Genomic DNA, 115,343 nt, shown 5'->3' on the forward strand with positions numbered 1-115,343 from the left:
GTGGGTTGGTACTAAAACGTCCTTAAACCTCCTATATGACCGTTACGCTGACCCCAGGTGATCCAAGGGGGTAGCGATGCGGCTGTGGCGTGTGGTGCGGGCGGGGACGGTTGGGATCGCGGTAGTGCTCGCCACGGCGGCATGGACCGAATCGACGGCCGGCCCCGCCACGCCGGACAATCGCATCGAGGTGGTGGGCGGCACGCAGGCCGGTGCACACGCCTACCCGTGGATGGTCCACCTCTCCACCGGCTGTGGCGGTTCGCTGATCAAGCCCGGCTTCGTCCTCACGGCCGCGCACTGCGTCGGCTCCAGCGCATCGTCGATCACGGTCCTGGCCGGCTCCGCCGACCTCGACGACCCGAACATCCATGTGGTACGCGGGGCGTCGCTCAAGCGGGCACCCGGCTTCGACGACGTGACGCTCGGCGATGACTGGGCCGTCATCCGCCTGCGCGAGGAGCTGCCGCTGCCGACCCTGTCGATCGCCTCCGGCACGGGTTACGACAGCGGCACGTTCACCGTGATGGGCTGGGGCTCCACCAGCGAGGGCTCGATGCGGCAGCAGCGCTTCCTCCGGGTCGCCACGGTGCCGTTCGTCTCGGACGGGAGTTGCGGGTCGGCGTACCGGAAGGCCGGTTATTCCTTCGTGCCCGGTGACATGCTCTGCGCGGGCAACGGCGGCAAGGACACCTGTCAGGGTGATTCGGGCGGGCCGATGGTCCACGCGACCGCCAGCGGTTATGTGCAGGTCGGCATCGTCAGCTGGGGTGTCGGCTGCGCGCGCAGACAGTACCCGGGCGTCTACACCCAGGTGTCGCACTTCGCGGCCGCCATTCGAGCGGCCGTTGAGGACCTTTCCTGACGGCTCCAGGAGCCTTATGGTGGGGCATGCGTGAGATCGATGTGGCGGTCATCGGGGCGGGCCCCACGGGGCTCTTCGCCGCCTACTACGCGGGTTTCCGCGGCCTCAGCACCGTCGTCGTCGATGCGCTCCCGGAGCCCGGCGGCCAGGTCACGGCGATGTACCCGGAGAAGCTGATCTTCGACGTGGCGGGCTTCCCCGCCATCCGCGGCCGCGAGCTCGTCGCCAACCTCGTCGAGCAGGCCGCCGCCTTCCACCCGGAGTACCAGCTCGGCACGCGGGCGGAGACGATCACCTACGTCGACGGTCTGCCCGAGCTCACGCTCACCAACGGCGAGCGCTTCCGCTGCGGCTCGGTGCTGATCACGGGCGGGATGGGGTCGTTCACCCCGCGCCCACTGCCCGCTGCGGCGGACTTCACCGGCTCGGGCATCGTCTTCTTCGTGCCGCGCCTCGCCGATCTGGCCGGCCACGACGTGGTGATCGTCGGCGGTGGCGACTCGGCCTTCGACTGGGCGCTCGCGCTCGCCGACATCGCCAAGAGCGTCACGCTGGTGCACCGCCGCGACAAGTTCCGCGCGCACGCCGCGACCATCGACAGGGTGAAGACCCTGCCGGTCCGCATCATCGTCAACGCCGAGGTCAGCAAGATCCTCGGCGGTGCCACTGTGGAGGCCGTGGAGGTGACGCCGAAGGGCGGGGTCGCCGAGTCGATCCCGGTCCAGACGATCGTCGCCGCGCTCGGCTTCACCGCCGACCTGGGCCCGATCGCCGAGTGGGGGCTCGCCCTCGACAAGCGGCACATCCTCGTCGACTCCACCATGGCGACGAACCTGCAGCGGATCTTCGCGGCCGGCGACATCGTGGAGTACCCGGGCAAGGTGCGGCTGATCGCGACCGGCTTCGGCGAGGCGGCCACGGCGGTCAACAACGCCGCGGTCATCATCAACCCCGATGCGCACCTCTTCCCCGGCCACAGCAGCGGCGGGACCGCCGACTAGCGCAGTCCCAGGTAATCCGCCAGTTCGGTGAGCTGGTGGTCGAGGATCGCGCCCTGGTTGGGGAAGTCCGCGCCGTAACGGCCCCACAGCTCGAAGCTGATCGAGCCCATGAGCTGCGAGTAACACGTCACCGCCCGGAAGATCATCGGCTCGGCCAGGTCCACGCCGAGGTCGGTGCGGATGAAGGCCATCGCGTCGCGGGTCGGGCGCGGCAGCCGCTCGCCCGGTGTGGGTCGCAGCGCTCCGGCCTCGGCGGCGTCCACCAAGATCTTGATGAAGGTACGCACCGGGCGGACCCCCGGTTCGATCGTCTCCGCCGGCGCCTTGTAGCCCGGCACGGGTGAGCCGAACAGCAGCGCGTACTCGGCCGGTTTGGCGACGGCCCAGGCCCTCGTCGCCGAGCCCAGGGCGAGCCACCGTCCCCGGAAGTCGCTGTGCGGCAAGGCATCCACGGCGGTGTCCACCGCGTCGGCGAGCTCGTTGTATGCATCGATGATCAATGCGGTGAGCAGGTCGTCGCGGCTGGCGAAATACCGGTAGACCGCCGACGAGACCATCCCGAGATCGCGGGCGACCGCCCGGAGCGAGAGGTTGGCGCCGTCGGAGTGGAGGTGCTTCGTGGCGACCGCCTTGATCTCGTCGATCATCTCGGCGCGGACGCGGGCTCTTATCCCTGGTGCAGACATGACCGAAGATTATCAGAGCGGTGCTCTTGACGGGAAGCGACGCTCATGAGAATGTAGTTCTAGAACGAGAGCGGTGCTCTCAAATCGGAGAGCCGCACCGTGGATGCGGACAGAATCAGGGAGATCACCATGGGCAAGCACGTTGTCGTCGGCGCCGGACCGATCGGCACCGCCGTCGCGGGACTTCTCGTCACCGCCGGCCACGACGTCTCGGTCGTCACCCGGCGCGGCACCCAGGTCGCCGGTGCCACCGCCGTCGCCGCCAACGCGTCCGACGCCGCGGTGCTGAGCAGGCACGCAGCCGGTGCCGATGCGCTCTACAACTGCGCCAACCCCCCGCAGTACCACACCTGGCCGGAGATCTGGCCACCACTCGCAGCCGCGCTGCTGAGCGCCGCCGAGTCCTCCGGTGCGGTGCTCGCGACGATGTCCTGCCTCTACGGCTACGGCCCGGTCACCGTGCCGATGACCGAGGAGATGCCGCTGGTCGCGACCACGGTCAAGGGCGGCATCCGGGCGAAGATGTGGCACGACGCGCTCGCGCTGCACCAGGCCGGCCGGATCCGCGCCACCGAGGTCCGGGCCAGCGACTACCTGGGCTACCGGGTCAACGGGTTCCTCGGCGATGTCGTGCTGACCCGCACCGCCAACGGCAGGACCGGATACGCCCTCGGCGACCCCGGCCAGCCGCACAGCTGGACCACGATCGGCGACGCGGCCAACGCCCTCGTCATCGCGGCCGCCACGGAGTCGGCCTGGGGCCACGCCTGGCACGCGCCGACCGCGCCCGCGATCTCGATGCGGGCCGCCGCCGAGCGGGCCAACGAACTCATCGGCGCACCCCGGCCCACCGTTCGCGAGGTGCCTCGCCCGGTGCTGTGGTCGGCGGGGATCGTCGTGCCGATGGCGCGGGCGATGCGGGAGATGCAGTACCAGTTCCAGCGCCCCTTCATCCTCGACTCGTCGCACACCGAGCGCACCTTCGGCATCGCGCCGACACCGCTCGACGAGTCGCTCAGGAAGACGGCCGAGCTTTACCGCTCCGCCCCGCGATAGCCACCGCCACCAGCGTCAACGCCGCACCCAGCAGCGTTGACGCGCTCGGCTGTCCGGCCCTGCCCGGGGCGAACTGGTCGAGGATGAGCGCTCCGGAGACCTGGCCGGCGATCATGCCCAGCCCCAGCAGCAGCACCCCGATGTGCCGCACGACCGCCGCCGCCATCGCGATGAAGCCGACTCCGAGGATGCCACCCAGGTAGAGCCAGAGTTCGGTCGGCAGGGAGCCCGTCGGCACCCCCCGAACGGCGAGTGACACGGCGAAGGCGAGCAGCAGGGCTGTCGTACCCACCGCGAAGTTGATGAACGTGGTCGGCAGGACGCCGCCGGACGCTGCCCGGACCCGCCCGTTGGCCGCGGCCTGCCACGCCATCCCGGCGCCGGCGACGAGCGGCAGGATCGCCAGCAGCAGCGAACCGGGGGCGCCGAGATGGTTGCTCACCGCGATGAGCACGGCGACCACCGTCAGCGCGGCACCCAGCGCGCGCTGTGTCGTGATGGGGCGAACCCCGCCCGGCCCGATCCCGGCGCGGTCGACGGCGAGCCCGCTGCCGGTCTGGCCCGCGACGACGGCGACGGTGAAGGTCGCGACCCCGAGCGTCGCGACGGTGAGGCCCTGGCTCGCCACGAGCAGCGCACCACAGGCACCGCCGAGGCACTCCCAGGCGCGCATCCGACCGTCGCGCAGCTTCGCGGCGACGAGCCCGAGACCCGCCCGCCCGGCGGGGAGGGCGAGCACCGCGATCGTCAGCAGCACCAGGCCGGAGCCGAAGGAGATGACCGCGGCCGCGATGCCGTCGTTGAGCCGTGCGCCCAGCTCACCGTTGATCCGGGCCTGCACCGCGGCACCGATCCCGCCGAGGAAGGCGGCGAAGATCCCCAGAGTGCGCGTTCTTGATCCGGTCACGTAACCCGAGGTTAGTCGATCACGGTCGAGGTCAGAGCGGGCGGCCGTCGAAGTCGACCACAGAGTAGAGGTTGAGCTTCTCCAGGCGGTGATAGCTGTCGATCACGCGGATCGTGCCGGACTTCGACCGCATCACCAGCGACTGGGTATATGCCGTTCCCGAGCGGTAACGCACGCCCCGGACCAGGTCGCCCGAGGTGACGCCGGTCGCGACGAAGAAGGCGTTGTCGCCGCGGACGAGATCGTTGGTGTGCAGCACCCGGTCGAGGTCATGCCCCGCCGCCAGCGCCTTCTCCCGTTCGGCGGCGTCGCGCGGCCACAGCTTCGCCTGAATCGCGCCACCCAGGCACTTCATGGCGCACGCGGCGATGATGCCCTCCGGCGTACCGCCGATGCCCATCAGCACGTCCACATCGGAACCGTCACGGGCGGCGGCGATCGCACCGGCGATGTCGCCGTCGGTGATGAAGTTGATCCGGGCACCGGTCGCCCGGATCTCGGCGACGAGTTCCGAGTGGCGGGGTCGGTCGAGGATGCAGACCGTGACATCGGAGACGTCGGAGTTCTTGACCTTGGCGATCCGGCGCAGGTTCTCCGCGACACCGGCCTCGATGTCGATCACGTCTGCGCACTCGGGTCCGACGACGAGCTTCTCCATGTAGAAGACGGCGCTCGGGTCGAACATCGCGCCCCGCTCGGCGACCGCGAGCACAGCGAGCGCGTTGGGCATGCCCTTGCTCATCAGCGTCGTGCCGTCGACCGGGTCCACCGCCACGTCCACCTCGGGGCCCGTGCCGTCGCCGACCAACTCCCCGTTGTAGAGCATCGGCGCATTGTCCTTCTCGCCCTCGCCGATGACGACGACACCGCGCATCGGGATCGAGTTGATCAGCTTGCGCATCGCGTCGACGGCTGCGCCGTCGCCGCCTTCCTTGTCGCCTCTGCCTACCCAGCGGCCGGCCGACATCGCGGCGGCCTCGGTCACTCTGACAAGGTCGAGTGCCAGGTTACGGTCAAGATCTTGTGGCGTACGCGTGCCGGCCATCGGTTGCACTCCTCGCTTCGTTGCGGGGTCGGTTGCGGGGTCGGTTGGGTCCGTAGCAGGGGATGTGGGGATGATCGCATCCTGGCATGTCGACCGCGTTAACGCTCATTCAGGGGCCTTGGGGGATACTGGCCGACGTGACGCAGACCCCCGTGACCTCGCCCGACGCTGCGGCCTCGGCTGACGGTATGGCCTCGACTGATGCTGTGGCCTCGGCTGATGTGGCTTCGGCTGACACTGTGGCTTCGGCTGACACTGTGACCGACAAGCGCGGTGGGCGTACTCCGAAGGATATGGCCCTCTCGCTGCTCGTGCTCATCGTTCCGGTCATCTTGATCATGATCTTCTACCGAGGGCTGCACGGCGGGGACGCACCGGTCACGGTCGATCCGACCGAGGAGATCGCCAGGGCCGGGCAGGCCGGGTTCTCGCTCACCCCGCAGGAACTCCCCGAGGGCTGGCAGGTCGCGACGGCCCGGTTCGACGGCCGGACCAACACGCTGCGGCTGGGCTACCTGACGCGGGGTGAGGACGGGCTGCAGCTCGTCGAGGCGAAGCGGCCCGGACTGGCCCGCGAGGAGCTGACCACGGCCGGTGAGCAGACCGGCACGGTCAACGTGGAAGGCGTCGAGTGGCAGGTCTGGACCGGCCGCGAAAAGGAGAACGCCCTGGTCCTGACGCGTGAGGGTGTCACGGTAGTGATCAGCGGCCGGGCGGCCCAGGCGGACCTGGTCGCGCTGGCGGAGCACCTGCTGTAGCTCGCCGTCACCCGCGCAGCCTTGGCCGGGTCGGCTGGCTGGCGTGCTATTTCGTGAAACAACCCTGACGGCGCCCTGGCCTGTTCGTCTGCGCGTAGCCGGGGGTGGGTGATCACGTCTGGTTTGGGGAAGCAGACGTGATATAGCGCCATGATCACGTCTGCTTCCCCAAACCAGACGTGACCTCTGCGTGCTGCGTGCCCTCCGCCAGCCCGCAGTGTCTCTTGATCGCACCTTCTTTGGGGAAAACGGTGCGATCAAGCACCTTGATCGCACCGTTTTCCCCAAAGAAGGCGCGATCAATCGAGCGCTCAACGTCACGGTTGGTGTGGCGGCGGTTCGGGGCGTTCGCTAATGCGGGTGCGGGTGCGGGTGCGGGTGCGGGTGCGGGTGCGGGGTGCGTGTGTAGGCGAAGCGTCTGCGGGTGCGTGCAGGCGCGGACGCGAGGTGTCGGTCTCGCAGTGGCGGATCGCCGGGAGACGTCGACCGGGTACAAGCTGGCTGCGGCACAGGGCGTCCGCGGGTGGAGTGCGGAGAGTTGAGGCGCGGGTGTGCAGGGCTGGTGATCGCGCTGCTTCCGGAACTGATGATCGCGCTATTTCCGGGAAATAAGGGCCTCGCGGTGGGCCGGAGGGGGCAGTTTCCGAGAAACAACACGATCATGCCGTAGGCGATGGGTGGGCGCGGCGACACTGGTACGGCGTGCGGCGTGGCGTACAGCGTGCGGGTGGTGGCTGGGCGCGGCGTGGGGCTGGGCGCGGCGTGGGGCTGGGCGCGGCGTGGGGCTGGGCGCGGCGTGCGGGTGGGTGCCTGGGCGCGGCGTGCACGGGGCGGGTGGGTGCCGGGGGCGAGGCATGCGGTGTGCGGGTGGGTGCCGGCGTGCGGTGTGCGGCGTGCGGGTGGGTGCCGGGGCGAGGCGTGCGGTGTGCGGGTGGGTGCCGGCGTGCGGTGTGCGGCGTGCGGTGTGCGGGTGGGTGCCGGGGCGAGGCGTGCGGTGTGCGGGTGGGTGCCGGGGCACGGCGAGGCTGGAGGTGGGGTGGGCGGCGTCTAGCTTGCCTGGGGGTGGACGGCGTCGAGGCGGGCGCGGGCTGCGTCGAGCCAGCGCTGGCAGATCGCGGTGAGCTCCTCGCCGCGCTCCCACAGGGCGAGTGACTCCTCCAAGGTGGAGCCACCCGCCTCCAGCTTCTCGACCACCTGGGCGAGCTCGGCGCGGGCCTGCTCGTAGGAGAGGGATTCGGTCGCGGTCATTCGGACACCGTAACCCGAAGCTCGCCCTCGGCGAGTCGGACCCGCAGCGCGTCTCCGGCGCCGACCGTCGCGGCATCGCGGAGCACCCGTCCGTCGTCGGCTTGCACGATGGCGTAGCCGCGGCCGAGCGTCGCCGCGGGGGAGAGCGCCCGTAGCCGAGCCAGCACGTGAGCGAGATCACCATCGGCCCTGGTCAGGCGGTGATCGAGATGCCGCCGGGCGCGCTGCGCCATTGCGGTGACCTCGCCCTGCATCCGGTCGAGCATCGCGTGCGGCCGGGCCAGCGAGGGTCGCGACCGCATCGAGGTGATGCGCTGCTGCTCGCGGTCGACCCGGTTGCGGATGGCGCGGTTGAGCCGGCCGCGGGCGACGCCGATGAGCCTGACCTCCTCCATCACGTCCGGCACGACCCGCTTGGCGGCATCGGTGGGCGTGGAGGCGCGCAGGTCCGCGACGTAGTCCACGAGCGGGGTGTCGGGTTCGTGGCCGATCGCCGAGATGACGGGCGTCGAGCAGGCGAAGACTGCTCGGCAGAGCGCCTCGTTGGAGAAGGGCAGCAGATCCTCGAACGAACCGCCCCCGCGAGCGAGGATGATCACGTCGATCGTGGCGTCGAGGTCGAGCTGCTTCAACGCGGTGACGATCTCGGGTACGGAACCCGCACCCTGGACAGCGACGTTGATCACGCGGAAGTCGATCGCGGGCCAGCGGCGCTTGGCGTTGGTGAGCACGTCGCGCTCGGCTGCGCTGGCCCGGCCGGTGATCAGGCCGATCCGGTTGGGCAGGAACGGAGGCCGGCGCTTGCGGCGGGGGTCGAAGAGCCCTTCGGCCTGCAACTGCAGCCGCAGCTTCTCGATCTGTGCCTTGAGCTCGCCCTCGCCGATCTGCCGGATCTCGTCAATCCTCAGCGAGAGTGTCCCCCGAGCGGGGTAAAAATCCGGTTTCCCGTGCACCACGACGCGAGCGCCGTCCTGCAGATCCGGAGCACCCGAATCCAGGACATCCCGGGTGGCCGTCGCGGTGAGGCTGATGTCGGCCGAGGGGTCCCGCAGGGTCAGAAACACCGTGCTGGAACCGGGTCTGCGCGAGATCTGGGCGATCTGGGCGTCGACCCAGAGCGAGCCGAGCTTGCCGATCCACTGGCCGATGCTCTGGCTGACCCGGCGTACCGGCCATGGCTCCTCTGGGCTGCTCGTCACAGCGCTCAGCCTAGGGGCTGGGTACGATAACGTCGTGACTCCTCCTCGCAAGCGCGTTCTGCTCGCCAAGCCCCGTGGCTACTGCGCCGGCGTCGACCGCGCTGTGCAGACGGTCGAGCTGGCCCTCAAGACCTATGGTGCCCCGATCTACGTCCGCAAGGAGATCGTGCACAACAAGCATGTCGTCGCCACGCTGGAGGCGGCCGGTGCGATCTTCGTCGAGGAGAATTTCGAGGTGCCCGAGGGCGCCACGGTCATCTTCTCGGCACACGGTGTCGCCCCCGAGGTCTACGAGCAGGCCAAGGAGCGCAGCCTGCGGGCGATCGACGCGACCTGCCCGCTGGTGACGAAGGTCCACCACGAGGCCCGCCGCTTCGCCGCCGACGACTACGACATCCTGCTCATCGGTCACGAGGGGCACGAGGAGGTCATCGGTACGACCGGCCAGGCTCCCGCCCGCATCCAGCTCGTGGACGGCCCGGGCGATGTCGACAAGGTGACCGTGCGCGACCCCAACAAGGTCGTCTGGCTCTCGCAGACCACGCTGAGCGTCGACGAGACCGTCGCGACCGTCGCGAAGCTGCGGGAGAAGCTGCCGATGCTGCAGTCCCCGCCGAGCGACGACATCTGCTACGCCACGCAGAACCGCCAGCAGGTCGTGAAGCAGATCGCACCCGAGTGCGATGTCATGATCGTGGTCGGCTCGCGTAACTCCTCCAACTCGGTCCGCCTCGTCGAGGTCGCCAAGGACGCCGGTTCCCGTGCGGGATACCTGGTCGACTTCGCCCACGAGATCCAGGAGGAGTGGCTGGAGGGCGCCACCACCGTCGGCCTCTCCTCCGGCGCCAGCGTCCCGGAGAACCTGGTCGAGGATGTGGTCGCCTTCCTCGCGGAGCGCGGCTTCGCCGACCTCGAGGAGATCAACGCGATCGAGGAGCGGCTCGTCTTCTCCCTGCCGCAGGACCTCAAGCGCGACATGAAGGCAGCCGGCGTCACCGCAGGCTGAGGATCACTGCGTGAGTTCGGGCGCCTGCGGCTGCCGGGGTGCGATCTCCAGCTGCTGCGGCGTCTCCAGGTCACCGTCGCTGATGCCGAGTTCGGCGAGGCGGCGGGCACTGACCAGCACGCGTGACTCCAGCGAACCCACCGCCTTGTTGTAAGCCGTGACCGCGCTCCCCAGCGCCCCGCCGAGCTTGCCGACGTGGTCGCCGAGCGTGGCGATCCGCTCGTAAAGCGCCCGGCCGAGCCGGTGCACCTCCGCCGCGTTGCTCGCGAGTGCTTCGGCCCGCCAGGAGTACGCGACGGTCCGCAGCAGCGCCACCAGCGTCGCCGGGGTCGCGAGGACCACGTTGCGGGCGAAGGCGTACTCCAGCAGCGACGGATCCCGCTGCAGTGCGGCGTCGAGGAACGTGTCGGCGGGGATGAAGAGCACCACGAACTCCGGTGTCTGCGTGAACGCCATCCAGTAGTTCTTGGCACCGAGGATCTCGACGTGCGACCGCAGGGCCCTGGCGTGCGAGTCGAGATGCGTGTCGCGCTGGCGGCTGTCGCGGGCCTCCATCGCCGAGAGGTAGGCGTCGAACGGGGCCTTCGCGTCGACCACGACCTCCCGGCCGCCGTGCAGCCGCACCACGAGGTCGGGGCGGACGACCCCGGCGTCGGTCGTGGCGGTGACCTGCTCGGAGAAGTCGCAGTGCTCCAGCATCCCGGCCGCCTCGATGATCCGGCGGAGCTGGTGCTCGCCCCAGCGCCCGCGTACCTGAGGGGCGCGCAGTGCGGCGACGAGCTGGCTCGTCTCGTTCTTCAGCAGTGTCGAGACGGAGGCGACGGATTGCAGCTCCGTACGCAGACTGGCGTAAGCGTCGACGCGATCGCGCTCCAGCTCGCCGATCTGCTGCTCATAGCGCCGCAGTGTGTCGTGGAGCGGGGCGACCGCTCGGGTGACCGCCTCATGTGACTGGATCGTCGCCTCGTAGCTCAGCGCCCGCATGGACTGCTCCAGCCGGGCCTCGCCGGACTGGGTCATCTCCAGGGTGGCCGAGAGGCGGGCGATTTCGGCGGCACTGCGGCTGTTGGCGACGAACCAGCCGAGCACACCGCCGACGGCCAGGCAGACCACGATGATCGCAACAGTCTCCACACTCGCCAGAGTAGTGCGGGGACGCTCAACCCCTCCGTCGCAACTCTTCAAGAGTTGTTGTTAAGCGCGAGTGCGGAAAACAACAACTCTTGAAGAGTTGCGTCAGGGGACGTGCGGACCTAGACGACCGCGACCTTCTGCGGCTCGTCGAGGCGGTAGCCGAAGCCGTGGACCGTGGCGATCTGCGGGCCGAGGGAGCCGAGCTTGACCCGGATCCGGCGGATGTGGACATCGACGGTCCGCTCGCCGCTGAACTCGTGGCCCCAGACCGCGCGCAGGAGCTGGAGCCGGGTGAAGACGGATCCGGCGTGCTCGGCGAGGAAGAGCACCAGATCGTACTCACGGCGGGTGAAGCGGATCGGCTCGCCGGCCAGCCGCGCGGTCCGCCGGTTGGTGTCGAGCACCAGGTCGGCATCGACCGGCGGGACGACGGGTGCCGGGTCGCGCCAGCCGGAGCCGATGACGGTGGTGGGCAGTGACGCCGCGTGGAGCGCTGCGACGAGCCGTTCTGCGGCATCGGGCGCTCCGTGACCGGCGAGGGTGAGCCGCACGGTGACGGTCAGTTCCTCTCCGGCTGATCGACGAGGGGTGGTGGTCAGGGCGGGCAGCGTCAGAGTGGACATCGGTCGGCTCCTAATCAGCGACGGTCGGCGGAAGGCGTGGGACGGGCGTTGACATCGACGCATCGTCACAATCGCCTCCACTGTGGATCAGCCGGGGTGAGCTCGGACCTTGAGATTAACCATACTTTTCCTACATGTCTAGTAGGCTATCTCTATGATCTTTGTTCATAGCCGATCGGGCATGCGTTAACGGCGATCATGCGAGGCGCCACAACCTGATCTGCGCGTACGACCGCCAGGGGCTGAACCGCTCGGCGTACGCCGCGATCCCCTTCGGCGTGTCGGGCAGGCCGAGCTTCGCCGCAGCTCGCAGTGTGCCCAGGTCGGTGGGGAGGAAGATGTCCGGGTCGCCGAGCGCCCGCAGTGCCACGTAGTCGGCGGTCCAGGGGCCGATGCCGGGCAGGGACAGCAGGGCCTCGCGGGTCGCGGTGCGGTCGGCACCGGGGTCCAGCGCCATGCCGCCGAGGACGGCTTCGGCGAGTGTGCGGAGCGTCTCGCGCCGCTTGGTGGGCATCGAGAACGCGTCGTCGGGTAGCGCCAGCACCTCGGCCGGGCTCGGGAAGAGGCCGTCGGCGACGAGCCGCCCCAGGACGGTACGCGCGCCGGCCACGCTCACCTGCTGGCCCACGATGGCACGCACGGCGGCTTCGAAGCCGTCGACGGCGCGCGGGAGGCGTACCCCCGGCTCGGCATGGACCAGCGGCGCGAGCGCGGGGTCTGCGGCGAGCGCGGTGTCGACGGCGACGGGGTCCGCGTCGAGGTCGAGCAGGCGGCGGATGCGCGCCACGGCCGGGGCGAGATCGCGCAGGTCGGCGAGGCGCAGCGCGGCATGGATCGTCGAGGTGCCCGCGCGGAGCGTGACCGAGGCCCGGCCGTGCGGCAGCCGCAGGGACCGCTCGTAGTGCTCCGAGTCGCCCGACTCGACGCCGGAGACGGAGCGGGCGCCGAGGAACTCGAAGAGCGACGCGTCGTGCAGCGGCGGCCGGAACGGCAGCTCCAACTCGATCGTGCCGTCATTGCCGCCGGGGTCCCGGCGCAGCTCCGAGGGGGCGCAGCCGTAGACCTCGCGGATGGTGTCGTTGAACTGGCGCACGCTGCCGAACCCGGCGGCGAACGCGATCTCGGTGAGCCCCAGGGACGTCGACTCGATCAATGTCCGCGCGGTCTGCGCCCGCTGCATCCGGGCCAGGGCGAGCGGACCGACGCCGAACTCGTCGACGAGCAGCCGGTGCAGGTGCCGCTCGGTGTAGCCGACCCGGTCGGCGAGGCCCGGCACGCCGTCGCGGTCGACGACGCCGTCGGCGATGAGCCGGAACGCGCGGGCGGTGACGTCGGCCCGGAAGTCCCACTGCGCCGAGCCGGGAATCGCCGCCGGGCGGCACCTGCGGCACGCCCGGAACCCTGCCTTCGCGGCGGCCGCGGCGCTGGCGAAGTAGCGCACGTTGGCGGGCTTGGGTGTGCGGGCGGGGCAGCTCGGACGGCAGAAGATCCCGGTGGTGGTGACCCCGAACCAGAACCGTCCGTCGAACCGTCGATCCCGGCTGCTGATCGCGGGGTAATGATCCATCCCTTGAGTCTGCCTCGCACGATGCCGTCGGGCTAGCGGAAATCGGACCTAGCCGTGCGCCCCCGAGGACCTGGCCGCTCGACCCTGCGGACCGGGCGTCGAAATTCGTGTCGAAACGCGAGGGACACAGGGTATTCACATAGCCCGCTATCGCCGTTACAGTTCGTGGGAACGCTCCCACGTTCGCTGTCGCGCCACCTTCACGGCTTGAAAGGTAGTGAGCATGCGCACCAGAACCGTTCTCCCGCCGCTCGTCGCCGCTCTCGGCACCGCGGCGATCGCAGCCGCGGTCGGCCTGCTCGCGGTGCCCGCCGCCAGCGCCGCAGACTCGGCGTTCTATGTGGACCCGCAGACCAACGCGGCCAAGTGGGTCGCCGCCAACCCGTCGGACTCGAAGACTCCGGTGATCCGGGATCGGGTCGCGAGCGTCCCGCAGGGCCGGTGGTATACGACGACCAACACCTCGACGGTTCGCGGCGAGGTCAGCTCCTTCGTCAATGCGGCGGCGACGGCGGGGAAGATCCCGATCCTCGTCGTCTACAACATCCCCAACCGCGACTGCAGCGGCGCGAGCACCGGCGGCGCGCCCAGCCACGCCGCCTACCGGGCCTGGATCGACGAGGTCTCGGCGGGGCTCGGCGGCAAGCCGGCCACGATCATCCTCGAACCCGACGTACTGCCGATCATGACGAACTGCATGACCGCGCAGCAGCAGACGGACACCAAGGCCTCCATGGCGTACGCGGGGAAGAAGCTGAAGGCGGGCTCCAGCAGCGCCAAGGTCTACTTCGACGCCGGTCACTCCGGCTGGCTCGCCGCCGGTGAGGCTGCCGCCCGACTCAATGCGGCGGACATCGCCAACAGCGCCGACGGCATCTCGCTCAACGTCTCCAACTACCGGTACTCGTCGACCGAGATCGCATACGCCAAGCAGGTCATAGCGGCGACCGGGCACTCGAACCTGAAGGCCGTCATCGACACCAGCCGCAACGGCAACGGTCCGCTCGGCAGCGAGTGGTGCGACCCCACGGGCCGTGCCATCGGTACGCCGAGCACCACCGCGACCGGCGACTCCGCGATCGACGCGTTCCTCTGGATCAAGCTGCCGGGCGAGGCGGACGGCTGCATCGCCGGTGCGGGGCAGTTCGTCGCTCAGCGCGCCTATGACCTGGCGATCGCGGCCGGCCCCTACTCGCCGCCGCCCGCGTCCCCGTCGATCTCACCCTCGGCCAGCCGCTCCCCGTCCGCATCGCCGTCCCCCAGCCGGTCGGTGTCGCCCTCGCCGAGCCCGTCCAGCTCGCCGCCGCCCGGTGGCAGCGGTTCGTGCCAGGTGACCTACAAGGTGGACAGCGCCTGGGGCGGCGGGTTCAACGCGACCGTCACGGTGAAGAACACCGGCACCACCGCGATCAACAACTGGACGCTGACCTTCACCGCGCCCTCCGGCGTGACGCTGGTCAACGGCTGGAACGCGACCTGGACCGCGAGTGGTACGGCGTTCACGGCGAAGGCGCCGACCTGGTCGCCCAATCTCGCCGCCGGTGCCATCGCGACCCCCGCCTTCACCGGTGGCGGCTCGTCCAGCCCGATCCCGACCGGCTTCAAGCTCAACGGTGTGGCCTGCAGCTAACTCCAGGGTGGGGTAACCAAGATCGCCGCAACTCTTCAAGAGTTGGTCCTAAGGCCCGACGGCCCGAAACACCATCTCTTCAAGAGTTGCGGCGATCTTGCAGTGTGGGCCGGGAATGGGCGAGGGGTTGACGGATCGCTGGCGATCGATGACTCTATGGGTCAGGAGAGCGCTCTCCGAGACAGCATCGGCCGCTGGACCTGCCGCGCGTCCTACGCGGCACCGGCGGCCGGATCCCTCAACTCCGTCCCAAGGAGCTGTCATGTCCCCACACCAGCTCGGCGTCCTGCCCGGGCGCCGACGGCCGACCGCAGCGGTCCTCCTCGCGCTGCTCGCCGGCCTCACCCTCCTCATCCCCTCGATCGTCGCGCAGCGGGAGGCCTACGCGGCCGGCCCGCTCATCTCGCAGGGCAAACCGGCCACCGCGTCGTCCGTCGAGAACGGCGGCACCCCGGCCGTCAACGCCGTCGACGGCAATGTCGGCAGCCGCTGGTCCAGCGCGGCCGCCGATCCGCAGTGGCTCCAGGTCGACCTCGGTGCCACGGCCGCCATCGACCAGGTGAAGCTGATCTGGGAGGCGGCCTACGCGACCGCCTACCAGATCCAGGTCTCGGCCAATGCGACCGCCTGGACCACGATCTACTCCACGACCACCTCGACCGGCGGCACGCAGACCCTCGCCATCACCGGCAGCGGCCGATATGTGCGGATGCTCGGCACGGCGAGGGCCACGGGCTGGGGGTACTCCCTGTGGGAGTTCCAGGTCTACGGCACGATCGGCGGCACCCAGCCGCCCACCGGTACGCCGATCTCGCAGTACAAGCAGGTCGAGGGCTCGTCCTATGAGGGCGGCAACGCTCCGGCGGCGGCCCTGGACGGCCGGGTCAACACCCGGTGGTCCAGCGCCTTCAGCGATCCGCAGTGGCTGCGGGTGGACCTCGGCGCCGTCGGCACCATCAGCAAGATCGTGCTCAACTGGGAGAGCGCCTTCGCCCGCGCCTACCAGATCCAGACGTCCAACGACGCGACCACCTGGACCACGATCTACTCGACCACCACGGGTCCGGGCGGCATCGAGACGCTCAATGTCACCGGCACCGGGCGTTACGTGCGCTTCAACGGCACAGCGAGAGCCACGGGCTACGGCTACTCGCTCTGGGAGTTCCAGGTCTTCGGCACGCTGGACACGAGCGCGTCGACCCCGCCGCTGCTCTCGGGCCCGACGAAGGCACCGGCGACGACGGGGCAGTTCGCGCTCTCGGCGCCCGCCGACGCCGCGATGATCACCACCACCCGTCGACCGGCACTGAGCTGGGCGGCGGTCGGCGGTGCCGTGCGCTACCAGGTCTGGATCAACATCAGCCGGACCGACTACGACTTCACCCAGCCCGGCAACCTGATCGACCTCTACACGAAGGTCGCCGAGCCGACGGGCACGACCTACACCCCGACCTGGGACCTGCCCGACCGCTGGACCTACAAGTGGTACATCACCTCGGTCAACGGCTCCGGCGCCACCACCACGTCGAACATCCGGAGATTCAGCGTCTATCTGCCGGTGCTGGAGCAGGTCGCCGACGGCATCAACATCGTCAACGGCGCCCGCGACCTCAACCGCGACGGTGCGATCCAGCCCTACGAGGACTGGCGGCAGCCGGTCGAGACCCGGGTCAGCGACCTGCTCGGCCGGATGACGATCACCGAGAAGGCGTACCAGATGTTCTACAACGCCCAGGTCTTCAAGGAGTCGGGCTGGCACTTCGGCCCGGCCGAGGGCCCGGACCTGCACAACTACCTGCTCAACTCGGCCACGTCGCGGCTGGGCATCCCGTTCGTCTCGGCGGGCGACACGATCCACGGCTACAAGACCACCTACCCCACGCAGAGCGGATTGGCGGCGGGCCGCAACTACCCGCTCGACTACAAGCTCGGCGACATGCAGCGCCGCGAGCAGCTCGAGGTGGGTACGCGAGGCGTCCTCGGCCCGCTGGCGGAGGTCGGCACGAAGGTGCTCTACCCCCGCATCCAGGAGGGCAACGGCGAGAACGCCGACGTGGCCGCCGCGCAGGTCCGGGCACTCGTGGCCGGGTTGCAGGGCGGTCCGGAGCTCAACCCTCAGTCGGTGCTCGCCACGGTGAAGCACTGGCCCGGCGAGGGTGCGGGCGGCGAGGCGCTGATCGTCTACGACGCGGTGACGATCAAGTACCACATGATCCCGTTCCGGGCCGCGATGGAGGCGGGTGCCGTCAACATCATGCCCGGCTACGCGGGTAGCTCCCTGCTCGATCCGGGCGGCCCCGGTGCCGGTGACAGTGCCAAGATTCTGGCTTACCTGCGTACCAACCTGGGTTTCACGGGTTTGATCACCACCGACTGGCTGCCGTCCGGCAGCTGGGTGGGTGCCGCGAAGGCCGGGTCGGACGTGATGGGCGGCGCCGACCCGGGCGCTCCCGGCTACTCGATCGGGACCTTCACGGCGGGAGTGCCCGCGGCCCGGATCGACGACGCGGTGCGGCGGGTGCTGCGGCTGAAGTTCCAGCTCGGCATCTTCGAGGCGCCCTACGGCGACCCGGTCAACGGGCCTTACCGCTTCCACCAGCCCGCCTATGCCGCGCTCGCCAACCAGGCGTCGCGAGAGGCGATGACCCTGCTCAAGAACAACGGCATCCTGCCGCTGCGGCTCAACCCCGGTGACAACATCGTCGTCGCCGGACCTCGGGCCACGGACTCGCTCGCCTGCTGCATCTGGACGAGCTACTTCCACCAGGAGTACGGCTCGCTCAACATGATCGACGCGATCCGGGCGAGAGCGGCGACGGCCGGGGTCAACGTCTACCAGGACACCGGTCCCGCGCCGAAGCTCGCGATCGTGGCGGTGGGGGAGGGTTCCTACACGCATGCGACCAACTGGGTGAAGGAGCAGCCCTTCCTGCCCGCCGACCAGCTTGCGGTGATCCAGAACTTCCGCAACCAGAACATCCCGGTCGTGGTCGTCCTGGTGCTGCCCAGGCCCTATGTCATCACCGACTGGGACGCGCTGCCGGCGGCGACTCTCGTCACCTATCGCGGTGGCGAGGAGGTCGGCCCGGCGCTGGCGAGTCTGCTCTTCGGCGACTACACGCCCAGCGGCAAGCTGCCCTGGCAGTTGCCCCGGGCCCTGAGCGACGTGCTGCGTCCGGGCGGGACCGACGTCCCGGCCGACGCGACCGAGTTCTGGGACCTGCCCTATGACCTGGGTGCGACGACGGCCCAGCGCAACGAGATCCGCGCCCGGATCGACGCGGGCCAGTCGGTCCAGCCGATCTACGGCAACCCGCTCTACCAGTACGGCGCCGGCCGCACCGGCTGGTAACCCGCGCCTCTGGCACGTTTTGCAGCAAAGCGTGGTCATCTCGCGTCGCGAGGCCACGCTTTGCTGCAAAACGTGCGGGGGTCAGGCCGCGGGCTTCCAGCCCGGTCCGTGGAAGAGCACACCCAGTTTGGTACGCAGACCGTGCGCCTCGCGGAGGTCGCGGCCGATCGAGGCGTACTCGTGGAACGCCACCCGCAACGGGTTATAGGTCGTGATGTTGGTGGTCAACCCGTAGACGGGCCGCTCCAGTTCCGGTGCGAAGGACCCGAACATCCGGTCCCAGACGATGAGGATCCCGCCGAAGTTGCGGTCGAGGTAGCCGCCCTGCGACGCGTGGTGCACCCGGTGGTGCGACGGCGTGTTGAAGACGTACTCGAACCAGCGCGGCATCTTGTCGATCCGCTCGGTGTGGATCCAGAACTGGTAGACGAGGTTGATCCCCTGGCAGAAGGCGAGCGCCGCCGGGTGCACGCCCAGCGCGACGAGCGGCAGGTAGAAGAAGAACCCGGTGAAGCCGGTCCAGCTCTGGCGGAGCGCGGTGCTCAGGTTGAACCGCTGCGACGAGTGGTGCACCACGTGCGAGGCCCAGAGCAGCCGGATCCGGTGGTGGCTGCGGTGCGACCAGTAGTAGAAGAAGTCCTGCGCGATCAGGAACGCCGGGATCAGGTACCACGTGGTCGAGATGTGCAGCGGTGTCAGCGTGAAGACGAGGCTGATGCCGAGCGCGGTCCCCAGCCCCCAGAGCAGGTCGAAGCCGAGGCTCCCCAGACCCATCCCGATGCTGGTCGCGGCGTCGCGCTTCTCGTAGCCCAGCTCGTCGTCATCGGGGTGCAGCCAGTAGGAGACCCGCTCGATGATCATCAACAGGATGAACGCGGGCACGGACCACATGACTACCGCCGGGTAATGCTCCATGAGCGCGGAATCTAATTCATGTTTTCCCGGTCACACAAGGCCCCACCAGGCGACTCCATGATCATTTATCGCGCTCGCGCGACCAGTAGACTCGCCCCCGTGAGTCTCTCCATTGGCATCGTCGGCCTGCCCAACGTCGGCAAGAGCACCCTCTTCAACGCCCTCACCAGCAACGACGTGCTCGCCGCGAACTACCCGTTCGCGACGATCGAGCCCAACGTCGGTGTGGTCGGGCTGCCCGACGCACGGCTGGACCGGCTGGCGGAGATCCACAACTCGCAGAAGATCCTGCCCGCACCGGTGAGCTTCACCGACATCGCCGGGCTGGTCAAGGGCGCTTCCAAGGGGCAGGGCCGGGGCAACGCGTTCCTCGCGAACATCCGCGACGCGAGCGCGATCTGCCAGGTGGTCCGCGCCTTCAGCGACCCCAACGTGGTGCACGTCGACGGCAAGGTCTCGCCCCGCGACGACATCGAGACGATCAACACCGAGCTGATCCTCGCCGACCTCGGGACCATCGAGAAGGCGCTGACCCGGCTGGAGAAGGAGGCCCGGGTCAACAAGGCCCGCGCCGGCGCGCTCGCCAACGCCAAGGCCGCCAGCGAGCTGCTCAACAACGGGACCACGCTCTACGGCGGCGCGGCGAAGGCCGGCATCGACCTCGACGAGCTGCGCGAGCTGCACCTGCTCACGGCGAAGCCGTTCCTCTACGTCTTCAACGTCGACGAGGCAGAGCTCGGCAACGCGGCCTTCCTCGACGAGCTGCGGGCGCTGGTCGCCCCGGCCGAGGCGGTCTTCATGGACGCCAAGATCGAGTCGGAGCTGATCGGGCTCGACGACGCCGAGAAGCGCGAGCTGCTGGAGGGGATCGGGCAGGACGAGCCGGGCCTCAACCAGCTGATCCGGGTCGGGTTCGCCACGCTGGGCCTGCAGACCTATCTCACCGCGGGTCCGAAGGAGTCGCGGGCCTGGACGATCCCGATCGGCGCGACGGCACCCGAGGCGGCCGGAGTGATCCACTCCGACTTCCAGCGCGGCTTCATCAAGGCCGAGGTCGTCTCCTTCGCCGACCTGGACTCCTACGGCACGATGGCTGCGGCCAAGGCGGCCGGCAAGGTCCGGATCGAGGGCAAGGAGTACGTCATGGCCGACGGCGATGTGGTGGAGTTCCGCTTCAACGTCTGACGGCCTCAACGGCCTGCCAAGATTTGAGACCTTGGACATGATCGTGAATCCCGAGCGTCATTTATCGGCATATCGGACACAAACTGTCCAAGGGCGCTCATAAGTCGCGATCATGTTCGAGGTCGCTGATCTTCGTCACGTGAGCTGGAGGGCACCGGAGTGGAAATAATCCGGGCCTAGGCTTTGAGGGCCTTGTAAGCGGCTTCGATGCGGGCGGCGAGGGACACTTCACCCGGCGTCAGCGGTCCGCCCTCAGCGGGGCAGATCTGGATCTGGGTGTAACCGTCGAGCCGGCGGAGCTGCGCACGCACTTCGGCGGCGTCGGCATAGATGGTGACCTGCTCTGCCAGCTGACGATGCTCCGATTCGTCGAGCTGCAGGGTGCGCTTCAGCCCTCGCAGGTCGCGGGTCCACCCCGTGAGCTGCGCAAGCGCGTCGGTCAAGTAGTCGGACTGGTCGCGTCGCCAGACCGCACCCATCGGCCCACCTCCCAGGCTTCGTTGCCGGCTTGTGGCCACATCGTCGCCGAATAGCAATTCTTTGTCGACCACAGTCTTGCCCGAACGGGGCCCGTGTGTCCACGGCCACATTTCCGACTTCCGACGCGCTATAGGACGGCCCCGGGCAACCGAACGGACATTAGTTCTGGCACGCTGTGGCCCGTGTTCGTGGAAAACCCGATTCGGATCATCGTCGGCGCCGCCATCATCGCGGACGGTCGAGTGCTGGCCTGCGAGCGTTCCGACCCGCCCGAGACGGCCGGTCGCTGGGAGTTCCCCGGTGGCAAGGTCGAGCCGGGGGAGGACGAGGTCGACGCCCTGGTCCGCGAGTGCGCCGAGGAGCTCGGCGTCCGCGTGACGATCGGGGAACGGATCGGCGACGACATCCCGATGGGCCACGGACGCGCCGTGCTCAAGGTCTACGCCGCCACGCTCGTCGACGGCGACGTGCCGCAGCTGCTGGAGCACGCGGCGCTGCGGTGGCTCAGCGCCGACGAGCTCGACGAGGTGCCGTGGCTCCCCGCTGACGCACCGATCGTGGCCGTACTCCCGGGGTGGTTGGGGTAGTTAAGACGGCGAAGCGGGGCCGCCCCGAAAGGGCGACCCCGCGTGTAGAGCGATGTGGCTACTTGCCGGGGTGGTAGTAGTTCAGGCCCTTCGGGTCGACCGGGAAGGTCACGTCGTCGCCGAAGGGCGACGAGGCGCCGGTCCGGTCCGAGAGGACCTCGTTGAGGGGAAGCTTGCCCTCGTCGTCGACGGACGCGGACTGCGCCACGGGGATGCCCCGGTGCCAGTTGACCGGAGCGGCTCCGTCGACGGATCCGGTCTCGCCAGTGTGAAGTGTGCTGCTCACCGCTGTTCCCTCCTCAAGCTGATCGCGCCGGAAGATCTTGCGACCTAGCCAGACGAGGGGATCGTACCGGCGGTCGACGACGCGCTCCTTCATCGGGATGATCGCGTTGTCAGTGATCTTGATGTGCTCGGGGCACACCTCGGTGCAGCACTTGGTGATGTTGCACATGCCCAGGCCCATCGCGGACTGGGCGTACTCCTTGCGGTCGGTCTTCGCGTCGAGCGGGTGCATGTCCAGCTCGGCGGCGCGGATGAAGAACCGCGGACCGGAGAACGCCGGCTTGTTCTCCTCGTGGTCGCGGACCACGTGGCAGGTGTTCTGGCAGAGGAAGCACTCGATGCACTTGCGGAACTCCTGAGAGCGCTCCACGTCGATCTGCTGCATCCGGTAGTCCCCCGGTGCCACACCGGCCGGCGGGGCGAAGGCGGGCGTCTCACGGGCCTTGGTGTAGTTGAACGAGACATCGGTGACGAGGTCCCGGATCACCGGGAAGGCGCGCAGCGGGGTGACGGTGACCGTCTCCGCCTCCTCGAAGGTCGACATCCGGGTCATGCAGCCCAGGCGGGGCATGCCGTTGATCTCCATCGAGCAGGAGCCGCACTTGCCGGCCTTGCAGTTCCAGCGGCAGGCGAGGTCGGGCTCCTGGGTGGCCTGGAGCCGGTGGATGACGTCGAGGACCACCTCGCCCTCGTTGACGTCGACCTGGTAGTCCTTGAGCTCACCGCCCGCGGCGTCGCCACGCCAGACTTTGAAGTTACGCAGCCCCATGGGTCAACTCCTCATCCGTCATGTACTTGCCCAGCTCGCTGCGCTCGAAGAGGTCGAGCAGCTCGGGCCGCATGGTCGGCACGGGCTGGTGGGTCAGCTCCACGTCACCGGCCTCGGTGAGGGAGCAGACCAGGTTGACCTTGCGCCAGACCGGGTCCATCTTCGGGAAGTCCTCGCGGGTGTGACCGCCGCGCGACTCGGACCGCTCCAGGGCGGCCTTGGCGGTGCACTCCGAGACGACCAGCATGTTGCGCAGGTCGAGGGCGAGGTGCCAGCCCGGGTTGTACTGCCGGCCGCCGGGGGCGCCGACCTTCTGGATCCGCTCGCGCAGCTCGGCCAGCTTGGCGATGGACTCCTCCAGCTCACCCTTGCGGCGGATGATGCCGACGAGGTCGCCCATCACCTCCTGCAGGTCGTGGTGGAGCGCGTAGGGGTTCTCGCCGCCGTCGCGCTGCAGCGGCGCGAGCGCCGCCTCCACCGCCGCGTCGAGCTCCGCCGGCTTCACCGCCGGACGAGCAGACAACCCAGCCGTGTACGCCGCCGCGTGCTCCCCGGCCCGCTTGCCGAAGACGAGCAGGTCGGACAGGGAGTTGCCACCGAGCCGGTTGGACCCGTGCATGCCGCCGGAGACCTCGCCGGCCGCGAAGAGTCCGGGCACCGCGGCCGCCGCCGTGTCGGGGTCGACCTCGACGCCGCCCATCACGTAGTGGCAGGTCGGCCCGACCTCCATCGGCTGCTTGGTGATGTCGACGTCGGCCAGCTCCTTGAACTGGTGGTACATCGACGGCAGCGCCTTGAGGATCTCCGCCGGGGTACGCCGCGACGCGATGTCGAGGTAGACGCCGCCCGCCTTGGTCCCGCGGCCCGCCTTGACCTCGGAGTTGATGGCGCGGGCCACCTCGTCGCGGGGGAGCAGCTCCGGGGGGCGCCGGTTGTTGTCGGGGTCGGTGTACCAGCGGTCCGCCTCCTCGGGGGTCTCCGCGTACTGCTTGCGGAAGACATCCGGGACGTAGTCGAACATGAACCGCTTGCCGTCGGAGTTCTTCAGGATGCCGCCGTCACCGCGGACCGACTCGGTGACCAGGATGCCCTTGACGGACGGCGGCCACACCATGCCGGTCGGGTGGAACTGCAGGAACTCCATGTTGATCAGCGTCGCGCCGGACCGCAGCGCGAGCGCGTGACCGTCACCCGTGTACTCCCAGGAGTTCGAGGTGACCTTGTAGCTCTTGCCGACACCACCGGTCGCCAGGATGATCGCGGGCGCCTCGAAGAGGACGAACTCGCCGGTCTCGCGGTAATACCCGAAGGCGCCGGAGATCTTGCCGTTGTCCTGGAAGAGCTCCGTGATCGTCGTCTCGGCGAAGACCCGGATGCGGGCGTCGTAGTCGCCGTACTGCTTCTTGTCCTCCTGCTGGAGGGAGACGATCTTCTGCTGCAGCGTGCGGATCAGCTCGAGCCCGGTGCGGTCGCCGACGTGGGCGAGGCGCGGGTACTCGTGGCCGCCGAAGTTGCGCTGGGAGATCTTGCCTTCCTTGGTGCGGTCGAAGAGCGCGCCGTAGGTCTCCAGCTCCCAGATGCGGTCCGGTGCCTCCTTGGCGTGCAGCTCGGCCATGCGGAAGTTGTTGAGGAACTTCCCGCCGCGCATCGTGTCCCGGAAGTGGACCATCCAGTTGTCATTACTGTTGACGTTGCCCATCGCGGCCGCCGCGCCGCCCTCGGCCATGACCGTGTGGGCCTTGCCGAACAGCGACTTGGAGATGATCGCGGTCTTCATCCCGGCCATCCGGGCTTCGATCGCCGCGCGCAGGCCGGCGCCGCCGGCACCGATCACCACGACGTCATAGTGGTGCTTCTCAATGTTTGCCACTGTTGCTACCCCACGAACCTAAGGTCAGAGATCCAGCCGATGCTGAGGGCCATCACGTAGAAGTCGGTGATGGCCAGGGTCGCCAGCGTGATCCAGGCCAGGCCCATGTGCCGGGTGTTGAGCTTGGAGACGAACGTCCAGAAGCGGTAGCGCACCGGGTGCTTCGAGAAGTGCTTCAGCCGACCACCGGCGATGTGCCGGCAGGAGTGGCAGCTCAGCGTGTACGCCCACAGCATGATCACGTTGATCCAGAGGATCAGGTTGCCGAGGCCGAGACCGAACCCGTCACCGGAGTGCATGGCGACGACCGCGTCCCAGGTGTTGATCAGGGAGATGATCGCGGCGGCGAAGAAGGCGTAGCGGTGCGCGTTCTGGAAGATCAGCGGGAACCGCGTCTCACCCGAGTAGGTCTTGTGTCCATCCGGGACGGCACAGGCCGGCGGGGACATCCAGAAGCTGCGGTAATAGGCCTTCCGGTAGTAGTAACAGGTCAACCGGAAGAGCAGCAGGAACGGTAGCGTCAGCGCCGCGTAGGGGATGAGCGGGTGGTCCGGGATGAACCTGCCGAACTCGGCGGCCTCCTCGACACATCCTTTGGAAACACAGGGCGAGTAGAACGGTGTCAGGTAGTGATACTTGGCAACCCAGTAATCACTCTGCATGAACACTCGTACGGTCGCGTAGGTCACCCAGGCGGTCAACCCGATCACCGTCAGCAGTGGCGCGAGCCACCAGCGGTCGGTGCGCAACGTCTTGGCCGAAATAGCGGCGCGCGGGCGCGTCCCGCCCGGCCTCGTTGCCGTCGTCGTCATAAAAGCTCCCAGCACTCACAGAGCACAACGACCGCTACGTTACGCCGCACCAAGGTCATGAGTGAGCTGGGGCACGTCCCCAGTGACGTTTCGCAGCAAAGCGTGCCTATTTCGCTTCGCGACGGCACGCTTTGCTGCAGGTCGTCACTGGAGGATCAGCCGCTCGCGGTGCCGGTGAAGTTCCATTCGGCCAGGTGGAGTGCCGGGCTGCTCCAGGAGCTCAGCGGAGTGCGGGTCGGCTGGGATACCGCATTCCTGGAGACGCCGAGCACGTTGCCCTGGGCCAGGGCCTGCGGGTACGACTGGGTGAAGCGGAAATTGCGGACCGGTCCGACGATCTCCCCGCCCTCGATCAGCCAGACGCCGTTGCGGGTCAGCCCGGTCAGGGTGATCTGGCGCGGATCGAGAGCCCTCGTGTACCAGAAGTCGCTGACGAGCAGACCACGTCCGATGCGGCTGATCATCGAGGCGATCTCGTCGTCGCCCGGGGCGATCCCGAGGTTGACCGGCTGCGGGCCCCAGCTCGAACCACCGGCCACGGCGTGCCCGGTCGACTCGGCGCCCGCGACGGCTGCGGTCCGCCGGTCGTGCACCACGGCCGACGTCACGCCCTTCGACACCAGGGTCAGCGCGCGCCGAGGCGTGCCCTCGCCGTCGAACGCCACTCCGATCCGGCCGGGGCCGACCGGGTCGTCGAAGATCGTGATCGTCGGGTCGAACTGTGCCTCGCCGAGCTTGGCGTAGCAGCGGCCCTCGTTGTGGGCCTTGCCGTTGAAGCCGTAGAACGACAGGTTGGTGAGCAGATCGGCGACGGCCTCGGGGCGCAGCACCACCTCGTACCGGCCGGCCGGCAGCTCGACCGGGTCGACACCGCGACGTGCGTCCCCGGCCGCCTGCTCGCCCAGCCTGGCACCGTCTAGATCGGACAGCCTGGTCGACGCGAGCCGCGCCACGCCGTCCGACCCGGTCAGGCGGGCGATCCCGTCGAAGTCGGCGAGCGTCGAGCGCCCCTCGAGCTGCTGGCCCGCCGTGTTGACGTGGGCGCCGGCCCACACCACGGTCCGGCAGTAGCCGGCGCTCTCCAGCGGGCCGGTCGCCTCGACGAAGGCGCGTACCACCTCGGCCCGCTCGTCGGGTGACGCGGCGGCGGTCGCCTCGTCGGCGGTGCCGGACCCGGTGAGCGTGCTCCGGCCGGGCAGTCCCGGCCAGCCGGGGTCGGCCGGGGCGAGCCGGGCCGCGCCGACCGTGCGGTCGACGAGGTCGCGCAGGCCGTCGGTGCCGGTCATCGTCGTCGACCCGGTGGCGGTCCGCCCGTCGGTGTGAATCGCGATCGTGACGCTGGTGCCCTCGTCCGCGACGTTCTGGTGGATGAAGGAGGTCGCGAAGCGGGTCAGCCACTGTGATTGCCGCTCGACGTTCATCGAGGCGTCGGCGCCCGGCGCGGCGGCGGTAATGAGGTCAAGGACCCGGCCCGCGATGTCGAGGTTGCTCATCCTGTCTCCCTGCTGCGTGACCCTGTGGGGCTCGCCGGCGCTCACTGCTCGGTTCACGCGGTAACCCCTACCCGGACGTTCTGGAAGCGGGCCGGTGCCGATGGATGCCCGGTATGCCCCGCTTGGATGGGTTGGCCCTTGCCGCAGTTGGGGGTGCCCCAGGCGACGGTCTCGCTGGAGAGCATGTCCATGCTGCGCCAGAAGGTCGGCCCGATCCCGGTGTAGGTCGGGTTGCGCAGCATCCGGCCGAGCTTGCCCCGCTTGACCTCATAGGCGATCTCGCAGCCGAACTGGAAGTTGAGCCGCTTGTCGTCGATCGACCAGGACCGGTTGTGCTCCATGAAGATGCCGTCGTCGGTGGCCGCGATGATCTCCTCCAACGTGTGCGGGCCCGGCTCCAGCCCCACGTTGGTCATCCGGACCATGGGCAGGCGGGACCAGCCGTCGGCCCGGACGCTGCCCGCGTACTGCAGGCCGGCGACACTCGCCGAATCCCGACCGGCGAGGACGCCCACCCACGTCCCGTTACGCACGGCGTCGCGCGCCTGCGCGGGCGTCCCCTCGTCGTCGAAGCCGAAGCTGCCGAGGGCGCCGGGGATGGTCGGGTCGATCGTGATGTTCATCAGCTCGGAGCCGTACTGCAGCTTCCCGAGCTGGGAGAGGTCGAGCCAGGAGGTCCCCGCGAAGGCGGCCTCCCAGCCGAGGATGCGGTCCAGCTCGATAGCGTGGCCGACCGACTCGTGGATCTGCAGGCACATCTGCTCGCCGCCGAGGATGAGGGTCGTCTCGGTGGCGGGGCAGAGCGGCGCGGTCAGCAGCTCCCGGGCCTCCTGCGCGAGCCGGGGCGCCTGCGCGGCGAGGTCGAGCGATTCGACCAGTTCCCAGCCCTGCGTGCCGTACTGCCCCCGGTCGCTGGGGTAGGACCGGCGCTGCGTCTGCCCCTCGCCGACGGCGGTGACGGTGACGCCCGCCCCGCACTCGCGGATGTGCTGGTCGATGCGGTGGCCCTCGCTGGAGACGAACCACTTGCGGGTGTCCCACACCTGGTAGAGCGCCTGGGCGATGTCGGCGCCGTGCTCCCGGGCGATCGTCGTGGCCGAGGTGAGCAGCTCGGCCTTGGCCTGCAGCGAAACGCCGAGCGGGTCGATGAGGCAGGGGGAGGACCAGCTGGCCGTTATGGGGGGAGACGTCACCATCTCGCTCTGCCGGCCCGGCACCCGGGCGCTGGCGGCGGCGATCTTGGCGGCGGCGATGCCGGCCTGCCGGGCGCCGGCGTCGGTCAGCTCGGGGCAGGCGTAGAAGCCCCAGCCACTGCCGACGAGGGCTCGTACGCCGATCCCCGCGTCCTCGTTCTGACCAAGATCTTCGATCTCCCCGTTGCGCGCGTTCATCGACTCGTATCGGCGGTGCATCACCCTCGCGTCCGCATAGCGGGCGCCGGCGTCCACTGCGGCTTGCACCGCGATGCTGGCCATATCGAAGTAGGACATGATCCGGAATCTACCGGCCGGACCCGCCTTATCGGGCGTTCAGGCACGCCTCACATGAAGATCGTTCCGCAGTTTTTTTCGTTTGGTACCCCTGTTACAGGAGATCATGTGCCAGTACCGATGTCCGGTTATGTGCTTTCCGAAAAACTTCGCTGTGACCTCAGCGTGTCAGGTCGTGTTCTCTTCGTTATCGAACTGATGTTGAGTGACCTTCACGTCGGTATCTGAGAGAACTAGCCTCCACTCAGACGCCTGGGGTACATATCCCCGGGTGCTCTGCAACCTACTTATGAGGGGATGGGGGCGCATGGGCGAGCCGACGACGAGCAGCGACAACAACGCTGACACTCCGGCCGGCACCAGCGCCGTGGGCGTGCTCAACGTCGCGGCAGAGGAAGAAGAGGTCAAGGCACCGAAGGCGATCGTCGGTCGATCGCCGGGACAGCTTGCCTGGGCTCGACTCCGCCGCGACCGCACGGCACGGTTCACGATCTGGGTGCTGGGCTTCTTCGTCTTCATCGCGGTCTTCTCGCCGGTGATCGAGATGCTCTACGGCGTGGGACCGACGAAGAACGACCCGGACCTGCTGGCCGTCTCGGGCATCCCGCTGGGCTACTACGGCGGCATCGACTGGGTGGGTAACAACCCGTCCGGCCAGATCCACATCCTCGGCGTCATGCCGGGCACCGGCTGGGACATCTTCATGCAGTTCGTCTACGGCGCGCGGACCTCGCTGGTCATCGCCTCGCTGGCGACGGTCATCTCGGTCGCGATCGGCGTCGTCATCGGCGTCGTCGCCGGCTACCTGGGCGGCTGGGTCGACCAGGTCCTGAGCTGGTTCATCGACTACATGCTGTGCTTCCCGTTCGTGCTGATGGCGATCGCCGTCATCCCGATCGTCAACACCCGCATCGGCGATCCCGGAACCGGTTACGTCACCCCGTTCGAACGCATGATGACGATCATCGTCGTCTTCTCGATCTTCGGCTGGCTCTACACCGCCCGGCTCGTCCGCGGCCAGGTCATCTCGCTGCGTGAGCGCGAGTACGTCGAGGCCGCCAAGGCTGCCGGCGCCAGCGGATCGCACATCATGTTCAAGCAGATCCTGCCGAACCTCTGGGCGCCGATCCTGGTGACCTTCTCGCTCTCGCTGCCGGCGACGGTCACCGCCGAGGCGGCGCTGTCGTTCCTCGGCATCGGCGTGGAGCAGCCGACCCCGGACTGGGGCCGCATGATCAACCACAGCATCACGTTCATGCAGGTGGACTGGGCGTACCTGCTCATCCCCGGCTTCTCGATCTGGGCCCTGGTCCTCTCGTTCAACCTCTTCGGCGACGCCCTGCGCGACGCCCTGGATCCGAAGTCGAGCCGCTGAGCCGTTGCTCGCGTCCGACCTGTCGGAACCTCACAGTTGTCCCGGTGCTCGTGGTGAGAACCATCGGCGCGCCGGACTATAAAAGGGAAGGAGAACCCTAGTGCGTAACACCGTTAAGGCGCTTGCTTTCGGCGCTATCGCTGTTGGCTTGACGCTCACCGCGGCATGTTCCAAGGTCGGCGATGGCAAAGACGAGGGCGCCGGCAAGGGCCCCGACGCTCAGGCCTTCGTCGTCGACTACGACGGCAAGGCTGTCACCCCGGCGAAGCCGGTGGAGGGCGCCAAGACCGGCGGCGTCATCACCATCCTGGAGGATGGCGCGCCGGAGCACCTCGACCCGCAGCAGATCTACGTGTCGAACGCCCTGTCCTACGGCCAGCTCGTCCACCGGTCGCTGACCGGCTACATCGAGACCGGCAAGGCGGGCGAGCCCCTGCAGCTCGTCGGTGACCTCGCGACCAACGCGGGTGTCAAGTCGGCCGACGCCAAGGTGTGGACCTACACCCTGCGCGATGGTCTGAAGTTCGAGGACGGCAGCCCGATCACGTCGAAGGACGTTGCCTACGGCATCGCCCGTTCGTTCGGTCCGCAGGGCACCCAGGGTCCGCAGTTCCTTCAGTCCGCCCTGGACGAGAAGCGTGGCAAGGACGGTGCCTACCCCGGCCCCGGCGGTGCTGCTGGCGACCTGCCGCCCGGTGTGACCACGCCGGACGACAAGACGATCATCTTCACGTTCACCACGCCGCACGTCGAGATCCCCTACCTCCTCGCGTTCCCGACCTCCACCCCGGTGCAGAAGTCGAAGGACACCAAGGAGAAGTACGACAACGAGTGGCAGTCGAGCGGTCCGTACAAGCGGGCTGAGCTCGTCCCCGGCGTGAAGCTGACGCTGGAGAAGAACCCGAACTGGGACCCGGCCTCGGACCCGATCCGTCACCAGTACGTTGACAAGTTCGTCTTCGACTTCACGACGGACGCCAAGGCGCAGACGGACCGCATCTCGGCCGCTGCCGGTGGCGACGCCGCCGCCGTCATGGTCGACAACGTGCCGCCGGACCAGATCCCGGTCGTCAAGGGCAACGCCGACCTCATGAAGCGGGTTGCGGTTGGCCCGAACCAGTACGTGTACTACATGAACATCAACACCTCGCGGGTGACCGATCTGGCCGTTCGCCAGGCGCTCAACTACGCGTTCGACCGTGACGCCTACCTCAAGGCCATCGGTGGCTACGACATCGCGTCGCCGGCCTCGACGATCATGTCGCCGGTTGTTCCCGGCTACAAGAACTTCGACGCCTACCCCAGCCTCCCGGACAACCACGGTGACGTTGAGAAGGCGAAGAAGCTGCTCGAGGGCAAGACGGTCGGCAAGCTGACCTTCTGCACCTCGAACACGCCGACCAACCAGACGGTCTCCGCGGTCATCATCGAGTCCTTCAAGCGGGTCGGCCTCGACGTCACGGCGAAGTTCATCGAGCGTTCGGCGTACTACACCGAGATCGGTCGCAAGGGCATCGAGTGCGACCTCATGTCTTCGGCGTGGGGCCAGGACTACCCGGATGGCGAGTCCACCCTGGGTGTTCTCATGGACGGCTCGAAGATCGTGGCCGAGGGCAACAACAACTACTCCTACTTCGCTGCCGATGACATCATCGCCAAGCTGAAGGAGCTCCGTGAGCTCACCGACCGTGGCGCTGCGGCGGCACAGTACGGCGACCTCGACAAGCTCATCATGGAGAAGTACGCGCCGCTGATCCCGCTGCGCTACGGCCGTAACTTCACCATCTACGGCCCGCAGGTTGGGAACACCTTCCTCAACCAGTTCAGCCAGTTCGACGTGCTCGGCGCCTACGTCAAGTCCTAGGTGATGTAGCGCTGCGGGTCTCCGAGCGATCGGAGATCCGCAGCGTGCACTGAGTAACTGTGGCGGGCGGTCTACCCGGCCGCCCGCCACAGCCAGTCAGACCCCGCAGCTGGCGTCCACTCCGGAAGGCAACATCCCCATGCTTCGCTTCTTTATCAAACGGGTGCTCCTCGCGATAGTCACCCTCTTCGCGATCTCCGTGACGGTTTTCGCCCTCTTCTTCCTGGGCCCGGCCGACCCGGTGTCGACGATGTGCGGCCAGAAGCAGTGCGCGCCGGTCGCTCGCCAGCAGATCACCGAATCGCTGGAGCTCAACAAGCCAGTGGTCGTGCAGTACGCGAGCTACATGAAGGGCATCTTCGCCGGACGTGTGATCGGCTCGGGTCAGAGCAGGATCCAGTGCGACGCACCCTGTCTGGGCATCAACTTCCGCACCTATGAGCCGGTCTCGGCCATCATCGGCCGAACGCTGCCGGTGACGTTCAGCATCGTCCTCGGTGCGGCCCTCTTCTACGTCCTGTTCGGCACGGCCTTAGGCATGATCTCCGCGATCAAACGCGGCACCATCTTCGACCGGCTCGCCTCCGGTTTCGCCCTGTCGTTCTCAGCGACCCAGATCTTCTTCGTCGGCTCAGTGATCGTGCTGGTCCTGGTGCTGCAGACCGGAATCCTGAAGTATCCGAGCTATACCAGCCCGTTCGACGATCCGATAGCGTGGGTCAGCGGCATGCTGGCACCGTGGATCGCGCTGGGGCTGATCAACTCCGCCCTCTACGCCCGCTATTCGCGTGCTCAGATGATCGAGACTCTGAGCGAGGACTATGTCCGGACGGCGCGGGCCAAGGGTCTGTCGATGAAGGCGGTCTACTTCCGGCACGCGCTCCGCGCGGCGATCACGCCGGTCGTCACCATCGCCGGTCTCGACATCGGCGGCCAGCTCGGTGGTGTCGCGATCACGGAGACCACCTTCAGCCTCCCGGGCATGGGCAAGACCGCGATCAAGGCGGTCGGCGAGCAGAACCTGCCGATCGTGATGGCCGTCGTGCTCTTCGGTGCAGTGTTCGTCGTCGTGTCCAACATCGTGGTCGACCTGCTTTACGCGGTCATCGACCCGCGGGTCAAGCTCGGGCACTGAGGAGATGACAATGACGAGCAACACTGGAACCCCCTACATCGAGGTGACAGACCTCAGGGTCAAGTTCGCCACCGAGGACGGCGCGGTGCGCGCCGTGGATGGCGTGACCTTCTCCGTGGAGCGGGGCAAGACCCTGGGCATCGTGGGCGAGTCCGGCTCCGGCAAGAGCGTGACCAGCTTGGCGATCATGGGTCTGCTCAACCGCAAGACCACGACGATGACCGGCGAGGTCAAGGTCGAGGGCCGCAACATCCTCAACCTCGACGAGCCCGAGCTGCGCAAGCTGCGGGGCCGCGACATCTCCATGATCTTCCAGGACGCGCTGACCGCGCTGCACCCGTTCTATACGATCGGCCGGCAGATCGTGGAGGCCTATCGGGTGCACCACGACGTCTCGAAGGCGGAGGCGCGCAAGCGTGCCATCGAGATGCTGGACCGGGTGGGCATCCCGCAGCCGGACAAGCGCTTCAAGCAGTACCCGCACGAGTTCTCCGGCGGTATGCGGCAGCGCGCGATGATCGCGATGTCCCTCGTCAACGACCCGAACCTGCTCATCGCGGACGAGCCGACCACGGCGCTCGACGTGACGGTGCAGGCGCAGATCCTCGACCTGCTCGAGGACCTGCAGCGGGAGTTCAACTCGGCGGTCATCATCATCACCCACGACCTCGGCGTCGTCAGCCAGGTCGCCGACGAGGTGCTGGTGATGTACGGCGGCCGGGTGGCCGAGTACGGCACGGTCGAGCAGGTCATGCGCTCCGCACAGCACCCCTACACGTGGGGCCTGCTCGCCAGCATGCCCTCGCTGCACGGTGACCCGGACGAGGACCTCCGCCCGATCAAGGGCAACCCGCCGAGCCTGCTCAACGTCCCGTCGGGCTGTGTGTTCCACCCGCGTTGCGCGTACGCGATGCTCAACGGCGGTCCGTGCGACATCGAGGTGCCGCAGCGCCTGCCGCTGCGTCTCACCAACGAGCCGAATCACACGGTCGCCTGCCACCTGCCCGAGCGTGAGCGGCAGCAGACGTACAGGGACGAAATCGCATCGGTGGGAGTGGCACAGTGAGTGAGTTGGTCGCGGCGCAGCGCGTCGGTGAGACGCGGTCCACGGCGGAGCCCCTGCTCCGGGTGGAGAACCTCACCAAGCACTTCCCCGTCCGGGGTGGTTTCCTCGGCAACAAGCAGTACGTCCGCGCGGTCGACGGCATCGACTTCGAGGTGCGGGCGGGCGAGTCGCTGGGCCTGGTCGGTGAGTCGGGGTGTGGCAAGTCGACCACCGGCCGGATGCTCGTGCGTCTGCTGGAGCCGACGGCCGGCCGGATCACCTTCGAGGGCCAGGACATCACGCACGCCAAGCGGGGTCAGCTCCGCCGGCTGCGCCAGGACCTGCAGATCATCTTCCAGGACCCCTACTCGTCGTTGAACCCTCGGCACACGGTCGGCAAGATCGTGGCGATGCCGCTGGTCGTCAACAACATCAACCCGCCCGGCGGGGTGAAGAAGCGGGTTCAGGAGCTGCTGGAGCTGGTCGGTCTCAACCCCGAGCACTACAACCGCTTCCCGCACGAGTTCTCCGGCGGCCAGCGCCAGCGCATCGGCATCGCCCGGTCGCTCGCCCTGAAGCCGAAGATGATCATCGCGGACGAGCCGGTCTCCGCGCTCGACGTGTCGATCCAGGCCCAGGTCATCAACCTGCTGCGCGACCTGCAGCGGGAGATGGACCTCGCCTTCGTCTTCATCGCGCACGACCTGGCGGTCGTCCGGCACTTCTCGCACCGGATCGCGGTCATGTACCTCGGCAAGGTCGTCGAGATCGGCGATCGGGAGCAGATCTACACGCGGCCGGCGCACCCGTACACCCGGGCACTGCTCTCGGCCGTGCCGGACGCGACCAAGATCGGCGAGTCGTCGGGCCGGATCCGGCTGCAGGGCGACGTTCCGACGCCGATCAACCCGCCGAGCGGCTGCCGGTTCCGGACCCGCTGCTGGAAGGCGCAGTCGATCTGTGCCGAGCAGGAGCCGCCGCTGACCGTGAAGGCCGGCGGTTCGATCGCGGCTTGCCACTTCCCGGAAGAGCAAGCACCGATCTGAGATTTCACCGAGCGACGCGAGGGAGCCCCGCAAGGCGCGCCTGGGCATGGCACCACACCATAGAAGTCGGGGACGCCCTCACCGAGGGCGTCCCCGACGTCGTTCGTCAGCGCAGCACGGTCCGCAGCGCGGCAAGCTGCTCGTCGAGGCCGGCGCCCGGCGGCACCCGGACCACGGTCGGCGGCAGCACGGCGATCCGGTGCCGGTCGTAGATCTCGGGCTGGTCGGTCGGGTCGCCCAGGTAGCGCTCACCGATCACCGCCGGCAGCTCCGCCCAGTCCAGCTCGGGCTCGATGACGACGCCGCTGCCGAAGGTCTCCGGCCGGTCGCGGACCGCCGCCGCGGCGAGCCACCCGCCGAACCCACGCCCCCGCACGGCCACCCGGCTCAGGTCCAGGTCGGGGTGCTTACCGAGGAGCGCGTGCAGCGCGTCGGCGAGATCGGTCGGGAGCAGATCGATCAACCGGCGGTGGATCACCTTCTCGAAGCTCGGCGCGACGCCGACCGTGCCGCGCGGGTCGATCGCGACCACGATGAAGCCGGCCTGGCACCACCACTGCCGGTCGGCCCAGGCAGCGCGGGTGGCGAGCACCCCCTGCCCGCTGGGCTCCGTGGCGAGATCGACGAGTACGGGCAGCCGCCGCCCGATCAGGTGGTCGGTCGGGTAGAGCACGCCCGTCGGCAGCCGCCGATCCACGACGCGGTCGAAGACCGGTTGCGGACCGGCCACGATCGGCGCGATGGGGGAGAGCTCGCCGATCGCCGTCCCGCGCCGGACGACCGTCCACTGCGTGCCGTCGCGGTCCAGGGCGGCGGTGCCGATGACGACGGTGTCTCCACCGCAGTGCGCCTCGTGCCAGCCCGGGCTCGTGGTGAGCCGCTGGGCGCCCACCCCGGCCCGGCCGACCGCACTGCGTACGCGATAGATGTGCTGCTCAGCCGGGTCGGTACTGGCGGCGATGAGCAGGTCGCCGAGCTCGCCGTCGATGGCGCCGGGTGCCAGCCGGCCGATGACCCGGCGGACGTAGAGCCCGGGCGGCGTGAGCAGGGTGCCGTCGGCGAAGAGGCAGCGGGAGTCGTAGCCGTCGTGGGCGAGTTCGCCGCCGACGAGCACGCGGCCGTCGGCGAGGTGTCTCGGCGTACCGGCGATGGGGCTGACCCAGCGCGGGTCGGAGAGCTCGGCGTGGACCTGGGTCTCCCCGGTGCGGGGGTCGACGGCGAGGACGAGCCCGTGGTTCTGCCCCCGGCGCAGCACGGTGACGAGCGGCGCGCCGTCGGCCCAGCGGAGGTCCACGAGGTAGGGGTAGGTCTCCCGGTCCCAGTGCACGTCGACCCAGCCGCCGTCGAGCTCCAGGAAGTGCAGCGAGACGGTCGCCTCGGCACCGCTCGCCGGGTCCGCGGGCACGACCCGGGTCGCCACGACGGCGGAGGAGTCGGGAGCCCACCACCAGCCGCGTTCGCGGCCGAAGCCCACGGCGGAGGGCTCGGGAACGGCCCAGGCGATGCCGGTCTCCTCCTCGCCCGCGAGCAGGGTGCTCTTCTCCCCGTCGTAGACGTGCAGCGTGCCGCCGACCCGGTAGGCGACGAGGGTGCCCGTCGGGTCGGGTCGCGCCTCGGCGACCGGCCCGTGCAGGGGCAACTCCTCGACCACGCCCGAGAGCAGGTCTATCCGGTAGGCGAGCCCGTCGTCGACGTGGCACGCGACCCTCGCGAGGGGATCGCAGGCGTAGTCGTGCACGCCCATCGCGAGGAGCCTGCTGGCGCCGGTGGTGGCGTCGAAGACGCTGAGTCGCTCGCCGTGGAGGTAGACGACGCGCTCGCCGTCGCTGCTCACGGTGACCCTGCGAGTGGAGTATCCGGTGCTCACCCTTCGGATGCTATGCATCGGATCGTGCGGTTCGTGGTGCTTTCGCGAGATGACGTGCGGTCGGGTACGACCTCGCGGAGTAAGGTGGCCGCGTGGAGAAGCGCAGCATCCTCTTCGTTCATGCCCATCCCGACGACGAAGCCATCGGCACGGGCGCGACCATGGCGCGCTACGCGGCCGAGGGAGCCCACGTCACCCTGGTCACGTGCACGCTCGGCGAGGAGGGCGAGATCCACCTGCCCGCCCTGGCCCAGCTGGAGGCCGCGCAGGCCGACCAGCTCGGCGGCTACCGCCTGGTGGAGCTCGAGCGGGCCTGTGCCGCGCTCGGCGTGACGGATCACCGCTTCCTCGGCGGGGCGGGCCGCTACCGTGACTCCGGCATGATGGGCACCCCGGCCAACGAGCACGCGCGGGCCTTCTGGGGTGCCGACGTCGACGAGGCGGCGGCTCACCTCGTGGCGATCATGCGCGAGGTGAAACCGCAGGTCATGGTCACCTATGACGCCAACGGCTTCTACGGCCACCCCGATCACATCCAGGCTCACCGGGTCGCGATGCGCGCCGCGGAGCTCGCGGGCGAGGACGCGCCGAAGAAGATCTACTGGGGGGCGACGCCGCTCAGCGTCCTCAAGGCGGGCATCGACGCGCTCGGCGAATCGACCGACAACCCGTTCGCCGGGATCACCAACGCCGACGACTTCCCCTTCGGCACGCCCGACCACGAGATCGCCGCGAGCATCGACGGCAACGACCATCACGAGGCGAAGGTCGCGGCGCTGCACGCGCACGCGTCCCAGATCCCGACCACGTCGTGGCTCTTCTCGATCGCGGGCAACTTCGGCACCGAGTTCATGGGCGTCGAATTCTTCACCCTCGCTGCGGGCACCCGGGGGCCGGGCACCGGTCTCTACGGCTGGGAGCAGGATCTCTTTGCCGGACTTGACTGAGCCCACCACCACGACCCGCTCGTTCGAGCCCGCCGCGGAGCTGCTGCTCCGGATCGGCGGGCTCGCCGTGTCGGTGCTGCTCGCCGCCGGGTCGGCGCTGCTGGAGGCGCTCTACACCACCGCGCGGGTCGGCGACTCCCGGGCGCCCTGGTCGCTGCTCGCCGCGATCGCCGGCAACGCCTTCCTCGTGTGGTTCGCCCGGTTCACCGTCGGCCGCCGCTGGGCACCGATCGTCCCGGCCGGGACGTGGACGGTGGTGATGCTTCTCGCGAGCTACCGCACCAGCGAGGGCGACATGCTGATGGCCGAGGCGAACCCGATGGCGCTGGGCACGATGATGGCAGGTTTCGCGGCCTTTGTCGTAGCCTGGTGGTTCCTGGAGCTGCGACGGGGAACCCCGAGGCGCTAGAGGGTCTGGCGCTTCTCGGCTTCGTGCGGTAGAAGGATCACCGGGACGTTTTGCTCGGGAGGATGAGACATGGCTCAGCGTTGGAAGTGGATCGGCATCATCGCCGGAGTCCTCTTCGCCATCAATATCGTCGGGCGGATCGTCTCGAAGGCCTCCTTCGAGGGCGATACGAGCAAGGAGACGGCGGTCGGATTCGTCGCCTTCGGCGCGGTCGCGCTCGTCCTCGCCGTCGTCGCCTTCATCTGGGGCCGGGACCGGTCGGTCGGAGTGGTCGTGGCGGACATCGCCGCTGCCGCCGCCATCGGCGGGCTGCTCAGCATCATCGTCGGGCCGTTCGTCACCGGCGGCAAGCCCTTCGCCAGCGGTGCCGGAGCCTTCTTCGAGCAGGTCTGGTGGTACGCGGGTTTCGTCGCCGCCGGTGTCTTCCTCGGGCTCGCGGTGCTGATCGCCATCGGCCAGGACCTGCGGTCCAAGCAGCTCAAGTCCTACGCCGCGAGGGCCAAGCGCGTATAGCGGTGGTGGGTGGCGAACCCGAGCCGTGCGTAGAGGGCGATCGCCGTCTCGTTGCTCGACTCCACCTGTAGGAACGCTCGCTCGGCACCCTGCTGCGCGCCCCAGCGGGCGAGGCGGCCGATCACCGACTGGGCGAGGCCACGCCGTCGGGCCGACGGGACGGTCTCGATCCCGTAGAGCCCCAGCCAGCCGTCGGTCACCGTGCCCCTGCCCCGGGCCAGGAGGCGGCCTTCTTCGGCGTACCTGGCGAAGGTGAGCCTGTCCACCGCGGTCAGGACGTGCAGAGCGGCCGGGGGCAGTGGACCGCGCGAGCCCGCGATGAGGGCGAGTTCGTCGTCGCTCGGGCCGTCGTGCAGCGTGCACGCCGCACCGTCGGGTGTCGCGGCGATGAGCGCGTCCAGCGCGGTCGACTGGACCAGGACCGTGCAGTCCGGCAGCCACCCGGCCTTCAGCGCGGCATCCGCGACGGGCTGCGCCAGCGGCTGCGGCACGTCGATCAGGGGAGTGCGGCCCAGACCGCGGTAGAACTCCGCGACCGCGTCGAGCGCCGCCGGGAGCGGCAGGCCGGGGTCGCCGACCGGCAGCGCGGAGTTGGCGCGCCCGGTGAAGCCCTCTGCGGAGCGCAGCCACCAGTCGCCGAGCCGCTCGCTGACGGGTGCGGGCCAGGCCCGCGCGGCCGCGAGCTCCAGGGCCGCGATCTCCGCGGCACGCCTGGTCGTCCGCGCCGGCACGGTCTTCGCCCGGTGGACTTCGTCGATGGGTACGCGCACCTCGCCGCCCTCGGAACGAAGAGTCAGAAATATCTCGTTGATCTCGATCAGGTCGCCGAGAATATCCGTAAATAGCGGACGTTCGGCGGTGCCGCCCGTCACCTTGCGGCGCACCACGACGCGCTTTCCTACATCGTGCGGAGTGAGCCCCGGACCGAGCACGATCAACCGCCTCCCCGTATCTAGATGCGCCTGGGCGTGGATACTAGGCTGTACCCGGCGGCCGGCCTACCAAGGGGCGGGCGGCAGGTTCTTTGCGGAAGGACGACCCCGTGACATACATCATCGCCGAGCCGTGCGTCGATGTTCTCGACAAGGCGTGCATCGAGGAGTGCCCCGTCGACTGCATCTACGAGGGCAACCGGATGCTCTACATCCACCCCGATGAGTGTGTGGACTGTGGCGCCTGCGAGCCGGTCTGCCCGGTCGAGGCGATCTTCTATGAGGATGACGTGCCGGAGCAGTGGAAGGACTACACCGACGCGAACTACAAGTTCTTCGAGACCCTGGGCTCGCCCGGCGGCGCCTCGAAGATCGGCAAGATCGCGGCGGACGCTCCCTTCGTCGCGGCCGAGCCGCCGCGCGGGGAAGCTCACTGAGCGGGTTCGCGGGCCGGCGGTCCAAGGCCGCCGGCCTTCCCGACATCCCCTGGGACCGGCTCGAACCACTGAAGGCGCTGGCCGCCGGTCATCCGGGCGGGCTCGTCGACCTCTCGATGGGCACGCCGGTCGATCCGGTCGACCCGGCCATCATGGCGGCGCTGAGCGCCGCAGCCGATGCGCCCGGTTATCCGCTGACCATGGGCAGCGTGGCGTTGCGCGGTGCCATGCGCGCCTACCTCACACGGACGTCGGCTGCCGTCGGCGACTTCGGGGTCATCCCGACCGTCGGCTCGAAGGAACTCGTCGCCTGGCTGCCCACGTTCCTCGGCCTCGGCGCCGGTGACACCGTCGTCATCCCCGAGGTCTGCTACCCGACCTACGAGGTCGGCGCGATGCTCGCCGGTGCCGATGTGCTCCGGGCCGACTCCCCGCCCGGCGTTCCGGCCGCGCTGGTCTGGATCAACTCGCCGGGCAACCCGCACGGGCGCGTGACCGACCTCGACGAGATGCGCGCCTGGGTGGCGTGGGCGCGCGGCTGCGGCGCCGTGCTCGCCTCGGACGAGTGCTACCTCAGCCTGCCCTGGGAGCAGACGCCGATCTCGGTGCTGGACCCCGCGGTCAACGACGGCGACCTCACCGGCCTGCTGGCGGTGCAGTCGCTCTCCAAGCGCTCCAACCTCGCCGGATACCGAGCGGGACTCATCGCGGGCGACCCGGCGATCGTGCGCGAGCTGCTCACGATCCGCAAGCACGCCGGTCTGATCGTGCCCGACCCGGTGCAGGCGGCGATGGTGGCAGCACTGGGCGACGAGGCACACGTCGAGGTCCAGCGCGAGCGTTACCGGGCGCGCCGCGTGATCATGCGGGACGGCCTGGAGAAGGCCGGATTCCGGATCGAGCACTCGACCGCCGGGCTCTACCTGTGGGCGACCCGGGACGAACCCGGCTGGGACACCACCGCCTGGCTTGCCGACCTGGGCATCCTCGTGGTTCCTGGTGCCTTCTACGGCCCGGCCGGGGAGAGCTTCGTGCGCATCGCGCTGACCGCCTCCGACGAGCGCATCGCCGCCGCCGCTGAGCGTCTCGGCTGAGCGCTAGCGCGTCGCGAGGGCCGTGTAGGTGACCGTGGTCGCGTCCGTCTCCTGGCCGGTCACATAACCGCCGTCGCCACCCAGCCGACGCAGGAAATCGAGCTCCGCCTGATCGTCGCGGGCGAGATCGAAGCTTCGGGTGACCGGGAGCATGGACCGGTCCAGCAGCTCCTCGCGCAGCCCTCGTCCGACCTGCAGCCGCCGGAGCAACTCGGCATCGTCGGCGTCGGCCAGCGAGGCCACCAGCCCGTCGAGGACCGCGCGGACCAGGTCGAGCTGAGCGACCACCGCCGCGCGGTTACTGATCAGCATGTCGGCGGTGCGGCTGCTGGGCGTACCCGCGACTCTGGTTCCGTCCTTGAAGCTCCCGGCCGCGAGCGCGAGGACCGCCTGCTTGACCGCGGATCCGGCCGCCGCACCGGCGAGAGCGCCGGCGAGGATGTGCGGGATGTGCGACGAGAGCGCGACCACCGCGTCGTGAGCCCGGGGCTCCATCGGAACGACCCGGGCGCCGAAGTTCTCGATGATGAGCCGGGTCAGCAGGCGGAAGCCGGGCAGCGCGTCGGTGGAGCTCGGGCACAGGACCCAGGGAGCGCTGTCGTAGAGCGAGCCGATCGCCGAGTCCAGGCCGGCCTTCTCCGTCCCGGCCATCGGGTGGCCGGGGATGAAGCGGTCAGCCAGGCCCAGCCGGGCTGCGTGATCGGCGATCTCGGCCTTGGTGCTGCCGACGTCGGTGATGACGCAGCCGTCGTCCGCGAGGCGCGCGACCTCGGTCAGGCTCTCCGGCAGGGCGCGGAGCGGGCCGCAGAGGAAGACGACGTCGCGGCCCTTGAGCGTGACGTCCAGACGGTCGTTGAAGGGCACGCGGCGCCGGGCGGCTGCCGCCCGGGCGGCGGGTTGCGGATCCCAGCCCAGCACGTCGTTGCCGGCCTCGTGCAGCCGCAGCAGGATCGAGCCGCCGATCAGCCCGGTCCCGACCACCGCGATCCGCAGCCTCGGTGTTGTCTCATCCGCCACCGCTGCTCCCTGATGTGTTCGGACGGTACATGTCGAGCACACCCCGGGACGGTTCGGAACCCTGGATGTCGCTGCGCCAGTAACCCTTCATCGCCGAGTAGGACAGTGGCGACAAAGTCAACATACCGCTGCGGGGTGCGTAGCCTTCCTGTGTGGTTGTGCCGATCTTGTAGACCAGCTCGACCTGACCGTCGAGGTAGGTCGCTCCCACCGAGGTGACGGTGGCGAAGCATTTCGCCACGAAACCGGGCTCCTGGCGGACGGCGGCGAGGGTGTCGGCCTGCGTCCGGTAGAGCTGCACGGTGTAGCGCAGATCGCCGCCGCGGATGTCGAGCCGTGCCAGGCCCCAGTTGCCCGACGACGATTCGTAGACCCACTCGCCCAGGATCGGATGCGCCCACCAGCGCAGGAGGATCAGTTGCAGGGTCCGGACGATGACGGCGAGGCTGAACGCCGAGACGATGGCCGCCACCGCCGTCTGCCCGAGACCGCTCGGCCGGACGAAGGCGAGCGTGACGGAGTTCAGCACGCTGAACAGGACCGCTCCTCCCGCCAGCGCCATCTGCCGGACACCGTCGATGTTGCGATCGCGAAGCAGCGCGTGGAGGAACCCCATGGCTACCCCACCGGCCCCGAGGCGGCGGGACGGCCGGGGAAGCGGGCGACCACCCGGTGGAAGTCCTTGATGTCGAAGCTGCCGATCGGAGGTGTCAGCAGCCGGTCGCTCGGCGCCGGCCGGACGAGATGATCGGAGAGGTAGCTGCCCAGGAACTTCAGCCGGACACCACTGTGGAGGATGCCCTGCACGCCGCGCGCGACGTGCACCGAGTCCGGGTCCTCGGCGAGGGTCAGCACGAAGACGTATGCGCCGGGGAAGCCCGGCAGCGGTCGGGAGGTCAACGAGATGATGTTGATGCCCTGATCCGCGAGGAGGGTGCACAGCTCGGCGAGCACGCCCGGACGCGAAGCACTCGGCGTCAGCGCGAGCGTCGTCTTCCAGGCCACGTCATCGGGGGCGGGAGGCAGCGCTGCGGTGGCGGGATCGTCGCTGCCGATGCAGGCGAAGCGCGTATAGGCCCCGGTGTGGTCCTCGACCGCCTGATCGATCACCTCGACGTCGTAGCGGGAGGCGAGGCCGGGTGCGCCGATCGCGATCATCCCGGGCTCGGCCACGGCGGCCTCGACCGCCGCCGCCGTCGAGGCGAAGTGCTTGGTCGGCAGCCCGGACGCGGCGACATAGCGCCGGCACTGGGCGAGCCCGTGCGCGTGGCTGGCGATGACCGTGGGCTGGTCCGTGCCGTCGTCCCGGTCGGCCCGGCCCCGGTAGGCGTCGAACGTGATCGGCACCGACACCTCCCGCAGGATCACGATCCCGGCGGTGCGGAAGACGAGCTCGTCGACGCTGGCCGTGACGATCCCCTCCACGGTGTTCTCCAGCGGGATCACACCGAAGTCGGCGCCGCCCGCCATGAGCTCGCCGATGATGAAATCGACCGCGGACACCGGCCGGAGCAACGCCCGGTCGCCCCAGATCTCCCGCGCGGCCGTGTGGGTGAAGGTGCCGGCCGGTCCGAGGTACGCGATCCGCTTCTCCACTGACGGTGTCTCCTTCGGACTCGTCCGTGCCGAAAAGGACTCGCCGATGAGCCCGCGAAGAAGCCCGAGGCTATCGCACCATCGACACTTTAAGATATGGGAGCCGCGTCGCGGACCCGGGCGAGATGCTCCAGAAAGGTGAGGTTGGCGGCCCAGCCGTCGATCAGGGGCGGGTCCGTGCCCAGCCACACCGGCTCCGCCGACGGGTAGGAGTGCAGCTGGTCGGCGATCCCGGCCCTCGTCACCACGATGCAGGCCTGGCGGTGCCGCGAGGCGAGGACGCACAGCCGCCCCGTCTCCAGGTGGAAGGCCGACGGGTCGCGGCGCCCCGAGAGCGGGTGCCAGACCAGCGTCACCTCGAACTGCCGCCCCTGCAGCCGGTTGGCCGTGTCGACGGTGACCCGCTGCAGCCCGGCCCGGTCCAGCGCCGCCCGGACGTGGTCGCGCTGGTCCCGGTGGGCGACGCCGATCGCGACGTCCTTGGGCAGCAGGGGGCGGGAGCGGCGCTCGTCGACCGTCGTCACCCCGGTGGTGAGGTGCCCGGCCATGGTGACCAGCGCCGCGACCAGCTCCGGATCGGTGCGGGGGAGGAACGCCGCGGGGAGCTCGACCAGGCCCCAGCCGGTCGTTGCAGCCGTCGTGAGTACGGGATGGGCGGCGGCGGGGAGCTCCAGTCGGCGTACCCCCGGATCGATTCCCGCCGTGAACGGCCTGGCGTAGAAGGCGTCCGCGACCACCGGGGCGGTGTGCGGCGCGAGCCGCCAGCTCACCGGGAGCGGGACGACCGGCGTCGCCGGGTGATGGCGCAGGATGATCCCGGCCGCCGTCGCGAGCGGCCACCCCGACTGGGACCGCACGACGTGCTCGTCGGCGATGGTGAAGGGGGAGAGCTGACCGGGGTCCCCGACGAGCAGCAGCCGGTCGAAGAGCCCGCCGATGCGGACCAGCGCCGCTGCCGACATCTGGTATGCCTCATCCACAATGCCCAGCTCGAACGTGCGGCCCGAGGTGAACGCCCACTTCGCCGCCGTCGCCACGATCACCCGGCAGCTCGACAGGTCGTCGAGCTTGGCGGCGGTCCGCACCCCGCGGACGGGGAAGCCCGGCGGCGCCTCCCACCCGCTCGCGTGCAGGCGGCCGATCTCGACGGGGTGGTCGCGCAGCTCGCGTACGAGGCCGATCACCAGGTCATCGGCCTGATCGTTGGTCTGGACCACGACCGGGACATCGGCACCGCCCTCGACGAGGCGGCGGGTGAGCTCGCGGACGAGCGTCGACTTGCCCGCACCGGGCGGCGAGTCGACGACGACGGTGCGCTCGCCGGAGGTGACGTACTTCCAGACACGCTCGATCGCCTCCTCGTGGGCGGCGCGGCTACTCATCGGGGGTGCCGAACTGCCACGGCAGCTCCTCCGGCAGGCGGCTGGGGAAGATGTCCTCGCTGCCGAAGGGCGCGAACACGACCTCGGCGCCGGTCGCGGGCAGGCGGCCGAGCTGGGCCCGCTGGACCGCGCCCTTCTGCACGACCAGCTCCACGCTCTCCGGCTCGATCGACTCCACCACCGCCATGAGCTTCGGATCGGCGGCGAGCCACAGCTCCGTGCCGAGCGGCCGGGTGAACTCCGTCGGCGTCGCCACCCAGATCCGGGGTCGCAGCAGCTCACGGCCGCTCGCAGCGGTGATCGTGTGCTCCCGGTCGACCTTGGTCACCGTCCCCGCGAGCGCCTCGCCGGAGACGATGTAACGCTCCATGATCAGGGGGTCGTCGAGGGCGAGCTGGCGCTCCAGCGCGGCGGTGCGCGTCTCCAGCTCATGCAGGAATCGGTACGCCGGAACGCCCCGCAGCCGAGCGGCGAAGGCGGCCGTGCCCTCCTCGACTCGGTTGCGGTGGCTCGTGAAGGACCACCGATCGCGTTCCCAGCGCTCGTCGACGTGCCCGGCGATCTCCGGCAGCCGGGCCCGCAGCGTGTCGAGCGTGTGCCACGTGTCCCGCCAGGCACCGGCGAGTGCTGCTTCCGCGACGGGCCGCAGCTCAGCCGCCCGGCCGAGCACATCGGCGAGCACGTCGCCGTCCCAGAGCGGGTCCGAGACCGGCCCGGCCGGCATCGGATCGGTGGGGTGCGCGGGGTCGACGAGCCGGAGCAGCGAACCCAGGTGGCTGTCCTCGGCGGCGAGCCGCCCGGTCACCCAGTGCTCGCCGAGCAGCCCGGTCGCCGTGAGCACCGCACTCGCACCGGGCAGGACCCGCCGCCCGGCGAACCAGCCCAGGTGCAGCCCGCCCAGGACGGTCTCCAGATCCGGCGAACGCCGCAGATATCTGCCGAGCAAATCGGTGAGCCACTCGGCGGTCGCCGGGTTGGGGGTGATGAGCTGCGGTGCCTCGGTCGAGCACTCGACGACGGTGAAGTCACGGCGGACGACGGGTTCGACGGTGCTGAAGGAGCTGACGTACTCGGTGAGGTCGATCGCGAACTCGCGCAGCACCGCCATCCGCTGCTCCCGGTCCCGCGGCTCGGCCACCACCAGGAGCTTCTCGTCGTCCGGCGCCGTGCCGTAGCGCAGTGCCACCACGGCGGCCGGTTCACCGGCGAGGTGCAGCCCGGTGACGACGAGGGGGCGCGCGGCGAGGTGGGCGTGGCGGACCGTGGCCCGGGCGATCGCCCTGCCCTGGTCGGCGGCGGTCAGCTTGAGCCGGGCCACGTGGTCCGGCGGCGGATCGGCGAGCGCCTGCGCGACCGTGGTGCCCGGTCCGCAGAGGTTGGTCATCGTGTCGCCCAGCCTCGTCACCAGGCCGGTCTGCTCCGACGCGCAGTGGTCGAAGAGCGGGCACTCGGTGCAGCCGTCGCCGAAGCGGTGCGGCAGGTCGGCGACGTGATCCGGGCTCGCGGGCTCCGGCAGCCGCAGGTGCCCCAGACGGGCGAGCTGCGGCGTCACGTCGAGCAGCGCCCCGGTCGGCGCGAGGCCGAAGTTGCGGGGGAGGACGAGCAGCACCCGGGCCGAGACGGCGGGGTGGGCGGCGCGCAGGGCGGCCACGATCACGGCGACCTCGCGAGAGGTGGCGGCGACCTTCGACGGGTCCGCCTGACCGTCCACCATCGCGTAGGTCCGGACCGCGACGAGGTGCGGCGTCGGGCCGCTGACCAGCAGCAGCGGGCCGGTGTCGAGCTCGGGGCCGGTGTCCGGCCGCGCAGTGCTCAGCACCATTTCTTGAAGAGTTGGTGTTGAGGGCGGGGGCGGCGCTGTCGCTGGAGGCTTCGCGGATGACACCAACTCTTGAAGAGTTGCGGCGTGTGGGGGTGCGGGGCGGCGGGTGGGCAGCGGGATCACCGTCGGGCCGGGGACGACGTGGAGGCGGGGCTCCGGGTCGGCCAGGGCCGTGGCCAGCGTCGACGTGACCGTGTCGCCGGGTTCGATCGCCAGGTGCTCGCGGATCAGCCCGACGACGGCGGCGTGCTCGTCGCGGGCCAGCCTCCCGGCGAACTGGGCGGCGCGGGCCAGCGCGAACGGGCTCTGGTGCGGTTCGGGGGCTCCTAGGCGTACCGCCGCGTGGTCCAGAACCCCGACGAGGCGCGCGCGGCGCTCACAACCGGGGGTGGCCAGCAGGCCGGCCACCCCACGCGGTGTGAGCGCGTCACTCATTGCGAGACGTGCAGCGCTTCGTTGAGCGTGATCCCGGTGCCGGTACGCGGAGCCGCCTCCAGCGCCCCGGTCACCGAGTTGCGCCAGAACCGGATGCCGTCGGCACCGCTCAGCTCGCGGGCCTTGACCACCCGGCCGTCCGGGAGCGTGATCTTCGATCCGGCGGTGATGTAGCACCCGGCCTCGACCACGCAGTCGTCGCCGAGCGAGATCCCGATCCCGCCGTTGGCGCCGAGCAGGCTGCGCTCGCCGATCGAGACGATCTCCTTGCCGCCGCCCGAGAGGGTGCCCATGATCGAGGCGCCCGCGCCGATGTCCGAGCCGTCGCCGACGACCACACCGGCGACGATGCGGCCCTCGACCATGCTGGTCCCGAGCGTCCCGGCGTTGAAGTTGATGAATCCCTCGTGCATCACTGTCGTGCCCGGAGCGAGGTGGGCGCCGAGGCGGACCCGGTCGGCGTCGGCGATCCGGACGCCGCTGGGCACCACGTAGTCCGTCATCCGGGGGAACTTGTCCACCCCGTAGACGGCGAGGTGGCGCCCGGCTGCGCGCTCGGCGAAGCGGAGCTCGTCGACCCGGTCGGGCGGGCACGGTCCGGCGGAGGTCCAGGCCACATTGGGCAGGACGCCGAAGATGCCGTCCACACTCGCCTGGTGCGGCCGGATGATGCGATGGGAGAGCAGGTGCAGCCGCAGGTATGCGTCGGCGACGTCGACCGGTGCGTCGGCGAGGCTGGCGATGACGGTCGTGACGGGCTCGACCCGCAGCCCGAGTGCCTTCTCGGCGACCTTGTCGAACTCGGGGGCGGTCGGCGGCGCGCCGAGACCCAGGTGGCCGGCCGGGTACCACACGTCGAGCAGCTGCCCGTCCGGCGTGATCGTCGCCAGGCCGTGGCCCCAGGCAGGTTCGGTGATGCGTGTCTCCGTCACGATCGCCTAGGCTACCTGCATGTCTTCCCCGCTGACTCCGCAGGTGCTCGCCGATCCCGTCGCGCTGACCCGAGCGCTGGTTGATATCGAGTCGGTCTCGCTCAACGAACGGGAGATCGCGGACGCGATCGAGGCCGCGCTGACCGGTCTCGCGCACCTCACCGTGGAGCGGATCGGGCACACCATCATCGCCCGTACGAATCTCGGCCGGGAGCAGCGGGTCGTGCTCGCCGGGCACATCGACACCGTGCCGATCGCCGACAACCTGCCCTCCCGGGTGGAGGGCGACATCATGTGGGGCTGCGGCACCTCCGACATGAAGAGCGGCACCGCGCTCGCGCTGCACCTCGCCGCCACGGTCGCCGAGCCGCGCTTCGACGTCACCTACTTCTTCTACGAGGGCGAGGAGATCGACAGCAAGTTCAACGGGCTCTTCCTCGTCTCCGAGGTCCGGCCCGAGCTGCTCGCCGCTGATTTCGCGATCCTGCTGGAGCCGACATACGGCATCGTCGAGGCTGGTTGCCAGGGCACGATGCGCGGGATGATCACGATCACCGGCACGCGGGCGCACGCCGCCCGGTCATGGCTCGGTGTCAACGCGATCCACGGCGCCGGACCGGTGCTGACCCGGCTCGCGGAGTATGTCGGCCGTACCGTCGAGATCGACGGCTGCCTCTACCGCGAGGGGTTGAACGCGGTCGGCATCCACGGCGGTGTCGCGGGCAACGTCATCCCGGACCGGTGCGAGGTGGAGATCAACTACCGTTTCGCCCCGGACCGGTCGGTCGCCGAGGCCGAGGCGCACCTGCGCGAGCTCTTCGACGGATTCGAGCTGCGGATCGTCGACGCGGCACCGGGTGCGCTGCCGGGGCTGACCCTGCCCCCGGCGGCGGAGTTCATCGCGGCGACGGGCGCGGTCCCGGCCGCGAAGCTCGGCTGGACGGACGTCTCCCGCTTCTCCGCGATGGGGATCCCGGCGCTCAACTTCGGCCCCGGCGACCCGAAGCTCGCCCACAAGCCCGAGGAGCACGTCGAGATCAGCAAGATCGTCCTGGGTGCCGAGACGCTGCACAAATGGATCGCCTGATTCCTCACTGACGCGCGCTCTGCGGCTCGTCGCGGCTTCGGCTGCGGCGGGCCGATCGCATTTCCGGGCGGGGCGGCGGGTGTGGGTTTGCGCGACGCTTTGCTCTGCTTACACCGGCGCATCACCGGGAAAGTCCGGACTTAGTGGGTGGTGCGTCCGTGTAAGCAGAGCAAAGCGTCGCGCAGCGCACGGGAAGCCCCCTCCCGCCCCGCAAGATCGTGCACTTTCCCGGAAGTAGTCCCCTCGAACCGTGCCGGTAGGGCCTACTTCCGGGAAGTAACACGATCTTGCGGGGCGGAAGGGGCTATTTCCCGGAACGTGCACGATCATCGGCCGGGCCGGGCCGGGCCGGGCCCGCACCGAGGTGCGGTGGGATCGTGACAGTGTCACGCACGGTCGGGATAGGGCCACGGGTTGGTGCGGCAGCCGTGGAGCCCGAAATACTGCGACATCATCGCGGGCGCCGGCTTGCCCTTCCCCGGGCAACCCAGATGCCCGAAGCCGAGGAAATGACCGACCTCGTGGTTGATGACGAGATGCTGATAATCGCGTACATCGGCGGCGTAGGCCGGGATCGCCAGCTGCCACCGGCGCAGGTTGATCATCACGTTGGTACCCGCCTGGCACGAGACCTCGCCCATCGTGTCCATCCCGGCTCGGCCGCAGATCCGGTCGACCGTCGCGGGCGTCGCGAGCCGCACCACGAAGTCGGCCGCCATCCCCGGCCCCACCCGCTGGAACGACCAGCGCTTCGTCGCGGTCCAGCTCCGCGGGTCCGCGAGGGTCTGCTCCACCGCAAGGGCAAAAGCTTCGACCCCGACGGGTACGCCGTCCTCCACGCTGACCTGATAGCGGTGCAGGGTGCCGGTGCCGACGCGTACCGAACCGCCCGGCGCGATCGTGAACCGGCCCGCCGCGGTGATCGCCGGGCGTGGAGCGCTCGCCGTGCGCGGCGACGGTGTGACCCGGGCCGCCGGTGGCGCCGATCGGGGCGTCGGCGTGGTCCGCACCCGAACCGGCACCGGTGACTTGGCCTGTGAAAACGGGTTGTCCGGCAACGAGATCTGCTGCGGCAGGGCGGGGAGCGGGGGAAGTTCGGCCTCGGTGCCCATGGAGTAGCCCAGGACACCGAGGCCGGTCAGCGCTGAGAGCGAGATGGCGGCGGCTACCGCCACCGACCGGAAGCTAGTCACGCGGCTCGGCGGGTTCGGTGGGTGGTTCGGCGTGTCCGGCCTGCAGGCGGCGCTGGATCAGGATGGCGCGGATTCGCCGACGCATGGCCTCGCGCTGGCGGAGCGTGTCGGATCGGTTCATCTCGGATGTCCCTCCCCCAGAGAAACCGACGCCTCGGGTGAGGCATCCACGATCGATGGATACGGGGTATGTCTTTATTACAGACGCGAGACACGTCATGCCGGTTGCTCGACACGCCGATAGATCGCTTGAAGCGAAATAGATGGCTAGGGTGGCCCCGTGGAAATGCACTCTTCGGTGCCCAAAGAACGGCATACCGGTCCGGTTACGCTTCGGCGGACGGCAGTTCCGACCGGGACGGCCGACCAGGCACTTCTCGACTCATCCGGTCGGACCGACTGGAAGACCAAGGACGCGTGGCGGACGCTGCGCATCCTGAGCGAGTTCGTCGAGGGCTTCGACAGCCTCGCCGACCTGCCCAAGGCGGTCAGCGTCTTCGGTTCGGCGCGCAGCCTGCCCGGCAGCCGCGAATGTGAGATCGCCGAGGAGCTCGGTGGGGCACTGGCCCGCGCGGGGTACGCGGTGATCACCGGTGGCGGACCCGGCGTGATGGGCGCCGCCAACCGGGGCGCCAACAACGCGGGCGGTCTCTCGATCGGCCTCGGCATCGAGCTCCCCTTCGAGCAGGGGCTCAACGACTGGGTCGACATCGGCATCGACTTCCGTTACTTCTTCGTCCGCAAGACGATGTTCGTGAAATATGCGCAGGCGTTCGTCGTCCTGCCCGGCGGCTTCGGCACGATGGACGAGCTCTTCGAGGCGTTGACGCTGGTCCAGACCGGTAAGGTGACCCGGTTCCCGGTGATCCTGATGGGGGTCGACTACTGGAGCGGCCTGATCGACTGGATGCGCAACACGATGCTCGACGACGGCAAGATCGGCCCGGAGGATCTCAACCTGTTGCTGATCTCCGACGACGTCCAGGAGGTCGTCGACCACATCGTCTCGGTCGACGTCGACTGAGAGCGGCGCTCAAGGTAAAGGTTGTCGCCTGCACGTGATGTCATGGGGAGGTGACATCGGCGACCGCAGGCGGACGGAGCGCACCGAGACTGGTGCGTCCGGCTCCCGCCGTGGTCGCAGCCGGGCAGGAGCCCGCGCCGCCGATCACGCTGGACGAGCGGCAGGCCTATGTCGTCGCGCACCGGGCGGGTCCGCTGCTCGTCGTCGGCGGTCCGGGCACCGGTAAGACGCACACGCTCGTCGAGGCGATCGCCGCGCAGGTCGCGGCGGGTGAGGACCCGGAGCGGCTGCTCGTGCTCACCTTCGGTCGGCGCGGTGCCACGGCACTGCGCCGCCGCATCGAGGCGCGGATCACCGCGCTCTCCGGCCGCCGGGTCGTCCGCGAACCACTCGTGCGCACCTTTCATGCCTACGCGTTCGGGCTGCTGCGCACGGCCGCCTCGCTGCGCGGGGAGCCCGCACCCCGACTGCTCGCCGGTCCGGAGCAGGACCTGGTGATCCGCGAGCTGCTCACCGACGGTGCGGTGGCGTGGCCGTCGGAGCTGCGCCCCGCTCTGCGGACCAGGGCCTTCGCCGAGCAGCTCCGCGACCTGCTGCTGCGCGCCGCCGAGCGGGGACTCGATCCGCGCGCGCTCGCCCGCACCGGCCGCGCCGCCGATCGGCCCGACTGGGTCAGCGCCGGTGCCTTCGCCGAGGAGTACGAGCAGGTCCTCGCCCTGCGCGACGCCACGACCCGCAACTCGATCGGCTATGACAACGCCGAGCTGGTGCGGGCGGCGGTCGCGATGCTGCGTGCCGATCCCGAGCTCCTCGACGCCGAGCGCCGACGGCTGCGCAGCGTCTACGTCGATGAGCTGGCGGATACCGATCCGGCCCAGATGGAGCTGCTCGAACTCGTCGCGGGCGGCGGTGCGCACGTCGTCGCCTTCGCCGACCCCGATTCGTCGACCTTCGCCTTCCGGGGCGCCGATCCCGGTCTCGTCGGCAGCTTCCCCGACCTCTTCGAGATGGCGTCCGGCGGTCCGGCGCCCGTGCTCACGCTCGCCGCCAATCATCGGGCCGCACCCGAGCTGGCCGCGGCGACCGCGCGGGTCGGCATCCGGCTGCGGGCGCCCCGGCGGCTCGGCATCGCCCACCGGCGGGCCGTGTCGAGGGCTGCCGAGGGCGGTTCCACCGAAGTGGTGGCGCTGCGCAGCCGGGCCAGTGAGGCGGCCTACATCGCGCACCGGCTGCGCGAGGCGCACCTGGAGGGCGGGGTGCCGTGGTCGGAGATGGCAGTGATCATGCGATCGGCGACCAACCAGCTGCCGTCGCTGCAACGCGGGCTGCGGCAGGCCGGCGTACCCACGATTGTCCTGGCGGAGGACCTGCCGCTGCACCAGCAGCCTGCCGTGCGGCCGTTCCTGCTGCTGCTGCGCTGCGCGCTGCGGCCGGGTGTGCTCACCGAGGAGACCGCGGTCGCGCTGCTGCACTCACCGCTCGGCGGCGCCGACCCGCTCTCGGAGCGGCGGCTGCGGCAGGGGCTGCGGGCGCTGGCGCACGCGGCGGACGACCACCGGCCCAGCGGTGAGCTGCTGGTGGAGGCGCTGCGCGACCCGGCCGAGATGGTGACGATCGAGCGCCGCTGGGCGGGTCCGGCCCGGCAGATCGCGATGCTGCTCGCCACGGCGAAGGAGACGGCGGCCCGCCCGAGCGCCACCGCCGAGGACGTGCTGTGGTCGGTCTGGCGGGCCAGCGGCCTCGCCGACCGGTGGACCGCGATCGCCACCAAGCCCGGGTTCGGCCCCGACCAGCAGCGCCGCTCCGAGGCGGCCGACCGCGACCTCGACGCGATCGTGGTGCTCTTCGACGCGGCGGCGCGCTTCACCGACCGGCTCCCCGGGGCCAGGATCGACACCTTCCTCGACCACGTCGAGGACCAGCAGCTCCCAGCCGACAGCCTCGCGCCGAGCGCCGATCGCGGCGACGCGGTCCGGCTGCTCACGGCACACGCGGCGAAGGGCCAGCAGTGGCGGGTCGTCGTGGTCGCCGGGGTGCAGGAGGGCGTCTGGCCCGACCTGCGCCTGCGCGGCAGCCTGCTCGGCGCGGAGACCCTCGTCGACGTGCTGGCGAGGCGGGCCGAGGGCGGCGGGATCGAGGTCGCGGTCGCCCAGTCCGCCGCGCTCCTCGACGAGGAGCGGCGGCTCTTCCACGTGGCGATCACCCGGGCCCGGCGCCAGCTCCTCGTGACCGCCGTCGACTCGGGCTCGGTCGGCGGCGACGCCGGTGACGAGCGGCCCAGCCGGTTCCTCTACGAGCTCGCCGGTGGCGAGGTGACCAGCGCGGACGCGGTGCCGATCGAGGCGGAGGAGCTCTCCGTGGCGAGACCGCCACGGGCGCTGACGCTCGCCGCGCTCGTCGCCGAGCTGCGGATGGCGGTCACCTCGCCGAAGACGTCACCCGCGCGGCGCCGTGCTGCCGCGATCGAGCTGGCCCGGCTGGCCCGCGAGGGGGTCGAGGGTGCGGCACCGGAGCAGTGGTGGGGCCTGCCGGACCTCTCCGACGGCCGCGCGCTCGCCGACGAGGGCGATCCGATCACCGTCACGCCGTCGACGATCGAGTCCGCGCTGCGCTGCGGCCTGCGCTGGCTGCTGGAGAAGCACGGCGGCTCCGGACCGGACAGCTTCGCCCAGGGCGTCGGCAACCTCGTCCACGCCGCCGCGATGCTCGCCGACGACGCCAGCGTCGACCCGGCCACCCTGATGTCCTATGTGAACGGTCGCTTCGACGCGATCGAGCTCGCCGCCGCGTGGCTCGCCCCCCGGGAGAAGGCCCGCGCCGAGGCGATGGTGACCAAGCTGGTCCGCTGGCTCGTCGCCAACCCGCGCCGGCTCGTCTCGATCGAGCGCGACTTCCTGGTCCGCCTCGCGGCCGCCGAGGAGAACGGCCAGCCGATCGAGCTCAAGGGCCGGGTCGACCGGCTGGAGATCGACGACCAGGGCCGACTCGTCATCATCGACCTCAAGACCGGCAAGTCCGCGCCCGTCGAGGCGGAGGTGCCGGAGCATCCGCAGCTCGGTGCCTACCAGGTGGCGGTGGAGGCGGGTGCCTTCGAGGAGAGCATCACCTCGGGCGGTGCGGAGCTGGTGCAGCTCGGCGTCACCAAGGAACCCAAGGTCCAGGGCCAGGAACCGCTGGAGTCGAGCGCCGACCCGAGCTGGGCCGAGCAGATGGTCCGCCACACCGGTGCCACGATGGCCGCGTCGACCTTCGTCGCCAAGGTCAACGACAAGTGCCGGATGTGCCCGGTCAAGTCGAGCTGCCCGGTCTCCCGCAAGGGCCGTCAGGTGATCGAACCGTGAGCCCTGAGCGTAGCGAAGCGACCCGGAAATCCAGTTTCGACTCCGGGCCCCGCTACACACCGCGTGAGCTGGCGCAGCGGCTCGGGCTCAACTACCCGACCGACGAGCAGGCCGAGGTGATCGCCGCTCCCGTCGCGCCGCTGCTCGTCGTCGCCGGGGCCGGGTCCGGCAAGACCGAGACGATGGCGGCCCGGGTGCTCTGGCTCGTCGCCAACGACCACGTGCGGCCCGACCAGATCCTCGGCCTCACCTTCACCCGTAAGGCCGCAGGCGAGCTCGCCCACCGGGTCCGGATGCGCCTCGGCCAGCTCCGCCGCCGGATGGACGAACCGCGTACGGAACGGTTGGACGGCGAACCGACGATCGCGACCTACCACTCCTTCGCCGCGCGGATCGTCTCCGAGCACGGGCTGCGCGCCGGCTATGAACCCAGCAACCGCCTGCTCAGCGAGGCAGCCTGCTGGCAGCTCGCCGACGAGGTGGTGCGCACCTACAACGGGGACATGTCGCTGGTCGAGAAGGCGGCGTCGACGGTCACCGCGGCTGTACGAGCGCTCGCCGCCGAGATGGCCGAGCACCTCGTCGACCCCGACGACCTCGCCACCTGGACGGGCCGCTTCTCCGCCGAGCTCTCCGGCCTGCCCGGAACCGTCTCCGCACCCGTCCGCGAGCTGCTCGCCAACCAGCGCGCCCGGCTCCAGCTCCTCCCACTGGTCCGCCGCTACGCCGAACGCAAGGCTCAGCACGAGGCGATGGACTTCGGCGACCAGCTCGCCCGGGCGGCCATGGTCGCCCGGGACCACCCGGAGGTGGGTGCCCTGGAGCGGCAGCGCTTCGCCGCCGTCCTGCTCGACGAGTACCAGGACACCAGCCACGCCCAGGTGACGCTGCTGCGGTCGCTGTTCGGCGGCGGGCACCCGGTCACCTCCGTCGGCGACCCGTGCCAGTCGATCTACGGCTGGCGCGGGGCGAGCGCGGGCACCCTGGACCGCTTCCCCGGCGACTTCCCGCGTACCGACGGGGAGCCCGCCGGGCACCAGGCGCTGAGCCGCTCCTTCCGCAACCGCGAGCAGATCCTGCGGATCGCCAACTCGATCTCGGCCCCACTGCGTGACGACGGTGCCCGGGTCGTCGAGCTCACCGGCGACGGCCGCCCCGGTCACGTGCACTGCGCGCTGCTGCCGACCTTCGAGGACGAGGCGCAGTGGATCGCCAACCGGATCCAGCGGATCTGGGAGTACGCGGGCGAGCCCAAGACGACCGCGGTCCTGGTCCGGGTGCGGTCCCAGATCGCCCCGATCGAGGCGGCGCTGCGCGAACGCGAGATCCCCGTCGAGGTGGTCGGCCTCGGCGGACTGCTCGACACCCCCGAGGTACGCGACGTGGTGAGCACCCTGCGCGTGCTCGCCGACCCGATGGAGGGTGCGGCGCTGCTGCGGCTGCTCACCGGACCCCGCTGGCGGATCGGGCCACGGGACCTCGTCGCCCTGCACCGGCGGTCGCGCGTCGTGGCGAAGGAGCGGCGGCACCCGGACGCCCTCATCACCGACCGGCTCGACGATGCCACGCTGATGGAGGCGCTCGACGATCTCGGTCCGGCGGAGGACTACTCCCCGGCCGGCTTCGAGCGGCTGGTGGCGTACCAGAAAGAGCTCAATGACCTGCGGCGCCACCTGGACCAACCGCTGCCGGACCTGATCGGCCAGATCGAGCGGACGATGGGGTTGTCCGTGGAGGTCTCGCTGCGCGAGGGCGACGGGGCGCTCGCGCGGGCGCACCTGGACGCGCTGGGCGACGTCGCCGCGAGCTTCGGCGCGGAGAGCGACGGCGCGACCCTGCCGGCGTTCCTCGCCTACCTCGCCGCGGCCGAGGACGAGGAGCGCGGCCTCTCGCCCGGCGAGGTCGAGGTGGTGGAGGGTGCGGTGCAGATCCTCACCGCCCACGCCGCCAAGGGCCTGGAGTGGGACATCGTCGCGGTCGCCGGGCTGACCCAGGGCGTCTGGCCGGGCAGTTCGAAGCGTTCGGACAACTACCTGGTCGGGCTCGGTGTGCTGCCGTTCCCGCTGCGTGGCGACCGGTCCGGCCTGCCAGCGCTGCGCCGGGCGACCGATCAGAAGGACCTCGCCAAGGCGGTCCGGGAGTTCGACGACGACTGGAAGACGCACGACGAGCGGGAGGAGCGGCGGCTCGCCTACGTGGCCGTGACGCGCCCCCGGGAGTGGCTGCTCGCCACCGGCTACTGGTGGGGTCCGACGGTGAAGCGGCCGCGTGGCCCGTCGGTCTACCTGGAGGAGATCGCCGAGGCCTGCCGGGCCGGGCAGGGCATGGTCGCGGTCTGGACACCGCCACCGGCCGAGGACGCGGTCAACCCGACCGCGATCGAGGCCGAGTCGGCGATCTGGCCGCACGATCCGCTCGGCGCCCGCCGACCGATGATCGCGGCGGCGGCGGCCCTCGTGCAGTCCTATATCGACGGTCCGCTCCCGGACCAGCTGGAGGCCGACACGCAGGCCGAACGCTGGCGTTTCGAGGCCGACCTGCTGCTGCGCGAGCGCGCGGAGCAGGCCCGGCTCGCCACCGCGGCCGAGGTGCCGCTCCCGGCCCACCTCTCGGTCTCCCAGCTGGTCGCCCTGCGCAAGAGCCCGGGCGAGCTGGCGCGGTCGCTGCGCAGGCCGCTGCCGCGCCGACCCGACCCGATCGCCCGGCGCGGCACCGCCTTCCACGCCTGGCTTGAGCAGCGCTACGGCGCCGACCGCCTCCTCGACCTGGGTGAGCTGCCCGGTGCGGCAGACGAGGAGGGCGCCGAGGACACGCAGCTCGCGGCGTTGCAGGAGTCGTTCCTCGCCAGCGAGTGGGCCGACCGGACGCCTGTCGAGGTGGAGGTGCCCTTCGCCACCGAGATCGGCGGCGTGGTGATCCGGGGCCGGATGGACGCCGTCTTCCGCGATCCGGACGGGCGCTACGACGTCGTGGACTGGAAGACCGGGCGCCGACCGTCCGGTGTGGATGCCACCGCCGCGGCCGTGCAGCTCGCGGCCTACCGCCTGGCCTGGGCGGCGCTGACCGGGACACCGGTCGAACAGGTGAGGGCGGCGTTCCACTACGTGGCGGACAACGTCACCGTGCGCCCGGCCGACCTGCTCGATTCGGCTGGTCTGCAGGGGTTGATCGGCTCACTTCCGGTGGCCGCGAGCACAGAAGTCTGATTACTGACTGCTATCGGCCATTGCGTAGGGCAGGCTCGGGCCCATGGTGGAAGCCGGGCGGGAGTTCCTGGTGGTGCTGGCGGTAGCAGCGATCGGCCTGCTGCTCGCCACCGCCGTGACCATGGCGCCCTGGCTCAACACCCCCGCACCGACCACGGCGGTCATCGAGGTCCAGGCACCCACACGCTAGTCGGCCCCCGCAACCAGCGTTTGCCCTCGACATTCCCTGCGGCCACAATGGGTCTCGCTCTCGGCCGCCAAGTAGATCTTCGCTGAGTGGCGCTCCGCCCCCTTTGGGAAGGCTGTGTGGCATGTCGCTTCTGGCTCGCATCATCGCGGTGCCCCTCACGGTGGTCGCGCTCGTCTCCGCCGCCGCGCCCGCCTGGGCGGACACCACGCGCGACCAGCAGTGGTGGCTGTCCACCATGGAGCTTCCCGTGGTCCACGCGATGACCAGGGGCGCGGGAGTGACGGTCGCGATCGTCGACTCGGGCGTGGACGCCACGCACCCCGACCTGGCCGGGGCGATCTCCGGCAGCAGCGATCCCGCCGCCACCAGGGACGTCGACGGCCGGGGCACCGCCCTCGCGGCGCTCGTCGCCGGGCGCGGTCACGGTCCGGGCAACGCGGACGGCATTCTGGGCGTGGCGCCCGCGGCGATGATCCTCCCGATCGTCTTCGCCACCGGGCCCGCCGAAGCAGGCTCGCCGGATGCGCTCGCCGCCGGGATCGACGAGGCGATCGAGCGCGGTGCGCAGGTCATCTGCATCGGGCGTGGCGTGGCACCGAGCCCCCGGCTGGCGCAGGCGGTGCTCAACGCGCAGAGCCGCGACGTGGTCGTGGTCGCCGCCGACGGCAACCGGGTCGACCAGGTCTTCCCGCCGTGGCCGGCCTCCAGCCCCGGTGTGCTGACGCCGATCGTGCTCAACCGGGCCGGGGTGGTCGTCGTACCGCCCGCCAGCCGCCTCAGCACGGGTGTGGGCGTACCGGGGACGGATCTGGTGACCGCGACCCTCGGCGGCCGCTACCGTGAGGATGGCAGCGCCGCCGGGGTGCTCTGCGGTGCCGTCGCGCTCGTGCGCTCCGCCGCACCACAGCTCAAGGCCGAGGCCGTCGTGGACCTGCTGCGCTCGACCGCCGCCGACCGCGGACCCACCGGCCCCGATGTCCAGTACGGCGCGGGCGTGCTCGACCTGACCAAGGCACTCTCCGCCGTGCCGCGCCCGGCGCCGTCGCCCTCGTCGGCCGCCCCGACCGCGGCGCCCTCCCCGTCGGTCTCCGCTTCGACGATCGAGTCGGACTTCACCACGCTGGTCGGCAGCGGTGACTGGCGGCGCTGGCTGATCGTGCTGCTCCCCGTCTTCTTCCTGATCGGCCTGGGGACTTTCGCGCTGCGAAGGAGGTGACGCCCGTCGGAACATGGCGGACCAACGGGTAATGTCGCTGTGTGGCTACGACGGCGATTGAGATCCCGCGCACCCGCTATCCGGTGGAGCGGTTCACGCTAGACAACGGCCTGCGCGTGGTGCTCGCACCCGACCGCAGTGCCCCGGTGATCGGGGTGGCGGTGGTCTATGACGTGGGCATCCGATCCGAGCCGGAGGGCCGGACGGGCTTCGCCCACCTCTTCGAGCACCTGATGTTCCAGGGCAGCGCCAATCTGGAGAAACTCGCTCATTTCCGGCACGTGCAGGGAGCGGGCGGCACCTTCAACGGGTCGACGCACCTCGACTACACGGACTATTACGAGACGCTGCCGAGCAACGCGCTCGAGCGCGCCCTCTTCCTCGAGGCCGACCGGATGCGGGGGCCTCGGCTGACCGAGGAGAACCTGCGCAACCAGGTCGACGTCGTCAAGGAGGAGATCCGGGTCAACGTGTTGAACCGGCCCTACGGCGGGTTCCCGTGGCTCAAGCTGCCGCCGGTGATGTTCGACACGTTCGCCAACGCGCACGACGGCTACGGTTCCTTCGGCGATCTGGAGGCGGCGACCGTCCCGGACGCGGAGGAGTTCTTCAAGAAGTATTACGCCTGCGGCAACGCGGTGCTCTCCGTCTCCGGTGACCTCGACGTGGCGACCGCGAAGGCCCTGATCGAGCGCCACTTCGGCGACGTCGAGGCCCGGCCCGCGCCGGTGCGCCCCGACTTCGACGAGCCCGACCTGACCGCCGAGCGCCGGGAGTCCTACGTCGACCGGCTCGCCCCGCTGCCCGCGATCGCGGCCGGTTGGCGGATGCCGGACCCGGCCACCGACATCGAGGGCTACCTGGCCTATGTGGTCCTCGCCGAGGTGCTCACCGACGGCGACGCCTCCCGGCTGGTGGAGCGGATGGTCCTCAAGGACCGCAGCGTCACGAGCGTCGGCGGCTACATCGGCTTCATGGGCGAGCCCTTCGAGGTGCGCGACCCCACGGCCTTCATCCTCCAGGCGCACCTGCCCCCGGACGGCAACGTCGACACGGTGCTGGCGACGATGGACGAGGAGCTGGAGCGGCTCGCCAACGACGGTCTCGCGCAGAACGAGCTGGACCGGACCACCGCCCGGATGGCGACGCACCTGCTCCGCGACACCGACCCGGTGCTCGGCCGGGCCCTGCGGATGGCCGTGCTGGAGCAGCAGCGCGGCGACGCGGCGCTCCTCAACGAGCTGCCGCACCTCCTCGCCTCGGTCACGATGGAGCAGATCACGACCGCCGCAGCGGCACTGCGTCCGCACCGTCGCGCCTCCGTCGAAGTCAAGCCCGGGAAGGGTAAGTAATGACCATCAGGACCCTTCCCGATCTCGAACCGAACCGGCCGCTCACGCTGCCGCCGCAGGTCGAGCGGACGCTCGCCAACGGGCTCACCGTCATCGTCATCCGCCGCCCGGCGGTGCCGCTCGTCGAGGTGCGGCTGCGGGTGCCCTTCGCGGGCGCCGCCGTCGCCACCTCCACGATGCTCACCAACACGCTCTTCTCCGGCACGGAGACGCTCACCACGGTCGACATCGCGGCTGAGCTGCAGACCGTCGGCGGCGCGCTGGGCGCAGGTGCCGACCCCGACCGCCTGCTCGTCTCCGGCAACTCCCTCGCCTCCGGGCTGGACCGGTTGCTGGAGATCATGGCGGAGGTGCTGACGGGCGCGTCCTACCCGGCCAACGAGGTCGAGACCGAGCGCGAGCGGCTCATCGACCGCATCGAGGTCGCCCGCAGCCAGCCCGCGCACCTCGCGCGGGAGGCGCTGCTGGGGCGGATCTTCTCCGGCCACCCCTATGAGATCCAGACGCCGGATGTGGCCGAGAGCCGCGCCGTCACCACTGCCGACCTGCGGGCCATGCACGACGCCCGGCTGCACCCCCAGGGCGCCACGCTGGTGCTCGTCGGCGACATCGACCCGACGCGGGCACTCGATCTCGCCGAGCGCCACCTCGGCGGCTGGGGCGGCGCGGGCGAGCTCGTCACGCTCGCCCCGATCCCGGGCCTCACCTCGGGCCCGCTGCTGCTGGTGGACCGGCCGGACTCCGTCCAGTCGTCCGTCCGCATCGCGCTGCCCGCCGTGGGCCGGGAGCACCCCGACCACGCCGCGCTGCAGCTCGCCAACCTGATCTTCGGCGGCTACTTCTCGTCCCGCTGGGTGGAGAACATCCGCGAGGACAAGGGCTACACCTATGGCCCGCACTCGATGATCGAGCACTCGATCGCCGGGTCCACGCTGCTGGTCGCGGCCGAGGTCGCCACCAACGTGACCGCGCCCGCGCTGGTGGAGACGCTCTATGAGCTCGGCCGCATCGCCTCGGTCGCCGTCGGCGAGGAGGAGCTGGAGCAGGCCCGCCAGTACGCCCTCGGCACGCTGCAGCTGGGCATGTCGACCCAGGCCGGGCTCGCGGGGCTCGCCAGCACCTACGCCGGCTACGGCCTTCGCCTGGACTACCTGGCCGGGCACGCCGAGCGGCTCGCCGCGGTGAGCCGGGACGATCTGCTCGACGTGGCCCGCCGCTACCTGGCGCCAGCGCTCACGGTGCCCGTGGTGCTGGGCGACGCCTCGGCGATCGCCTCCTCGCTCGAGGCGATCCTGCCGGTGACGGTCCGCCCACTGCCGTCATGACGTCGGAGCCGACGCTGGCCCGGTCCACCCTGGACCGGGCCGCCCACCACCGCGTCGACCCGCAGTGGCTGGCGCAGGCGTGGGAGCAGGGCCGGGTGCTCGTCATCGGCCTCGACGGCCGGGCGCTGGTACGCGATGGAGCCCTCGTGCTGCTGGACGCGTCCGCCGCGCCCGACGGCGAGCGGCTCTTCCTCGGGATCGACGGCGGTGTGCCGCACTTCGCCGTCTGCGCGGAGCCGCCGGCCGCCGAGGGCGCGGAGGCGGCCCAGCTCTACGCCGTCGCGTCCACGCTGAGCAGCACCGACGCCGGACTCTTCACCACCGCGCTGGCGCTGGTGCAGTGGCATCTGAAATATCAGTACTCTCCGATGACGGGCGCACCCACCTCGATCGGCAACGGCGGCTGGGTGCGCTACGGACCCGAGGGCGAGATGGTCTTCCCGCGGACGGATCCGGCGGTGATCGTGCTCGTCCACGACGGCGTGCCGGGTCCGCAGGGGCGGATCGTGCTCGGCCGCAACGCCGCTTTCCAGGGCACCCCGCCGCGCTACTCGATTTTGGCCGGCTTCGTCGAGCCGGGGGAGTCCGCCGAGGCGGCGGCGCACCGGGAGGTCGGCGAGGAGGTCGGGGTGCAGGTCACCGACGTGACCTACGTGGCGAGCGAGTCGTGGCCCTTCCCGAGGTCGCTGATGCTCGGCTTCACCGCCCGCGCCGAACTCGACGCGCCGGTGCACGCCGACGCCGACGAGATCCTGCACGCCCGGTGGTTCACCCGGACCGAGATCGCCGCGGTGCTCGACGGCTCCGACACCTCGATCTCGCTGCCGTCGCGGTCGTCGATCGCCTATCACCTCGTCACCCGGTGGCTCGCGGAGCGATAGGTCGGCCGGGGGATATGTCGTTTCTCGCCACAACTGTGTCGCGGGCGCGTCGTGGCGAGCGATCATGCAGGCCAGCGCCTAAGCTATTTCGGGTCACCGGCTCAGCACAATGCGTAACGCTTCTGCTTGACCTCGCGTCACTCCCGGCGCGCTCCGATCCGCTGTGGAATGAGCGGTCCGTGACACCGAAAGGTCCGCCCCGTGCCTCGAACCCCCAGCTCCGACCTGCGCAGACGTCGCCTAGGACTGGAACTCCGCCGTCTGCGGGAGACGACCGGCCTCACCGGTGAGCAGGTGGTCGAGCGGGTCGGCTGGGCGGCGAAATCCAAGCTCTCCCGGCTGGAGAACGGCCGCAGCCGCCCGGACCTCGCGGACATCATGGACCTGCTCGATCTCTACGAGGTGGACGCTCGAACCCGCGACGAGCTCGTCACGATCGCCCGGGACGCCGGAAACGCGCGCTGGCTGCGTACCTACCCGGTGATGACGGCCCGCCAGCGCGGCTGGGCCGAGCTGGAGGCGACCTGCACGCTCATCCGGGAGTACGCCGCCACCACCGTCCCGGGGCTGCTGCAGACACCCGACTACGCGCGGATCCGCATCCTCTCCACGCGGTCGCTGGGTGGCGTACCGGTGCAGCGGCCGATCGCCGGTGCCGAGGAGGTGGAGCTGGAGATCTCGGCACGGCTGGCCCGTCAGTCCATTCTGACCAGGGAGAACGACCCGGCCAACTACGCCGCGGTGCTGGACGAGGCGGCACTGATCGGCCGGGGCGCACCGCCGGAGGTCCTGCGCGAGCAGCTGTCCCACCTTGGCGAACTCGCCCGACTACCCAACGTCACCCTGCTCGTATTGCCGTGCTCGACCGTGGTCGGAGCCCACTACCAGCCGCAACACGCCTTCTCGACCTATGACTTCGCCGATCCGGGGGATCAGTCCACGGTGGCGGTCGAGGCCCTCGGCAACGACATGATCCTCACTGACAGGACGATCGTGCGGACGTATGCGCAGGTCTTCGGCTTGCTCAGCCGGTCCGCGCTGGGTCCCGGAGACTCTCTGCAGTGGATTAGCGCAGCCGCGTCGGCCGTGCGGCCATAACGGGTCCGGTTCACCCTTTCGGGCGGTGCTCGCACCCGTTGGTGGCGATTTCCTTGTTAACGCTCCGTGTTGTAGCTCACGATGGTCGCAAGCGCAGCGTGGAATTTCCATCCGTGGGACTTCCTGCACCCCCTCCGCCGCCCAGACCGGCGCCGGCCTATGCCGCCGCCATCCTTCGGCCGCTCGCGGCCCAGGGCCCGGACCATGACGGAGTCGCAGATGCGGTACCTGATAGTCCGTACCGAGGTACGGACGTTCAAACCTGAGGAAGTCAACGCCGCCTGGGACGAGGGCGGATCCCTGCGTGACGAGTGCGAGGCACCCGAGCTGCGCAGACAGACCGCCGAGGCCGACAACCTCGACTCCGCGCTGCACCTTGCCCGCGCACTCGCCTCGGTGGGCGCTGTGCGCTCCGGGCGGCAACGGGTCAAGGTGCTGCGGATAGGCCAGCCTCGGCTGCTGTATTAGCGCTGGGTCGGAATCGCGGCGATCGCTGCCTTGACCTGGGCGATGTTCGGGTTCGTCAGCGTCGAGCCATCGGTGAAGCGGATCGTCGGCACGGTCTGGTTGCCGCCGTTGACGCTCATGACGAACTCGGCCGACGCCGGGTCCTGCTCGATGTCGATCACCTCATAGCCGATGCCCTCGCGGTCGAGCTGCGACTTGAGCCGGTGACAGTAGCCACACCAGGACGTCGAATACATGGTCAGCACTGGGGTTCCTCCAGGGGATCTTCGTGGGCTGACCGATACAACATCAGCCGGGCTTGAAATGATGCCTTCTGTGGCGGCTGACTCACTCCGAGATTTCACTCTGGGCAATCTCGATCCGGAGCAGCGGGCCGCGGTCACCGCGCCCGCGGGTCCCGTCTGCATTCTCGCCGGTGCGGGCACGGGGAAGACCAGGGCCATCACCCACCGGATCGCGCACCGGGTCGTCACCGGGCAGGTCCAGCCGGGGCATGTGCTGGCGGTCACCTTCACCGCCCGAGCCGCCGCGCAGCTCAGGGAGCGGCTCGGCGGGTTGGCGGCTCATGGCGTACCGGCGAGGACTTTTCATGCCGCGGCCCTGCGCCAACTGCGCTACTTCGCGCCGCGCCTGCTGCGCGGCCGGGAGATGCCCGAGCTCGTGACCAGCAAGGCGCGGCTCGTCACGCTCGCCGCGACGAAGGCCGGGTTCCGGACGGACCGGATCGTCGCGCGCGACCTCGCCGGTGAGATCGAGTGGGCGAAGTCGTCGCTGATCGAGCCGGACGACTACGTCGTGGCCGTCGCGAAGGCGGAGCGCGAGACGCCGCTGGACCCGGCGAGCGTCGTCCGCGTCTACACGGCATACGAGCAGGTGAAGCGGACCTCGGGCGTGATGGACTTCGAGGATCTGCTCCGGGCGATGATTTGGGGCATCGAGGAGCACCCCGACGTGGCCGAGCAGGTCCGCGATCAGTACCGGCACTTCGTCGTCGACGAATACCAGGACGTCAATCCGCTGCAGCAGCGGCTGCTGGAGGCGTGGCTCGGCCGGCGCAGCGACCTGACCGTGGTCGGCGACGTGGCGCAGACGATCTACTCCTTCACCGGGGCATCGGCGGGTTACCTGATGGACTTCGCCCGGACCTACCGCAACGCGACCGTGGTCCGGCTCGTCCGCGACTACCGCTCGACCCCCGAGGTGGTGGCGCTCGCCAACACCGTGATCTCGCAGGCGCGGGGAGCCGAGGCGCGGCTGCGGCTGGACCTGATCGGCCAGCGGCCATCGGGTCCGAAACCGGACATGCGGGTCTTTATCGATGAGCCGGCCGAGGCGACAGCCGTGGCGCGGCGCTGCGCCGAGCTGATCGCCGCGGGCACCCCGGCCTCGGAGATCGCGGTGCTCTTCCGGGCCAACGCGCAGTCCGAGGCCTACGAGGAGGCGCTCTCCGACACGGGTGTGCCCTATGTCGTGCGCGGCGGCGAGCGGTTCTTCGAGCGCGCCGAGGTACGCCAGGCGATGCTCGCGCTGCGGTCGGCGACGAAGTCCACCTCCGAGCTGGCGATGCCGGACCGGGTGGCCGAGGTGCTGCGCGGCACGGGCTGGGAGCCCGATCGTCCACCGGCCGGAGGCGCCAACCGGGAGCGCTGGGAGGCGATGGCGGCCCTCTACCGCCTCGCGACCGAGCTGTCCCAGATGACGATGCTGGAGTTCGCGACCGAGCTGGAGCGGCGGTCCGCGGCACAGCACATCCCGACCGTCGACGGGGTGACCCTGGCGAGCCTGCACTCGGCGAAAGGGCTGGAGTGGGACGCGGTCTTCCTGGTCGGGCTCGTCGAGGGCACGCTGCCCACGGCGTACGCCAAGACGCCCCAGGCGGTGGAGGAGGAGCGGCGGCTGCTCTACGTCGGCATCACCCGAGCGCGGCAGTGGCTGTGGTTGAGCTACGGCCAGGCGCGTTCCCCGGGCGGGCGGGCCCGCAAGTCGTGCCGTTTTCTACCGGGGTTCGGCGGCGGGGAATCGCCGCGCATCGGACTGCCCCGAGAAAAAAAAGTTGTCGAGCGCCGTGCCGTGTCGGCTGCGGCGCCCTGTCGGATTTGCGGCGCAACCCTGCTCGCGGGCACCGACCGCAAGCTCGGCAGGTGTGCCACCTGCCCGTCGGACATCGACGAGACGCTGATGGCGAACCTGCAGGAGTGGCGCCGCCAAACCGCCGCTGACCAGTCCCTTCCCGCGTACGTGGTCTTCACCGACGCCACCCTCGTCGCGATCGCCGAACGCAAGCCGGAACGTACCGAGGAATTGGTCGCCATCGCGGGCATCGGTCCCCGTAAACTGGACCTCTACGGGGCTGACGTATTGGCCCTGGTCAGCGGCGCAAGCTCTGATGATCTTGCCGCCAAGAAAAAGTTGGCAACAGAACCGTAAAATCGTTTGCGCCCGCCTACGTCGGCGGAATAGCCTTCGGTCACACCACTTCGAGCAGCCACATCACGGCTGCGCGTAAGCGGGTGGACGACCTGTAACACCCCGACGAGAGCACATGAAGGAGGTGAGTTCCGGTGAAGAAAATCATGACTGACACGATCCTGCGCACGGAGCTCGCTGCCGTCTGCGCTCAGCTCGTCATCAATGATGCCGTCGCGCCGCGGGTCCACCGTGTCGCCGGAGCGTCGGCCGCCGTCAGCCCGCTGATGGCCGCGTGGTCGCCAATGTTCGGTCGGGTGGAGTCTCTGTCGACGGCAGAGCCGAGGACCCAGATTGAGCAGGGCGGTTACGTCAGCAAGCCGGAGTTCACGACCAAGAAGGTCGACGGACTCCGCGGTGTTCCGCCTCGAGGTAGGCCGGTCTAACAAAGACCATCCGGCTCACCTTGAGGCCGCGGAACCCGATACCCGGGATCCGCGGCCTTAGTTTTTTGGCACAACAACTTCCCCCCGGGGAGCCGGTCACCGCCGAGCTCCTCGCCCCCGGAAACGCCGAAAGAGAAAGTGAGGTGACCGGTAATGACTCTCGCATTGGCCACTCTCGACATCACCGTCGAGTTTGGTGCGGAGCTGCCGTGTCGCAAGTTCGACCCTGACCTGTGGTTCGCAGACGCGCCCGCCGAGCTCGAGCTCGCCCGCGCAAGCTGCGGGGAGTGCCCGCTGAAGGCAGAGTGCCTCGCCGGTGCGCTTGAGCGGGCTGAGCCCTGGGGCGTCTGGGGCGGTGAGATCTTCGAGCGTGGTGCCATCGTGGCGCGCAAGCGTCCGCGTGGCCGGCCGCGCAAGGAGGACCTCGCCCGGGACGCGGACCTCAAGGCTGAGACCGTTGCCCGAGTAGCGATCGTGACCGGCCGCGAGTCGGTCCGGCTCGCTGCCTGAACCACCTGTCCCACTGACCACACATCGACGAAGTAATCAAGAAAGCTGAGAGAGATGAACTCCAACGGCCTCAATGACCTGCAATTACTCAACCAAGCGCTGAGCCGGGCGCGAATGCCCGAGCCTCAGGCCGAGGCGTCCCGCACCGCTCGCCAGATCGCCATCAGGGCGCTCCGGCGGCAGGCCCGCAACCAGGGCATCCAGTAATACCCAGCTAGCGATGATCATTCAAGGGGCGGCCGAGAGGCCGCCCCTTTCACGTCACTCTTCGGCGAAGCCGGGGAGCCACTCCTGCAGGATCGCGCGGTAATGCGCCTTCGCCTCCAGCTGGCAGAGCACGCCGATCGAGCCCATGGTCACTCTGTGGATCATCAGGTACGCCGGGGGCAGGTTGAGCTGCCGGCCCATCGCGTACGCCGGGGATCTCGGGCTCGCGATCCGGGCCGCCTCCCCGCGCAGCCAGGCCCGGCTGAACCGGAACTCGTCGACCGCGATCGGCTCCAGCATCGGGCTGACATATTCCAGGATCGCCTTGGCGTCGAGCTCGACGTCCGGCTTGATGAAGCCCTCGCTCCGCAGACCGGCCATGACCCCGTCGGCGTCACCGGCGAGCGCCAGCCGGGCCAGCTTGCCGACGATCGCGGGCAGGCCCTCGGGCAGCCGCGCCACCGCACCGAAGTCGATGACACCGAGCCGACCGTCGGGGAGCAGCCGGAAGTTGCCCGGGTGCGGATCGGCGTGCAGCATCCCGGCCCGCTGCGGTGCCGAGAAGTGCAGGGTGGCCATCAGCTCACCGGCGCGATCCCGCTCGGCCACCGTGCCCGAGCCGATCACCGCCGAGAGCGGCTTCCCCTCGATCCACTCGGTGACGATGACCCGGGGGGCCACGGCCATCACCTTCGGGATGAAGAACTGCTCGTCGTCGGCGTAGGCAGCGGCGAAGGCACGCTGCGAGACGGCCTCGAGCTCGTAGTCCAGCTCCTCGACGACCCGCTCGCGCAACTCTGTGACCAGGGGTTTAACGTCGAGACCGGGCTGGATGACGTTGAAGAGCGCGGCGAACCGGCCGAGCTGGGCGAGATCTGCCACTAGCGCGTCGCCGGCCCCCGGGTACTGCACCTTCACCGCCACCGGAACGCCCGCCTTGCGCCGCGGCACCTTCCACTCGGCCCGGTGCACCTGCCCGATGCTCGCCGCAGCGGCCGGGTGATCGTCGAACTCCTTGAAGAGGCTGCGCCAGTCGGGGCCGAGCTGCTCGGCGAGGACCCGGTGGACCGTCGCGACGGGCAGGGGCGGTGCGGCCTCCTGCAGCTTCGTCAGCGCCTCCCGGTAGGGCCCGGCGAGCTCGTCGGGCAGTGCCGCCTCGAAGACGCTCAGCGCCTGCCCCAGCTTCATCGCACCGCCCTTGAGCTGGCCCAAGACGCTGAAAAGCTGCTCGGCGGTGCGCTCGGCGATCTGTGCCGAGACCACGTCGGCCGCCATGCCGGTGACCCGCTTGCCGAGCCCCCACACGGTGCGCCCGGCGAAGCTCAACGGCAGTGAGGCGAGCTTTGCGGTCCGAGCGACTGCCTTACGGGGGATATCGGTCACTGGTTCATTGTCTCCTACCCGACCGGTGACACCCAGGTAACCGACACGCCTCCCACACATTCAGCCCAAGATCGTCGCAACTCTTGAAGAGTTGTTGCTTCAGGCCGCCAGGCCTCAACAACAACTCTTCAAGAGTTGCGACGATCTTGACTTGCCGTTTCGGCCGGGGTCGTCAGCAGTCGCAGGACGGGTGGCGGGGCCAGGCGCGGCGGCGGGAGGTGCTGGGTCCGCTGACCTCGATGCAGCCGCCGATCGTGGTCGGCTTTCCGCCGTCGAGCAGCTCCAGGGCCTCCCCGACGACGAAACCGGCGGCCGCGAGCACCGTCGCGGAGCGGCAGGGCGCCGTCGCCGGGTCGGGCTTGAGCTGGGCGGCGAGGCTCGGCCAGCCGGGGTCCCGATCGATCCGGTGCAGGTCGAGGCAGCGCAGGCAGGGTCCACCGGCCGCCGGGACCAGCGGACCCACGACGACGACGCCCTCCCGGACCGTCACGGCGAGAACCGGGCGGCGCGGTGTGGCCGGGGCAGGGGCGAGGACAGTCCGCACGTCGACGACGAGGGAGGCGGCTGCCACGCGTACCGGAGCGGTGGCTCCTGTCGCGGCGACGACCCGGCGCGGGCCGCGAGCTCCGGCGGTCTGGGTGGCGACCCGGCCGACACCGGCGTCGAGCAGGCCGTGGCTGATGAGCGCGACCAGGCGGCCGGCTCCGGCGATGACGACGCGCTGGTCCCGGCGCCGCCGCAGCACCGTGGCGGGACTGCGGCCGTCGGCGGCGTGGGCGAGCGCGCCCGCCTCACCGGCGATCCGCTCCCGGACGTCGGGCGCGAGCGCGGCGGGCAGCAGGTCCTCGGCGGAGATGAGCAGGCGCGCGGCGGTCAGATCGCGCAGGAAGTCGCGGGTGGTCGTCTCGCTGAGACCGCGCCTGGCGCCCTCGGCGAGCACGGTCTCCTCGGTGTGCGCGCCGTCGAGGAGTTCCAGCAGCTCAGCGGCGGAGGGATCGGCCAGGTCGAGCAGGATGGCCCGCTGCGGATCCATGCCCAGCTGCACGGTGCGACCACCTCGCCACAGTGGGCGAAGGCCTGGCAAGAGCATCGGACGGTACGCGCGGCTTCGGCTCACGCTCACAGATGCTGGCAGTCGTGCGCGTTCGGGACGGTAGTTGTCCACAGGCTGCGGGTTATCCACAGCCTGTGGATCAACCTAGAGCGTTGACGGACGCTCTAGGCCTTGCCGAGGATGCGGTTCACCGTGGTGCCGCAGACGGGGCACGGGCCCTTGGCCATCTTCATGCCGGTCTTGGAGACTGCCACGGTGCCCTGGAAGTCGCGCTTCTCCTTGCACTTCACGCAGTAGCCGTTGTACATGGCTGTCTCAGCTGTCTCGACCACGAGGCCCCTCCTGTTGATCTACCTGCCAGGATGCAACTTTTTACGCCTGGCTCGCCCGGAAGTGTCCCTTCCTGCGCTCTTCGGATATGTCAGGTGAGCGTGGACACGCCGCAATAGTCAGAAAGATCTTGTCTTAGTTGTCGGTAAGGTCTGATTCCGGAAGAAAAAAGCAGCGGGACAGCTCTTGCGGATACCTGGTGCTGGACGGTTAGGTTCCTTCGCATGGCCCTATGCATTGTGGTGGGCGCCACGGATGTCGCTGCCAGCTGACTATGGCGGCCGCACGTGAGCCCCTCGTGGAGGTGCGGCGCAGCGAGCGTCGACACCGGACTGTTGCCGCCTATCGCGAGGGTGAGCGCATCGTCGTGCTCATCCCCAGCCAGTTCTCCCGGGCCGAAGAGAGCGCCTGGGTCGACAAGATGCTGGCCAGGCTGGCGGCGAAAGATCGCCGAACCGCCCGCAGCGACGCGGAGCTGATGGCGCGGGCGCGGCAGCTCGCCGCGCGATACCTCGACGACTTCGGTGCCGCAGCGCTGCCCGCAGGGGTGCGCTGGGTCACCAATCAGCGGGGGCGATGGGGCTCCTGCTCGCCGGACGACCGCACGATCCGGCTGTCGGACCGGCTGCGCGACATGCCGGCGTGGGTCGCCGACTATGTCCTGTTCCACGAGCTCACGCACCTGGTGGTGCCCAACCACAGCGCCGAGTTCTGGGAGATCGTGGCCCGTTACCCCAAGACCGAACGCGCCCGGGGCTACCTGGAGGGCGTCGCCGCCGTCAGCGGGGTGTGACCCGCGCTCCACGCCGGAAAGGAGAGCGTCCGCCGACTGCTCGTCGACGGACGCTCGTGACACCAACTCTTGAAGAGTTGCGACGATCAGGGAGCCTTCTGCTCGCCCGGTTCGGATCCGGGGGCATCCGGATCGGGGCCGTCCGGTTCGGGTGCATCCGGCTCGGACACGTCCGACGGGCGCAGCAGGGCGTCCATGTCGGCGATCGTGAGCTGGGCCGATGCGAAACCGGCCGGATCGGCGAAGTCGTCGTCGGTCGGCAGCAGGTCGGGGTGGCCCCAGAGGGCGTCCCGTCCCGCGACGTCCCGCTCCGCGAGCAGCGCCGCCCACAGGGTGGTCGCCTCCCGCAGTCGGCGCGGCCGCATCTCCAGCCCCACCAGCGTGGCGAAGGTCTGCTCGGCGGGTCCACCGGCGGCACGGCGGCGCCGGAAGGCCTCGCCGAGGCGGGAGACGTTGCTCAGGCGGCCCTCGGCGGCGGCGTCGACCACGTGGCAGACCCACCCCTCGACCAGCGCGAGCGCGGTCTCCAGGCGGCGCAGGGCGGCCTGCTGGGCGGGGGAGTCGTCGGGGGTGAAGACGCCGTCCATCTGCAGCGCCCGCATCGACTCGGGATCGCTCGGGTCGACCCGGCCCATCGCCTCCTCGATCGCCTCACGGTCGATCTTGATCCCTGCGGCGTACGCCTCGACCGCCGAGAGCAGGTGGTGTCGCAGCCACGGCACGTGCATGAAGAGCCGCTGGTGGGCGGCTTCCCGCAGGGCGACGTAGAGGCGCACCTCGACGGGGTCGAGTTCGAGACCCTCGCCGTAGGCCTTGACGTTCGCGGGGACAAGGGCGGCCATCCCGGGCGGGCCGAGCGGCAGCCCGATGTCGCCGGCCGAGAGGACCTCGGCGCCGAGCGTGCCGAGGGCCTGGCCGAGCTGACCGCCGAAGAGCGCTCCGCCGAGCATGGAGAGCATCCCGCGCATCATGCCGAGCGGGGCCATCCCGGGCGGCGCCTCCGACTGGTCGGGCACGAGGTCGCCCATCGCCGCGACCATCCGCGCGGCGACCGGGTCGCAGAGTTTGCGCCAGACGTCGAGCGTGTTGAAGATCCACTCGTTCCGGTTCCACGCGGCCGTGCCGGTGATGCCGGTCGGCCAGGCCGTCACGGGGTCCAGCCAGAGGTCGGCGAGGCGCAGCGCCTCGGCCACCTCCGCTCGATCCGCGCTCGAGACGGCCGGGTCGCCGGTCGTGTTCAGCTGGGTGGTGGCTATCTGCCGGGCGAGGTCCCAGTTGACGGGCCCTCCGCCGGCCTGGCTGGAGGCGAGCATCTGCTGCAACCCGGCGAGAAACTGCTGCATCTGCTGCGGGTCGTTGGGGTCGGGCGGCTGCCCGCCGGGAAGCGCGAAGCCAAATGGGGTCTCAGGCACCACTCCACGGTACGCGAAGTTGAGTCGAAGTGACTCAGGGCTCTCCCCGATCTTGTCGCGAACCACGGCAAAAGGGCGGTCGACCGGGACTCGGCACCGGCCGCATATGCTTGCTGACCATGAAGAGTCGTGGGCTCACCGTCCTCCTGGGTGCCATCCTGGCGGGGCTGTTGATGTGGCAGGTCACACAGGCGGACGTCCCCTACGTCGTGCTGGGGGCCGGCCCGACCTACGACACCCTCGGCAAGGACGACAAGGGCGCCCCGGTGATCGAGGTCACCGGCAAGGACACCTCGACCAGCGCGGGCCAGCTCCGCATGGTCACCGTCGGGGTCCAGAGCGAGACCGACATCTTCTCGGTGATCAAGGCCTGGTGGTCGGGTGAGCAGGCCGTCGTGCCGCGTGAGCTGATCTACCCGCCCGGCCAGACGCAGGAGCAGGTCGAGGAGACCAACAAGCAGGACTTCGCCGCCTCGCAGTCGAGCGCCGAGACGGTCGCGCTCAAGGAGCTGGGCTACCCGATCCGGGCGACGGTCAAGGAGGTCGCCGCGGACGGTGCGGCCGTCGGCAAGCTCGCCGTCGGCGACATCGTCACCACGGTCGACGGGACCCCGGTCGACTCGACGGAGAAGCTGGTCGAGCTGATCCGGGCCAAGCCGGTCGGCGCCACCCTCAAGATCGGCCGCGAGCGGGACGGCAAGGCCGAGATCGTGGAGATCACCACGAAGGCCGGCGAGGACGGCACACCGCGGGTCGGCGTCAGCGCCGAGAACAAGCAGCCGCACCCCTTCGAGCTGAAGATCCACCTCGACGACGTCGGCGGTCCGAGCGCCGGGCTGATGTTCGCCCTCGGCATCATCGACAAGCTCACGCCCGCCGACCTCACCGGCGGAAAAATCATCGCGGGTACGGGCACCATCGACGACAACGGCACCGTGGGCCCGATCGGCGGCATCGCACAGAAGCTCGTCGGAGCGAAGGACGCCGATGCGGCGTACTTCCTGACCCCCGCCGCCAACTGCGATGAGGCGAAGGCGAACGCGGTCGACGGGCTGACCCTCGTCAAGGTCGGCACCCTGGACGAGGGCCTCGACGCCCTCACCGCGATCCGTGAGGGCAAGCCCCTGCCGAAGTGCTGACCGAACGTCTGGGGCGTCAGGTGTGGTTGCTGATGGTCACCGCACCCTAGTCTTGCGGCATGGTCTCGCCGGATTCTGTCGTCATCAACCGCCGAGGACGCCTCGCATTACGCGTCCTCATCGGACTCCTCGCCCTGATGCTCCTGGTCAGCGCCATTGTCGGGGTCTGGACCGACTGGTTGTGGTACGACGAGCTCGGCTTCACCAGCGTGATGAAGACCCAGCTCCTCACCCGGCTGAGCCTCTTCGTCGTCGCCTGGCTGGTCATCGGCACCCTGCTGACGGCCAACCTCTTCCTCGCCTACCGGTTCCGGCCGCTCCTCGTCCCGGGGGAGCTGGACGGGTCGCCGGGCGATTCGTCGCTCTTCCGGTACCGGCTCCTGCTCGCCAACCGGGTGGGCAAGGTCTTCGTCACCGTGGGCCTGCTGATCGGCTTCTTCTTCGGCCTGTCGGCCCAGGGGGAGTGGAAGTCCTGGCTGCTCTTCATGAACGAGCAGCCGTTCGGGATCAAGGACCCCCAGTTCAACCTCGACATCGGCTTCTACGTCTTCGAGCTGCCGTTCTGGCAGTTCCTGCTCGGCATCGGCTTCGCCACGATCACCATCGCGCTGCTCGGCAGCATCGCGGTGCACTTCCTCTACGGCGGGGTGCGGATCTCCGGCAGCGGCGACCGGATCACCACGGCCGCCCGGGCGCACATCACGATCCTGATCGGGCTCTTCGTCGCGCTGAAGGCCGTCGCCTACTCGTTCGACAAGAAGGCGCTGCTCCTCGGGCACGTCAGCACCTATGACTTCTACGGCGCGGGCTACTCCGACGTGGAGGCGCTGATCCCGGCGAAGGACATCCTGACCTACCTCGCCGTCGTCGTCGCCCTCGCGATCGTGATCTTCTCCAACGCGGTGATGCGCAACCTGACCTGGCCCGGTGTCTCGCTCGGCCTGCTCGCGATCTCGGCGATCGTCATCGGCGGCGTCTACCCGTGGTCGGTGCAGTCGTTCAAGGTCGAGCAGACGCAGACCCTCGAGGTGCCCTACGCGCAGCGCGCCATCGAGGCGACCCGCCAGGCGTACGGGCTGTCCGGGGTGGGGTCGGTGAACTACCAGGCGGCGAACACGGTTCCGCCGGCCTCCCTCAACACCGACAAGAAGATCGTCAACAAGATCCGGCTGCTCGACCCGGCCGTGGTCGGCGAGTCCTTCAACCAGCTGGAGCAGGTGCGCTCCTGGTACAGCTTCGGTGCCTCCCTCGACATCGACCGCTACACGATCAACGGCGAGACCAGGGACTACGTCGTCGGCCTGCGGGCGCTCGACTACTCCAAGCTCGCCGATTCGCAGAAGAACTGGCAGAACCTGCACACCGTCTACACCCACGGCTACGGCCTCGTGGCGGCACCCGCCGACACGATCTGCGACGGCAAGCCGTGCTTCGTCTCCGGCTCGCTCAGCGGCGCCAGCACCACCGACCAGCTCCCCGTGGCGCAGCCCCGCGTCTACTACGGCGAGGGCGCCACGGAGTACGCCGTGGTCGGCCGTGCAGCCGGTCAGCCCGACGTGGAGTACGACCGCCCCACCAGCGGTGCCGAGGCGCAGTACACGGCGTACGACGGCAAGGGCGGTGTGAAGCTCGACTCGACCCTGCGGCGGGTGCTCTACTCGCTGGAGCACCAGGAGACGCGGTTCCTGCTCTCCGACGCGGTCAGCAACGATTCCCGCATCATGTACGTCCGCCAGCCCCGCGAGCGCGTCGCGAAGGTGGCGCCCTTCCTGACGATCGACGGCGACCCCTACCCGACGATCGTGGACGGCCGGATCGTCTGGATCGTGGACGCCTACACGACCGCCACGCACTACCCCTACGCCCACCAGATCGACCTGCGCGAGGCGACCAGCGACTCGCACACGGGTGCCGGCAACGTGGCGCAGCCGCGTCAGGTCGTGACCTACATGCGCAACTCGGTGAAGGCCACCGTCGACGCCTACGACGGCACCGTGAAGCTCTACGAGTTCGACGACAACGACCCGGTGCTCAAGGCGTGGAACAGCGCCTTCGGCGGCGACCTGATCCTGCCGCGCGCTCAGATCCCCAAGGCGCTCGCGGAGCACTTCCGCTACCCCGAGGACCTCTTCAAGGTGCAGCGCGACCTGCTGACCCGCTACCACATGACCAACGCGGCCGACTTCGCCGTCGGACCGGACCGGTGGAAGGTCCCCAACGACCCGGCGCCGACCCACAACGGCAAGAGCCAGCCGCCCTACTACCTCGTCACGGCGATGCCGGGCCAGACGGACCCGGAGTTCCAGCTCGTCGCGGCGCTGACGCCGAACAACAAGGAGAATCTCGCCGCGCTGCTCTCCGGCCGCTACGACGCACAGGGCCGACCGCAGCTCTCGATCTTCGAGCTGCCCAGGGATACCCAGATCGCGGGTCCGGGCCTCGCCCAGCAGAAGATGGAGAACGAACCCGACGTCCGCAGCGACCTCAAGATCTGGGGCGACACGGCGATCCGCGGCAACCTGCTGTCGCTGCCGTTCGGCGACGGCATGCTCTACGTCGAGCCGATCTACCTGCGCAGCACCGGGGCCAACACCTATCCGCAGCTCAAACGGGTGATCGTCAACTACGGAGAACGAGTCGGGTACGCCGAAACGCTGCCCGCCGCGATCGCCAAGCTGGTCGGCACCAACGGGCCCGTCACCCCCACGACACCGACCACGCCGACGACCCCCACCACACCGACGACCCCGACGGCTCCCGGTGGGGAGCTGGCGGCGGCAGCGGCGAAGGTGCAGAAGGCGATCGTGGATCTGCGGGCGGCTCAGCAGAGCGGCGACTTCGAGGCGTACGGCAAGGCGCTGGCCGCCCTGGACACGGCGATCAAGGAGTTCGAGGCCGCTTCGAAGAAGGCCGGCGTCTCGGTCTCGCCGTCGCCGTCGGCAGCACCCTAGGCGCGGATCGTGCCGCTCCGGGTTCGCCCGGAGCGGCACGATCGGGCAGCTTCCGCGCTTCGTCGACCAGGTCACCTATCCGATTTGCGGTTCGGTTCCGGGGTGGGCTAACCTATAGAAGCCGACGCGGGGTGGAGCAGCTCGGTAGCTCGCTGGGCTCATAACCCAGAGGTCGCAGGTTCAAATCCTGTCCCCGCTACAAATAGCACGTCAGAACCCGGCCCCGATGGGGCCGGGTTTTTTGATGATCGGCATTCGACGCGGCATGCCTTTTGTGGTCACCGAATCCGGTGTCGGCAATGCCGTCGTGGTTTGTTCTTGAATGCTGATGAAGTGGCCCGTTCGGGTGGTTCCATGTAACGTCTATGGCCTGGTAGATGTACGGTGAACAGTCGAGCCGGTGAGTGCTGACCGGCGACCCTCACTGAACGTTTGCGGCATGCTGTGAGAGGTTGGAATGAGTGGGCAATTCGTCTGCTGAAGCTCTGTCAGCAATAACCCGCAACTCTGATTACGCATGGAGTTCGTTCAACTCCGAGCTGTATTGCGATCACAATTACGGCACCCTGCGCGATGACGATCATCAGATCATCGAGAAGGTAAGAGACTTCTTCGGCGCCGCAGGCATTCCCCAGGGCAGTCGTGGACTCGACGTGGGACCGGGTGCCAATCTCTACCCCGCCTTCACGATGCTCCCGTTCTGCGAGCGCATTGATCTGCGCGAATACTCATCGTCGAATGTGCAGTGGCTCAAATCGCAGATCGCGGATGGCTACCGGTCGAGTTGGGACGCGTTCTGGCGGGTCCTCGCCGTGCAGCGACCCTATCGCGACTGCGATCCGCGCGACCGCCTGCCGCAGGTCGCGGTGGTCAGCGAGGGCAGCATCTTCGATCTCCCCGCTCGGCAGTGGGATGTGGGCACGATGTTCTTCGTCGCCTGCTCGCTCTCGACCGAGCACGAGGAGTTCCGCGCGGCCGTGCACCGCTTCATCGGCGCGCTGCGACCCGGCGCTCCATTCGCCGCCGCTTTCATGGTCAATTCACAGGGCTACCAGGTCGGCGACGAGTGGTTCCCGGCGGTCGCCCTTGACCATGATCAGATAAAGGAATGTCTGGAAGCGGTCGCCTACACTGTGCACATCGATCTGATCGATACCGGCGCTCCCCTGCGTGACGGCTACAGCGGCATGATGCTGGCAACCGGCCGCGTGGCGGCCGGTTGACCGGTGACGGGACGGTGGCCAGCGCACCATGAGAATCCAGCCGCGACAGCAACTCCTCGAGATCTGGCGGGCGACCGCCGAGGCCGCCTATCCGCTGGTCGACGGCAAGCGCCAGTGGCAATGGGGCGGACGCGAAGGTCCTAATTCGATCTCGGACGCCGAGCAGTTGCTATGCCTCATGTTCCCGGCCACGGAGATCGAGCGGTTCCGCATCGGGTCGCCGAACCAGACCGAGGACGACGTGCTGGTGGCCCTCAAGCCGCTCGGCGGGGCGATCGAGATCCCGCAGGTGATGATCACCGTTCTCACCGACTACCTGACCCGCTACTCCGATGAGGACGGTTCGCCGATCTTCTCCGGCGGCAGCCTCTTCACCCCGATCAACAGTGGCGAGCACCCGGTTCAGGAGCAGCGCGACCTCGACGTGGTCGAGTCCTACGCCGCGTCGATCACGCTGATGCTCGCCACGCTCGGCTTCGTCAAGGAGCTCAACCCCCAGGTCAGCCGCCCTGAAGTGCGAGCGCAGCTGGACAAGCTCGAGGGGCTCGCCAACCTGCGCCTCTCGGCGGCGATGGTCGGCCTGCTGCGCAGCTTCAGCGTCTACGTCTTCCCCATCGAGGGCGACTACGCGGACGCGCTGCTGCGGACCGTCAACCAGGGCCTGGAGCCGCGTCGCAAGATCGTCGCCGACCTGCGCGAAGCCCTGAAGGAGACCGCTGCCGGGCTGCGCGACCTCACCGCCGGCCTGCGCGACATGGACGAGATCGAGCGGCCCGACCGGTTCTTCGAGTGCGGCTGGTCCTGGGGCGTCACGCAGGGCAAGGAAGAGATCCCCTGGGTGACCGCATCGGGCAAGCAACGCGAAGGTGTCGCGCTCGACGCGCCCTACCTCTACTTCACCGTCGTGGCGCTCGACGGCATCTCCGACCTCTTCACCGAGCGCACCCGCCTGCAGGGCCTGCTCGACGAGGAGCAGGTGCGGCTCTCGGCGGCGCTCCGCCTGCGCTGGGAGCTGACCCAGAAATACTGGAGCACCATCGCCTCCCTCGGCGCCGGTCGCTGGCCGCTGGAGGACATCCCGTGGCGCACGGTCGACGGCGTCGAGTCCGACTACTTCAGCCTCCTGGTCACCTCGATCGCGGCGCGCGATCTCACCGGCAGTCCCAACGACGGTGACCTGAGCCGCCTCGGCGAGGTGCTCAAGGAACTCGCCAACCGGGCACGGATCACCCGGCGGCCCACCGCCAACGACCCTGCGCTCGCCCTGCACACCACGGGCGTCCGGATCGATCTCGACGGCACGGACACGCTGGGTCCGGCGCTGAGCTGGGTCGCCGTCGACTTCGCGCAGCTCCTGCTCAAGCGCGTCATTCGCGTCGCGAGCCTGATCAACCGGGTGGAGCTGCGCGCGCAGCTCCTCCACCTCGCCGACCAGGTCTGGAGCCATGTCGCCCAGCGGCGCATGATCGACGAGATGCACGGCCCCGGCCTCTGGGACCAGCCGGCCAGTGTCTACGACCGGGGCCTGGCGGTCTTCGAGCAGCCGTCCTGGCACCACACCGTCCGCGTGGTCGAGGCCCTGGTCAACGCGGCCGGCATGGCCGGATCACACCCGCTGCGCAGCGAGAAGCTCATCGAGTTCACGCAGGACCTGCTCGCCGAGGCCGAACACCTCTTCGACCAGGAGCTCCTCATCGGTGCGACCGAGCGCGGGCCGGCGATGAGGGTCAAGCTGGAGACGGTCCGCCAGCAGTTGCGCCGGGCGCGGGAGATCACCGCCGACCGGCCCGGCAGTGCGGTCGCGCTGCTCCTGTCGGTGCTGCGGGACCTCGACGGCTTCCAGGCCGCGCGGCAGGACGTTCTGGGGGCGTCGTAGCCATGCTGGTCTTCGCCACCTCGGACAAGGGCGGCACCGGCCGCTCGGTCACCAGCAGCAACCTCGCCTATCGCCGCTCACTGCTCGGCGGCAACGTGGTCTATCTCGACTTCGACTTCGGCTCGCCGACCGCCGGCACCATCTTCAACATCGACGAGGTGATGCGCGGGACGCGCAACGGCGGGCTCCACTCCTATCTGCGGGGCGTCGCGGGCCAGCCGCTGCGACTGGACGTCTGGTCCACCTCCGACCGGAGCAGCCTGCGCGGCCGACCCGACGGGGCCGGCCAGCTCGTCCTGCTGCCGGGCGACATCGGCGGAGCCGAGTTCTCCTCCAATGACGAGGTGATCCGGCGCTGCGTGCAGCTGCTGCTGCGGGTGGACGAGGAGTTCGACCTCTGCATCGTCGATCTCAGCGCGGGTCGCTCCTACGCCACCGATGTCGTGATCGCGGCGACGGCGCGGCCGGAGATGCGGGGCGTGGACGCCCGCTGGCTCGTCTATCACCGCTGGACCCGGCAGCACATCATCGCCGCGCACGGCCTGGTCTTCGGCGATCGGGGCCTCGTCGACCAGGGCGTGGCGATGGGCCACGATCGCCAGAAGCTCATCGACTCGATCAGGTTCGTCCGGACCGCCGTGGTCGACCCCGACTCGGAGACGCTCGCCGGGCTGCGGCCCGAGCAGGTCGCCTGGCTGGAGGTCTGCAACCGGGACCTGCAGCGCCTCGCGGCGAGCGTGCAGATCGGCCGGATGAACACGGTCGGGATCATCCCGCTCGACCCGGTGCTGCAGTGGCGGGAGCAGCTCATCACCGACGCCGACACCGTCACCCGTCAGATCGCCAACCAGGCCACCGTGGAGGCGTTCGTCAGCCTCGCCAAGCGACTGGAGGATGATGCGGCGTGGATCGGCCTGTGAACCCCAGCTACCGCGAGGCCACGGCACAGGACCGCGTCGAGGGCGTCGTCCTCGCGCACCTCTCCATCGAGCTGGGCCACCTCTACATGGACGACTTCCGGGCGGGCCCGGACCGGCTGCGGGAGATGTTCGCCGCGGTCGCCCCGTGGGTGCAGGCCGCCAAGCGGCGATGTGCGGCCGAGGTCACCGGCAAGGCCAGGATCAGCACCTGCTTCCTCATCGACGACTACTTCACCGTGTTCTCCTCGCCTCGCGAGGTGATCCCGCAGCTCATGGCCGCAGCGGGTGAGGCGGGACTGCAGCTCGACTACGTGGCACGGGAGTCGGCGTGCGCGGTGGCCGACCGGGTGCCGGTCGCGGAGCTCGTCGCCGCGCGGCTCGTCGCCGATCCGCCACCGGGCACCAACGGTTCGCGCCCGCCGGTCCAGCAGACCGGATGGCTCTGCAACGGCAGCCGCTCGCCGCAGACGGTGGTCGAGGAGGCGATGAGCGCCGCCCGGACCTGGCAGCCACCGAGGGAGAACGGCGCGGTCAACCACTCGGTCTTCCTCGATGTCGAGCTGTGGCGCGACACCCCGGCCGGGCGGCTCTACGCCTGTGCCTTCCTCGCCTCCGTCTGGCAGCTCCTGCGGCTCGGGCTGATCCGGGACAACGGCGTGCCGGTCGCGACCGCCCAGCCCTGGGACGGCGGCGCCTTCCCCGATCAGTGGAGCGCGCTGGCGCCCGTCACCCGGCTTCGGCCCGAGGCGGCGGCTTTCGCGGCGTACACCACCTTTTCGGTTCTGGCTTCTCGCTTTTTGCCCGTGGAGCACGCGGTCCGGACCATCCTGAGCCAGGTCAGCACGGAGCGCGCGCTCGCCGCGATGGTCGCGGAGCGCGCGCTCGGGGAGAAGCTCACGCTGTCGCCGGAGATCGTCGGACGCATCCGGTACGCCTTCGATTAACCGATCGGCGGGTACGGCTTCCCGTTGGCCCACAGGTCGTGGAAGCGATCGATGCGCTCGGTGACCCGCGTCGGGTTGGAGACGAGCGTGCTCGTCACGATGATCGGCCGCCCCTGCTCGGCGACGCGGGACGCGGTGGTCGCCTGATAGCTGAGCACGCCGTCGAAGACGATGAAGTCGAAGAGGGTGGCCCGGCGGGTGGCCATGATGTCGTTGGGCATCAGCGTCCGCACCTGTACGCCGATGGCGACGTGCTCGTCGAGGATGTTGGTGAACTCCAGATCCATCTGGACCGGCCGATCCATGATGAAGACCCGCCGGATCTCGACCCCGCGCCGGATCGCCTCGCGCTGCGCCTCCAGGTAGAGCTGGCCGAGATCGCTGGTCCAGAGGCCGCCGTCGACGAATCCCCGGCCGCCCGCGTCGACCGTGGTGAGGCTGGTCGCGTCGATCGTCTGCGTCGCGACCTTGGTCAGGCCCAGCAGCCAGTCGCGGTCCTCGCCCTCATAGGTCACGTCACCGCCCTGGCCGAGATCCTTGAGGTAGCCCGAGAGCCGGGCGACCTCGGCCTGGGCGAAGTCGAAGATGAGCGACGGGGTGGAGTATTCGACGGTGGTCGCGTTCTTCACCAGCTGGGTCATCGCGTCCGTCTTCAGCGCCGACGCCTCGACCAGTCCGAAGAGCTGGGTCGCTTCGCTGATCTTGGCGAACTCGTCCCGGATCAGCTTCTGCGTCGCGTCGATGTGGTTGGTGAAGCTCGTCTCCAGCCCGCGCAGCCCCGTGCGCGCTTCGCCGACCCGCTGGTCCACCTCGATGAGGAACTGCGTCAGGAACGCCACGCCGCTGACGAAGACCGACGCGCCGATGCCCAGCAGGACGCTCTCCGACGTCTTGGCGTCGAGCGCCGCGGAGAGACCGAACGCGACCAGGCCGAAGAGTGCACTGACACCGACCTTGGTGATGATCTGGGACTTGAATGTGCTGGGCGTGAATCCGTTGTCGGCCATGCGATCCCCCATCGGTTGCGGTGAAAGGGTTATCGCCCTTGCCGTTCCATCCCGGCGAGGGCGAGTTGATCCCGGATGCGGTCGACGTTGACCTGCCACTGACGGGTGAAGCCGGGACGCCGTTCGAGGCCTCGCCACAGCTCGGCGAGCCCGTGCTCGGTGCGGGCGGCGGGCATCCACAGGTGCAGCAGGTGGTCGATCGCGGGCCGGAGCCGCTCGATCGCCTCCGCTCGCGACGCGGAACCGAGCCGGGTGCGCTCGATCAGCGACAGCAGGGTGGTGAGCAGCCAGTCGTGCAGCGCGAGGTCCTCGCAGAAGTCGGCGAGGTCCGCCGTCTCCGCCGTGATCGAGGGCAGCCGCAGCGTGCGGGAGACCTCGTTCTCCACGGTGAACGTCATCGTCGACCGGTCACCGGCGCTGAACGCCCAGCGCAGGCGGGTCCGCGATGTCCGGAAGGAGGCGCGGCGGTCGAGCTCCGGCCGATCCTGGACGGCGTCCATCGTCCGGGCGGCGATCGAGGCGAGGTCGATGCCGTCGCGGTGCGCGGGGCCGAGGAAGCCATCGGCGAGGAGGTCGCCGTCGCCCCGGCCGCTGATCGTCTCGATCTGCCCGGGGTTGGTGAGGTAGTAGGACCACGGCTGCCGGTGAGTGCCCTCGCCGCGGACGACCCGGGCGTGGGCCGATCCCTGCACGATGTGGCCGCCGGTGAGGACGGCTCGTGCGGTGACCGTGCCGATGCCCCGGACACGTCGCCCGGTGCCGAGAATGGGGCAGTCGACGCCGCTGATCGTCTCGGGGGAGACGGCATGCGCGATCGGCCGATCGGATCTGCGGACCCGCTGTCCCATGACGAGGCTCAGCAACTCGCTCGCGGACCGGGCCGACACGGCGATCGAGTTCTGCAGGAGACCGGTGTGGACTTCCCCGATCGTCACGAGGTGCTGTCGCTCGATCAACCTGCCCTCCCCACGTCCCGTCGCTGGTCGGCGTTCCATTGAACTCCATGATGACGCTGGCGTGCAACGCGACGATCACACCAGGTGACATACCCGGTCGGGCGATCGATGGTCGGACATGCCATCCGCTGCTTGCCCGCGTTCGGTCTACTCCCTAAGGCTTCGATCCACGTTAATGTAATCGTATGGTGACACCTGCGAAAACCGACGTAATAGTCATCGGCGCGGGCGTGTCCGGGTTGACCACCGGGGTATGTCTTGCGGAAGCGGGGCTGTCGGTTCGCCTACTGTCGGATCGCCAGCTCACCGCGACGACCTCAGCAGCGGCTGGGGCCAGTTGGAGTCCTTACATGTTAGGAGATGATCAACGTGTGATCGGCTGGGGCGAGCGGACCCGGGAGGTCCTGCAGGCCCTCGCCGCCGACGCCGATCACGGCGTGAGCATGGTGCTCGGCATCGACGCCGTACGCCAGGAGGAAGACCCTCCTGATTGGGTGCTCCGGCTGCCCCGCTATCGCCTCTGCGAGCCGCACGAGGTGCCGACCGGCTTCCGCAGCGGCTGGTGGTACGAGATCCCCCTCATCGACATGCCCGTCTACCTCGGCTATCTGGAACGACGCCTGCGCCGGGCCGGTGGGACGATCGAGAAGTCCCACCGTGTCGAAGCGCTGGGCGATGTCAGCGGCTCGGGCCGGGTGACCGTCAACTGCACCGGCATCGGCGCCCGGACCCTCGTTCCCGACGACAGCCTGCGGGCCGTGCAGGGGCTGCTCGTCGTCGTCGACCAGCCGGAGCCGAGGATCGAGCACTTCTTCCAGGACGACGCCGACGAGGGCGATCTGCTCTACATCCTGCCGCACCGGGACGTCGTGGTCCTCGGTGGTTGCGCCCTGCCCGGGGATGTCGAGATCGGCGACGACGCGGCCGCCGCGATCATGGCTCGCTGCTTCGAGGTCGAACCCCGGCTGCGTGGACAGAGGGTGGTCGCGATCCGGCACGGCGTGCGGCCCAAGCGCAAGACCGCCCGGGTCGAGCGCGACGAGGTCGACGGGCATCCGCTGGTGCACAACTACGGGCACGGCGGCTCCGGGGTGACGGTCTCGTGGGGCTGCGCGGAGGAGGCGCTCGGCCTGGTCAGGGCAGCGCTCGCCGAGGTCGACGCGCTCATCTGACCGTCGCGGTCAGGCCCGCTCCAGCGCCGCAGCGAGCCGCCCCGCCGCCTCGACCAGCTCCCGGTCCGTGAGCATCGAGAACGCCAGCCGAATCCGGTCGTCACCGGCCCCGGAACCCGCGCCGGGCGAGCCGGGATGGAACTGCGTGCCGGGCACGAACGAGACGCCGTGCCGCTCCGCCACCGCGATCAACCGCGTCGCCGTGACCCCGGTCGGGAGGGGCAGCCAGACGAACCAGCCCCCGGCCGGGTCCGGCACGAGCAGCTCGGGCCGGGCCCGGCGCAGTGCCGTGGTCAACGTGTCGCGCCGGTCGGCGTAGTGGTGGCGCAGCCGGGCCACGTGGTCGGCGTACCGGCCGGAGGTGCCGAAGACGGCCAGCGTCATCGCGGCGAAGTGGTTGATCCCGCCGCCGCTGACGATGAAACCGAGCCCGGCCAGCCGGTCGACGAGGTCGCGATCGGCGGTGACGAATCCCAGGCGCAGACCCGGTGCGACGGTCTTGGCGAAGGAGCCGATCCGGATGACACCCGACCCGGCACTCTCGCTCCACAGCGACGGCGGTGCCGGGTCGCCGAACCACAGCTCCCGATAGGTGTCGTCCTCGACGATCGGGAAGCCGCCGCGGCGGGCCAGCCCGATCAGGGCGGCGCGGCGGTCGGCGGGCAGGGACCGCCCGGTCGGGTTGGCGAAGACCGGCACGAGATAGAGCAGCGCGATCCGGCGACCGGCTCGGCGCATGGAGTCGATGGTCCGCCGCGCGGCCGCCGGGTCGATGCCGTCGTCGTCGCCGGGCAGAGGCAGGACCTCAGCGCCCTGACGCGTGAGGATCGGCGGGGCGAGGTGATAGGTCGGCGAGCCGGTGAGCACCACGTCGCCGGGCCCGGTCAGCAACGACGTGACCAGGTCCAGGGCGTGCGATGCGCCCGCGGTGACGAAGATCTGCTCGGGGTCGACCGGCAGGGTGTCCGTGGTGGCGAGGTGGTCGGCGAGCCACTCCCGCAGCGGTGCCGGTCCGGGCGCGAATCCGTAGGCGAGGGCCTGCGGGCCGTGCTCCGCCATCGTCTGCGCGACCGCCGCCGCCCAGGCCTCGCCGGGGAGCGCGTCGGCGGACGGGTGTCCCCAGCCGAGGTCGAGGATTCCCGGGCGGCTCGTGAACTGGACGACCGACAGCATCGATCGACCTTATCGAGTCCGCGGGGCGTGCGGGAGCGCCGCGACCGAGCTCCGCCGGGTGTGCCGGGAACGTTGCAACCGGAGCTTCGCGAAGCGCGTGTAGGCAGCAATCCGGGAGATCGAACCGGTGCCGGAAGGGAGATCTGGTGTCACGTTCAGCGACTGCGGAGATCGCGGTCATGCGGGTGGTGAGGAGATCCGTCGGGGACTTCGACGACTTCTACGCCGCCGGCTTCCAACCACTGGCGTTGCAGCTCTACGCGTACCTGGGGGATCTTGGTTTGGCTCAGGATCTTACTCAGGAGGCCTTCTGCCGCGCGCTCGGCAGGTGGAAGCGGATCAGCACCGACGACGAGCCGGTCGCCTGGGTGCGCCGGACGGCCTGGAGCCTGGCGACGAAGCCGGGGAGGGCCGGCGCGGTCACGCGCGGGCGCCGCCAGGAGCTGATCGAGGTCGGGGCGCGGCGGCTCGCCCTCGCCGAGGCGCTCGCGACCCTGCCGCCGAATCACCGCCGAGCCGTGGTGCTGCACCACCTGGCCCGGCTCAGCGTTGCCGAGATAGCCGAGCAGGAGCGGATCCCGCAGGGGACCGCGCAGAACCGGCTCGATCAGGGACAGGCCGCGCTCGCCGCGGCCCTCAGGAAGGACAGCTAGATGACCGAGAACAGCAACCTCATCGACGACGCCTTCGACGAGTTCACGCAGGAGGCGCGGGCCACGGTTCACGCGCCGGGCGTGGCGCAGGCCCGCGGCGTGCTCGCGCATCGCCGGAGGGTACGCGCCACGACGCTCAGCGCGTTGGCCGCGTTGGTGGTCGCCGCGCCCATGGTGACCTATCTGCAGCTCGCCAACGGCAGCCAGGCGCCACCCGCCGTGACCGCCGACGCGGGATCGGTCGGCTCGCCCGGCCACCCGACTGCGAGCACCTCGCCGACGGCCGCCGCCTCACCGAGCCCGACGGTGTCGGCGAGCCAGACCGATCCGGCCGAACCGATCACGTCGGCGCAGCTCCTCGGGGTGGCGATCGAGCTGCCCCAGTGGCCGTGCCCGACCCGTGCGGTCACGCTGAGGGCCGCACCGCAGTCGGCCGAGGGCCGCCCGTGGCTGGTCGGCCTCGTCGACGGGGTCATGGCGCAGTCCGATCCGCATGTGAAGATCGCGCTGGTCCGCTGCGTGAGCGCGAAGGGCCTGATCGGCCAGGTGATCGTCGTCAAGCGGGACGCGTCCGGGAGCATCGTCGGCGCGGGGCAGATCATCGCCACGTCGAAGGCGGTACCGCAGATCCTCGACGTGACGCAGAGCGCACCGGACCGCATCGCGGTCATCGTCGCCAACGGCAAGACCCAGCAGGAGCGGCTGTTCCGCTGGAACGGACGGCGGTTCGCCCAGGTTGCGGGACCGACCTCCTTCCCCGTACCGCAGGGGCCCTCCCACATGATCGTCACTGCTTCGCCGGTGACCTTCGGCGCCGAGGCCGACGGCGTCTGGACGGGCAAGGTGACCTTCACCGTCAAGAACAACGGGTCGCAGCCGTCCGCGAGCTTCAACCTGGTGGTCGACGTGGACGCCGACGGACCCTGCTCGGGCTGCGCGAGCGGCTACCTGCGTATCGAGGAGAGCTCCGGGACGGTGACGCCCAACGGGTGGGCCGGCGGAAGCGACCTCCACGCGCCGCTCGCGCCCGGCGCCAGCGCCACGGTGACCGTGACGATCACGATGCGGCGGGCACACGCCTTCTACACGCCGCGCAACGTGGTCGGCGGGCTGCTCGCCCTGTCGGACGGCACCGGCGAGGGCAGCGCCGACCACCTGGCCGAGGTCGAGTTCGAAGTCGGCTGATGAGAGATGGCGGGAGCCGGTCCAGGCCGGCTCCCGCCGTGGGATCCGGCCCCCACGGGACCGGATCCGCCGCTTACTCTGTGCGGGCACGGGGAGTCGAATGCTCGCCGTCACACAGTCCCCATGCGCCGCAGCCCGACCAGCGTGACGGCTTCGGCTCGATGACTACATCATCGGCCCCGGTCCGACAGATGAAGTCTGGGAAACCCGAGGGTCCGTAGTGCACGCTGCGGACCCTCGGTCTGAGTAGGCTGCCGCCATGACCTTCGAGGCCGCGCTGCCCAGGTTCGACGTCCGCGACCAGGTGGCACTCGTCACCGGCGCCGCCCGAGGGCTGGGCCGCTCGATCGCCCTGGCGCTCGCCGAGGCGGGCGCCCACGTCGCGCTCGGCCTGCGCGACATCGACGCCGACGGGGGAGTCGCCGCCGAGATAGCCGCCCGCGGCCGCCGGGCGCTGCCGCTGCAGCTCGATGTCGCCCGCACGGAGCAGATCGCCCCGGCGATGCAGGCGGTCGTCGACGAGTTCGGCCGCCTCGACATCCTGGTCAACAACGCGGGCATCGCGCTGGGCGGCCGCGCCGAGGCCGTCACGGAGGCCGACTTCGACCAGACGCTCGCGGTCAACCTCAAGGGCACGTTCTTCGCCAGCCAGGCCGCGGGCAAAATCATGATCAGCCAGGGGTACGGGCGCATAGTGAACCTGGGTTCGCAGGCCGGTGCCATCGCCCTGCCCGGCGAAGCCGTCTACTGCATGACCAAGGCGGCGATCGCCCATCTGACCAAGTGCCTCGCCGTGGAGTGGGGCCGCCACGGGATCAACGTCAACGCCGTGGCGCCGACCTTCGTCAGGACGCCGGGAACCGCCGAGGTGCTCGCCGACCAGGCGTTCCACGACGATGTGGTGGAGCGGATCGCCGCGCTGCACCGCATCGGCGAGCCGATCGAGGTGGCCGGGGTGGTCGTGTTCCTGGCCTCGCCGGCGGCATCGTTGATCACGGGGGAGACGGTGTTGATCGACGGTGGTTGGACGGCCCGGTGAAGGGCCTCGGTTAACCGTTTCGACATCTCACCTCATCTGATCTAGACTGTAGATACGACGCGGGGTGGAGCAGCTCGGTAGCTCGCTGGGCTCATAACCCAGAGGTCATAGGTTCAAATCCTGTCCCCGCTACTAGTTAACCGCCGATTGAGGGCGCATACCCATTCACCTGGGTATGCGCCCTCAATCGATACGGGGCAAGTAATGTCCCTCGATATGATGTTTGTCAAGGGATCTCAGCGCCAGTTGAGGGTGCATCGCCGTCTTGATCAGACGGCGCCGATCAAATTCGCGAAGCTGCGTATGCCTGCCATGCCTGTCCGGCCTTCGAGAGTCAGGAGCTCGCGAGCGAGTTCCTGAGCCCAGGGACGGTAACGAATTTCCTGTGGAGTGTCTCGCTCTGCGTTGAGAAGGCTCTGGTATGCGGCTTGGTGCTTCCCCCGACCGTTGAGTGCCAGGGCGGTGTCTTCCCAATAGCGGGCGCGTCGCTCGGGCGAGGCGATCTTAGTGGGATCCACGAGGCGGGCGTACTCGACGGCGGTCCCGTAGTCGCCGAGCATCCTGGCCACGCTGATCTTGTAGACGGCGACCTCGATCATGTTGAAGCGTTCGCCGCTTGAGGCACCCACTTGACGGGCGGCGGCCTCGGCTTCGACCATGAGCGTCCAGGCGGTGTCCCGATCGTCGCGCATGGCTGCGGTGTAGGCCGAGGCCGCGAGGATCTGCCCGTACAGGGCACTGCTGGCGGCATCGGGCAGGCCGGTGTCGGCGTGGAGTCGGCGGGCAGTGTCGAGCGTGAGCCGCTGGGCGCCGTCGCGGTGGTGGGTACGGCGCATGACGGTCGCGGCGAGTCGTTGTGCTTCGGCGAGGATGATCGGGTCGTCGGCGTTGCGGGCGGCTTGGACGGCGCGGTCGGCGGTCGACCAGGCCATGCCGTTGTCGTGGAGCTTGATCAGCAGCTGGGTGGCGATCGCGTACGCCTGGGCGAGGCGGGCGGCGGCCACCGGCGCCTCGGTGATGCTTGCGGCGTCACGGCCCGCCGTGGCCCGGGCGAGCAGGCGTGGCAGGCGACGGGCGAGCTGGGTGTAGCGGGTGGCCCGGAAATCGGCTCTGGCTGCGGCGAGCTGGGCCGCAAGCTGGTTGCCGGGGATCGGCGCTGCGGTGAGGTTGCCGAACAGGACGTCTTCGACGGTGTCGACGAGGCCGTGCGCGGCGGCCGGAGCTGGCATGCCGGTCAGGGTGATCGCTCCGGTTACCACGGCTGCGGTCGAGGCGATCAGGTCTCGTCGGCGCATATCGTCACCACCTTCATCGACATCTGTGCCAAGGCTAGCGGTGTCGTTGTCTGCGGTCGATCGCGACAACCCGAACAGGTGCGCCGGGATCGCGAACAGCTCCGCCAGTCGGCGAAGTTCCTTCACGTCCCAGGTGCGTCTCGGGTTGGTTTCCATCCGGCTGAGCGTGGACGGTGACACGGCGGCCAGCCCGGCGGCCTCTTCCAGGGTCATGCCCGCAGCGGTGCGGGCCACCCGCAGAACAAAGCCGTAGTTCCCGGCTTGGGCGGCTTTCGCGACGTTGGGTATCGCCGTCCACTCGGTGTCGATGCTCAATGACCACCTCCTCGCGCGAAGCGGCGGAGTTCGAGCGTGACCGATGTTTGCGGCTTGTGCAAGCACCTTGCACCTTCGGCCTCATGTCTTCAGACAAGACCGCGCCACCGGTGTGCTGTATGCACCCCATTCCCCTGCATGACAAGGAGAACCGCCGCGATGGCCATGCCGGCATCAGCCACTCCCGCGATCCGGGGCCGAGAAGGAGGCGTGACCCAGCCGAGCCTGATCTCGCCACAATTCCGTACCCTGATCACGCAACCCACGACGCTGTGCAACCTCAACTGCGGGTACTGCTACCTACCCGCCAGGGACAAGCAGATCCTGATGCCCGTGCGGGTCGCGCAGCGTCTTGCCGAGTCGGTCGTCGAGCAGAACGGGGCCGATGTGGTGGAGGTGGTCTGGCACGGCGGCGAGCCGCTCACCACACCGATCGCCCATATGCGAAACCTCCTCGACCCGTTCGAGGAGCTGCGCCGTGACGGCCGGATCGTGCACGTGGTCCAGACCAACGCCACACTCGTCGACGACCGCTGGCTCAGTCTCATCGGCGACTACCAGATCAGCGTCGGTGTATCGATCGACGGGCCCGGCGACCGGTTCAACGCGGACCGCGTGGACTGGGCGGGCAAGCCGTCCACCCGCAAGATCATGCACGGGGTGCGGTGCCTGCGCGCTGTCGGGGTGCCGTTCAGCGTCATCTGCGTCGTCACCGCCGACACCATCACCCGCGCCGACGAACTGCTCGCGTTCTTCGCCGACTTGGGCTGCGAGTCGGTGGCCTTCAACATCGAGGAAATGGAGGGACTCAACGCCCACCGCCGCCAGGTCACCCAGGACGAGGCACAAGCGTTCTGGGCACGGCTGTGGCAGCTGCAGCCCGACTACCCCGACCTTCACATCCGCGACCTCGACCGGCTGCGCGGATTCATCGCCCGTACCCGCGACGGCTGGACCTTCCCACCAGAGGCGAAGTACGAGCCGATCCCGACCGTCGCCACCACCGGGGACATCGTCCTCCTTTCACCGGAACTGCTGGGCATCAGGTCCCCGGACTACCGGAACTTCGTCGTCGGCAACGTGCTGGTCACCTCGATTCCCGCCATGCTGGCCACGATGCGCGAGCACCGGTACGTCGCCGAGTTCGAGCGCGGCCTGGCCGCCTGCCAGACCGCCTGCGGATTCTGGGAGTTCTGCCGCGGCGGTGCTGCCGCCAACCGATTCTTCGAACACGGCTCGTTCGACGGCACCGAAACCGCCTACTGCCGCAACACCCGCCAAGCCGTGGTGCTGTCTGCCGCGACACGCATCTCCACGTAGAAGGGATCCGCCATGAGCGCACTTCTGACCCTGCAGCGCGCCGACGCCGACGCGCTGGAACGACTCGGCATCACCGCCACCACCCCGGTAGTGGGCGAGCCCACCGCCGCCAAATTCGACAACCGGCCGACCTGGGACAACAAGACCGGCGGCGGAGGCTTCGACAAGCGCCCCTCCTGGGACAACTGGGACAACCGCAACTTCGACAAGTCCACGAAGAAGTAGCACGCTCGTCGGCGGCCCGCACCTGCCGGGCCGCCGCCCCTTGCCCGCCTAAGGTGGCATCCATGGAGTTCCGCACGGTACGCGACCTGAAGATCGCGTGCCCCGGTGACGAGCCCGACGACCTCGATCCCGCCAGGCGCGTGCCCGCCGCCCGGACCACGATCAGTGAAGTGCTGGTCGCTGGCGAGGTGTGGAAGCGTGCCGAGATCACAGGCGTGACGATCTCCCGGTCCTGGTTCGTCGACGCCGACCTCTCCTCGGCCCGCTTCGACGGCGGCACCCTGGACCGCTGCATCCTGCGCAGGTGCAACCTCATCGGCGCACACCTCGACGGCGTCACCCTGCGCGACGTTGTGTTCGAGAACTGCCGCCTGGACTACGCCTACTTCACCGATGTCAAAGCCGCCGGCCCGGTCGCGATCATCGGCTGTTCGATGACCGACACCATTCTCACTGCCGGCAAACTCAGCACCGTCGCGTTCGACGGCTGCAAACTGGCCGGAACGACCTTCGACGGCACCGACCTGCGCGGCGCAGATCTGCGTGGCAACGACATCACAAAGCTCACCGCTGGCACCGCTCTACGCGGCGCGATACTGAGCCCCGCTCAGATCCCCAGCCTGACCGACCTCTTGCTCGCAGAGCTCGCGATACAGGTCAAGGCCGAACACCGATGACCGAGCCGGGCACAGCTCAGCTTCCCGCTGATATCTCCCTCCCCGGCACCGTGGTTCAGGCCGAACCGGTGACAGAAGCCACGGGCAGCCAGGTCTGGCGGGTCACCCTCGATGACGGCCGCGTCCTGGCGGTCAAGTTCGCCGACGAGAGCGCTGACTCGTTCGGCATTACGCGGAGACTTGCCCGCCGCGAAGCTTCGGTCCTCCGTTTGAAAGGCGAGCAGGACCGCTACCTGGTCGCATCGGGGGAAACGCTCGACGGGTCCTGGCTGGCCACCGTGTGGCAGCACGGCCCGACACTGTGGCAGCGCTGGATGCCGGTCCTGGGCGGAGGCAAGACAGAACAAGCCGGTTCGATCCAGGCGACTCGCCGGACCGCCTCACTGCTGAACGACCTCCACGCGCAAGGCTGGCGCCACTGCGACCTCCAAGGCAGCCACATCTTCATCCCCGACGACGAGACCACCTCTTTGATCGATTGGGCGCACGCGCAAGGACCCGAGGAGGTGCAGCCCGAGGTGCCGTTCCGCGGCGGCTACGCCCACCTCAACGCACCCGAGATCGCGTCCGAGCTGCTCGTGACGGCCAACACCCATCACGTCGAGATGACCCCGGCGGCCGAGGTCTACGTCCTCGGCGCAGTGCTCTACTCGGGGTGGACACGCCAGTGGCCACGCGACTACCGCGGCGCCAACCCAGCCGACCTGCGCGCTCCCGACATCTACGAGGCCATCGCGGACCCAGCGACACTGCAGCCAATGCCAGGCGGTTGGCCATCAATGGCTGCACTGCTCGCCGCGATGCTCGATCATCATCCGGCCAACCGGCCGACCATGGACGAGGTGCTCGGCGCCCTGGTCAGCCAGTGCCAGGTGGGTATGTGAGCGAGCGGCGATCTGGGATGACCATGAGCATCCCAGAAGAGGCCGAAGGGCCGCCCAGAAGACAGGCCGCAGCGGGGCGAACCTGCCACCGGAAGGCATCATCTGGCGACATGAGGCAGCATGACACGTACATGCGAGGGCGCTCATCCAATCGTCGGATGAGCGCCCTTGATCGTCGGCGGGGTGTCGGCGAGGCTGTGGGCGTGGATTACGTGTCCAGACTGCCGCGACCGCCGCTGGACGGGCTGATCGACGACCTCTACTACCTGGAGGGTGCGCCGCCCTACGCCCTCCTGACGCTGCCGCCGATGCCGGGGGCGCTGCTCATCGTCAACCTCGGGGCGCCGTTCCGCATCCGTGCCGGCACCGAGATCAAGATGGCCGAGTACTCCGACGGCTGCGTGATCACTACGCCCACCCGGGCGTTCGACTTCGGCTATCCGGTCCGGACCCGGTCCGTCGGCGTACACGTCAAGCCGTGGGGGCTGGCCCCGTTCCTGCCGATGCCCGCGGCCGAGCTGTGCGACCGGCCGGTGACGTTGGAGCAGGTGTGGGGTCGGCCCGCCGTCGCCGAGCTTCGAGACCGGCTCGCCACGGCGGACGGACCGCACGGGATGCTGACGCTGCTCGAGGCGGAGCTGATGCGACGGCTGGGCGAGACCGCCGGGCTGGGGCTGGTCCGCCATACGAGCCGGGTCATCGCCTCGGCCGACGGGGCGGTGGCGATCGGCGACCTCAGTGTGGCGGCCGGTGTCAGCAGCACTCGTCTGGCACGGCGGTTCCGGGAGATCATCGGCGTCACGCCGAAGCGGCTGGCCCGCACCCACCGCTTCGCCGCCACCGTCTTCGCGATCGACCCCGCCGGACCGATCGACTGGGGCGGCCTCGCCGGTGGCGCCGGCTACTTCGACCAGGCCCACTTCGGCCACGAGTTCCGCGAGTTCACCGGGCTCACGCCGACCCGCTACCTCGAGGTCCGGCGGCGGTTCCTGCGCGAACATCCCGGCCACGCGATGGACGGCTGGCCGCTGCCGGCCGATTGATTTCTTACAAGAACCGCAGCTCACGACACGCTAATTTGGGGGTACCCAATGCAGAGGAGTGCCCGTGGGCAAGGTGGTCATGAACGGCTCGGTCTCGGTGGACGGCTTCATCGCGGACGAGAACGACCAGCCCGGACCGCTGTTCGACTGGTTGACCAGCGGTGACATCCCGCTGGACCCCAGCGGTGTGCTGAAGGTGTCGCAGACCTCCTACGACCACACCCGGCCGTACTGGGACCAGATCGGGGTGACGATCGTCGGCCGCCACGTCTTCGACATGACGGACGGCTGGGACGGGGAGCCTCCGGGCGGGATCGACCACGTGGTCGTCGTGACGCACCGGCCGGCGCCCGAGGGCTGGGACCCGGCAGCGCCGTTTCACTTCGTCGACGGTGTCGAGGCGGCCATGGCCAAGGCGCAGGAGCTCGCCGGTGACCGCATCGTCGAGGTCGCCGCGGGTGATGTCGGCGGCCAGGTGCTCGCCGCGGGCCTGGTCGACGAGGTGCGCATGGACGTGGCACCCGTGGTGTTCGGGTCCGGCAAGCGCTACTTCGGGTCGGTCCACGCACAGCACCTGTTGGCGGACCCGGACGTGGTGATCCAGGGCGACCGGGTGCTTCACCTGAGCTATCGGGTGCGCCGTTGACCTGGCCGAGCGCCGTGACCGCTATGCCAGCCACACACCGTCGACCATCAGCTCCCGTGCTGCGAGCTCGTTGACCTCCCGCCAGGCCTGGATCAGTTCCGGCCGGATCCGGAAATACGGGTAGTTGCGCTGCTTGCGGGGGTCGAACCCGGTCTTGACCGCGAACGCGTCGGCGACCTCGTCGGTGAGCGCGTCGGCGACGACGGCGGATCCTTCGATCAGGACCACGTCGCGGGTCGTCCCGATCGTGAGCCGGACCTGGCCGCCGTCGCGGAGATTGCGGGCCGTGGGGTTGCCGGCCGCCGTGGAGATCAACAGGGTCTCGTCGTCCCATAGGAACGACAGCGGCACCAGGTAGGGCGTACCCGCTCGGTCGGCGGTGGCCACCCAGGCGTCGACGTCCTCGTCGAGGCGGCGCCGGGTGTCCTGAATGCGCTGCGCGAGCGGTCGGGGCGGGGCGGTCATGGCGTCAGGCCTCCGGTCGGGATGGGTTGGGTCAGCCGCGCAGGGCGGCGATGGCCTTCTCGATACGCAGTCGGCGCGTCTCGGGCTTCTTCGCGCTCTCGATGGCGCGCACGTGCTCGCGCTTGTGGCTGTAGGCGAGGCTGTCGTAGGCGGCGCGGGCGACCGGGTCGTCGTCCAGCGCCTGGGCGAAGTCGGCAGGCTCGACGACGACGCGCGGCTCGGTGTCGAGCTCCAGGTCGACCTCGACCTCCTCGCCGATCGCGACATCGGCGGCCTGCCGGTTGGCGTTGCTCAGACCGAGCAGGTGACGGCCGCGCATGATGGCGACCCGGCTCTTCCAGGAGTGCCCGTTGACCGTGATGGTCACTGGCGGCCGGGCACCCCCGCCGAGCGCCGCCACCACCTCGGGCGGGACCTCCAGCCCGCGCATGGGCTCGGGCGGCTCGACGACGGTGCGAAACTTCACGACCTGCTCCTTTAGTCTGGGTGGTGCTTGCCGGTGCTCCAGATGTAACGGTCAGTGCCCCGAGGCGGTGTTGGCGATCGTGCCCCCGCAGACCGATTCGTGGGTGATGAGCGCAGACACCGGCATCTCCCACTCGCCCGTGCCGGGAAGGCCCTGGATGACTGCGAACATCTGGACGGGCTTCGGCTTGCCGCCGAACGCCATCTCCTCGATCGGCGGCAGCGTGAAGACGTAGGCCTGCCGGTCCCGGTCGAACGCCATCTTCACGTCGCCCTGATAGCTCGAGTCGGCAACGCCGAAGGAGAGGCGGACGACATACTCGCCCGGCTGGTAATCGGGGCTCGTCACGGCCACGGTCACGACGGGCCGCTCGGGGGCGCTGGGGCGGCCGCAGTCGAGAACGGTGATCCGTTCCGGTGTCACCGTCACGGACCGGATCCTCGGCGGCTGTCGAGTCGGGCCGGCGGCGGGGACCGTGGCACTCGCCGCCGGCCGGGCCGCGTGCGACGGGCTCGGCGGTGCGGACGTGTCCGTGGCCGGTCCGCTGATGCATCCGGCCGGCCCGGCGCCGAGCAGGGCGGTGCCGATCACGGTGAAGGCGAGGCGACGGTAGTGATCAACACGGAGCACCGGCCGATGATAGATGCCTAGCCGGGCGGCTGCTGCCCCTCCCGGGCAGGTTCGAAGACCACCGCCGGCTCGAAGTTGGCCCGGCGCGCCGCCCGCCGGAACGCGTGTAGTACCGCCGGCCCGGCGAGCACGACCAGCACCGCGGTGGTGATCGCCCGCCCGGTGTCCCACCCGAGCGACGTGACGCTGAAGAAGGTGAGGTACCGCTGCAACTGCTCCAGGATCGGCAATCCGGGCTGGTAGGCGATCGAGCTCGTCGGGTCGAGGGAGAACGGCCAGAACGACAGGTTGAGCAGGAAACCGAAGAAGTACCCGGCGAACCCGGCATAGGCGGCGAGCATCGCCAGCTCGGCCTTCCCGCGCAGGCGCGGCAGCAGCCCGGCGAACATCGCCACCCAGGCGCAGCCGAACATCTGGTAGGGCATCCACGGCCCGACACCCCCGGTGAGCAGCGCGGACGCGAAGAGCGATGTGCAGCCCAGCGCGAAACCGAAGCCGGGCCCGAAGACCCGCCCCGCGAGCACCAGCACGAAGAAGACCGTCTCGATCCCGGCCGTGCCGGCCCCGAGCGGCCGGAGCGCCGCGTTGATCGCGGAGAGCACGCCGAGCATCGCCAGCGCCTTGGCGTCGATGCGCCCGTCGGCGATCTCGGCGAAGATCACCGCGAGGATGATCAGCAGCAGCACGCCGAACATGAGCGGCGGGGTCTGGTTGGAGGCGAAGGTCCCCGGCGCGACGACGAAGGGCCAGAAGAACGCGACGAACCCGAGGAACGAGGCCATAGTGATCGCGGCGATCGCCCGGGCGGGAACGCGGACGGCGACGGTCGACGTGGTCACGCGGCCGCCTCCCCGTCGGCCAGCGCGGCCCTGACCTGCCCGAGGGTCAGGTAGGGCAGCGGGGCGAGGATCTTGGCGATCTGTGGCGCGAAGGTCGGCGACGCGGTGAGCACCGCCGGGGCCGGGCCGTCCGCGACGATGTCGCCGTCGGCCATGACGACCACCCGGTCCGCCGTCGTGGTGGCGAACTCGACGTCGTGGGTGGCGACGACGACCGCGCGGCCCTGCGCGGCCAGGTCGTCCAGGGTCCGCGTCAGCGCCGCCTTCGCCTGATAGTCCAGGCCGCGCGTGGGTTCATCCAGGAGGAGTACGCCGGGAGTCACCGCCAGCTGAATCGCGAGCACGAGCGCGAGCTGCTGCCCGGCGGAGAGGTCCCGGGGATGCCTGGCACCGTCGATCCCCGGTGCGATGGCGTCGAGCAGCCCGCGTGCGGTGCCCGGTGTCGCGCCGTCCCGGTCGGCCTGCCCGAGCTCCGCGTCCACGGTGTCGAGGTAGAGCAGGTCGGTGGCGTTCTGCGGCACCAGCCCGACGAGCTTGCGGGCCTGGGCGGCCGAGACCTTGCCCGGATCGGAGTCGCCGACCGCGACGGTTCCCCCATCCCGGCGACCCGATCCCTGCAACGCCCAGAGCAGCGAGGACTTCCCGGAACCGTTACGCCCCATCAGCGCCGTCACCTCGCCCCGGCGCAGGGTCAGGTCGACGCCGCGGACGGCGATGACCTGCCCGTGCCGCACGATGATCCCCCGGGCGGCCAGAGCGACCTCGGGCCGACTGTGATCGGGGCGGTGCGGGCCGGTCGGCACGGCGGGAAGCCGCTCGCGCAGCGCCGGGGCGTGCCGTCGAGCGTCGCGTACGGAGAGGGGCAGCGGCGACCACCCGGCGAGGCGGCCCAGGTGGATCACGGGCGGCGCGACACTCGACTCGGCGAGCAGCGCGGCCGGTGCACCACTGTGGACGGTGCCGTCGCCGGGCAGGTAGATGAGCCGGTCGGCGTAGGGGATGACCCGCTCCAGGCGGTGCTCGGCGATGATGACGGTGACACCGAGGTCGTGCACGAGCCGGGTGATCGCGGCGAGCACGTCCTCGGCACCGGTCGGGTCGAGGGCCGAGGTCGGCTCGTCGAGCACGAGCACCCGGGGGTGCGGGGTCAGCGCGGCACCGATCGCGACCCGCTGCTGCTGGCCGCCGGAGAGCTCGTGCACGCTGCGGTGCCGCAGGTCGGCCAGGCCCAGCAGGTCGAGGGTCTCCTCGACGCGGGTACGCATCACGTCGCCGGGCAGGGCGAGCTGCTCCATGCTGTAGGCGAGCTCCTCCTCGACGGTGTCGGTCACGAACCCCGCAGCCGGGTCCTGGCCGACGACGCCGACGAGGTCCGCGTACTCCCGAGGGGGGTGGTTCGCGGTGTCGCGACCGGCGACCGTGACGCGACCGGCGAGCGTGCCCCCGGTGAAGTGCGGCACGAGCCCGTTGATAGCCGCGAGGAAGGTCGACTTGCCGGAGCCGGTGTGGCCGACGACGAGGCACAGCTCGCCCTCGTCGATGCGCAGGTGCACGTCGCGCAGCACGGCGCGGGCGGCGGCGTCGTAGGTGACGCTGACGTGCTCGAATCCGATCACGGGCGGGCTCCTGCGGTGGTCTGGTCGGCGGCCCGGCGCGGCGCGGGGAGTGCGGGACCGGTCCGGTGCCGCGGCGGCGGTGGCGGCGAGGCGAAGGCGGCGAGCGCCGCGACGAGGATCGCAGCCACCGGCAGGATCGGCAGTGTCGGCCACTGCAACGGGTAGAGCGAGGGGTTCAGCGCCGCGGGGTCGTAGCCGGTGCCGAGGTTGAGGACGAGCGCGGTGACGAGGCCGCAGCCCGCGACCGCCCACTCCGGCCACCGCCACGGATCGGGCCGGTAACGGCTGCGCGAGACCCGCCGACCGCCGAGGGCGATGCCCGCCGCGCAGAGCACCAGCCCGGCACCGAAGCCGACCGCGCCCAGCTCGCGGGGCACGCTCGGGTCGAGCAGCGCGTAGACGCCGATGCAGAGCGCGGCCATCCCGCTCAGCATCAGCAGGCCGGTGAGCCGCCGCGATCCCCGCGTGGCGCTGCCGGTGCGGCCGTATCCGCGCGAGTCCATCGCCGCGGCGAGACGCAGGGACCGGTCGAGGGCGTCGTGCAGGACCGGGATCGCGATCGAGCGTAGCGCCCGGAATCCCTTGGCGCGCCCGGCTCGCAGCCGCCGCGCCCGTGCCACCCGCTGCACGCTCTCCACGAGCTGCGGCGCGACCGAGAGCGAGACGGTGACGGCGACACCGAGTTCATAGAGGGCGCCGGGGAGGATCCGCAGGGCGCGCTTGGGATTGGCGAGGCTGTTGGCGGCACCGATGCAGCAGAGCAGGCAGGCGAGGCGCAGGCCGTCGACGGCAGCCGAGAGCGTCGCCTCCAGGGAGACCGGGCCGCCGACCTGGACCCCGGCGTACCAGTCGGGTGTCGGCAGGTGCGGCAGCTCGAAGAGGATGTGGTCCTCGGGGGTGATGCCCGAGGCGAAGATCGACCGGAAGACGATCCGGATCGCGATGACGATCAGCGCCATGAACAGGTAGTAGCGGAAACCGCGTGCCCACGGCGCATCCGTACGCCGAGCTGTCACGACGAGGCCGAGGACCGCGAAGATCAGCAGCAGCAGGAGCGGGTTGCTGGTGCGGCTCGCGGCGGTGGCGAGGGCGATCGCCCACAGCCACCACGCCACCGGATGCAGGGCACGCGGCAGGCGGGTGGTCACGCTCATGCCGACTTCCCCTGACTGCTGAAACGGCCGCCATCGGACCACACGCGGGCGGATGGCGTCAACGCGGGCGGGTGTCACGTGTGCAATAGGCTGCGACGTTGACATCACCGCCCGCATACGGGCAGAGTGAGTGCCGCTCGACAACGTCATAGATTCGCATGCAGGGGAAGTCCGGTAACTTCAGTCCGGCGCTGGCCCGCAACGGTAGATCGCAGGCAACCCCTGTGATGAGCCCGATCACCTGCATGCGGATGGCAACTCCAGTCTCCCGTCGTGGCTCACGGGGACCGAGTCCCAGACCTGCCGCTGGTGCGGTGGTGTTTGCCTGCTCGTGTCCCGCGGGCCGGAAAGGCGCCACCATGCGCATAACCCCACGCCACCTGCTCGCCGCCGCGTTGACGGCTGCGGCGCTGGTCCTGCCGGTCGCGGCACCGGCCGCTGCGGCCCCCACCCTCAACCGGGCGGACGCCGCCGCCGGTTGGCTCGCCCGCCAACTGGTCGACGGCGAGCGGTTCGAGGTCGTCTTCGACGGCGTCACCTACCCCGACCAGGGCCTCACCATCGACGCGATCTTCGCTTTCGCGGCCACCAAGACCGGCGGCACCTACGCGTCGAACGCGATCGGCTGGCTCGCCGAGCCCGGCATCCGCACCGGTTACATCGGTGACGGCACCGACGAGGCGTATGTCGGCGGCACCGCCAAGCTCGCCCTCGCGGCCCAGGTCACCGGCGCCGACGCCACCGCGTTCGGCGGCGTCGACCTCATCACCCGCCTGCGCGGGCTCCAGACACCGTCCGGGCGGTTCTCCGACCAGTCCGCCTACGGCGACTACACCAACTCGTTCACCCAGTCCTTCGCCATCCTCACCCTCGACCGGACGGCGGCGGGTGCACCCGCAACGGCGGTCAGCTACCTCGCCGGGAGCCGGTGCGCCGACGGCGGCTACCCGCTCTACCTCGAGCAGGCCACCTGCGTGAGCGACGTCGACGCCACGGCGCTCGCGACGCAGGCGCTGATCTCCGCCGGTGACCTCGTCCACGCGTGGCCGGGCCTCACCTGGCTCGTCGGGCAGCAGCAGCCGGGCGGTGGATTCGCCACCTACGGCACCGTCAACGCCAACAGCACCGGGCTCGCCGCCGCCGCTCTGCAGACCGGCGGGCGCCTGCTCGCCGCCGCGAAGGCGCGGGCATTCCTGCGCTCGCTGCAGGTCAACTGCTCGGGGCCGGTGGCCACCCGAGGCGCGATCTCCTACACCACCGGCGCCTTCGACCCCGCAACCGCACCCCGCGCCACCGCCCAGGGCGCGCTGGGCCTGGCCGCAACGGGCTACGCAACCCTCTCCCTAACCGGCGCGACGCCTTCAGCACCCACCCTCGCCTGCCCCTAAAATCCCGTTGATCAAGGGAAGACTCGCCGCGAATCGGACACCCCGAATGGCGAGTCTTCCCTTGATCAACGCTAATTCAAGGGTCAGAGGTGCAGGGTTGCGTGGATTGTCGTGCCGGGGGAGCGGTTGGTGACCGCGACCTTGTCGGCGAACTGGCGGACTATCCACAGGCCTCGGCCGCCGTCCACGTTCAGGGGAACGGGGCGGGTGCCCACCTGGTCGGGGTCGCTGATGCCGGGGCCGGCGTCGCTCACCTCGCAGTGCAGCGCGCCGCCCTCGCGCCAGAGTCGCAGCCGGCCCTTGCCGCCGCCGTGGCGGATGGCGTTGGTGGCGAGTTCGGTGGCGATGATGAGGAGCTTGCCCAGCTGCTCCTCGCCCATGCCCAACTGGGTCGCGTGCGCCCCGACGGCGGCCCGCAGCGCGTAGAGCCCGGTGGCGTCGAACTCCTCGACGAGGCCGGCCTCCGTCGCGGATTCCCGGCTCGATGGCTGATCGGCGGCGGTCATGACGACCTCTGGATCCGCATCTGCGGCGCCTGTGCCGCCCCGAGGGCGTCGAAGATCGCGGCTATCACCGGCGGACAGGTGACGATCATCGTACGGTCGGTCGGCAGCGTGAGCGCCGCCTTCGCGATCGCCGTCGCCGCTGTCACGTCGATGAATCTGAGCCGGGTGAGATTGACATGGATCGTGTGGTCGAGCCGGAACGTCTCGGCGAGCGCGTGCTGCAGCGGCTCGAGATGGGTGGAGTCGAGCTCACCGGCGATCCGCAGGCCCGGTGGCCGGTGCTGGCGGCAGATCCGCAGCAGCGGGGTGTCGTGATAGGCGAGCGCGGCGACCGTCTTGGGGTGCGCGTCGGCGGCGAAGGCGAGCGTGACGGGGTCGAAGATGTCCCGGTCGTACTGGCAGATCACCGCGAGTTGGCCGTGCGCGAACAGGTCGGCGGCCTGCCTCTCGAACGCGACGAGCTGGTCAGCGGCGACGACCGCGCGGGTCGCCCAGCACATGTCGGCGGTGACCCGCAGTCCGGGGAAGCCCCGTGACTCGGCGTGGCGCATCTCGTCGGAGATGGCGGAGAGCATCCGCTTCGCGGTGACCGGCCCACCCGCGAGCCATGAGTCCTGGCTGCCGCGCAGGGCGAGCTGGCCGCGGTGGATCGCGTCGCGGGCAGCGACCTCCCGCAGCACGAGCTCGCCGATCAGGTCGTCCGGCTGGACGGAGTCGGTGAAGCAGATGATCCGCTGCCCGAGCTGCAGGCCGTCGGCGACGAATTCGGCTACGAGGTCCATCCGTTCATCGGGCTCGGTGAACGTCAGGCAGGCATGGTCTCCCACGACGATCTGATCAACCGTGACCGCGTCAGCCATGACGGCTCCTCCCCACATGGCCAGGTCAGGAACGCACCGATACCCAACCGATCGTCGCATCAAACAGACCGACGGGTTCCGATTTGATGATCGAGACATATCCGGCGGGCGTCAACAGACAGTACCCAGCCGCCGAAGGGCGCGTCCGGCCAGATCCGCCTCGGCCGGACGCGCCCGTCTTGTCACAGGTGGGAGATGACGAGGTGCCCGGTGGGGTCGATGTACGAGTAGTAGTGGTAATCGCCGTCCGACGGCTGGCCGACGCCCGCGGTCGACGGCTCGCCGAGGTTGCCGGCGTAGAAACAGGTCGGGATGCACCCCTCGGAGTAGCCGTAGTAGGCCGAGCCGTCGTCGCCGCGGAAGGTGACATACAGGTCGGAACCGCCGGAGGAGAGTCCGGGCGCCGCTGTCGTGCCGACCGCCGCGGTCACCTGCGACCGGTTGGTGAGGGTCGTCGAGCCGGTGAAGGAGGCGACCTTCAGGGTGTGTGCCGCGTCCCCGCTCGCCCAGGCGAGCACGATGCCGAGGTTGCTGCTGCCACTGTCGTCGTAGACGAGAGCGGGCGCGGCCACCGTGGTGTCGGCGAGGGTGACCCGGTTGGTGAGGGTCATCGCGCCGGTGGTCGCGCAGGCGGAGCTGTTGAGCCGCCCGATGTTGATCCGGTTGCTCGGATCCACCCAGGCCAGGTGGCGCACCCCGCTCGGGTCGGTGGCGAGTGCGGGTGCGTGGATCGACACGACGCCGGTGAAGGCGGTCCGGCAGGTCAGTGCGGCCCCCGTCGTGTAGGCGGCGGTCAGCGTGTTGCCGTTGTTCCCGGCCGGCCAGGCGACGAAGACACCGGCGCCGTCACCGTCGAGGGCGGCGCCCTCGCCCTGCGGCACCCGCTCGGCACCGGGGACCTTGGTGATGCGCAGCCCGGCACTGGTGGAGTAGCCGATCACCAGGTCTTTCGCCGCCGCCGTGCCGGAGGTGCCGGCCCAGGCGACGTAGAGGCGCGCGCCGACGATCGCGAGTGCGGGTCGGCCGCTGCCGGTGTTGCCGGTGGTGAGCGCGGACGCGGGCGTCGGCGCCAGTGTCGCGGTGAGGATCGCAGCGGCCCCGGCGAGCAGGGCCAGCCGTCGACGATTCATGGTCACTCCAGGATGTAGAGACACGCGGGACGGATGGATCAATCGGAGAGCGCTCTCTAGGGCGTAAGTGTCGATGGGCCCGAGCTACGCGTCAAGAACCGTTTTCGATGCCTCGATTGCCGCGTACACGCAATATTTCGGACGCGGATTGTTCATCGGCGGAGGCTGTTCGGCTCGAAAATCCCGACGAGATCGGCTGGTACGACGAGTTTTATATTGATGCATCGTTACATCTGGCAATTTAAGCGAAGCGATGTAATCCCAGATGTCGAACACTGGACCGGTCCCGCTGGCTCCATCCAGCGCCAGTCGAGGCGCCGAGAAGAGGAAGGTAGGAATGACATCCACAGTTGAGAAGACGGTGTGGGAGGCGAACGTCGTCGCCCACGAGGATCCGCGCCTGATCGGGCTGCGAGGGCAGTGGTGGTTCACCGGCGCGACGCCCGAGCCCGGCCGGTGCCCCGGGGTGGGCGAGGACGGCCGGATCACCTCGCTGCCGCTGCCCGACCTGTCCACCTGCGACCGCGCGGCGGCACTCGACTACTTCGACAACTCGTGGGCGCTGACCGAGTCGCTCTTCGCGGGTCTGCAGAGTGCCGAGGCGTTCTACCGGCCGCCGGACCACAACCTTCGGCACCCGCTGATCTTCTACTACGGCCACCCGGCGGTGCTCTACGTCAACAAGCTGCGCGTCGCGGGCCTGCTGGACAAGCCTGTCAACGGCTACCTGGAGCAGGTCCTCGAGGTCGGCGTGGACGAGATGTCCTGGGACGACCTGTCGAAGAACGAGATGATCTGGCCGTCCGTCTCCGACGTGCACGCCTATCGGGCCGAGGTCTACCGGGTGGTACGGCAGGCGATCGAGTCCGCGTCGTTCGCGCCCGATCTGGGGCGCCCGGTGACGATGGACGACGCCGCCTGGGCGATCTTCCTCGGCTTCGAGCACGAGCGCATCCACCTCGAGACCAGCTCGGTGCTGATCCGGGAGCTGCCCGTGCGCCTCGTGTCGCCGCCGGCCGCGTGGCCCGCGCCCGCGCCGATGCGGCGTACCACCGGGACCGGGCTGCCGGCGGCGGACTCGGCACCCGCCAACGACCTGGTGCCGATCGCCGGTGGTGAGGTCCGCCTCGGCAAGCCGCGCTCGTTCCCCTCCTTCGGCTGGGACAACGAGTACGGCACCCGCACCGAGCAGGTCGCCGACTTCGAGGCGGCCACATTCCTCGTCAGCAACGGCGAGTACCACCGCTTCGTCGCCGACGGCGGCTATCGCCGGCCCGAGCTCTGGTCGGACGAGGGCGCCCGGTGGCGGCACTTCCGCAACGCCAAGTGGCCGAGGTTCTGGGTGCCGGCGGGCCCCGGCGGCCTGCACAGCTTCCGGTTGCGGACCACCTTCGAAGAGATCGACATGCCGTGGGACTGGCCGGTCTGCGTCAACTACCACGAGGCGAAGGCGTTCTGCGCCTGGCGCGGTGAGCAGGACGGCCGCGTCTACCGCCTGCCGACCGAGGCCGAGTTCCAGCGGATGCGCGCCCTCGACGGCCGGGAGGTCGCCGACGACCCGGTGATGCGCAACAGCGGCGTCCAGCTTCGCGAGGGTGGCGTCAACCTCAACCTCGCCTGGGGTTCGGAGTCGCCCGTCGACGCCTCACCCGCGTCCCGCGACGGGCTGCACGACACGGCGGGCAACCTCTGGACCTGGTGCGAGGATGTCTGCAACCCGCTCGACGGGTTCGCCGTGCACCCGTTCTACGAGGACTTCACGACACCCTGCTTCGACGACCAGCACCAGATGATCCTCGGCGGCTCGTTCGCGAGCACCGGCGACGAGGCGAGCATCTGGGCTCGGTTCCACTTCCGCCCACACTTCCTGCAGCAGTCGGGCATCCGTGTGGTCAGCACGGCGGCGCCGGAGCCGAGAGAGATCAAGTCGACGATGGATGCAGACCCCTACGCGACCCGGGCGATGCTCGACCGCTACCTGCTGATGCACTTCGCCAGCGAGCAGGAGATGTTCGAGCTCCCCGACCACCCGCTGGCACCGGCACACGCCTACCCGCAGCGCATCGCCGAACTGCTGATGCGCGAGGCGGACCGGGTCGGCGTACACCTCAATCGGGTTCTGGATGTCGGCTGCGCGGTGGGAGCGTGCTCCTTCGCGCTGGCCGAGGGCGGCGTGCCGAGCGTGGTCGGGGTGGATCGCAGCGCGACCTTCATCGACGCGGCGCGAGCGCTCGCCGACGGCGAGGCGGTGCCTTACGACCGCATCGACCAGGGCTCGGTCACCACCCGCCTGTATGCACGCAAGCCCGCGACGGCGGTGGCGGAGTTCGACTTCCTCGTCGGCGACGCGCTCGCCCTCCCCGACGAGCTCGGGACCTTCGACGCGGTGGTCCTCGCCAACCTGCTCGACCGGCTGGTGGACCCTGAGGCCTGCCTGCGCCAGTTCAGCGGGGCCGGCCGCCTGCTGCGCAGGGGCGGCCTGCTGCTGGTCGCGAGCCCCTGGTCCTGGCTCACCGGCCCCGCGGCTCCCGAACTCTGGCTGGGTGGTCGCGACAGATCACTTCGCAGCGAGTACGCGCTGCGAAGCATCCTCGCCACCGACTTCGACCTGGTCGCCGAGTCGGATGAGGCGGCGATCCTGCGCGATCACGTGCGGCACTACGAATTCCTCTCCGCCGACGTCACCGTGTGGCGCAAGCGCTGACCGTCGTCGACGCCACCGACTTCGACCTGGTCGCCGAGTCGGATGAGGCGGCGATCCTGCGCGATCACGTGCGGCACTACGAATTCCTCTCCGCCGACGTCACCGTGTGGCGCAAGCGCTGACCGTCGTCGACGCCGCTGCCCCGGCGCCCCATCCGAATCGGGTGGGGCGCCGCTCCGCTCCCGGTACGCTGCTCCTCATACCTCATACAATACGAGGAGCATATTATATGAGTGACAAAGTATCTGCGGAAGCCGAGGCCGCCCGGCAGCGGCGACGGCTCACCAACGAGATCAAGGAGACGCTGCGGGAGCTCAGCATCCAGCTCGCCCTCCTCAACCACCAGGTCGTCGCCAAGCTGGACCTCAAGGACGGCGACCTCTACTGCCTGGACATCCTCGGCCGGCAGGGCCCGCTCAGCCCCAGCGTGCTCGCCCGGCGGGCCGGACTGCACCCGGCCACCATCACCGGGATCCTCGACCGGCTCGAGCGCGGCGGCTGGGTGGTCCGCGAGCGGGACTCCGCCGATCGCCGAGCGGTCACCGTGCGGCCGCTGCGCGAACGCAACGCGGAGATCATCGGGCACTTCTCCGGGATGAACTCCTCGCTCGACGAGATCTGCGCCGGTTACTCCGAGGCGGAGCTGGCGGTGCTGTCGGGGTTTCTTCGGCGTACCAATCAGGCTGGTGAGCGCGCCACCGACGACCTGGCCGCGGACGACTGACCGCCTTACCTCTCACCTGCGTCGGCGTGTGTCGCATGTGTCACACCTGTCGTGCACAAACGATCGTTTATTGGAAGGATGGCCCCAGCGGTGATGGCCGGACGGGTGGCTGGAGTGGCCGGTCGGGAGATCCCTGCCGGGTGCGAGTCGAGGAGTTGGCATGTCGGACTTTAAGCCTGGCCTTGAGGGCGTGGTCGCGTTCGAGACCCAGATCGCCGAGCCCGATCGGGACGGCGGTTCCCTGCGTTACCGGGGCGTCGACATCGAGGACCTGATCGGTCAGGTCTCCTTCGGCAACGTCTGGGCGCTGCTCGTCGACGGCAAGTTCGGTCCGGGTCTGCCGCCCGCCGAGCCCTTCCCGGTCCCCGTGCACTCCGGCGACATCCGCGTCGACGTCCAGTCCGCGGTCGCGATGCTGGCGCCCTACTGGGGCCTCGGCCAGCTGCTCGACATCAGCGACACGCAGGCCCGCGAGGACCTCGCCCGGGTCTCGGTGACCGCGCTCTCCTTCGTCGCGCAGTCCGCTCGCGGTCTCGGCCTGCCCGCGGTGCCGCAGCGCGAGATCGACAAGGCGGAGACGATCGTCGAGCGCTTCATGCGCCGCTGGCGCGGTGAGCCCGACCCCCGCCACGTCAAGGCGGTCGACGCCTACTTCATCTCCGCCGCCGAGCACGGCATGAACGCCTCCACCTTCACCGCGCGCGTCGTCGCGTCGACCGGTGCCGACGTCGCCGCCGCGATCTCCGCGGGCATCGGCGCTCTCTCCGGACCGCTGCACGGCAGCGCGCCGACGCGCGTGCTGACGATGATCGAGGAGGTCGAGCGCGCGGGCGACGCCGAGAGCTACGTCAAGGACGTGCTCGACCGGGGCGACCGGCTGATGGGATTCGGCCACCGGGTCTACCGGGCCGAGGACCCGCGCGCCCGCGTGCTGCGCCGTACCGCCAAGGAGCTGGGCGCCCCGCGTTACGAGGTCGCCGCCGCTCTGGAGAAGGCCGCGCTCGCCGAGCTCCAGGCGCGCCGACCCGATCGGGTGCTGCCGACCAACGTCGAGTTCTGGGCCGCCGTCGTGCTCGACTTCGCCGAGATCCCGGCCCACATGTTCACCTCGCTCTTCACCTGCGCCCGGGTCGCCGGCTGGTCCGCGCACATCCTGGAGCAGAAGGGCCTGGGCCGCCTGGTCCGCCCGTCGGCGACCTACCTCGGCCCCGACACCCGCAAGCCCAGCGATGTCGAGGGCTGGAACGAATTGCCACATCAGAGTTGACAACGGCCTCGTTCAGCGCGTGATGCGATCGGATCGACCTGACCGCATCGCGCGCTGTCGTTATATATGCCACCCGTTTGGGGCGTGACGTGTAGAGCTGTCGGGGGATGGTCGTAGAATCCGCCGGGTGCGCGACGCTTTGCAGGTGCTGAACCGGGTCTTCGGTTACGACTCCTTCCGCGGAAGCCAACAGGAGATCATCAATCACGTCGTGGGCGGCGGTGATGCCCTCGTGCTGATGCCGACCGGCGGCGGCAAGTCGCTCTGTTACCAGATCCCTGCCCTGGTCCGGCCGGGTGTCGGGGTGGTGATCTCGCCGCTCATCGCCCTGATGCAGGACCAGGTCGACGCGCTCACCGCGCTCGGCGTGCGGGCGGGTTTCCTTAACTCGACCCAGGATGCCCCCGCCCGGCGGGAGGTGGAGTCGGCGTTCCTCTCCGGCGACCTCGACCTGCTCTACCTCGCGCCCGAGGGTCTCAGCACGGGCTCGGCGCTGCGGCTGCTGGAGCGCGGCAAGATCTCGCTCTTCGCCATCGACGAGGCACACTGCGTCTCGCAGTGGGGCCACGACTTCCGCCCGGACTATCTCGCCCTCTCGGTGCTGCACGAGCGCTGGCCGGACGTGCCGCGCATCGCGCTGACGGCGACCGCGACGGCGGCGACGAGCCGGGAGATCGCGATCCGGCTGAAGCTCACCGAGGCCCGGCAGTTCGTCTCCAGCTTCGACCGGCCCAACATCCAGTACCGGATCGTTCCCAAGGCCGACCCGCGCAAGCAGCTCCTGGAGCTGCTGCGGGTCGAGCACCCCGGTGATGCCGGCATCGTCTACTGCCTCTCCCGCGCCTCGGTGGAGAAGACCGCGGACTTCCTCGTCGCCAACGACATCCCGGCGCTGCCCTATCACGCGGGGCTCGACGCGCGGACCCGTGCGGCCAACCAGTCCCGCTTCCTGCGGGAGGACGGGCTCGTCATGGTCGCGACGATCGCCTTCGGCATGGGCATCGACAAGCCCGACGTGCGCTTCGTGGCCCACCTCGACCTGCCCAAGTCGGTCGAGGGCTACTACCAGGAGACGGGCCGGGCCGGTCGCGACGGGCAACCGTCCAACGCCTGGCTCGCCTACGGCCTGCAGGACGTCGTGCAGCAGCGCAAGATGATCGAGACCTCCGAGGGCGACCTGGCCCACCGGCGCGGGCTCGCGGCGCACCTCGACGCCATGCTGGCGCTCTGCGAGACGGTCGAGTGCCGCCGCGTGCAGCTGCTCGCCTATTTCGGGCAGCAGAGCGCACCGTGCGGCAACTGCGACACCTGCCTGAACCCGCCGCAGTCGTGGGACGGCACGGTCCCCGCGCAGAAGCTGCTCTCCACGGTGCTGCGGTTGCAGCGGGAGCGCAACCAGAAGTTCGGCGCCGGGCAGTCGATCGACATCCTGCTCGGCCGCAAGACGGAGAAGGTGGTCCAGCACCGCCACGACGAGCTCACCGTCTTCGGCATCGGTGGCGACCTGGGCGAGTCCGAGTGGCGTGGCGTCGTGCGCCAGCTGCTCGCGCAGGGCCTGCTCGCCGTGGAGGGTGATTACGGCACGCTCGTGCTCACCGAGGGCAGCACCTCGGTCCTCGGCCGGCAGCGCCAGGTGATGATGCGCCGCGAGCCCGAGCGGGCAGCCAGGTCCTCGGGCTCGTCGAAGAAGGCGGCTGCGGCGGCGATCGCGGAGATGCCGGCCGAGGCCGCGCCGGTCTTCGAGCGGCTCCGCGCCTGGCGGGCGGCGACCGCCAAGGAGCAGGGCGTTCCGGCCTATGTGGTCTTCCATGACGCGACCCTGCGGCAGATCGCGGCTGAGGCGCCGTCCACGCTGGCGGGCCTCGGCAAGATCAGCGGTGTGGGTGAGAACAAGCTGGCGAAGTTCGGCCAGCAGATCCTCGACACGCTCGCCGAGAGGTGAGGGCGGCACGATCAGCCGACGAGGCGGATCCGCTCCTGCACCCCGTCGGGGAAGACCACCGTCATGGTGTCGTCACCGCTGCGTTCGATGAGCTCCAGGATGACGTCGAAGACCATTACTGATCTATTGAGGATGTCTGTCTTGGAATCGCCCGTTTTCGCGGCGATGCGGTCCAGCGCCTGAATGGCACGCGGGGTGAAGTTGGCGGTGACTCGGGTCAGCGCCCCGCCACCACCTGGGTTTTGATTCTCCACCGACGTCGGTGGGTCGGCGGGTCCCCGCTTGGCGGTGGTGCCGCCGCCAGTTTTGGCATCCTTGGCGGTGGCTCCCTGTGCCCGGTCGGGCACGTTGTGTATCAAACTCATCGTGGTCCATCTCCTGATCTCCGTCGGGTATGGGCCCGGGCGGTGCGTCGGACAGTGGCGTACCGCCCGCTTTGTGACCGAATTGAAATGACGATCACAGCGCGTGGTTTAACAAATGCTCAACGTCGATGCTCTCATAAAAGTTGCGCGTTGTGTACCTCTTATGTGACCGAATCATCACTCTGGGGCGCACGATCAGAGACGTGTCGCATACACGACGCAATCGTCCATCCCGGGCCAACTCTACGGTCATCCGCTGGTCCACGCCTTGGTGATTGACCCCCTCCGATGATCCGAGGGCATCTCGCCTGTTCAGTCGCGCAAGCGCCCACTTCATCGCTCAAGTTGCGGTGTGGATCACATGACCTGCGGAAATTACGCACGGTTGCGGAAGCGCTAGAGTGTCGGCGAAAGCGGACACGGGGGCACGAAGATCACCGCGAAGTTCTACTGATAACGATCTTAACGTTGACATCTTAATCACCAAATATGTGCGTCTCTGATGTACGCTACGCACAGTCACGGCAAGCAGGTGCTGGCGGGAGGCATCACAGAAAGGTCGTGTGCATGGCAAGTAGTCCGAGCCCCCCGGAGGTCGGCGGCCGACTGGACCTCGATTCGGAGCAACCGAGCGCGTCGCTCCACTCGGATCCGGTCCGTCGGGAGAGAGTCGACCTCTCGATCGTGGTGGAGAAGGGCGATCTCCGCTGCGAGATGAAGGCTCGCGGAGCCTTTCAGCGGGCAGCCGAGTTCGCCGTCATCACGATGGTCACGGGGGTCCTCGTCGCTGGGGCGGTATCGCTGTGCATATGGGCACAGGCGAACGGGGTAATCACGTTCGGCTGTGCGGTGGTCGTCGGGGTGGGGGTCCCGGCGGCCGGATGGTGGTGGACAGGCCACCGTCGTTAGTCGGTTGCCGGGCCGGACTGCGTCGGCCCGGCAACCGGTAAGACCGACCGACCGAGGGGAAGTTGAGCATCATGTCCGAGGCATTGGAACTCGAGTTCATCCCGCGCTGGAAGCTCCGCGCGGTCTCCGCCGACGAGCAGGCCAGCGAGTACGTCCTGGACAACGTGCAGGATGTCAGCGACCGCATGGCGGACCTGACCGCCGATCCGGATGTGGTCGACATCCAGTGCGAGCGCTACCTGCACACCGTCACCATCACGCGGGCGGCTCCGGCGAGCGGGGAGGGCTCCGTCCTGGCGGTGCTGCGCAATCTGCGCCCGACGGAACCAGCCGGGATGGCGGTGGTCAGGTGACGAGCGTCGCCGAGCCGTCGACGGAGCCTTCCATGCGTACCTGGCCGGGGTTCGTCGCCCTCTCGATCACGCTGGTCCTGATGGTGGCGACGCTCTTCTTCTTCCGCGCCGAAGCCCACCGGGGCCTGGTCGTCGTCGCCCTGCTCGCGGGAGTGGGCGCACTCGCGGCGATAGTGCTGCAGGGAATGCCCGGCGATTCGGTGACGCGGCACGCACGCTCGACGCCGGGTGACGACCGGGCGAACTCCGCCGCTCTCGCCGACCTCGCCCGGAAGCTCACCACCACGGACACGGCGCACCGGCCCGAGGTCGTGGCCGCCATCGGTGAGCTGGCCGATCGCTGGCCGGCCGGCCGTCGGCGCTGCATCGACGCGCTCTGCAACCACCTGCGCACCACCCCCGGCGATGCCGCACCCATCGTCCGGCTGGTCGCCGCACACCTGCGCAAGGTCGGCCCCACCACCTGGCAGGGCTACGACCTGGACTTCTCCGGTGCCGTTCTGGACACCGTCTCCTTCGCCCGGGCGGTCTTCGCCGGGGCCGACATCTCCTTCAAGGGCGCGAGCTTCACCGGGCAGATCGCCTTCGACGGCGCCCGGTTCTGCGACGCCACGGTGGACTTCAGTGGCGCGACCTTCAGCGGCGCGGCCGTGGACTTCTCCTACGCGACCTTCGCCGAGGCGAGCATCGATCTCCGGCGGGCGCGGATCGAGGACAGCCAGGTCGACTTCTTCGCGGCGGCGATCAGCAGGACGACCATCGACCTCACCAGGGCGACCGCCAGGGCCGAGAGCACCGTCCGGTTCGCGCGGGCGCTGCTCGCCAAGGTGGAGCTCCGCGTCGGGCCGGAGGTACGCGAGTGGGTCGACCTCACCGACGTGCGCGCCGTCGATGTCCGGATGGAGGGGATGCGGCTCCCGGAGATCACCGGGCAGCCGACCGGGTGGTCCGGGCGCGATCGGCGAGCGATGTAGGTCTCCTTCGATACGGGGTGGCGACCGCGTAAGGTGTCGGCACCCCTCGCGAATGGATGCCCCGTGACTGCTCCAGCGTTCAGCGGACCGGCGACAGTGCTCGTCGCGGTGATGGTGGCCTATCTCGGCACGTTCGGACCGATCCTCGGCCGCCGCCGATTTCGTGAGCTGACCCGCACCCGCCGGCATGATCCCGCAGCCCTGACGAGGTATTACCGCCGATTCCTGATCTCCTGGTGGCTGGTGGCGCTGAGCGTACCGGTGATCGGCATCCTCAGTCCGTCGCTGCGGGTGGAGGACCTGGGGATCGCGTGGCCGAGCGGGCGCTTCGCCCTCTGGATCGGCCTGAGCGCCTTCGCCCTCGTCGCCTATCTCGCGATCACGGGGCAGCGGGTGGCCCGCATGATCCGCGCGGGCGAGGTCTTCCCGGTCCGGCAGGCGATCGCACCGGCGCTGCCGAGCACGCCCCACGAGCGGCTCCTCGCGGTCGCGGTCTCGGTCACCGCCGGCATCGTCGAGGAGGTCTATTTCCGCGGGCTGCTCATCGCGGCCGGGGTGGGGATCCTGGGCCTGCCGGTGCTCGTCTCGGCGGCGCTGTCGCTGCTGCTCTTCGCCGCCGGTCACCTCTACCAGGGCGGCCGAGGCATCATCGGCAGCGGCACGATCGGCCTGCTGCTGACGGTGCTCTACCTGACGACGGGGAGCCTGTTGCTGCCGATCATCGTGCACGCGCTGGTCGACATCAACGCGCTGGTCCTGATCCCCGCGTCCACGCCGGAGCAGGTCGCCGCCGCCGAGCTTCGCGCGGAGCAGGCGGGAGCCGAGGCCCTGCCCACCGTCGATCAGTCCCACGACCACGAGTACGACCGCGACGAGCAGCCCACCCCGCCCCACGGGATCGATCCGGCCGGGCAGCGGTCCGGCGGCGGCCTGCGCCCCGCGGCACCCGGCGGCGACTGAGGCGGCCGCGTGGTCCGGGGCGGTGATCCTCCTTCGTGGACGGACTTCATGGACGGATCAGCTGCGATCACATCGAGAAGGTCTCATGACCGGTGGCCGTCGCCTACCGGAGAGGGGATGTGGCGCGCTAGCCTCAAGGCGCGCCATGGAATCCTGGGGAGGCGATGATGTGGCCCTGTCGTGTCTGCGGCGGTGTGCAGATTGACACCTATGGCTACTGCACCCGGTGTCACAACTTCGTCGGCCAGCCGGGACAGCCGCCGGTCCACTCCGACCAGCTCGGCCAGACGGTCCCGATCGAGGCGCCGAAGCGCAAGCCGGACCGCCTGCCGCTGGTCGTCATCGGCATCGTCGTGGCGCTGGCTCTCGGCGTGGCCTGCTGTGCCGGGGTCGGCCTGTTCGTGTGGCGGGACCGGGCGCAGCCGTCGTCCGTCGCGGCCACCGATCCGCCGCCCGTCACCGCCGAGCCAGAGCCCGAGCGCGTGCCGACACCGGCCGAGTGCGTCGTGGGCACCTGGCGGGAGACGTCCTACACCGGCTCCGCCGAGATCGACGGTTACACGTTGCAGCTCACGAGCGTGGGCGCGATCCAGCGCTTCAGCGCCGACGGGGTGGTCGTGCTCGATTTCGGCAAGGGGATCGCGAAGACGGGCAAGCACGGGTCGACGACCTACACGGTGACGTCGACCGGCAGCGTGACGTTCCATTACCAGGT

At 69.7% G+C, this 115,343-nt stretch carries 106 protein-coding genes and 2 tRNA genes (2 of these 108 running past the window's edge); 64 read left to right on the forward strand and 44 right to left on the reverse strand.

The genetic code is table 11. The features are described 5' to 3' along the window. The 3 genes from F4553_RS24995 to F4553_RS25005 all read left to right on the forward strand — a co-directional run. Positions 1–15: the 3' portion of an aggregation-promoting factor C-terminal-like domain-containing protein gene (locus F4553_RS24995; RefSeq protein WP_184839842.1), read on the forward strand. Its footprint begins 654 nt before the window's first position; the window shows 15 of its 669 coding nt (coding positions 655–669); its start codon lies beyond the left edge, outside the window; it ends in the stop codon at positions 13–15. 61 nt (positions 16–76) lie between these two features. After that, positions 77–865, forward strand: a complete 789-nt coding sequence (locus tag F4553_RS25000; protein WP_184839844.1) for a S1 family peptidase — start codon at positions 77–79, stop codon at positions 863–865. A 26-nt stretch (positions 866–891) separates the two neighbouring features. Beyond that, positions 892–1,866, forward strand: a complete 975-nt coding sequence (locus tag F4553_RS25005; RefSeq protein ID WP_184839846.1) for an NAD(P)/FAD-dependent oxidoreductase — start codon at positions 892–894, stop codon at positions 1,864–1,866. On the opposite strand, the gene F4553_RS25010 is transcribed toward F4553_RS25005, so the two are convergent. Then, the gene (locus tag F4553_RS25010; protein ID WP_184839848.1) at positions 1,863–2,552 is read right to left on the reverse strand and encodes a TetR/AcrR family transcriptional regulator; all 690 of its coding nucleotides are present in this window, start codon (positions 2,550–2,552) and stop codon (positions 1,863–1,865) included. The genes F4553_RS25005 and F4553_RS25010 overlap by 4 nt on opposite strands. 129 nt (positions 2,553–2,681) lie before the next feature. Here F4553_RS25010 and F4553_RS25015 point away from each other — a divergent pair, with 129 nt between their 5' ends. Next, complete coding sequence (locus F4553_RS25015) at positions 2,682–3,608, forward strand: NAD-dependent epimerase/dehydratase family protein (protein ID WP_184839850.1); 927 nt, start codon at positions 2,682–2,684, stop codon at positions 3,606–3,608. Here the strand turns inward: F4553_RS25015 and F4553_RS25020 are convergent. Both F4553_RS25020 and glpX read right to left on the reverse strand, forming a co-directional pair. Continuing rightward, complete coding sequence (locus F4553_RS25020; protein WP_312875343.1) at positions 3,568–4,515, reverse strand: DMT family transporter; 948 nt, start codon at positions 4,513–4,515, stop codon at positions 3,568–3,570. The genes F4553_RS25015 and F4553_RS25020 overlap by 41 nt on opposite strands. A gap of 31 nt (positions 4,516–4,546) precedes the next feature. After that, on the reverse strand, positions 4,547–5,560 hold the full coding sequence (gene glpX, locus F4553_RS25025; RefSeq protein ID WP_184839852.1) for a class II fructose-bisphosphatase: 1,014 nt from the start codon (positions 5,558–5,560) through the stop codon (positions 4,547–4,549). Between the two features lie 257 nt (positions 5,561–5,817). Here glpX and F4553_RS25030 point away from each other — a divergent pair, with 257 nt between their 5' ends. After that, positions 5,818–6,318, forward strand: a complete 501-nt coding sequence (locus F4553_RS25030) for a DUF4245 domain-containing protein (RefSeq protein WP_184839854.1) — start codon at positions 5,818–5,820, stop codon at positions 6,316–6,318. Positions 6,319–7,365: 1,047 nt separating this feature from the next. Here F4553_RS25030 and F4553_RS25035 read toward each other — a convergent pair. Together F4553_RS25035 and xseA are read right to left on the reverse strand one after the other, a co-directional pair. Then, positions 7,366–7,566, reverse strand: a complete 201-nt coding sequence (locus F4553_RS25035; protein WP_184839856.1) for an exodeoxyribonuclease VII small subunit — start codon at positions 7,564–7,566, stop codon at positions 7,366–7,368. Then, positions 7,563–8,774: an exodeoxyribonuclease VII large subunit gene (gene xseA, locus F4553_RS25040; protein WP_184841203.1), complete on the reverse strand. Its 1,212-nt coding sequence runs from the start codon at positions 8,772–8,774 to the stop codon at positions 7,563–7,565. The genes F4553_RS25035 and xseA overlap by 4 nt, the downstream gene beginning before the upstream one ends. Between xseA and F4553_RS25045 the strand changes: the two genes are divergently transcribed. Beyond that, positions 8,713–9,771 carry a 4-hydroxy-3-methylbut-2-enyl diphosphate reductase gene (locus F4553_RS25045; protein WP_184839858.1) on the forward strand — a complete coding sequence of 353 codons (1,059 nt, stop codon included), beginning with the start codon at positions 8,713–8,715 and terminating at the stop codon, positions 9,769–9,771. The genes xseA and F4553_RS25045 overlap by 62 nt on opposite strands. A gap of 3 nt (positions 9,772–9,774) precedes the next feature. Here the strand turns inward: F4553_RS25045 and F4553_RS25050 are convergent, their stop codons facing one another. The 3 genes from F4553_RS25050 to F4553_RS25060 form a co-directional block, all read right to left on the reverse strand. Then, on the reverse strand, positions 9,775–10,914 hold the full coding sequence (locus F4553_RS25050) for a DNA recombination protein RmuC (RefSeq protein WP_184841205.1): 1,140 nt from the start codon (positions 10,912–10,914) through the stop codon (positions 9,775–9,777). 110 nt (positions 10,915–11,024) lie between these two features. Beyond that, the gene (locus tag F4553_RS25055) at positions 11,025–11,528 is read right to left on the reverse strand and encodes a winged helix-turn-helix domain-containing protein (protein WP_246466525.1); all 504 of its coding nucleotides are present in this window, start codon (positions 11,526–11,528) and stop codon (positions 11,025–11,027) included. A gap of 196 nt (positions 11,529–11,724) precedes the next feature. Continuing rightward, a complete protein-coding gene (locus F4553_RS25060) occupies positions 11,725–13,095 on the reverse strand; it encodes an AlkA N-terminal domain-containing protein (protein ID WP_184839860.1) in 1,371 nt (456 codons plus the stop codon). A gap of 223 nt (positions 13,096–13,318) precedes the next feature. On the opposite strand from F4553_RS25060, the gene F4553_RS25065 reads away from it, so the two are divergent. Both F4553_RS25065 and F4553_RS25070 read left to right on the forward strand, forming a co-directional pair. Continuing rightward, complete coding sequence (locus F4553_RS25065; protein ID WP_184839862.1) at positions 13,319–14,725, forward strand: glycoside hydrolase family 6 protein; 1,407 nt, start codon at positions 13,319–13,321, stop codon at positions 14,723–14,725. A gap of 262 nt (positions 14,726–14,987) precedes the next feature. Next, complete coding sequence (locus F4553_RS25070) at positions 14,988–18,077, forward strand: discoidin domain-containing protein (protein ID WP_184839864.1); 3,090 nt, start codon at positions 14,988–14,990, stop codon at positions 18,075–18,077. Positions 18,078–18,158: 81 nt separating this feature from the next. Here the strand turns inward: F4553_RS25070 and F4553_RS25075 are convergent, their stop codons facing one another. Then, positions 18,159–18,992, reverse strand: a complete 834-nt coding sequence (locus tag F4553_RS25075) for a sterol desaturase family protein (protein ID WP_184839866.1) — start codon at positions 18,990–18,992, stop codon at positions 18,159–18,161. A 99-nt stretch (positions 18,993–19,091) separates the two neighbouring features. Between F4553_RS25075 and ychF the strand changes: the two genes are divergently transcribed. Continuing rightward, entirely contained in the window at positions 19,092–20,177 is a 1,086-nt protein-coding gene (gene ychF, locus F4553_RS25080) for a redox-regulated ATPase YchF (protein WP_184839868.1), read from the forward strand. A gap of 176 nt (positions 20,178–20,353) precedes the next feature. On the opposite strand, the gene F4553_RS25085 is transcribed toward ychF, so the two are convergent. After that, on the reverse strand, positions 20,354–20,656 hold the full coding sequence (locus F4553_RS25085; RefSeq protein WP_184839870.1) for a pterin dehydratase: 303 nt from the start codon (positions 20,654–20,656) through the stop codon (positions 20,354–20,356). A 183-nt stretch (positions 20,657–20,839) separates the two neighbouring features. Here F4553_RS25085 and F4553_RS25090 point away from each other — a divergent pair, with 183 nt between their 5' ends. After that, entirely contained in the window at positions 20,840–21,244 is a 405-nt protein-coding gene (locus F4553_RS25090; protein ID WP_312875347.1) for a (deoxy)nucleoside triphosphate pyrophosphohydrolase, read from the forward strand. Between the two features lie 58 nt (positions 21,245–21,302). On the opposite strand, the gene F4553_RS25095 is transcribed toward F4553_RS25090, so the two are convergent. The 5 genes from F4553_RS25095 to F4553_RS25115 form a co-directional block, all read right to left on the reverse strand. Next, positions 21,303–22,298, reverse strand: a complete 996-nt coding sequence (locus tag F4553_RS25095; RefSeq protein WP_184839872.1) for a succinate dehydrogenase/fumarate reductase iron-sulfur subunit — start codon at positions 22,296–22,298, stop codon at positions 21,303–21,305. Further along, complete coding sequence (locus tag F4553_RS25100) at positions 22,285–24,168, reverse strand: fumarate reductase/succinate dehydrogenase flavoprotein subunit (RefSeq protein ID WP_376776249.1); 1,884 nt, start codon at positions 24,166–24,168, stop codon at positions 22,285–22,287. Before F4553_RS25100 ends, F4553_RS25095 begins: the two co-directional genes overlap by 14 nt. A gap of 5 nt (positions 24,169–24,173) precedes the next feature. Next, positions 24,174–24,980 carry a succinate dehydrogenase subunit SdhC gene (gene sdhC, locus F4553_RS25105; RefSeq protein ID WP_184839874.1) on the reverse strand — a complete coding sequence of 269 codons (807 nt, stop codon included), beginning with the start codon at positions 24,978–24,980 and terminating at the stop codon, positions 24,174–24,176. A gap of 155 nt (positions 24,981–25,135) precedes the next feature. Then, complete coding sequence (locus F4553_RS25110) at positions 25,136–26,473, reverse strand: TldD/PmbA family protein (RefSeq protein ID WP_184839876.1); 1,338 nt, start codon at positions 26,471–26,473, stop codon at positions 25,136–25,138. 53 nt (positions 26,474–26,526) lie between these two features. Beyond that, positions 26,527–27,963 (reverse strand): TldD/PmbA family protein, encoded by a 1,437-nt coding sequence (locus F4553_RS25115; RefSeq protein WP_184839878.1) that lies wholly within the window; start codon positions 27,961–27,963, stop codon positions 26,527–26,529. A 307-nt stretch (positions 27,964–28,270) separates the two neighbouring features. Here F4553_RS25115 and F4553_RS25120 point away from each other — a divergent pair, with 307 nt between their 5' ends. From F4553_RS25120 to F4553_RS25140, 5 genes are all read left to right on the forward strand, one after another. After that, the gene (locus tag F4553_RS25120; protein WP_184839879.1) at positions 28,271–29,338 is read left to right on the forward strand and encodes an ABC transporter permease; all 1,068 of its coding nucleotides are present in this window, start codon (positions 28,271–28,273) and stop codon (positions 29,336–29,338) included. Positions 29,339–29,486: 148 nt separating this feature from the next. Next, positions 29,487–31,202 carry an ABC transporter substrate-binding protein gene (locus F4553_RS25125; RefSeq protein WP_221470007.1) on the forward strand — a complete coding sequence of 572 codons (1,716 nt, stop codon included), beginning with the start codon at positions 29,487–29,489 and terminating at the stop codon, positions 31,200–31,202. A gap of 139 nt (positions 31,203–31,341) precedes the next feature. Next, complete coding sequence (locus tag F4553_RS25130) at positions 31,342–32,337, forward strand: ABC transporter permease (protein WP_184839883.1); 996 nt, start codon at positions 31,342–31,344, stop codon at positions 32,335–32,337. Between the two features lie 4 nt (positions 32,338–32,341). Beyond that, on the forward strand, positions 32,342–33,403 hold the full coding sequence (locus F4553_RS25135) for an ABC transporter ATP-binding protein (protein ID WP_184839885.1): 1,062 nt from the start codon (positions 32,342–32,344) through the stop codon (positions 33,401–33,403). Then, on the forward strand, positions 33,400–34,428 hold the full coding sequence (locus F4553_RS25140) for an ABC transporter ATP-binding protein (protein ID WP_312875348.1): 1,029 nt from the start codon (positions 33,400–33,402) through the stop codon (positions 34,426–34,428). Before F4553_RS25135 ends, F4553_RS25140 begins: the two co-directional genes overlap by 4 nt. 106 nt (positions 34,429–34,534) lie before the next feature. Here the strand turns inward: F4553_RS25140 and F4553_RS25145 are convergent, their stop codons facing one another. Beyond that, positions 34,535–36,295 (reverse strand): prolyl oligopeptidase family serine peptidase, encoded by a 1,761-nt coding sequence (locus tag F4553_RS25145; protein ID WP_312875349.1) that lies wholly within the window; start codon positions 36,293–36,295, stop codon positions 34,535–34,537. A 92-nt stretch (positions 36,296–36,387) separates the two neighbouring features. Between F4553_RS25145 and mshB the strand changes: the two genes are divergently transcribed. From mshB to F4553_RS25160, 3 genes are all read left to right on the forward strand, one after another. Further along, positions 36,388–37,242: an N-acetyl-1-D-myo-inositol-2-amino-2-deoxy-alpha-D-glucopyranoside deacetylase gene (gene mshB / locus F4553_RS25150; protein WP_184839890.1), complete on the forward strand. Its 855-nt coding sequence runs from the start codon at positions 36,388–36,390 to the stop codon at positions 37,240–37,242. Then, positions 37,235–37,651, forward strand: a complete 417-nt coding sequence (locus F4553_RS25155; protein WP_184839892.1) for a hypothetical protein — start codon at positions 37,235–37,237, stop codon at positions 37,649–37,651. Before mshB ends, F4553_RS25155 begins: the two co-directional genes overlap by 8 nt. A gap of 69 nt (positions 37,652–37,720) precedes the next feature. Next, entirely contained in the window at positions 37,721–38,164 is a 444-nt protein-coding gene (locus F4553_RS25160) for a hypothetical protein (protein ID WP_184839894.1), read from the forward strand. Here the strand turns inward: F4553_RS25160 and F4553_RS25165 are convergent. Next, positions 38,137–39,051, reverse strand: coding sequence for a GNAT family N-acetyltransferase (locus tag F4553_RS25165; RefSeq protein ID WP_312875350.1), 915 nt, complete (start codon positions 39,049–39,051; stop codon positions 38,137–38,139). The genes F4553_RS25160 and F4553_RS25165 overlap by 28 nt on opposite strands. Before the next feature lie 155 nt (positions 39,052–39,206). Between F4553_RS25165 and fdxA the strand changes: the two genes are divergently transcribed. Both fdxA and dapC read left to right on the forward strand, forming a co-directional pair. After that, positions 39,207–39,533, forward strand: a complete 327-nt coding sequence (gene fdxA / locus F4553_RS40235) for a ferredoxin (protein ID WP_312875351.1) — start codon at positions 39,207–39,209, stop codon at positions 39,531–39,533. After that, a complete protein-coding gene (gene dapC / locus F4553_RS25170) occupies positions 39,530–40,627 on the forward strand; it encodes a succinyldiaminopimelate transaminase (RefSeq protein ID WP_221470470.1) in 1,098 nt (365 codons plus the stop codon). Before fdxA ends, dapC begins: the two co-directional genes overlap by 4 nt. A 3-nt stretch (positions 40,628–40,630) precedes the next feature. Here dapC and F4553_RS25175 read toward each other — a convergent pair whose 3' ends face one another. The 6 genes from F4553_RS25175 to dapD all read right to left on the reverse strand — a co-directional run bounded on the left by F4553_RS25175 (position 40,631) and on the right by dapD (position 47,811). Next, positions 40,631–41,644, reverse strand: a complete 1,014-nt coding sequence (locus tag F4553_RS25175; protein WP_184839900.1) for a prephenate dehydrogenase — start codon at positions 41,642–41,644, stop codon at positions 40,631–40,633. Continuing rightward, positions 41,634–42,260, reverse strand: a complete 627-nt coding sequence (locus F4553_RS25180) for a hypothetical protein (protein WP_184839902.1) — start codon at positions 42,258–42,260, stop codon at positions 41,634–41,636. The genes F4553_RS25175 and F4553_RS25180 overlap by 11 nt, the downstream gene beginning before the upstream one ends. A 2-nt stretch (positions 42,261–42,262) precedes the next feature. After that, positions 42,263–43,240 (reverse strand): prephenate dehydratase, encoded by a 978-nt coding sequence (locus F4553_RS25185; RefSeq protein WP_184839904.1) that lies wholly within the window; start codon positions 43,238–43,240, stop codon positions 42,263–42,265. Between the two features lie 89 nt (positions 43,241–43,329). Further along, positions 43,330–44,622, reverse strand: coding sequence for an AAA family ATPase (locus tag F4553_RS41925; RefSeq protein ID WP_184839906.1), 1,293 nt, complete (start codon positions 44,620–44,622; stop codon positions 43,330–43,332). Beyond that, positions 44,615–46,852, reverse strand: coding sequence for a hypothetical protein (locus F4553_RS25195; protein WP_184839908.1), 2,238 nt, complete (start codon positions 46,850–46,852; stop codon positions 44,615–44,617). The genes F4553_RS41925 and F4553_RS25195 overlap by 8 nt, the downstream gene beginning before the upstream one ends. Before the next feature lie 23 nt (positions 46,853–46,875). Continuing rightward, the gene (dapD, locus tag F4553_RS25200) at positions 46,876–47,811 is read right to left on the reverse strand and encodes a 2,3,4,5-tetrahydropyridine-2,6-dicarboxylate N-succinyltransferase (RefSeq protein ID WP_184839910.1); all 936 of its coding nucleotides are present in this window, start codon (positions 47,809–47,811) and stop codon (positions 46,876–46,878) included. Positions 47,812–47,830: 19 nt separating this feature from the next. On the opposite strand from dapD, the gene dapE reads away from it, so the two are divergent. After that, the gene (gene dapE, locus F4553_RS25205) at positions 47,831–48,898 is read left to right on the forward strand and encodes a succinyl-diaminopimelate desuccinylase (RefSeq protein ID WP_184839912.1); all 1,068 of its coding nucleotides are present in this window, start codon (positions 47,831–47,833) and stop codon (positions 48,896–48,898) included. A gap of 386 nt (positions 48,899–49,284) precedes the next feature. Here the strand turns inward: dapE and F4553_RS25210 are convergent, their stop codons facing one another. Beyond that, positions 49,285–50,073, reverse strand: a complete 789-nt coding sequence (locus F4553_RS25210) for a DUF3152 domain-containing protein (protein WP_221470010.1) — start codon at positions 50,071–50,073, stop codon at positions 49,285–49,287. A gap of 10 nt (positions 50,074–50,083) precedes the next feature. Next, complete coding sequence (locus tag F4553_RS41930; RefSeq protein ID WP_281395051.1) at positions 50,084–50,212, reverse strand: hypothetical protein; 129 nt, start codon at positions 50,210–50,212, stop codon at positions 50,084–50,086. Positions 50,213–50,377: 165 nt separating this feature from the next. Here F4553_RS41930 and F4553_RS25215 point away from each other — a divergent pair, with 165 nt between their 5' ends. The 10 genes from F4553_RS25215 (at position 50,378) to F4553_RS25260 (ending at position 64,192) form a co-directional block, all read left to right on the forward strand. Next, positions 50,378–51,115 (forward strand): LOG family protein, encoded by a 738-nt coding sequence (locus F4553_RS25215; RefSeq protein ID WP_184841216.1) that lies wholly within the window; start codon positions 50,378–50,380, stop codon positions 51,113–51,115. Positions 51,116–51,207: 92 nt separating this feature from the next. Continuing rightward, a complete protein-coding gene (locus F4553_RS25220; RefSeq protein ID WP_312875352.1) occupies positions 51,208–54,456 on the forward strand; it encodes an ATP-dependent helicase in 3,249 nt (1,082 codons plus the stop codon). Further along, a complete protein-coding gene (locus F4553_RS25225) occupies positions 54,453–57,662 on the forward strand; it encodes an ATP-dependent helicase (protein WP_184839917.1) in 3,210 nt (1,069 codons plus the stop codon). The genes F4553_RS25220 and F4553_RS25225 overlap by 4 nt, the downstream gene beginning before the upstream one ends. A gap of 43 nt (positions 57,663–57,705) precedes the next feature. After that, complete coding sequence (locus F4553_RS25230; protein ID WP_184839919.1) at positions 57,706–57,852, forward strand: hypothetical protein; 147 nt, start codon at positions 57,706–57,708, stop codon at positions 57,850–57,852. A 121-nt stretch (positions 57,853–57,973) separates the two neighbouring features. Beyond that, positions 57,974–59,068, forward strand: coding sequence for a S8 family serine peptidase (locus F4553_RS25235; RefSeq protein WP_184839921.1), 1,095 nt, complete (start codon positions 57,974–57,976; stop codon positions 59,066–59,068). Positions 59,069–59,109: 41 nt separating this feature from the next. Next, positions 59,110–60,420 carry a M16 family metallopeptidase gene (locus F4553_RS25240; protein WP_312875353.1) on the forward strand — a complete coding sequence of 437 codons (1,311 nt, stop codon included), beginning with the start codon at positions 59,110–59,112 and terminating at the stop codon, positions 60,418–60,420. Beyond that, a complete protein-coding gene (locus F4553_RS25245; RefSeq protein ID WP_184839922.1) occupies positions 60,420–61,745 on the forward strand; it encodes a M16 family metallopeptidase in 1,326 nt (441 codons plus the stop codon). Before F4553_RS25240 ends, F4553_RS25245 begins: the two co-directional genes overlap by 1 nt. Beyond that, the gene (gene nudC, locus F4553_RS25250; protein ID WP_184839924.1) at positions 61,742–62,626 is read left to right on the forward strand and encodes an NAD(+) diphosphatase; all 885 of its coding nucleotides are present in this window, start codon (positions 61,742–61,744) and stop codon (positions 62,624–62,626) included. The genes F4553_RS25245 and nudC overlap by 4 nt, the downstream gene beginning before the upstream one ends. Positions 62,627–62,827: 201 nt before the next feature. Beyond that, positions 62,828–63,724, forward strand: a complete 897-nt coding sequence (locus F4553_RS25255) for a helix-turn-helix domain-containing protein (protein WP_184839926.1) — start codon at positions 62,828–62,830, stop codon at positions 63,722–63,724. Positions 63,725–63,943: 219 nt separating this feature from the next. Further along, the gene (locus F4553_RS25260; protein WP_184839928.1) at positions 63,944–64,192 is read left to right on the forward strand and encodes a hypothetical protein; all 249 of its coding nucleotides are present in this window, start codon (positions 63,944–63,946) and stop codon (positions 64,190–64,192) included. Here the strand turns inward: F4553_RS25260 and F4553_RS25265 are convergent. Further along, positions 64,189–64,437: a mycoredoxin gene (locus F4553_RS25265; RefSeq protein ID WP_184839929.1), complete on the reverse strand. Its 249-nt coding sequence runs from the start codon at positions 64,435–64,437 to the stop codon at positions 64,189–64,191. The two genes, F4553_RS25260 and F4553_RS25265, sit on opposite strands and share 4 nt — an antisense overlap. A 70-nt stretch (positions 64,438–64,507) precedes the next feature. On the opposite strand from F4553_RS25265, the gene F4553_RS25270 reads away from it, so the two are divergent. From F4553_RS25270 to F4553_RS25285, 4 genes are all read left to right on the forward strand, one after another. Continuing rightward, positions 64,508–66,619, forward strand: a complete 2,112-nt coding sequence (locus F4553_RS25270; protein WP_312875354.1) for an ATP-dependent DNA helicase UvrD2 — start codon at positions 64,508–64,510, stop codon at positions 66,617–66,619. 146 nt (positions 66,620–66,765) lie between these two features. Next, positions 66,766–67,044 (forward strand): hypothetical protein, encoded by a 279-nt coding sequence (locus F4553_RS25275; protein WP_184839934.1) that lies wholly within the window; start codon positions 66,766–66,768, stop codon positions 67,042–67,044. Positions 67,045–67,197: 153 nt separating this feature from the next. Then, positions 67,198–67,554, forward strand: a complete 357-nt coding sequence (locus F4553_RS25280) for a WhiB family transcriptional regulator (RefSeq protein ID WP_184839936.1) — start codon at positions 67,198–67,200, stop codon at positions 67,552–67,554. A 54-nt stretch (positions 67,555–67,608) separates the two neighbouring features. Beyond that, the gene (locus tag F4553_RS25285; RefSeq protein WP_184839938.1) at positions 67,609–67,761 is read left to right on the forward strand and encodes a hypothetical protein; all 153 of its coding nucleotides are present in this window, start codon (positions 67,609–67,611) and stop codon (positions 67,759–67,761) included. Between the two features lie 54 nt (positions 67,762–67,815). Here the strand turns inward: F4553_RS25285 and F4553_RS25290 are convergent, their stop codons facing one another. From F4553_RS25290 to F4553_RS25300, 3 genes are all read right to left on the reverse strand, one after another. After that, positions 67,816–69,144, reverse strand: a complete 1,329-nt coding sequence (locus F4553_RS25290) for an ABC1 kinase family protein (protein ID WP_184839940.1) — start codon at positions 69,142–69,144, stop codon at positions 67,816–67,818. Between the two features lie 172 nt (positions 69,145–69,316). Further along, entirely contained in the window at positions 69,317–70,189 is an 873-nt protein-coding gene (locus F4553_RS25295) for a hypothetical protein (RefSeq protein ID WP_312875355.1), read from the reverse strand. Positions 70,190–70,362: 173 nt separating this feature from the next. Further along, on the reverse strand, positions 70,363–70,506 hold the full coding sequence (locus F4553_RS25300) for a DUF5679 domain-containing protein (RefSeq protein ID WP_221470478.1): 144 nt from the start codon (positions 70,504–70,506) through the stop codon (positions 70,363–70,365). 296 nt (positions 70,507–70,802) lie between these two features. Here F4553_RS25300 and F4553_RS25305 point away from each other — a divergent pair, with 296 nt between their 5' ends. After that, positions 70,803–71,321, forward strand: coding sequence for a M48 metallopeptidase family protein (locus tag F4553_RS25305; protein ID WP_184839944.1), 519 nt, complete (start codon positions 70,803–70,805; stop codon positions 71,319–71,321). An 86-nt stretch (positions 71,322–71,407) separates the two neighbouring features. Here the strand turns inward: F4553_RS25305 and F4553_RS25310 are convergent, their stop codons facing one another. Then, on the reverse strand, positions 71,408–72,664 hold the full coding sequence (locus F4553_RS25310; protein ID WP_184841220.1) for a zinc-dependent metalloprotease: 1,257 nt from the start codon (positions 72,662–72,664) through the stop codon (positions 71,408–71,410). A gap of 188 nt (positions 72,665–72,852) precedes the next feature. Here F4553_RS25310 and F4553_RS25315 point away from each other — a divergent pair, with 188 nt between their 5' ends. From F4553_RS25315 to F4553_RS25345, 7 genes are all read left to right on the forward strand, one after another. Further along, positions 72,853–73,872, forward strand: coding sequence for a YlbL family protein (locus tag F4553_RS25315; RefSeq protein ID WP_184839946.1), 1,020 nt, complete (start codon positions 72,853–72,855; stop codon positions 73,870–73,872). A gap of 59 nt (positions 73,873–73,931) precedes the next feature. Then, positions 73,932–76,823 carry a UPF0182 family membrane protein gene (locus F4553_RS25320; protein ID WP_221470012.1) on the forward strand — a complete coding sequence of 964 codons (2,892 nt, stop codon included), beginning with the start codon at positions 73,932–73,934 and terminating at the stop codon, positions 76,821–76,823. Positions 76,824–76,948: 125 nt separating this feature from the next. Continuing rightward, a tRNA-Met gene (locus F4553_RS25325) sits at positions 76,949–77,022 on the forward strand. 262 nt (positions 77,023–77,284) lie between these two features. Next, positions 77,285–78,046, forward strand: coding sequence for an SCO2525 family SAM-dependent methyltransferase (locus F4553_RS25330; RefSeq protein WP_221470013.1), 762 nt, complete (start codon positions 77,285–77,287; stop codon positions 78,044–78,046). 28 nt (positions 78,047–78,074) lie between these two features. Beyond that, on the forward strand, positions 78,075–79,922 hold the full coding sequence (locus F4553_RS25335) for an SCO2524 family protein (protein ID WP_184839948.1): 1,848 nt from the start codon (positions 78,075–78,077) through the stop codon (positions 79,920–79,922). A 2-nt stretch (positions 79,923–79,924) separates the two neighbouring features. Further along, positions 79,925–80,842 carry an SCO2523 family variant P-loop protein gene (locus F4553_RS25340; RefSeq protein ID WP_184839950.1) on the forward strand — a complete coding sequence of 306 codons (918 nt, stop codon included), beginning with the start codon at positions 79,925–79,927 and terminating at the stop codon, positions 80,840–80,842. Beyond that, positions 80,827–81,786 (forward strand): SCO2522 family protein, encoded by a 960-nt coding sequence (locus F4553_RS25345; RefSeq protein WP_221470014.1) that lies wholly within the window; start codon positions 80,827–80,829, stop codon positions 81,784–81,786. The genes F4553_RS25340 and F4553_RS25345 overlap by 16 nt, the downstream gene beginning before the upstream one ends. On the opposite strand, the gene F4553_RS25350 is transcribed toward F4553_RS25345, so the two are convergent. After that, positions 81,783–82,793 (reverse strand): DUF6879 family protein, encoded by a 1,011-nt coding sequence (locus tag F4553_RS25350; RefSeq protein WP_184839952.1) that lies wholly within the window; start codon positions 82,791–82,793, stop codon positions 81,783–81,785. The two genes, F4553_RS25345 and F4553_RS25350, sit on opposite strands and share 4 nt — an antisense overlap. 29 nt (positions 82,794–82,822) lie before the next feature. Next, the gene (locus tag F4553_RS25355; RefSeq protein WP_184839954.1) at positions 82,823–83,749 is read right to left on the reverse strand and encodes an SCO2521 family protein; all 927 of its coding nucleotides are present in this window, start codon (positions 83,747–83,749) and stop codon (positions 82,823–82,825) included. A gap of 185 nt (positions 83,750–83,934) precedes the next feature. Here F4553_RS25355 and F4553_RS25360 point away from each other — a divergent pair, with 185 nt between their 5' ends. After that, positions 83,935–84,921, forward strand: coding sequence for an FAD-dependent oxidoreductase (locus tag F4553_RS25360; RefSeq protein ID WP_184839956.1), 987 nt, complete (start codon positions 83,935–83,937; stop codon positions 84,919–84,921). A 9-nt stretch (positions 84,922–84,930) separates the two neighbouring features. Here the strand turns inward: F4553_RS25360 and F4553_RS25365 are convergent, their stop codons facing one another. Further along, positions 84,931–86,094, reverse strand: a complete 1,164-nt coding sequence (locus F4553_RS25365; RefSeq protein WP_184839958.1) for an aminotransferase-like domain-containing protein — start codon at positions 86,092–86,094, stop codon at positions 84,931–84,933. A 146-nt stretch (positions 86,095–86,240) separates the two neighbouring features. On the opposite strand from F4553_RS25365, the gene F4553_RS25370 reads away from it, so the two are divergent. From F4553_RS25370 to F4553_RS25385, 4 genes are all read left to right on the forward strand, one after another. Beyond that, a complete protein-coding gene (locus F4553_RS25370; RefSeq protein WP_312875357.1) occupies positions 86,241–86,747 on the forward strand; it encodes a sigma-70 family RNA polymerase sigma factor in 507 nt (168 codons plus the stop codon). Then, positions 86,748–87,932 (forward strand): hypothetical protein, encoded by a 1,185-nt coding sequence (locus tag F4553_RS25375; RefSeq protein ID WP_184839960.1) that lies wholly within the window; start codon positions 86,748–86,750, stop codon positions 87,930–87,932. Positions 87,933–88,191: 259 nt separating this feature from the next. Continuing rightward, the gene (locus F4553_RS25380; protein ID WP_184839962.1) at positions 88,192–88,971 is read left to right on the forward strand and encodes an SDR family NAD(P)-dependent oxidoreductase; all 780 of its coding nucleotides are present in this window, start codon (positions 88,192–88,194) and stop codon (positions 88,969–88,971) included. 58 nt (positions 88,972–89,029) lie between these two features. Then, a tRNA-Met gene (locus tag F4553_RS25385) sits at positions 89,030–89,103 on the forward strand. Positions 89,104–89,240: 137 nt separating this feature from the next. On the opposite strand, the gene F4553_RS25390 is transcribed toward F4553_RS25385, so the two are convergent. After that, positions 89,241–90,581: a helix-turn-helix domain-containing protein gene (locus F4553_RS25390; protein ID WP_184839964.1), complete on the reverse strand. Its 1,341-nt coding sequence runs from the start codon at positions 90,579–90,581 to the stop codon at positions 89,241–89,243. Between the two features lie 210 nt (positions 90,582–90,791). Here F4553_RS25390 and amcB point away from each other — a divergent pair, with 210 nt between their 5' ends. The 6 genes from amcB to F4553_RS25420 all read left to right on the forward strand — a co-directional run bounded on the left by amcB (position 90,792) and on the right by F4553_RS25420 (position 95,376). Then, positions 90,792–91,901 carry a cyclophane-forming radical SAM peptide maturase AmcB gene (gene amcB, locus F4553_RS25395; RefSeq protein WP_312875358.1) on the forward strand — a complete coding sequence of 370 codons (1,110 nt, stop codon included), beginning with the start codon at positions 90,792–90,794 and terminating at the stop codon, positions 91,899–91,901. Between the two features lie 12 nt (positions 91,902–91,913). Continuing rightward, a complete protein-coding gene (gene amcA, locus F4553_RS25400) occupies positions 91,914–92,126 on the forward strand; it encodes a multiple cyclophane-containing RiPP AmcA (protein WP_184839966.1) in 213 nt (70 codons plus the stop codon). 62 nt (positions 92,127–92,188) lie between these two features. Then, positions 92,189–92,803 (forward strand): pentapeptide repeat-containing protein, encoded by a 615-nt coding sequence (locus F4553_RS25405; RefSeq protein ID WP_184839968.1) that lies wholly within the window; start codon positions 92,189–92,191, stop codon positions 92,801–92,803. Continuing rightward, a complete protein-coding gene (locus F4553_RS25410) occupies positions 92,800–93,687 on the forward strand; it encodes a protein kinase family protein (RefSeq protein ID WP_184839970.1) in 888 nt (295 codons plus the stop codon). Before F4553_RS25405 ends, F4553_RS25410 begins: the two co-directional genes overlap by 4 nt. A gap of 158 nt (positions 93,688–93,845) precedes the next feature. Next, positions 93,846–94,730: a helix-turn-helix domain-containing protein gene (locus F4553_RS25415; protein ID WP_184839972.1), complete on the forward strand. Its 885-nt coding sequence runs from the start codon at positions 93,846–93,848 to the stop codon at positions 94,728–94,730. Positions 94,731–94,794: 64 nt separating this feature from the next. Next, positions 94,795–95,376 (forward strand): dihydrofolate reductase family protein, encoded by a 582-nt coding sequence (locus F4553_RS25420; RefSeq protein ID WP_184839974.1) that lies wholly within the window; start codon positions 94,795–94,797, stop codon positions 95,374–95,376. A gap of 21 nt (positions 95,377–95,397) precedes the next feature. Here F4553_RS25420 and F4553_RS25425 read toward each other — a convergent pair whose 3' ends face one another. From F4553_RS25425 to F4553_RS25450, 6 genes are read right to left on the reverse strand one after another with little or no spacing between them, the layout of a single operon-like run. Then, positions 95,398–95,841: a pyridoxamine 5'-phosphate oxidase family protein gene (locus F4553_RS25425; RefSeq protein ID WP_184839976.1), complete on the reverse strand. Its 444-nt coding sequence runs from the start codon at positions 95,839–95,841 to the stop codon at positions 95,398–95,400. A gap of 31 nt (positions 95,842–95,872) precedes the next feature. Next, positions 95,873–96,307, reverse strand: a complete 435-nt coding sequence (locus F4553_RS25430) for a YdeI/OmpD-associated family protein (protein WP_312875359.1) — start codon at positions 96,305–96,307, stop codon at positions 95,873–95,875. 51 nt (positions 96,308–96,358) lie between these two features. Next, on the reverse strand, positions 96,359–96,937 hold the full coding sequence (locus F4553_RS25435; RefSeq protein ID WP_184839978.1) for an RAD23 family protein: 579 nt from the start codon (positions 96,935–96,937) through the stop codon (positions 96,359–96,361). Positions 96,938–96,954: 17 nt separating this feature from the next. Further along, entirely contained in the window at positions 96,955–97,776 is an 822-nt protein-coding gene (locus F4553_RS25440; protein WP_376776250.1) for an ECF transporter S component family protein, read from the reverse strand. Then, positions 97,773–99,392, reverse strand: a complete 1,620-nt coding sequence (locus F4553_RS25445) for an ABC transporter ATP-binding protein (protein ID WP_184839980.1) — start codon at positions 99,390–99,392, stop codon at positions 97,773–97,775. The genes F4553_RS25440 and F4553_RS25445 overlap by 4 nt, the downstream gene beginning before the upstream one ends. Beyond that, entirely contained in the window at positions 99,389–100,546 is a 1,158-nt protein-coding gene (locus tag F4553_RS25450) for an energy-coupling factor transporter transmembrane component T (RefSeq protein ID WP_184839982.1), read from the reverse strand. Before F4553_RS25450 ends, F4553_RS25445 begins: the two co-directional genes overlap by 4 nt. Positions 100,547–100,905: 359 nt before the next feature. Here F4553_RS25450 and F4553_RS25455 point away from each other — a divergent pair, with 359 nt between their 5' ends. Next, positions 100,906–101,934, forward strand: a complete 1,029-nt coding sequence (locus tag F4553_RS25455) for a prenyltransferase/squalene oxidase repeat-containing protein (protein ID WP_184839984.1) — start codon at positions 100,906–100,908, stop codon at positions 101,932–101,934. A gap of 83 nt (positions 101,935–102,017) precedes the next feature. Here the strand turns inward: F4553_RS25455 and F4553_RS25460 are convergent, their stop codons facing one another. From F4553_RS25460 to F4553_RS25470, 3 genes are all read right to left on the reverse strand, one after another. Then, positions 102,018–102,440, reverse strand: a complete 423-nt coding sequence (locus F4553_RS25460) for an ATP-binding protein (protein WP_184839985.1) — start codon at positions 102,438–102,440, stop codon at positions 102,018–102,020. Beyond that, positions 102,437–103,300 (reverse strand): MEDS domain-containing protein, encoded by an 864-nt coding sequence (locus tag F4553_RS25465; RefSeq protein ID WP_184839987.1) that lies wholly within the window; start codon positions 103,298–103,300, stop codon positions 102,437–102,439. The genes F4553_RS25460 and F4553_RS25465 overlap by 4 nt, the downstream gene beginning before the upstream one ends. Positions 103,301–103,482: 182 nt before the next feature. After that, on the reverse strand, positions 103,483–104,430 hold the full coding sequence (locus F4553_RS25470) for a hypothetical protein (protein ID WP_184839989.1): 948 nt from the start codon (positions 104,428–104,430) through the stop codon (positions 103,483–103,485). A 337-nt stretch (positions 104,431–104,767) separates the two neighbouring features. On the opposite strand from F4553_RS25470, the gene ovoA reads away from it, so the two are divergent. From ovoA to recQ, 5 genes are all read left to right on the forward strand, one after another. Continuing rightward, positions 104,768–107,134: a 5-histidylcysteine sulfoxide synthase gene (gene ovoA / locus F4553_RS25475; protein WP_184839991.1), complete on the forward strand. Its 2,367-nt coding sequence runs from the start codon at positions 104,768–104,770 to the stop codon at positions 107,132–107,134. Further along, positions 107,119–107,256, forward strand: a complete 138-nt coding sequence (locus F4553_RS25480) for a hypothetical protein (protein WP_184839993.1) — start codon at positions 107,119–107,121, stop codon at positions 107,254–107,256. The genes ovoA and F4553_RS25480 overlap by 16 nt, the downstream gene beginning before the upstream one ends. Positions 107,257–107,363: 107 nt before the next feature. Further along, positions 107,364–107,858, forward strand: coding sequence for a MarR family winged helix-turn-helix transcriptional regulator (locus F4553_RS25485; protein ID WP_184839995.1), 495 nt, complete (start codon positions 107,364–107,366; stop codon positions 107,856–107,858). A 160-nt stretch (positions 107,859–108,018) separates the two neighbouring features. Continuing rightward, entirely contained in the window at positions 108,019–109,125 is a 1,107-nt protein-coding gene (locus F4553_RS25490) for a citrate synthase 2 (protein ID WP_184839997.1), read from the forward strand. Positions 109,126–109,243: 118 nt separating this feature from the next. Next, the gene (gene recQ, locus F4553_RS25495) at positions 109,244–111,067 is read left to right on the forward strand and encodes a DNA helicase RecQ (RefSeq protein ID WP_376776289.1); all 1,824 of its coding nucleotides are present in this window, start codon (positions 109,244–109,246) and stop codon (positions 111,065–111,067) included. 11 nt (positions 111,068–111,078) lie between these two features. On the opposite strand, the gene F4553_RS25500 is transcribed toward recQ, so the two are convergent. Beyond that, positions 111,079–111,414, reverse strand: coding sequence for a hypothetical protein (locus F4553_RS25500; RefSeq protein ID WP_184840001.1), 336 nt, complete (start codon positions 111,412–111,414; stop codon positions 111,079–111,081). 998 nt (positions 111,415–112,412) lie between these two features. On the opposite strand from F4553_RS25500, the gene F4553_RS25505 reads away from it, so the two are divergent. The 4 genes from F4553_RS25505 to F4553_RS25520 all read left to right on the forward strand — a co-directional run. Further along, positions 112,413–112,694, forward strand: coding sequence for a hypothetical protein (locus F4553_RS25505; RefSeq protein WP_184840003.1), 282 nt, complete (start codon positions 112,413–112,415; stop codon positions 112,692–112,694). 32 nt (positions 112,695–112,726) lie between these two features. After that, positions 112,727–113,668: a pentapeptide repeat-containing protein gene (locus F4553_RS25510; protein WP_184840005.1), complete on the forward strand. Its 942-nt coding sequence runs from the start codon at positions 112,727–112,729 to the stop codon at positions 113,666–113,668. A 63-nt stretch (positions 113,669–113,731) separates the two neighbouring features. After that, positions 113,732–114,628, forward strand: a complete 897-nt coding sequence (locus F4553_RS42550; protein WP_184840007.1) for a CPBP family glutamic-type intramembrane protease — start codon at positions 113,732–113,734, stop codon at positions 114,626–114,628. A gap of 167 nt (positions 114,629–114,795) precedes the next feature. Next, a protein-coding gene (locus tag F4553_RS25520) for a flagellar basal body-associated FliL family protein (RefSeq protein WP_184840009.1) crosses the window boundary here: on the forward strand, positions 114,796–115,343 show its 5' portion. It continues 190 nt past the right edge of the window; only the first 548 of its 738 coding nucleotides appear in the window; it begins with the start codon at positions 114,796–114,798; the stop codon falls past the right edge of the window.

Origin of the sequence: Allocatelliglobosispora scoriae (assembly GCF_014204945.1) — a bacterium.
In the GTDB taxonomy this organism is placed as follows: domain Bacteria; phylum Actinomycetota; class Actinomycetes; order Mycobacteriales; family Micromonosporaceae; genus Allocatelliglobosispora; species Allocatelliglobosispora scoriae.

What these genes read in the sequence shown, in the direction of transcription:
- F4553_RS25000 (WP_184839844.1), top strand. Translation starts at nt 77, where the DNA reads ATGCGGCTGTGGCGTGTGGTGCGGGCGGGGACGGTTGGGATCGCGGTA.
- F4553_RS25005 (WP_184839846.1), top strand. Translation starts at nt 892, where the DNA reads ATGCGTGAGATCGATGTGGCGGTCATCGGGGCGGGCCCCACGGGGCTC.
- F4553_RS25010 (WP_184839848.1), bottom strand. Translation starts at nt 2,552, where the DNA reads ATGTCTGCACCAGGGATAAGAGCCCGCGTCCGCGCCGAGATGATCGAC.
- F4553_RS25015 (WP_184839850.1), top strand. Translation starts at nt 2,682, where the DNA reads ATGGGCAAGCACGTTGTCGTCGGCGCCGGACCGATCGGCACCGCCGTC.
- glpX (WP_184839852.1), bottom strand. Translation starts at nt 5,560, where the DNA reads ATGGCCGGCACGCGTACGCCACAAGATCTTGACCGTAACCTGGCACTC.
- F4553_RS25035 (WP_184839856.1), bottom strand. Translation starts at nt 7,566, where the DNA reads ATGACCGCGACCGAATCCCTCTCCTACGAGCAGGCCCGCGCCGAGCTC.
- F4553_RS25045 (WP_184839858.1), top strand. Translation starts at nt 8,713, where the DNA reads ATGCTCTGGCTGACCCGGCGTACCGGCCATGGCTCCTCTGGGCTGCTC.
- F4553_RS25055 (WP_246466525.1), bottom strand. Translation starts at nt 11,528, where the DNA reads ATGTCCACTCTGACGCTGCCCGCCCTGACCACCACCCCTCGTCGATCA.
- F4553_RS25060 (WP_184839860.1), bottom strand. Translation starts at nt 13,095, where the DNA reads ATGGATCATTACCCCGCGATCAGCAGCCGGGATCGACGGTTCGACGGA.
- F4553_RS25065 (WP_184839862.1), top strand. Translation starts at nt 13,319, where the DNA reads ATGCGCACCAGAACCGTTCTCCCGCCGCTCGTCGCCGCTCTCGGCACC.
- F4553_RS25070 (WP_184839864.1), top strand. Translation starts at nt 14,988, where the DNA reads ATGTCCCCACACCAGCTCGGCGTCCTGCCCGGGCGCCGACGGCCGACC.
- F4553_RS25075 (WP_184839866.1), bottom strand. Translation starts at nt 18,992, where the DNA reads ATGGAGCATTACCCGGCGGTAGTCATGTGGTCCGTGCCCGCGTTCATC.
- F4553_RS25085 (WP_184839870.1), bottom strand. Translation starts at nt 20,656, where the DNA reads ATGGGTGCGGTCTGGCGACGCGACCAGTCCGACTACTTGACCGACGCG.
- F4553_RS25095 (WP_184839872.1), bottom strand. Translation starts at nt 22,298, where the DNA reads ATGGGGCTGCGTAACTTCAAAGTCTGGCGTGGCGACGCCGCGGGCGGT.
- sdhC (WP_184839874.1), bottom strand. Translation starts at nt 24,980, where the DNA reads ATGACGACGACGGCAACGAGGCCGGGCGGGACGCGCCCGCGCGCCGCT.
- F4553_RS25110 (WP_184839876.1), bottom strand. Translation starts at nt 26,473, where the DNA reads ATGAGCAACCTCGACATCGCGGGCCGGGTCCTTGACCTCATTACCGCC.
- F4553_RS25115 (WP_184839878.1), bottom strand. Translation starts at nt 27,963, where the DNA reads ATGTCCTACTTCGATATGGCCAGCATCGCGGTGCAAGCCGCAGTGGAC.
- F4553_RS25120 (WP_184839879.1), top strand. Translation starts at nt 28,271, where the DNA reads ATGGGCGAGCCGACGACGAGCAGCGACAACAACGCTGACACTCCGGCC.
- F4553_RS25130 (WP_184839883.1), top strand. Translation starts at nt 31,342, where the DNA reads ATGCTTCGCTTCTTTATCAAACGGGTGCTCCTCGCGATAGTCACCCTC.
- F4553_RS25135 (WP_184839885.1), top strand. Translation starts at nt 32,342, where the DNA reads ATGACAATGACGAGCAACACTGGAACCCCCTACATCGAGGTGACAGAC.
- F4553_RS25160 (WP_184839894.1), top strand. Translation starts at nt 37,721, where the DNA reads ATGGCTCAGCGTTGGAAGTGGATCGGCATCATCGCCGGAGTCCTCTTC.
- F4553_RS25180 (WP_184839902.1), bottom strand. Translation starts at nt 42,260, where the DNA reads ATGGGGTTCCTCCACGCGCTGCTTCGCGATCGCAACATCGACGGTGTC.
- F4553_RS41925 (WP_184839906.1), bottom strand. Translation starts at nt 44,622, where the DNA reads ATGAGTAGCCGCGCCGCCCACGAGGAGGCGATCGAGCGTGTCTGGAAG.
- dapE (WP_184839912.1), top strand. Translation starts at nt 47,831, where the DNA reads ATGTCTTCCCCGCTGACTCCGCAGGTGCTCGCCGATCCCGTCGCGCTG.
- F4553_RS41930 (WP_281395051.1), bottom strand. Translation starts at nt 50,212, where the DNA reads ATGAACCGATCCGACACGCTCCGCCAGCGCGAGGCCATGCGTCGGCGA.
- F4553_RS25215 (WP_184841216.1), top strand. Translation starts at nt 50,378, where the DNA reads ATGCACTCTTCGGTGCCCAAAGAACGGCATACCGGTCCGGTTACGCTT.
- F4553_RS25230 (WP_184839919.1), top strand. Translation starts at nt 57,706, where the DNA reads ATGGTGGAAGCCGGGCGGGAGTTCCTGGTGGTGCTGGCGGTAGCAGCG.
- F4553_RS25235 (WP_184839921.1), top strand. Translation starts at nt 57,974, where the DNA reads ATGTCGCTTCTGGCTCGCATCATCGCGGTGCCCCTCACGGTGGTCGCG.
- F4553_RS25245 (WP_184839922.1), top strand. Translation starts at nt 60,420, where the DNA reads ATGACCATCAGGACCCTTCCCGATCTCGAACCGAACCGGCCGCTCACG.
- nudC (WP_184839924.1), top strand. Translation starts at nt 61,742, where the DNA reads ATGACGTCGGAGCCGACGCTGGCCCGGTCCACCCTGGACCGGGCCGCC.
- F4553_RS25260 (WP_184839928.1), top strand. Translation starts at nt 63,944, where the DNA reads ATGCGGTACCTGATAGTCCGTACCGAGGTACGGACGTTCAAACCTGAG.
- F4553_RS25275 (WP_184839934.1), top strand. Translation starts at nt 66,766, where the DNA reads ATGACTGACACGATCCTGCGCACGGAGCTCGCTGCCGTCTGCGCTCAG.
- F4553_RS25280 (WP_184839936.1), top strand. Translation starts at nt 67,198, where the DNA reads ATGACTCTCGCATTGGCCACTCTCGACATCACCGTCGAGTTTGGTGCG.
- F4553_RS25285 (WP_184839938.1), top strand. Translation starts at nt 67,609, where the DNA reads ATGAACTCCAACGGCCTCAATGACCTGCAATTACTCAACCAAGCGCTG.
- F4553_RS25300 (WP_221470478.1), bottom strand. Translation starts at nt 70,506, where the DNA reads ATGTACAACGGCTACTGCGTGAAGTGCAAGGAGAAGCGCGACTTCCAG.
- F4553_RS25305 (WP_184839944.1), top strand. Translation starts at nt 70,803, where the DNA reads ATGGCGGCCGCACGTGAGCCCCTCGTGGAGGTGCGGCGCAGCGAGCGT.
- F4553_RS25310 (WP_184841220.1), bottom strand. Translation starts at nt 72,664, where the DNA reads ATGCAGCAGTTTCTCGCCGGGTTGCAGCAGATGCTCGCCTCCAGCCAG.
- F4553_RS25315 (WP_184839946.1), top strand. Translation starts at nt 72,853, where the DNA reads ATGAAGAGTCGTGGGCTCACCGTCCTCCTGGGTGCCATCCTGGCGGGG.
- F4553_RS25320 (WP_221470012.1), top strand. Translation starts at nt 73,932, where the DNA reads ATGGTCTCGCCGGATTCTGTCGTCATCAACCGCCGAGGACGCCTCGCA.
- F4553_RS25335 (WP_184839948.1), top strand. Translation starts at nt 78,075, where the DNA reads ATGAGAATCCAGCCGCGACAGCAACTCCTCGAGATCTGGCGGGCGACC.
- F4553_RS25340 (WP_184839950.1), top strand. Translation starts at nt 79,925, where the DNA reads ATGCTGGTCTTCGCCACCTCGGACAAGGGCGGCACCGGCCGCTCGGTC.
- F4553_RS25350 (WP_184839952.1), bottom strand. Translation starts at nt 82,793, where the DNA reads ATGGCCGACAACGGATTCACGCCCAGCACATTCAAGTCCCAGATCATC.
- F4553_RS25360 (WP_184839956.1), top strand. Translation starts at nt 83,935, where the DNA reads ATGGTGACACCTGCGAAAACCGACGTAATAGTCATCGGCGCGGGCGTG.
- F4553_RS25365 (WP_184839958.1), bottom strand. Translation starts at nt 86,094, where the DNA reads ATGCTGTCGGTCGTCCAGTTCACGAGCCGCCCGGGAATCCTCGACCTC.
- F4553_RS25375 (WP_184839960.1), top strand. Translation starts at nt 86,748, where the DNA reads ATGACCGAGAACAGCAACCTCATCGACGACGCCTTCGACGAGTTCACG.
- F4553_RS25380 (WP_184839962.1), top strand. Translation starts at nt 88,192, where the DNA reads ATGACCTTCGAGGCCGCGCTGCCCAGGTTCGACGTCCGCGACCAGGTG.
- amcA (WP_184839966.1), top strand. Translation starts at nt 91,914, where the DNA reads ATGAGCGCACTTCTGACCCTGCAGCGCGCCGACGCCGACGCGCTGGAA.
- F4553_RS25405 (WP_184839968.1), top strand. Translation starts at nt 92,189, where the DNA reads ATGGAGTTCCGCACGGTACGCGACCTGAAGATCGCGTGCCCCGGTGAC.
- F4553_RS25410 (WP_184839970.1), top strand. Translation starts at nt 92,800, where the DNA reads ATGACCGAGCCGGGCACAGCTCAGCTTCCCGCTGATATCTCCCTCCCC.
- F4553_RS25415 (WP_184839972.1), top strand. Translation starts at nt 93,846, where the DNA reads ATGAGCGCCCTTGATCGTCGGCGGGGTGTCGGCGAGGCTGTGGGCGTG.
- F4553_RS25425 (WP_184839976.1), bottom strand. Translation starts at nt 95,841, where the DNA reads ATGACCGCCCCGCCCCGACCGCTCGCGCAGCGCATTCAGGACACCCGG.
- F4553_RS25450 (WP_184839982.1), bottom strand. Translation starts at nt 100,546, where the DNA reads ATGAGCGTGACCACCCGCCTGCCGCGTGCCCTGCATCCGGTGGCGTGG.
- F4553_RS25455 (WP_184839984.1), top strand. Translation starts at nt 100,906, where the DNA reads ATGCGCATAACCCCACGCCACCTGCTCGCCGCCGCGTTGACGGCTGCG.
- F4553_RS25460 (WP_184839985.1), bottom strand. Translation starts at nt 102,440, where the DNA reads ATGACCGCCGCCGATCAGCCATCGAGCCGGGAATCCGCGACGGAGGCC.
- F4553_RS25465 (WP_184839987.1), bottom strand. Translation starts at nt 103,300, where the DNA reads ATGGCTGACGCGGTCACGGTTGATCAGATCGTCGTGGGAGACCATGCC.
- F4553_RS25470 (WP_184839989.1), bottom strand. Translation starts at nt 104,430, where the DNA reads ATGAATCGTCGACGGCTGGCCCTGCTCGCCGGGGCCGCTGCGATCCTC.
- ovoA (WP_184839991.1), top strand. Translation starts at nt 104,768, where the DNA reads ATGACATCCACAGTTGAGAAGACGGTGTGGGAGGCGAACGTCGTCGCC.
- F4553_RS25485 (WP_184839995.1), top strand. Translation starts at nt 107,364, where the DNA reads ATGAGTGACAAAGTATCTGCGGAAGCCGAGGCCGCCCGGCAGCGGCGA.
- F4553_RS25490 (WP_184839997.1), top strand. Translation starts at nt 108,019, where the DNA reads ATGTCGGACTTTAAGCCTGGCCTTGAGGGCGTGGTCGCGTTCGAGACC.
- F4553_RS25505 (WP_184840003.1), top strand. Translation starts at nt 112,413, where the DNA reads ATGTCCGAGGCATTGGAACTCGAGTTCATCCCGCGCTGGAAGCTCCGC.
- F4553_RS25510 (WP_184840005.1), top strand. Translation starts at nt 112,727, where the DNA reads ATGCGTACCTGGCCGGGGTTCGTCGCCCTCTCGATCACGCTGGTCCTG.